Source organism: Pseudomonas koreensis (genome assembly GCF_024169245.1).
Taxonomy (GTDB): Bacteria; Pseudomonadota; Gammaproteobacteria; order Pseudomonadales; family Pseudomonadaceae; genus Aquipseudomonas; species Aquipseudomonas koreensis_F.
This window is the reverse complement of record NZ_JALJWP010000001.1, coordinates 3,723,205-3,836,590: the sequence shown is the minus strand read 5'-3', so window position 1 is coordinate 3,836,590 and position 113,386 is coordinate 3,723,205. Positions and strand designations below refer to the sequence as shown.

The following is a 113,386-nucleotide window of genomic DNA, read 5'->3' as shown; positions in this document are numbered from 1 at the left end:
GTCGAAGGCGACGGACTGCAGAACATCAACGTGCCGCGCATTCACAAGTTGCTGGTCCAGCAAGCCAAGCTGATGCCGCAGCTCCACGGCCTGTTCATTTACGGCCCGGACGGGCACTGGATCGTCACCGACAAGGAAAACATCCCGGACCCGGCGAACAATGCCGACCGCGATTACTTCCAGTACCACCGTACCCACACCGATCGAAACGTGCGCATCGGCGATGTCGTCAAAAGCAAATCCACCGACGACCTGATCATCCCGATTTCGCGTCGTTTGAATAACCCGGACGGCTCCTTCGCCGGCGTGCTGCTGGGGACGATCAAGGTCAGTTACTTCGTCGACTATTACGGGGATTTCAAGATCGACGACAAAGGTGCACTGGTACTGGCGTTGCGCAACGGCACCATCCTCGTACGGCGCCCTTTCATCGCTTCGGTGATCGGACAGAGCCTGGCCGACAGTGAGGTTTTCAAGAACTACCTGCCCTATTCCAATCAAGGTATCGCCGAGGTCCGAGCCATCGTCGATGGCACCCAGCGTTTGTACGGTTACCGCGCCTTGACCACGTACCCGTTGGTGGTTGAAACCGGACTTTCCCGCGAATCGATCATTGCGCCGTGGCGCTGGGACCTGATCAAAACCGGTTTCGTGTTGTTATCGGTGATCACCGCATTCACGGTCTTCGGACTGATTGTCTTGAGGCAATTGCGCCAACGCATGGTGATGGAAAAGGATCTGCGCAAGGCACACCAGGCCATGAAGGACATGGCCTTGACCGACAGCCTGACCGGGCTGGCCAACCGCCGCCGCCTGGACACCGCGCTGGCCGACGAGATTCGCCTGGCCAGACGCCAGGGCTCGTCGATTTCAGTGATCATGCTCGATGTCGATCACTTCAAACTCTACAACGACACCTACGGGCATGCGGCCGGTGACGACTGCCTCAGCGCTGTCGGCCAAGCGATTGCGCAAGCGGTGAAACGACCCGGTGATCTCGCCGTGCGGTATGGCGGAGAGGAGTTTTCCGTGTTGCTTCCCAACACGGATATTCGAGGGGCTGCGCTTGTGGCCCAGGAAATACTTGAGGCCATTCGCTCCTTGCGGCTGGATCACAGAGCCCATCCGCAGGGTCACGTCACTGCCAGTGCAGGTATTGCGGTGGGCAAACCGGCCGAACATGAAGTGACCCCCGCCACTCTTATCGAGTCGGCTGACAAGCTGCTTTATGCAGCGAAGCAAAAAGGCAGGGATCGCTACTGTATCGGCGATGAAGGGCTCGGCGCCTAGCCACCGCGCCTCAACGGGAGCGCAGCATCACCGCTGCGCGAACCCGCTGTACGCCAAACACCGTCATGCGCAGAAATTCCTGGTGACTGACCGGCAAGTGCTGGCAGTCCAGGCCGCGTTTCAACTTGCTGTGATCGACATCCGGATCATGCAGATAGACGAAGTCCTGGTCACACGCGGTGATGATCACCCAATGCGGCGCTTTCAAGCGGGTGAATCGGTAGCTGCTGATCAGCACCACCGGTTTGTACCCGGCCTGCAACGCAGCGCCGATCTCCAGATAATCACCCAGAACCTGCTCAACTTGCGTGGCCGCCAGGTCTTGGGCAAAACCATCCTCGACCAGCTTCATGATCGACTTTTTCTCTGTGCTGCGTACGCCGTGAAGAAAAAGCGAGCCCTGGTGACTGACCTCCAGGCGCACCTCGAAACCGCGCCGCCAGGCCGCCAATGCGAGGCCCTGAGGGCTGCAGCCACCGTGGCCCGCGGTCATGAAAATGGTGGTTGCCTCGCGCCATAGCTGGATTTCCTCCGCTCGGGTCATGGCACGGGTCGGATCGATGGCGGACATCGCCATCAGCAGGCACGCCGCGCCGCAGGTGAATTCGGTGGTCTGCTGGTAGTACGGCACTTGGCGGGCGGGTGCGGGCGCTGCACGCAGGATGCGTTTCTCGTAGCGCAACGCCTCGCAATGGTCTTCGTAATAGTCCTCGACGCTGGCAAAGCGCTGATAGCCGTTGGCTTCGTAGAGGCGGATGGCAGCGCTGTTGTCCGCGCGCACCTCCAGGCGCAGCCATGCGCAATTGCGCGCCAATGCGCAGGCCTGGGCCTCTTCCAGCAACCATTGGCCAAGTTGATGTCCACGCCACACAGGGCTGACGGCAATGGAATACAAGCGCCCCAGGGAAGTGCCGCGGTGAAAAAGCACCAAGGCGTAACCGGCAAGTCTGGCGTCCGATGTGGCGACAATCAGCGCCGCGTTGGCACGACTGAGCATCCAGCTGAAGTTGCGCTGATTCAATCTGTCGAGGGCAAAACAGGCCCGCTCCAGTTCGACCAGATCGTCGATATCGTCCATCGACGCAAAGCGAAAATCAAAAGACATGACCGCACCGTAAAGTTTGAGTAACGAACCGGGACAGGCCCAGTGGCCCGTGATTTATTGAAGCGGCGTCTTCTTCAACAGGGATTCATTACTCATGTCAGCGGTGCAAGCCAACGTGAACGAAGTATTAGACAAAACCGAGCATTCGACAATCACCCTCAGCGAGGAACCTCCCAGTATCAAACCCCCGGGAAGTCGATTGCTCATCCTTGTCGAGCGCAAGGATGACTGGGCTGATTACTTGCCCAGCGAGAGCCTGATGCTCGCTCAGGATTACCTTGAACACAGCGACGATTTTCCTCATCGCACCCAAGTCATCAACCTCTGCCGCAACTACAAATACCTCGGTCAGGGCTACTACTGTTCATTGCTGGCCGAGGCGCGCGGGCACAAGGTGTTCCCCTCGGTTCGCACCGTCAGCGAGCTGGCGCGCAAAGCGCTTTACGGGGTCGGGCTGAACGATCTGGAACGCACCCTGGAGCGGGCGCTGGCCAACCATCCATACGGCGAAACCGAGGCTTTCACGCTGTCGCTGTACTTCGGCAAGGCCTCGATCGAGCCGCTGCAAGAGATCGGCCGTCAGCTGTTCGAGGCGTTCCCCTGCCCCATCCTGCTGGTGGAGTTTCGCCGTGGTGAAACCTGGCAGATTGCGGGCATCAAAGCGGGGGCGCTACACAGGCTTCGCGACGAACAGCAGCACGTTTTCGCTGATGCACTGGATGCTTTCAATCGCAGGACGTGGCGTCAGCCAGCCTCCAAACGCGTTGCCCGATACGACCTGGCCATCCTGCATGATCCTGACGAAGCGCTACCGCCCTCGAACCCCGAGGCATTGCAGCGTTTCATCGCGGCGGGCGAACAGTTGGGCATCGATGTCGAGCTGATCGAGAAAAAGGACTATGCGCGTCTCGCCGAATTCGACGCGCTGTTCATCCGCGAAACCACGCGGGTGGATGATCACACCTATCGGTTTGCCAAGAAGGCGGAAAGCGAAGGCCTCGTGGTGATTGACGATCCGTCGTCCATCCTGCGCTGCACCAACAAGGTTTATCTGGCCGACCTGTTGAAGCGCCGAGGTCTGGGCATGCCCGTAACGGAAATTCTCTACAAGGATCGTCCGCAGGAACTTGAAAACGTCGGGCGTCGCCTGGGTTTTCCGTTGGTACTGAAAATCCCCGATGGCTGTTTTTCACGGGGGGTTATCAAGGTCACCGATGCGCAAGCGCTGGCCACGGCTGCGCAGGAGTTATTCGAGCACTCGGTGCTGTTGCTGGCCCAGGAGTACTGCTACACCGAATACGACTGGCGCGTCGGCGTGCTCAATGGCGAGGCGCTGTATGCCTGCAGATATTTCATGTCCAAGGGGCATTGGCAGATTTACAACCACAAGGCCCTGCCCGGCGAGATCAACGGCATGTGCGAGGCCGTACCCGTCGAGCAAGCCCCGCCCGACGTCGTGCAACTCGCGGTACAGACGGCTCGGCTGATCGGCGATGGCCTCTATGGCGTCGACCTCAAGCAGGCGGGCGATCGGGTTCTGGTCATCGAGGTGAACGACAACCCCAACCTCGACGCCGGCATCGAAGACGCGGTGCTGGGCGACGAGCTGTATCGGCGCGTGCTGCAAGCGTTCACGCAAAGGCTCGAGCTCAAACACCGTGGCCAGGCGTGGTGAGCGATGATTGAACGCTATTGCATTGATTGCGGCGCACTGCGCCAGGGCACCGAAGACGAGGCGACTGTCTGGCTGGCCGTCGCCCCGAACGCCGTCGAGCAATCGACGTTGCAAACAAGTCTGGGCATTGGCGCTCAAGTGCTGGAGTCGTCACTGGATCCGGACGAGGTGGCCCGGATCGAAATCAAACCGGATCACCTGTTCCTGATCTGGAAGCGCCCGGAAAGCTTCGACGGGCGAGCATTCAACATCTCGTCATTCGGAGTGGTGCTGAGCGAAAAGCGCCTGGTGGTGATTTGTGCGAGCAACTCGCTGCTCTCCAGCCTTGAGCAAGATGCGCAAATGACCGGGCCACTGGATGTGCTGATGGCGTTGCTCGCTGAAAGCGTTCATCACTACCTCGGGCATCTGCGCGTGGTCAAACAGATCGCCCGGGAGATTCAGCATCAATTCACCCGTGCGATGGACAATCAGCAACTGGCGCAGATGTACAACCTGAGCGAAAGCCTCGTGTACTACGTGAACGCGATTCAAAGTAACGGCGCGGTGCTGACTTTGCTGCGAAACCACGGCCAGCGCCAAGGCTTCAGTGACGGTCAACTGGAATCGCTGAACGACCTGATCGTGGAAAACGAACAAAGCTTCCAGCAGGCCAGAATTCACGCCAAGGTGTTCGCTAACCTCATCGAATCCCATGGCAATCTCGCCAACAACAGCATGAACCGGGCGCTGCGCAAGCTGACGCTGATCAACGTAGTGTTCCTTCCGTTGAACCTGATTGCCGGCATCGGCGGCATGTCGGAGTTCAGCATGATGACGTCTGGCGTTCCATGGTGGATGTCTTTCCCGGTGCTGATCGCTTGCATGGGGCTCGTGGGCGCGGGGATGGCGCTTGCACTGCGGCGCATGGCGTGAATCCAGGTCAGGTCCTGCCAACGCCTGCGCCGCATTCGAGCGTCAATTGGTCTGGCTGACCACCCGGATATCCGTGATACCTACCCGCTCTGCGTGCTCAAGAATCTGCTCTGGCGTCGAATCCGCCGTGGGCATGACCAGGCTGTTTTCGGCATCGCCCAGATGCAGTTGCAGCAGATGCATCGCCGCATCGTGCTCGGCCAGTTGCGCGTCCTTGAGTTCGAGCAGATAGGTACGAGGCTCGCCGTTGAATCGATAATCAATGTGATAGGTGTACATGTTGTCGTCCGCGTCGGTGGAAAAAGCACTGTTTATCCTGACGCGGCAGTCAGCTTTTAGTTCAACCTGACCGCCCTATTGCATTTCCAAACAAACTTTTTGCGCAGCGAAGCGTCCTCTTCTTAACTCTCCATTACAGCTGATCACAGCTAAGGACCGGCAATGACCTTTTTCATTTTCCTCTTGGCCTGCGCGGCGGCGGCAACCACTGGTGTGATGTTCAAACCCGGCCCGTGGTACGAATCGCTGACCAAACCCTCTTTCACCCCGCCCAACTGGGCATTTCCCGTGGCCTGGACAATCATCTACCTGCTGCTGGCCTGGGCCGGTTATCGCCTGAGCCTGATCCCCGGCAGCCAAACGGTGCTGGCCTTGTGGGCTGCGCAAATCGCTCTGAATACGCTGTGGACGCCGGTGTTCTTCGGCGCGCATCAGGTGCTGGCGGCGCTGGTGATTCTGGCGGTGCTGTGGGTGGTGGTCGCGGTGATGGTGGTATTCGCCCTGCAGTTGGACGTGGTCACCGGGCTGATTCTGTTCCCGTACCTGGCGTGGCTGTGCGTTGCACTGGCGCTGAACTGCTCGATCCTGATGAAGAATCGCCTGTGAGCGATTTTCCATGGCCGCAAGGCGAGCGCGAGCTGGCGCAGATTCGCGCGTTCAACAAAAAGCTCGCCTGGCTGCCGCGCTTCAAGGTCCGCAATCGAGTCACTCCACGACTGGTTCAGGCGTTGCTGCGGGCGGGTCAGATCGGCGGCGCCGGCAAGCTGCGCCAGCATGGGCTGACCGCTGAACGCAAGATCATCGACACGGTGCCGGTGCGCATCATCCGTCCCAAGGGCAAAGCCAAAGGCGTGGTGCTGGATTTCCATGGTGGCGGCTGGGTGATCGGCAATGCGCAGATGAATGACCACTTCAACATCGCTATCGTCAACACCTGCGACGTGGCGGTGGTGTCAGTAGATTATCGACTGGCGGTGTCGACGCCGATCGAGGGCTTGCTGGACGACTGTCTGCGCGCCACGCGCGGCATCTTGAACGATGCTGAATTCGCCGGACTGCCCGCAGTGGTCGTCGGCGAATCGGCCGGCGGGCATCTGGCGGCAGCCACCCTGCTCGCCCTCAAATCTTCGCCAGAACTGCTGCGACGGATCTGCGGCGCGCTGCTGTATTACGGCGTCTACGACCTGACTGGCACGCCCAGCGTGCGCACCGCACCCGCCGATACTCTGGTGCTCGACGGCCCCGGCATGGTCGAAGCGTTACGCCTGCTCACGCCGGATATCAGCGACGAACAACGACGCCAGCCACCGCTGTCACCGCTGTATGGCGATTTCAGCGGACTGCCGCCAGCGCTGCTGTTTGCCGGTGAGCTCGATCCGTTGCTTGATGACACACGGCTCATCGCCGAGCGCTGGCAACACGCGGCGCCGGTGGAAGTGCATGTGCTGCCGGAATGTCCGCATGGGTTTATTCACTTCCCGACGGCCACTGCTGAACATGTGCTGGCTTACAGTCGGGAGTGGATTTCGGCCCGCCTGCGCACGGTCGCACAATCTCCAAGCGCCGAACCCGACAATGTCCAGCCACACCCGCCACTAACAAGCGCTAACAGCGCATAACGGGCGTCTCGGATCGGTTGCGTTCATGCTTGAACCTCATCCCTGAACATCAGGTGCAGAGGAACCGATCATGCCCCAACGTTATCGCGTCAATTGCCTCAGCCCGGCGCAACGGCCGGGAAACGACGAATTGCATGCCTTGATGGCCGGCGCGCTCAGGCATGACCGGGGCGAATCACAGAAGCTGTTCGCCACGGTGATGCCACTTTTCATCGCTTTTTATGAAGGCCAGGTGCAGGCCGGGCGCATCCAGCACGGCGAAATCGCCGGTCTGGTTCAGCAAGCCTTCAAGGCGCTGTATCTCGAACACACACGCTACGACCCTGCCCAGCCGTTCCGCGCCTGGATTGTCGACTTAGCACGATCGACATTACTCGACAGATCCCACGCCGGTGGCCTATTCGATCCGCTGGGCGGCATCGTCACATGCCGCGCTCGTGAAGCCTTGCCCGTGAGCTGATTCGCGTGCGCGCTGCCGCGCCCACAAGCCCAGGAAATTCCTATGATCAACATCGAAAAAACCCTCTACAGCGGGCGCACCTATACCTCGGGCGGGCGTGAGGGCAGTGCTCGCAGCCTCGATGGACGGCTCGATCTCAAGCTGTCGCCTCCAGGCGCCCCCGGCACCGGTACCAATCCTGAACAATTGTTCGCTGTATGCTGGTCAGCCTGCTTTCTCGGTTCACTGCGCCACGCCTGCAATGCACGTAAAATCGCTTTTCCCTCCAGCGCCGGCGTCGATGCGCAGATCGATCTGGTGCACGGTGAACACGGCTTTGCGTTGCAGGCCCGGCTCGCTGTATCGCTCCCCGACATCGAGGCCGAAACCGCGATGCAGCTCATCGAAGCGGCGCACCAGAACTGCCCCTACTCCAAAGCCACACGCGGCAATATACCCGTGCGCATTACCCTCGCCTGATTTCCCGCTGCTCAACCTTCGCATGGCTTGGCGACACCATCGTGTAATAGCAGGCGTGCATGGCATTTGGTGTGATTGAGCGTCCTTCTCGGACACGGACCCATCCGTCACAACACCGATCAATGCCGGGAGTCGCGCATGAACAAGCTAACGACCGCCGCTGGCGCGCCAGTGGTCGACAACAACAATACGCAAACCGCCGGCCCCAGAGGTCCGGCACTGCTACAGGACGTTTGGCTGCTGGAAAAGCTTGCGCATTTCGATCGCGAGGTCATTCCAGAGCGGCGCATGCATGCCAAGGGTTCAGGGGCCTTCGGTACCTTCACCGTCACCCACGACATCAGCCGCTACACCAAGGCCAGAGTGTTTTGCGAAGTGGGCAAGCGCACCGACATTTTCGTGCGGTTCTCGACCGTTGCCGGTGAGCGCGGCGCCGCTGATGCCGAGCGCGATATCCGCGGGTTTGCCATCAAGTTTTACACGGAGCAAGGCAACTGGGATCTGGTAGGCAATAACACGCCAGTATTCTTCTTGCGCGATCCACTGAAATTTCCCGACCTCAATCACGCAGTCAAACGCGATCCTCGCAGCAACCTGCGCAGCGCCCGGAACAACTGGGACTTCTGGACCCTGCTGCCCGAGGCGCTGCACCAGGTTACGATCGTCATGAGCGATCGCGGTCTGCCGCAGTCCTACCGGCACATGCACGGGTTCGGCAGCCATACCTACAGCTTCATCTCCCCGGCCAACGAACGGTTCTGGGTCAAGTTCACCTGGAAAACCCAGCAAGGCATCGAGAACCTGACCGACGAGCAGGCCGCGACGCTCGTCGGCAACGATCGCGAAAGCGCCCAACGCGACTTGTACACCAGCATCGAGCAAGGCCAGTTCCCGCGATGGAAACTGTTTGTGCAAGTCATGCCTGAAAGCGATGCCGGTACCTGTCCGATCAATCCCTTCGACTTGACCAAAGTCTGGCCGCACCGGGATTACCCGCTGATTGAAGTCGGCATGCTCGAGCTCAACCGCAACCCGGACAACTACTTTGCCGATGTCGAACAGGCCGCGTTCAACCCGGCCAACGTCGTGCCTGGTATCGGTTTCTCGCCGGACAAAATGCTCCAGGCGCGCTTGTTCTCCTACGGGGATGCGCAACGTTACCGCGTCGGCGTCAATCACCACCAGATTCCGGTGAATGCGCCCCGCTGCGCGGTCAACAGTTTCCACCGCGACGGACAGATGCGCACTGACGCGAACGCGGCCAGCACCCTGGGGTATGAGCCCAACAGTTACGGCGAATGGGCCGAGCAACCGGACTTTGCGGAGCCACCGTTGGCCCTTCACGGCAGCGCCGGGCATTGGAATCACCGCGAAGACACAGACTACTTCTCGCAACCGGGGGCGCTGTTCCGTCTGATGAGCCCCGCGCAGCAACAGGCGTTGTTCGACAACACCGCTCGCGCAATCAAAGGCGCGTCGGCGCAGTCGATCCAGCGCCATATCGAGCACTGCACAAAGGCCGATCCGGCGTATGGCGCTGGTGTTGCCCTGGCGATTGAACGGCTGGTTTGATCTCACCCTTCAGCAGAAGCAAGCGACGATGCCTGCTTCTGCTGAAGTCCCCGCCGCAGGCGGCGCTAGTCTTGGACGATGCTCTTGGCTTCCAGAAAGCCTTCCAGACCAAACACGCCGAACTCCCGGCCAACACCGGACTGCTTGACCCCACCGAACGGCGCCAGCAACTCGGGAGCGATTCTGTTGATCAATACCGAGCCGGCCTGCAGCCGGGCCGCCACGCGTCGCGCGCGTTGCGCCTGCCGGGTGAACACATAAGCCTGCAAGCCGTAGTCACTGGCATTGGCAATGTCGATGGCCTGCTCCTCCGAGTCATAGGCAATGATTGACAGCACCGGGCCGAAGATCTCTTCGCGTGCAATGTCCATGTCATTGTCGACGTCGGCAAACACCGTCGGCCGGACGAAGTAGCCTCTGTCCAGGCCTGCCGGCCTGCCCTCACCGCCGACAATCAGTGTCGCACCCTGCACCACGCCGCGCCGGATGAAATGCTGGATGCGCTCGTATTGGGCCTGATTGACCAGTGGCCCGATAACGGTAGCCGGATCCTGCGGAGGGCCAACGACGAGTGCCTCGACCAGACTTCTGACTCGCTCGATGACGCCTTGAGCCTGCGCGCGCGGCACCAGCAGACGCGTACCGGCCACGCAGGCCTGACCGTTGTTCATGAACGCGACGTTCACTGCCTGGGGAAGCGCTGTATCGAGGTCGGCATCGTCGAGGATGATGGACGCCGACTTGCCGGTGAGTGACAGGTTCACGCGCTTCATGGTGTCGATACCGGCGCGAGCAATGAGCTTGCCGGTGGCCGTGGAACCGGTGAAGGAGATTTTCGCAATGTGTGGGCTGGAGCTGAGCTCGTCGCCGACATCTTTGCCGCGTCCCAGCAAAATATTGAACACGCCATTCGGCAACCCTGCGCGATGCAGTGCCTGCGCGAGGACGTCGGTCTGCAACGGACTCAGCTCACTCGGCTTGATCACCGCAGCACAACCGGCCGCGAGCGCCGAAGCCAGTTTGCTGCACACAGTGCCGGCGGTGCTGTTCCAGGGGGCGATCAGCGCCGCGACACCGACCGGTTCCATTATTACGGTGGCGTCGCCAATCTTGCGCACGAGGTCGCAGTCCTTCAGCACCTGCGCAGCATTGGCAAACGACTGCGAAGCGTAACGACTGACCCATTGCGCGCGAGCCAGCGGTGCGCCGTATTCTTCAATGGCCGCGTCGCGCTGTTCATCAGTGCTGGCCTGCACGGCGACCTGCAATTGCTCGAGCATTTCGATGCGTTCGGCCTTGGAGCTGCGCTTCATCGCCTCTTGCGCACGCGAAGCGGCAGCGATGGCGCGTCGGGCATCGTCACGATCCGCCAGAGTGACCGTGCCGATCACTTGCTCGGTCGCCGGATTGATGCAGGACAAGGTTTCACTGCCATGCACCGCAACGAATGCCCCGTCAATGTAACTGTGATTGATCTTCCACATCGTGGCTTACCTCGTTGATCAGGTTTTCCCGGTGATGAAACATCAGCGCCAGGCAAATCCTGGCGCTGATCACGCTGACAAACCGTGACCCTGCTCAGCCCGGCATGGTTTCCTGACTGAAGGCCTGTACTTCGCGCACCAGCCCCCGCGCCGCCATTTCTACCAGTTGCCGACCTTTTTCCGGTGAGGCCTGCGCCGGGTCCGAGCCCATGCGGCCATCCGGATGACGATGGCGAAAATCGGCAGCTTCACGAATCGGCCCCCAATTGGCGATCTGCGGCGAGTAGTCCGCCGACTTGATCGCATGCGGGTAAGCCCACTGCGTCACGGCAATCTCCGAAGGTGTGGCATGCACGCCGTGGCCTGTCGGGAACTGATCGCGTGCCAGGTCATTGACCCCCTCCAGATCCCACCAGTTACACAACTTCAAGGCAAAACCCGCCGAGCGTCGGGCGAAACTGGCCTCGGCGTACAACTCGGAAAATGCCGCTTCAATCGAAGCGACATTGCCGCCATGGCCATTGAGGAAGAAGATTTTTTCAAAGCCATGGGCCGCCAGCGAACGCGTCCAGTCACCGATCGCCGCGATGAACGTCGACGGCCGTAGCGAAATGGTGCCGGGGAAGCCCAAATGATGCTGGGCCATGCCGATATTGAAGGTCGGCGCAATCAGGATGTCGGCGCTCTGTTGCGCCTGATGGGCAATGATTTCCGGGCACATCCAGTCAGTCCCCAGCAATCCGGTGGGACCGTGCTGCTCGTTGGAACCGATCGGGATGACCACGGTGCGGCTGCGCTTGAGAAATTGTTCGATTTCTGTCCAGGTCGATAGATGTAAAAGCATCGGCGTTCTCTCTGTGCGAAGGTTCAGGGTTTAACGCGATCAGGGCGCAAATCGCGTGAAAACGAAATCGTGATCACGCACCCGCGCCTGATGGCAGGCGAAGCAGGTCTGGTGCTGGGCTTCATCGGCCGGTTTGCCGTCGATGAACCGACCGAAGCCCCAACCGCCGGTGGCGGCATATTTTTTCGAGTCTTTGACCATCACCTGCACGGTCGTGGCCGCGCCAGGTATCGACGCCGGCTCGAACTCTGGTGACTGCACGTGTTTCCAGGCGAGCTTGACCAGCACCGTGCCGTCAGGAAATGGCAGCGTCGATTGCTGGTACGCCTTGATCGCCCGGTCATTGCCCACCACTGCACGCAGTTCATCCAGAGGCGCTGCCTCTTGAGCGGGTGCGATCAGCGGCCAGAGTCGATAGTGCTCCGGCAGTTTCACGCCGTAGATGGGCGAAGCGTCGCCGCGAGTGTCGTCGGCGATGGCGATACCGGCTGCGATCGCCACGACAGCTGTGACGGTCGTTGATAGCGCGGCCAAAGTCTTGAGCTTCATCGTGGCCATCCTTCGTTCTCAAAGATGATCGGCATCGATTACGGCCTGTGCAAAGGCTTGCGGTGCTTCTTGCGGCAAGTTGTGGCCAACGCCACCGCTGATCAAGCGGTATTCGTATTTGCCGGTAAAACGCTTGGCGTAGGCCTCGGCCGGCGGATGGGGAGCGCCATTGGCGTCACCTTCCATAGTGATGGTCGGTACGCTGATGGACGGGAAAGCCGCGAGCTTTTTCTCCAGCGCATCGTATCTGGCCTCGCCCTGGACCAATCCCAAACGCCAGCGATAGTTGAAAATCGACACCGCGACGTGATCCGGATTCTGTAGCGCTGCGGCGCTGCGATCATAAGTGGCGTCGTCGAAATTCCACTGCGGCGAGGCCAGTTTCCAGATGAGTCTGGCGAAATCGTGGGTGTTCTTTTCATAACCCACGCGCCCGCGTTCGGTGGCGAAATAGAACTGATACCACCACTGCAATTCCGCAGCGGGCGGCAACGGTGCCTTGCCAGCGTCCTGGCTGCCGATCAGATAACCGCTGACCGCCACCAGTGCCTTGACTCGCTCAGGCCACAACGCCGCAACAATGTCAGCGGTACGTGCGCCCCAGTCATAGCCACCAAGGACGGCTTGTTTGATGTGCAGCGCATCCATGAAATCGATCAGATCACTGGCCAACGCGGCTGGCTGGCCGTTGCGCACGGTCTTGGCGGACAGAAATCGAGTGTCGCCATAACCGCGCGCATAAGGAATCAAGACCCGATAGCCCTTCTGCGCCAGCGCCGGCGCCACATCGGCGTAACTGTGAATATCGTAGGGCCAGCCGTGCAGCAGAATGACCACCGGACCATCGGCCGGGCCCACTTCGGCGTAGGCGACATCCAGAAGTCCGGCCTTGACGTGCTTCAGCGGCCCGAAGGAAACGTTGCTGCCGGCGGTAATGGCCGGGATTTTCCCTGCGGCCACCTCAGCGGCAGACGCTGTCGCGGGTACCAGGCTCAACAGGCCCGCTTGCAGCAAGGCGATCGCCAGAATGGATCGGGCGAGCAAACCGCGATGCCCTGCTGCTGAGTGATTCAACGAGAGGTTATTCATGATGCGTCTCCTGAGGGAACCGCGCTGGCGCGGCCCCGATTGGTCCGGTGATGGATAGCTTCAATGCGAGGTTGTCTGAACCGCAGCCCGCAGGGGGCGGAACGCCTCGCGCAGTTCTTCGCTGAACAGTTGCGGTTGTTCCCACGCGGCGAAATGGCCGCCCTTGCTGACCTCGTTGTAATAGGAGAGCGATGGGTACGCACGCTGCGCCCAGACTTTCGGCGCGCGGTAGATTTCATGCGGGAACACCGTGATCGCCACCGGCACCTTGATGGCGCTGGTCTTCTGCGCGGCGGCGCTGAAGTTATTGTTGTTGTTCTCCCAATAGAAACGCGAGGACGCCGCACCCGTGTTGGTCAGCCAGTACAGGCTGATGTCGTCGAGCATTTCATCACGGCTGAGCACGCGCTCCGGGTGGCCGTCACTGTCGGTCCAGGCTGCAAATTTTTCATACATCCACGCCGCACTGCCGGCCGGCGAATCGGCCAGCAGATAGCCGATGGTCTGCGGCCGGGTCACCATCATGGCGCCGTAGGCAGCGTTGCGACCGAAGAAAGTGCTGAGGGCGTTATAGGCGTTACGCTCGGGTTCACTCAGCCCGTCGGGCGCCGGATCGCCACTGTTGATCGGCTTGACCAGCTCCGGCGGCACGGTCGCCGGCATGTTCAGGTGAATCCCCAGGAGTCCGGGCGGTGAGAGGCGACCCAATGCATCGGAAATAACCGAGCCGTGGTCGCCGCCCTGAGATACATAATGGCTGTAACCCAGGCGTTTCATCAGTACATCCCAGGCTTTGGCTACCCGATCGGGTCCCCAGCCCAACTCGGTCGGTTTGCCGGAAAAACCGTGGCCGGGGATCGACGGAATCACCACGTCGAAAGAGTCTTCTGCCCGCCCGCCGTATGCCGTCGGGTCGGTCAACGGGCCGATGGCGCTGAGGAACTCGAACTGCGAGCCGGGCCAGCCGTGGGTCAGAATCAGTGGCATGGCATTGGGGTTGCGTGAGCGCACATGAATGAATTGAATGTCGACACCGTCGATGGTGGTAACGAACTCGGGCAAGGCATTGAGCTTCGCCTCGGCTTTGCGCCAGTCATAACCGTTGCCCCAGTACTTCACTAGCTCCTTGACCTGAGCCAGTTGCACACCTTGTGAGTCGTCATTGACCGTTTCCTTATCCGGCCAGCGAGTGTCGGCGATGCGTTTGCGCAAGTCGGTCAATTGCGCTTCATCGACATGAATCCGGTACGGGCGAATGGCTTGCGCCTGCGCCGCCGCCACGCTGGTGCCCGGTTGTTCGGCGGCCGTGCTGGCCGCCCATGCACCACAACTGGCCGCCAGGGTCGCAAAACCGAAGATGCCTGCCCTGACGCGTCTGCGCCATGTAATAAGGGGGGAAGCCACACGCATGATCAATCTCCTTGGAAAGTCGGTGCCTGCTGCCACGACGGTGTCAGAGGTCGGCGACGCGGCCGGGACGCAGGGTTCAGCGGCGTCATTCGCGACAGCGCAGTTGACGCAGCCCGATCAAATCATCGGCTGACTTCTCGGACGATTACACGATGGTGTCGGTCGATACTTTGGTATCAGAGGCCAGCGCAGCCCGGCACACTGGGCAAAATCAGGATCAGAGAAAAAGCTCGACGCCGCCGCAGCGCATTGCCAGCATTGGGGCTCTCGAAAAAACAATAACGTCCAGGAAACAGCGATGCGCGGGGAAACAATGCTCAAGGCGGCGGATGACACTGCCGCGCCCTTCTCCCAGTGGCGGATGATCGGCCTGTGCATGCTGTTCAACGTGATTGACGGCATGGACGTGATGGCCATGGCATTCACTGCCAGCAGCGTCGCCAGAGAATGGGCATTGACCGGTGCACAGACCGGCCTGCTGCTCAGTGCCAGTCTGGTTGGCATGGCGCTCGGTTCGCTGCTGGCCGGGCCGCTTGCAGATCGCTACGGACGGCGGCCGATCTTGCTGGCCGGGTTATTGCTCAGTGGCGTGAGCATGCTGCTGTCGTTCTGGAGCGCGGGTCACTGCGGGTTGATGGCGTTGCGCGTGCTGACGGGCATCGGTACCGGTGTGGTGCTGGTGGCCGCCAATGTGCTGACTTACGAACGCGCCAGCGTCAATCGACGCCACCTGGCCATCGCTCTCCAGTCGATGGCCTTCGCTTGCGGCGCCAGCCTGGGTGGCCTGTTGGCCCATGCGCTGAACGTCGGCGCTGGCTGGCGTTACGTATTTCTCACGGGCGGGCTGATCACACTGGCGGCCACCCTGGCGGGCGCTCTGTGGCTGCGCGAGTCGGGCCCGTTTCTCGCGCTTGACCGGCAAACAATTCAGGTCGGCACGAAGACGTTGCCCTACACGCAGTACCGGCCGCTGTTTGTCGCCGGGCAGTGGCAGCAGACCACCTCCCTCGCGCTGGCATTGCTGTTATTGATGGCGTGCTTTTACTTTGTGATGAGCTGGACCCCGACACTGATGACCCGAAACGGTTTTTCCGAACAACAGGGCGCGGTCAGTGGCGTACTGCTGTGCGCTGGCGGCATGTCCGGGGCGCTATTGATGGGGCTGGCGGCCAATCGTTTTGGCTGCCGACGATTGCTGCTGAGCTTTCTGCTGTTCAATTCCGGCGTGATGATCCTGATTGTGCCAGCCACGGGCGCGGCGGGTTTGGCCATCGTCGCGTGCGTCACCACCGGCCTGCTGCTCAACGGCGCCATCGCGGCGATCTTCATTCTCACTCCGCAAGCATTTGCTACCGCGATTCGCACCACGGGCGTTGGCGTGGTCCTGGCGACGGGGCGCATCGGCGCCATCGTCTCCCCGGTCATCGCCGGCATGCTTCTGGACGCACGATGGACCGCACAGGATCTGTTCATGTTTTTCGCCGGCAATCAGGTCCTGGCGGCACTGCTGGTCTGGCGTGGCTGCAGAGGCTCGAAGGCATGCAGCACACCGTGAGTCGAGGCTGAGGTTTTACCAGTTCATGTCGATTGCTCCGGGTCAGGTGGATGGGCAGCTGCCACGTTGTCAGGGATTGATGATCAACTTGCCGGACGTCCGTCGTGACTCGATATCGCGATGGGCCTGCGCGGCCTGCGCCAACGAATAGCGTCGGCCGATCATGGTTTTCAACTTGCCTTCAAGCACCCAGGCGAACAACTCCCGGGAATGTTCCAGCAAGGCTTCACGGCTGCGCACGTAATGCATGACCGACGGGTAAGTCAGCTTGATGCTGCGCGGCAGGGAAAAGACATCAATCGGCGCGATCGCATTCATGAACGGCCCGTACAGGGCCAGCGTGCCGAAGTAATCCAGCAGTTCGATCGAATCAGCAAAGCCTTCTGCCCCGGTGCCGTCATAGACCACATTGACCCGCTGGCCTTCGGTCAGACGCAACACTTGGCTGGCAACCTGGCTCGCCCGACCGATCACCACATAGTCGGCGCCCGCCGCAATGACCGCATCGACCTTGTCGGCCTGGGAAACCCGGCCTATTACCTTGCCCCCACGCAGTTTGATCAGTTGGGTGAGCATCTGCCCTACACCACCAGCGGCAGCATGGACGAAGGCGATGTCACCAGGGCGAACGGCATACACGCTGTTGACCAGATTGCTCGCCGTCAGGCCCTGCATCATCACGCTCGCCGCCGTGTCAAAGTCGATGGCGTCGGGCAGTGGCACCAATTGACTGACCGGCGCGAGTACTTGCTGCGCATAACTGCCGGGTACGTAGTGCCAGGCAACCCGATCGCCGGGCTGGACATCGCGCACGCCCGGTCCGATGGCCATCACCAGCCCCGCACCTTCGACGCCCGGCGTCAGCGGCAACGACCATGCCGCGCCCAGGCCCCGGCGGGTGCCGGTGTCCATGAAGTTGATACCCGCCGCCATGACCTTGACCAGCGCCTGCCCAGGGCCCGGTGCCGACAGTTGGATGTCCTCCAGGGCCATGACATCGGGATCGCCGAACGTATGCATCACCATCGCTTTCATAAGTGTCGAGCCTGCCGCGCGGACGCTCTGCCCTGCCGTATGTCATCACCGCAGAACAGGCGTCATGTTGAATTCATTCAAGCGTCGAGTGACGTTGAAACCGCTGCCAATGCTGCGCGGGGGGTGTATCTGCGATGTTTCGTCAACGGCGCGGTTTGCATGCTGATGTAACCGCGCTGCTCGTTGATACAGTGGCTTACACAAGTGCGGGCAGAGTGTTTGAACGAGGTCTGTGAGATGCCTGGGAAGACGCAACGGCGGGGATATTCGCCTCGGGCGACACCAAAGTATGATGGGCGAGCGCGGGCCAAAGGCGCATCTTTGTTCAATGGCGACAGCACAACGAGAATCGGTATGGCGAATGACCTCAAGCACGTCATGGACGCGCTGCCGGGCGTGGTTTTGACCGCAGCGCCGGATGGCTTTGTCGATTACGCCAACCGGCAATGGCAGGCCTTCACCGGAGGCGATGACGTTGCTGCCATGGGTGGCGCCTGGCAATCGGCGATTCATCCCGATGATCGTGCCGTGCTGCTCGAGCGCTTGCGCGCCACTGCAGACGTTGACGGCTCCCAGCCGATCGCCGCCCGCCTCTTGCGCCATGACGGCCGTTATCGGCGGTTCATGTGGCGTTTTTCCAGGCTGGAGTCGAGCACAGACCGACCCGCAGGAATTTGCGCGCTGGGCACTGAAACAACGTCTGCCGAGCCCATCGCCACCGCCGATGCCGGCAAGCCCTTTGACGTCGACCTGATCATCGACAGCATCCCGGCGATGGTCGCGTTCATGACCCCGACCGGGGAACTGGAGCAGGTCAACCGGCAGATTCAGGACTACATTGGTTATCCCCTCGACGTGCTGAAAAACTGGGCCGCCAGCGATACCGTGCATCCAGACGATTTGCCATCGGTCATCGCCGCGTGGACGCATTCGGTCACCAACGGCGAACCCTACATGATCGAGCACCGCATCCGTCGCAGTGACGGCGCCTATCGCTGGTTCCATGTGCGTGGCCTGCCACTGCGCGACAGCCAGGGCGACATCACCCGTTGGTGCGTGTTGCAGGTGGATATCGACGAACGTCGGCGCGACAAGGCATTGATCGCCCAGGCGCTGGCGGAAGTCAGCGCTTCGGAGGATCGCCTGCGCAACATCATCGACGCCGTGCCTGGGTTTGTCTGGAGCGCTTCGCCGCAAGGCAGCGTCAGTTTCGTCAATCAACGCTGGTGCGATTACACCGGCATGACCCTCAGCGAAGCCTGTGGCAGCGGCTGGACGGCCTCGATCCATCCCGACGACGCCAACCGTCTGGAGCACTATTGGCACGGGCTGTTGCAGTCAGGTAACGCCGGTGAGTACGAGGCACGTCTGCGTCGTTTCGACGGTACTTTTCGCTGGTTTCTGATCAGAGCCGTACCGCAGCGCGACGCCGCCGGGCATGTATTGCGCTGGTATGGCGAGAACACCGATATCGACGACCGCAAGCAGGCGCAACTGCTGCTCGACGGGGAAAAACGCCTGCTGGCCCTGATGGCCGGCGGCACATCCTTGCCCGTTATCCTGCAGACACTGTGCGAAATCATCGAAGGCCTGATCGAAAACTGTGCCGCCAGCGTCGTGCTGGTCGAACCCAAGCGGCGTGCAAAAACACATGAACCGGCATTGCGAGTGCTTCAGGGGACGGCGACAGGCCTGCCTGCAGACCTGTTGCCAGGTATCGACGCAAAACTGCGGCGCGCCGATCAAAGTCCGATCATCATGGCCGCCACCACCCATACACCGATCATGAGCGATGACCTTCTGCAGGAACCGCGCTGGAGCGATTGGGGCGCGGCGGCGCTGGCCCATGGCTTTCGGGGCCACTGCTCGATGCCGATCAGCGCCAACAGTGGCGACGTCAGCGGTGTGCTGTCAGTGCTGCGCCGGTCAACCACGGCACTGTCAGCACGGCAACAGAATCTCATTGCGCAGTTCACCCATCTGGCCAGCATTGCCATTGACCGGGTGCGCGCCGAGGCTGCGCTCAAGCAGAGCGAAGCCTTTCTCGCCAAAGCCCAGCGTCTGAGCGCGACGGGGACGTTTTCCTGGCGCGTAAGCAGCGACGAGATCACCTGGTCTGACGAGGTCTACCGGATCCTCGAACTGGACCCGGCCACCACGCCGAGCTTTGACGCGATCTATCGGCGCGTTCACCCGGACGACCTGTCCAGCCATCGCGAAATGATCCGGCGCCAGCGCCGCCAGGGTCGGGACTTCGAACATGAGCATCGCCTGCTGATGCCTGACGGTGCAGTCAAATACGTTCGTCTGGTTGCACACTCGATCGCAGACGCACGCGAAGGTCTGGAGTACATCGCCGCGCTGCAGGACATCACCCAGTGCCGGTTGGCCGAGGAGGTCCTGAGCAAGGCACGCTCCGAGCTGACGCATCTGGCCAGAGCGGCGAGCCTCGGCGCAGTCACCGCGTCCATCGCCCATGAGGTCAACCAGCCGCTGGCCGGGATCATCACCAATGCCAGCACCTGCCTGCGCATGCTCGGCGCCGACCCGCCGAACGTCGAAGGCGCCCGCGAGACCGCCCGGCGCACCATTCGCGACGGCAATCGCGCCGCTGACGTGATCAACCGCTTGCGTGCGCTGTTCGCGAAAAAAAGTATCACCCTGGAAAGTGTCGACCTGAACGCAGCGGCGCAAGAGGTCATCGCCATGCTGCTGGGTGAATTGCAGCGCAGTCGCGTGGTGCTGCACCCGCAATTCGCCGACGCCCTGCCGCCGGTCAAGGGTGACAGGGTGCAACTGCAGCAGGTGATTCTGAACTTGATCATGAATGCCATAGAAGCCATGCACAGCATTACCGAGCGCACCCGCCACATGCTGGTCAGTACCGGCGTGACCATTGATCAACAGGTGTTCCTCGCCGTGCGCGACAGCGGCGCCGGTGTCGACCCGCAGGACATGGAGCGGATATTCAACACTTTCTACACCACCAAAAGCACGGGTATGGGCATTGGCCTGTCGATCAGCCGCTCCATCATCGAACGGCACGAGGGCAATCTGTGGGCTTGCGCCAATGACGGCCCGGGCGCCACGTTTCAGTTTTCACTCCCACAACTGACCGCACAGGCCACTGAGCATGGCGAGAGCCTGCAGCCGGGTGCGAATGACCATGCCTTTGATGCCAGAGAGGAAAACCGATGAGTGTGCCTCTGCTCGTTTCCATCGTCGACGACGATGAGTCGGTGCGCGAATCGCTGCCGGATCTGATCAAGGAATTCGGCTTCGCGGTGCAGGCATTTGCCTCGGCGCAGGATTATCTGGCGTCGCCCTGTCTGGATTCCACGCGCTGCCTGATTCTCGATGTGGCCATGCCCGGTATGTCGGGGCCGGAACTGCTCAAGGAGCTGGTATTTCGCGGCTATCGCGTACCGGTTATCTTCATCACCGCGCACAGCGATGCCCGCGAACAGGCGCAACTGCGTCAGTGCGGCGCGGTGGATTGCCTGATCAAGCCATTCAGCGAGGCGCAGTTGCTCAAAGCCTTGAGCGCCGCGCTGCCGCTCGATTGAGCCCGTCGCCGTTACACAGGGAGCAGACACCGTGAATTCGAAAAACACATGGGTCACAGGACACGCAGCATCGCCGGGCGAAGACCGACCTGTGGTGTTCGTGGTCGATGACGATATTTCCGTGCGCGAATCGCTGGAGCTGTTGATCGGTTTCGCCGGCTGGCAGCCGCGTCTTTTCGACTCGGCGCAAGCGTTTCTCGATGCGCCACGGCCGCTCGTGCCCAGTTGCCTGGTGCTGGATATCAATTTGCCTGACCTCAGTGGTCTTGATCTGCAAACGTCGATTGCCGGTGACAAGCGCCACATGCCGATCATTTTCATTACCGGCTATGGCGATATTCCGTTGACCGTGCGTGCGTTGAAGGCTGGCGCGGTGGAGTTTCTGACCAAACCGTTCGATGACGACGTATTGCTCAAAGCCATGGCCGACGCGCTGCAGAGCAGCCATGCAGCGCTCGACGAGGTGAAGCACCAGCGCTGTCTATTGCAGGCCTACCGTTCGCTGACCCCGCGCGAACAGGAGATCATGGCGCGGGTCGTCAGCGGACGCCTGAACAAACTGATTGCCGCCGACCTCAACATCAGCGAGATCACCGTCAAGGCCCATCGCGGCAAAGTCATGCGCAAAATGCAAGCGCGGTCCCTGGCGGATCTGGTGAAAATGGCGGCGTTGATCAGACCCGATCCTTGAGCTCGCCGCTCGGATACTCAATGAGCTTGCTGCACCAGCGCATGCAGCCGGCGAACATCGAGCGTGTCGAAACCTTCCGAGACTTTTTGCTGGCATGTTTCGAGTAATTCTAGCGCCTGTACCCGGTCGCCCTGCTCCAGCCATGTCCGGGCCAGGTCCATCGACGCCCTCAATTCCCACGACCAGGCGCCTTGTTGCTGGCTCATATGGCGTGACGCTTGCAGTATTTCGATCGCTGGCTGCAGGCTTTCGCCGTCCATTATCTTGACCAGGCTGGCCTTGATGCGCAGCAACTCGGGCAGCGCGAAAGCATCGCCGCTGGCACGGCAATGGCTGATCGTGCCGTCGACCACGCGCAGCGCTTTTTCATACTGGCGCTGCAGAACCAAACCTTCGGCCAGTGCAATTTCGAATGACGTGGTGAGCAGCTCGTAACGCATGCCATGCAACTGCGCCAGACTTTCTTCGAGCCGCTCGACCGCATCGCCAGGCTCTTCGGCACGGATCGCAATGGCCGCACGCAACCCTTGGGCGGCGGCGATGTAAGGGCCGAGTGCGTTGGTTTCGGCGATGCTGGCGAAGCGTTCGAGACTGGCTCGGGCTTTGCGCAAATCGCCGGTCCAGAGGTAAATGCACAGGATCCAGACCATCGCAATGCAATAGGTCACCGCATGCTGCAACGCAGCAGCCTCGGTTTCGATCTGCTCGGCCCAGCGCCGGGCCTGATCCGGATAACCCAACAGCCAAAGCGTACGCGCCAGGGCCAGACCGGTGCGATTGCGATGGTCGAAGCCGTAATAGATCGTCCCACTGCGTCTGGACGGCAGGCTATTACGCAACGAGCTTTCCAGCTGTTGCCGCGCCAGCGGCTGATCACCGAGCAAGTGATGGGAAATGCCGGCCAGAGAATCGGCAATGGCGACAGCTTCAGGCTTGTTCAGCGCCTTGCCGACCTTGCTGGCCTGCTCGGCCCAGGCCAGCGAGGCGGCGAAATCGCCGATGCGTTCATAGAAGATCTGCAATCGCCCGAGCATGCGCAGTTGCGACCAGTCATCGCCCAACGCAACAGCGATGTCGAACGCGCGCAGCAACGCCCTCTGCGCCGCCTCGCTGTTGCCACGGGTGAACATCAACACCAGACCGAGAGCCGCTTGCAGCTCCATTTCCGTCGGCGTACCGAAGTAGCCAAGTTCGAGTAGCTCCGCCGCGCGCGCGCACCAGGTGCGGCACTCGACCAGCAATGAAAAATGCAGGAACAATGCCGCGCTGGCCGCCGCGAGCGGCAATGCCAGGCCCGGATCCCCGTGTGGGCCGAAACTCCACTCCAAGGCACTGCGAACGTTGCCCAACTGGCTGGCAAGACGCGCCGAGTTGGCATAGATCTCATTGGGCGAAGTGCCCAGACGCCCCAGCAGCTCCAGATAAAACGCCGCATGGCGGAACGACAGTGTGCTGACTTCGGCCTCGCCTCGCCGGGACAGCTTCTCGCGCGTGTAAGCACGGGTCATTTCCAGCAAACGATACGACCCTGTCGGGTCGCTCTGGTGGAGGCTGATCAGGCCTTTGCAGACCAGCTCATCAAGCATCGCTGCGGCCGTGGCCGGGTCGATCTGCGCGTCAGCGATCACCTGCGCTGCCGCGTCCAGGGAGAATGGCCCGACGAACACCGAAAAACGCTCCAGTGCCAGACGCTCCAGCGGCGTCAGCAGGTCGTAGCTCCAGTCGAGCATCCCGCGCAAGGTCTGATGGCGTGGCGTCGCCGTTCTGCGTCCCGACCAGCCCAGCGAGAAACGCTCGCCCAATGAGGCGTGGGTGGACCTCACGCCGTGGCTGGCCACGCGCATCGCCGCAAGCTCGATCGGCAAAGCCATGCCTTCCAGGCGCCGGCACATGTCAGCGATCAGTTGCGCGTCATCGTCGTCCAGCACCAGCGCCGCGTTACCCGAACAAGCCCGCTCGACAAACAGGCGGATGGCGGCGAAACCGAGCAACGCTTCGATCGACAAGAGCTGCGGCTCACGGGGAAATTCGAGCGGGTTGAGCCAGTGAATGTATTCGCCACGGGCGCGCAACGGTTCGCGGCTGGTAGCCAGAATGCCGACATTCGGGGCGGCGTCGCTGATCTGCTCGACAATGGAGGAAACCGCATCAATCAAGTGTTCGCAATTGTCGATGACCAGTAACAGCCTGTGCATGCGCAAATGTGCAAGCAGGACGAACATCGGCTCTTCGGCCTGTACCGCGATGTCCAACGCCCGGGCCAGCGCCGACAGCACCAGCGTCGGGTCTTCGACCTGTGCCAGATCGACAAAACGAACGGTCTGATTCCCCTGGGCGCTGATGCGGTGGGCAACCTCGACGGCCAGGCTGGTCTTGCCTACACCGCCGGGCCCGACAAGGGTGAACAGCTTGGGTTGCAGCAAATGGTCGGTGACCAGTTGCACGTCGGTTTCCCGGCCTAACAGCTGCGCGCGTGGAGGCAGGTGACAGCGCGGTTCGAATGCACAGTCATCGGCCGGGTCTGCAGCGACTACGTTGGCTTGCGCCTCACCCTCATGTCGCTCCAGCGTGGCGACAAACGCGTAGCCGACGCCGACCTGAGTGGCGATGTAGCGGGCCTGTCCATCACCCTCGCCGAGAATCCGCCGCAGAGCGGCCATGTGAAAACGCAGGCTGCCTTCTTCAACGATGATGTCGGGCCAGACCTGCTTGAGCAGGTCGCTTTTGGTCAACACCCGCCCCGGTCGCGCCAGCAACGCAATCAACAGATCCAGCGCGCGGCCGCCAATCTCGACGGCAATGCCGTTCCTGGCCAGCAACCGTTTCGCCGGAAAAACGCTGAACGGGCCGAAAACATAATGGCTGTTGCTGGATGCGTGCGGTTCGTCGGGGCGAGACTCCACGTGGATCGATCTCTCAATTGATGCGGCGAACGCCGATGGAAAATCCTGTGCGCAGGCTTTGAATCATAGGTATTTTCCGGGACCTTTCAAGTGAGTGTGTTCATCTGCACGACGGCACCGCAACCCCATTGTCACGCGGCAAGATTCGTCGAAATCACCCCTGCCGCCTCGCGCGATGGTTGAACGTGGCGAGCCGTAAAACCGAAACAAGAGAAAGGCGCCTTCACCGGCGCCTTTTTCGTTGTCAGCCCACCTTGATCACCACCTTGCCAAACGCCCCCTTCGCTAGATGCTCATACGCCTCACGCGCCTGTTCAAACGGGTACACATGGTCGATCACCGGGCGAATGTCATGTTCGGCGAGGAACACGTTCATCCGGTCGAACGACGAACGCGGTGCCACCGCAATGCCGCGAATGGTGGTCTGGCGGAAGATCAGCGGCATCAGATTCAGTTCGACGGTCTGCCCTGTGAGAAAGCCGATCTGCGCAATTCGGCCCGAAGCTTTGGTCGCTGCTACCGACTGATTGATGCCATTGCCTCCCGCCACATCGAGCAGCAGATCCACACCCTTGTCTTCGGTAAGTTTCAACACCTCGTCCGCCCAGTCCGGCGTGGTGCGGTAGTTGATACCGGCGACCGCGCCCAGCCGTTTTACCGCGTGCAGGTTGTCATCACTGCTTGAGGTTGCGATGACCTTGGCACCCAGCGCCGTGGCGATCTGGACGGCGAAGATCGACACGCCGCCGGTGCCCTGCACCAACACGGTCTGGCCCGGTTGAATCGCGCCGAAATCCACCAGCGAGTACCACGCGGTGAGCGCAGCGATTGGCAGGGTCGCCGCCTCTTCATCGCTCATGTTGGCCGGCGCGCCGACAGCGCTGTCCTGGTGAATGATCATGTACTCGGCCAAACCGCCCGGCAGCGGCGAACCGAAGCAGTAATCCGGCTCGTTCGGCCCCGGCTCGCCGTCCAGCCAGCGCGAATACAGATGCGAATTGACCCGGTCGCCGACCTTGAAACGAGTAACACCGTCGCCGATGGCGACCACGGTACCGGCGGCATCGCTGACCGGGATCAGCGGTTTCGGCACCATGTGCGGCTCGTAGATACCGTCAACGATGGCCTTGTCGCGGAAATTCAGCGACACCGCGCCGACCTTGACCAGCAGCTCGCCAGGCTTGGGCTGCGGCGTTTCAATCTCGCCCAGTTGCAGATTGTCGAGCCCGAAATCTTTCAGTAACCACGCTTTCATGGTGAGTCTCCAAATGCATTTATTGGCCGCAAACCCTCAGCAGGTTTGCCTTGGGCTTATGATTGGCTTTCACAGCAGCGCAATAAATGCTTGGAAACAGACAGGATTGTTCTATTCTCAGGCAACAAATCCAGACACTGAAGCTCATCGGAAAAGTCATGGAATTACTGCAATCGATGCGCCTGTTCGCCCGACTGGCTGAGCTGGGCAGTTTCACCAAAGCTGCCGAGTCGCTGGACATTGGCCGGCCCCAGGTCACTCGCTATATTCAGGAACTGGAAACATCGCTGGGCGTGCGCTTGTTCCAGCGCACTACAAGGAAAGTGGCGCTCACCGCCGAGGGTGAGCTTTTCTATCAGCGGGTCCAGGAAATTCTGGCCGAGATCACCGCCGCCACCACAATGTTCGATCGCACCGGAGCCACGCTGTCCGGCCGCCTGCGCATCGACATTCCGACGGCGTTCGCGCAGCTGGAATTCATCAGAAGCCTGCGCGAATTCACCGACACCTACCCCGGCATCGATATGGTGCTGGGCGTCACTGATCGCGCGGTTGATCTGGTCGGCGAAGGCATCGACTGCGCGCTGCGCATCGGCGAGCTGCCCGACTCAACCCTGATCGCCCGCCCCATCGCCCTGGCGACCATGGTCACCTGCGCTGCGCCCGAGTATTTGCGCGAGCACGGCACACCGCAGACGCTTGCAGACCTGGCGAAGCATCAAGGCGTGAATTTTTTGTCTGGCCAGAACAACCGCACCTTGCCCTGGCAGTTTTCAGTTGAGGGCAAGCAGCAAACCTACATCAGCCGCAAAGGCATTACCGTGACTGAATCGAACGCTTACGTGCAGTGTGGCGTGTCGGGCTTCGGCATCATTCAGGCACCGGGTATCGCGGTTGCCGAGCATTTGGCTAACGGTGCTCTGATGGAAATTCTGCAACCGCTGCGCCCGCTGCCTCGGTCGGTATCGCTGCTGTACCCGAGCCGCACGCATTTGCCAGCGCAGGTGCAGGTGTTTATCGAGTGGTTGCGGGTGCGGTTTGTGCAGTTGTATAGGGCGTGGGTAGAGGACTGACGGCGGACCTTTTCACTCCCAGCCGTGCGCCTCTTCGATGAAGTGCAGCACCGCACTGGAGCGCTCATCGATGCGTGAAATCAACGACAGCTCACTGACCATTTCCGGTTGCGTCAGCGGGATGATCCGAATGCCCGGCATGCTCAACCGGGTGACCGCTTCAGGCACGATACTCAAGCCGATGCCCGCCGCCACCAGGCCCGGGATGCTCATCAGTGACGGCACGTACATGATGTTCTCGGGATGCAGTTGGTTCTGGCGGCATGCCTGCAGTGTATGCGAGGTAAGTCCGATACCGGCGCTGTCCTGCAACAGCACGAATTTCTCGTGGCGCAGTGTCGCCAGCTCGCCGCTGAAGCGGTCCGCCAGTTCATGGTTGTCGGGAATCAGCAAGACCAGGCGTGACTGGCTGAAATGATGGGTACGCAGACGATCCGGCAAGTGATCCTTGAACACGCGGGCAAAGGCCAGATCGAGCTTGTGGTCGAGCAACATGTCGAACTGCGCGCGGATCCCGGCATCCACCAGCGACACTTTGACTTCGGGGAATGTGCTGAAGTAATGCCGCAGCAATTGCGGCAGGTTGGCTTCGAACAACGCCGAGTGATAACCGATGTTGATTTCGCCGACTTCACCGCGCCGTGCACGTCGCGCCGCGGCCGTCGCCCGTTCACTGGCCTCTATGGACTGCCGCGCGTGCGGCAGGAATGCCTCGCCGGCGGCCGTCAACACCACGCTACGGTTTTCCCGGCGGAACAACGCCAGCCCCAGCTCGGACTCCAGCGTACGCATCAATTGGCTCAGCGCCGGTTGCGCGATGTCCAGCTGTTCGGCTGCCCGGCTGAAATGCTGAAGCTCGGCGGCGACCACGAAGGCCTTGAGATGACGCAATTCCATTTCAATGATCCATAAGGCTGGCTTATCTATTTATCAGGATTTCGATAATTATTCTCTAGAGCGAATGGGCTACTGTCTACTGACTTCGACGATCTGCCCAAGCCAGCGCTGAGCGAAATCGTACGGGGACCCCGTAACCAATAAAAATAATGACGAGCCCCTCAATGAGCACAACCAGTCACGAGACTCATGATTTGCGCATGCCTCGCAAGGCGGTGACCGCTGCGACCATCGGCACTGCGCTGGAATGGTTTGACTTCACCCTGTACGGCGCGGTGTCGGCAACCATCCTGCCCAAGCTGTTTTTCCCGGCCATGGAGCCGACCGCCGGGCTGCTGGCATCGTTAGCGACGTTCGGCGTCGGACTCGCCGCCCGACCGCTGGGCGCGATTACCTGTGGCTATCTCGGCGACAAACTGGGCCGACGCAACCTGATGCTCGCCACCGTCACCCTGATGGGCCTGGCATCGGTGTTGATAGGCTTGTTGCCCACCTATGCGCAGGTGGGGATTCTCGCGCCGATTCTGTTGGTGCTGCTGCGCATCATCCAGGGCTTCGCGCTCGGCGGTGAATCCACCGGGGCGCAACTGATGGCGCTGGAACATGCCACGCGCGATCGCCGCGGGCGCTATTCCGGGCTGCTCGGTGTGTGTTCACCGCTGAGTCAGATATTGGCCAACGGCGTTTTGATGGGCCTGGCTGCCACCCTCTCCAGCGAACAGTTTGAAAGTTTCGGCTGGCGGATTCCCTTCCTGCTCAGCTTCGTGCTAGTGATCGTCGCGATCTATATCCGCCTGAAGGTCGATGAAACCCCGGCCTTCGTCGCGTTGAAGAAGAACCCGGTAAAACAGGAAAAGAGCCCGCTGAAATCGGCCATGGGCAGCCACTACAAGACCATCCTGCGTCTGATGCTGTTTTTCTGCTCACCCGCGGCGCTGTTCTACCTGATCGTGATCTTTTCCCTTAGCTACCTGACCAAGCACCTCGGCTTCAGTCAGTCGACAGGTTTCATGTCGCTGATGGTCGCCAACCTGTTCGCGATTGTCGGGGCGTTGGCCGGTGGTTACTTGTCTGATCGCTGGGGTCGCAAGAAAGCGCTGACGTTCGGTTCGTGCATGACCCTGCTGATCCTGTTCGTGTACTTCCCGATTCTCAACACGCTGAACGTGGCCGCCATCATGGCAATCATGGGTCTGTTCCTCGGTTTCACCCAGTTTCAAAGCGGCATCCAGCCAGTGGCGTTTGCCGAAGCCTTTCCCACCCAGGTGCGCTATTCAGGCTCGGCCCTCGCCTATACCGGCGCCAACCTGGTGATCGGCGGCCCGATGCCGATGATTGCCGTGTGGCTGATGAGCCAGTCCGGCAATTCGCCTTGGCCGTTGGTGACGCTGTGCGCGGTGATCAATCTGATCTCGCTGGCGATGATTCTGATCGGCCCGGAAACCCGCGGCATCGACCTGAACGCCGTGACGCCAGACAACGCCGAAGCCACGGCCACACCGCCCTTCTCTCCAAATAACGCTGCAGGACGACCATGAACCGCACTGTCTTTATTCTCAACGGCCCGAATCTGAATCTGCTGGGCCGCCGTGAGCCACACATTTACGGGCACATCACCCTCGAGCAGATACGCCTGAGCAGTGAGCGACTGGCCGAGGAACTTGATCTGCTCTGCGTGTTTCGCCAGACCAACCATGAAGGCGTAATGGTCGACTGGATTCAGGAAGCCTTCGAACAAGGCGCAGCCGTGATCATCAACCCGGCCGGTCTGTCGTTTCATTCCATTCCGGTACTCGACGCGCTGAAGTTGCTCAGCACACCGCTGATCGAACTGCACCTGTCGAACATCCACGCACGGGATGAATTGCATCGCCACTCGATCATGTCCGGGGTGGTCAATGCCGTGATCTGCGGCATGGGCGCCGACGGTTATGCGCTGGCGATACGGGCGGTCGATGACTTGCTGCGTCGATAGAAAGCGCGACGGGCTCGTTCAGTGAACGCGGACGAGCCCCACTTCAGCGCAACAGAATCAGGCAAATCACCAACAGGATCTGCCTAACGCCGACACCGCCCTGCCCCCTAATCTGAACCCATGCAGAACACACCCCTGCAACGGGTTAACCAGATGTTGATCTGAACGACCCGGACCTCAATCCTTGAATCAGACCGGAGTCACCGCCATGAAAACTGTAAGCCAACTGCTCGCCGTCGCCACTTTCGCTCTGAGCGCCAACGCATTCGCCCTACCGAGCAATCAGGAAGATCGTTTCTTCACCCAGGTCAGCGAGCCACAGCAGACCCTTGCCGCCGACGGTTCAGACCGCACCCCACTGGGTGAGGCCCTCGCCGCTGACGGATCTGACCGCACCCCGGGTCGTCGCGCAGCCTAAGCGCGTGATGCCCGGAAAAGAAAAGTCCTGCGGGTTTGCAACCCGCAGGACTTTTCCGCTTTTTGAGGCAAGACCTGATCGAAAACCCTCTTGATAGGAACAGGCAATACTCGGATCCGATTCGGCATCGCCCGCCAGCGTTATCCGCCCTAGCATGGCCTCTCTCATCGCCTGCAGGAGTACAGATCCATGAAGACCCTTTTCATCACTGGTGTCAGCAGCGGCTTCGGCCAGGCGCTGGCGAGGGAAGCACTTGCCCAAGGCCATAAGATCATCGGCACAGTACGCAGTGAATCCGCTCTGGCTGAGTTCGAGTCCCTGTCGCCCGAGCGCGCACATGGCGTGCTGCTGGACGTCACCGATTTTGATCTGATCGATGCGGTGGTTGCGGCGGTGGAGGATCGTAACGGCCCGGTGGATGTGCTGGTCAACAACGCAGGTTACGGTCATGAGGGGATTTTCGAAGAGTCCTCACTGGAGGAAATGCGCCGCCAGTTCGACGTCAACGTGTTTGGTGCGGTCGCGGTGACCAAGGCGTTCATCCCGTATTTTCGCCAGCGTCGCGCGGGGCGCATCCTCAATATCACCTCCATGGGCGGCCATATCACCATGCTGGGGATCGCCTGGTACTGCGGCAGCAAGTTTGCGCTTGAGGGGATCTCCGACACCTTGAGCAAGGAGCTTGCGCCCTTCAACATTTTTGTCACCGCCGTCGCACCGGGATCGTTTCGCACCGACTGGGCGGGCCGCTCGATGCATCGCACGCCGCGCAGTATCAGTGATTACGACGCAAGCTTCGATCCGGTGCGCAAGGCCCGGGAGGAGAAAAACGGCCGCCAACTGGGCGATCCGCAGAAAGCTGCACGCGCGATGCTGACGATTATCGACAGCCCAAACCCGCCGGCTCACCTACTGCTTGGCAGTGATGCTCTGGCCTTGGTGCGTGACAAGTTGCAGCAGACGGCGGAGAGTATTGAGCAATGGGAAGACCTTAGCCGCTCGACGGATGGCTGAAGGCACGAAGATCAAGAGCCCCTCACCCCAGCCCTCTCCCGGAGGGAGAGGGAGCCGACCTCGGTGGATTCAAATCCTGAGCCTGCCTCGAAGATTTCCGCAGGGCTTATTACGCCAGAACAGCGCGGTCAGCATTCGGCGCGATTTTTAGGGTCGGCATATCCCGACCAAACACCACGGTCAGTCCCCTCTCCCTCTGGGAGAGGGCTAGGGTGAGGGCTCTGTCTGACACCCCTCCAATCAGCCAGACACGTTCAAACGCGCCAATCACAGGGAGAACCCACAAGTCCATGCCAAAACCGAAAGACCCGCTCACAACACGCATGGTCCAGCTGATGAGCCAGCTCGCCCCGCTGGAAGGTTACAACCTCACCCCGCTGGACGATGTGCGTTTCCTGCGCTCCAACCGACCGCTGACACGCACGCCGGTGCTGTATGAACCGGGCATCGTGATCCTTTGTCAGGGGCGTAAACGCGGTTATCTCGGTGATGATGTCTACGTCTACGACGCGCAGCACTATCTGGTGGTGTCGGTCCCGGTACCCTTCACCATGGAAACCGACGCCAGCGAAACGGAGCCGATGCTCGCGGTGTACGTGCGTCTGGATTTCGCCCTGGCTGGCGAGCTGATTCAGCAAGTGGATGAGCTGTGGGATTTCCCCACGTCCCAGCCGATGGGCATGTACGCCTCGCCGCTCGACGAACCGCTACGCCAATCGACCCTGCGCTTTCTTGAAGTGATGAGCAACGATGCCGACGCGCGAATCCTCGGCCCGGCGATGCTGCGTGAGCTCTACTACCGCATCCTCACCGGCGAACAAGGTGGCACCCTGCGCGCCGCCATCGCCCAGCAAGGCCAGTTCGGCAAAGTGACCCGCGCCATCCACAAGATCCACAGTTGCTATCACCAGCACCTCGACGTAGAGACCCTCGCCGAAGAGGCGCAGATGAGCGTGCCGAATTTTCATCTGCACTTTCGCAAGGTCACCGATTCCTCGCCGATGCAGTATCTGAAGTCGACGCGATTGCACCAGGCGCGATTGCTGATGCTGCGCAACGACCTGACTGCGGCAAAATCTGCATTTCTGGTCGGTTACGAAAGTGCCTCGCAATTCAGCCGCGACTTCAAACGCCTCTTCGGCCGCACACCGCTAGCGGAAGTGGCGTGGATGAAACAGGCCTATGCGTTGCCGGCACCGACGACTGCTTCACCGTTTGTGTCTTCGCATTGATCTTTTAACGTGCCAGCGTCTTCGCCATGATGATCGTGCGCTCCTCCTGATGAAATTCATCTCTGACTTTCTTGAAGCCGAGCGAAGCATAGAAGCCTTCTGCGGTGACTGAGGAAGGAACGCGCAGCAGGTGGAAACCTGCGTCCATGGCGAGTGATTGAATGCTCTTCATCAGCTGTCTTCCGACACCCATTCCTTGATAGTCCGGGTCGACAAATACGCTTCGAACAACGTCTCGATCGAGACTTGCCGTTGCGACGATTTGATTGTCGAGCGCAGCGACCAGCACCTGACGCTCAGCCAACAAGCGAAGGATCTTCGAGGGCGAAAAACTGTCAATCACTCGATCAATGATATCGGGTGGATAGTCGCGGGCATTGCTCTCACGGAGCGTCTTGATGATCGTTTCACTGATAGCCGGCGCATCCGCATCTTTTGCGATTTGTATTTGAATACTCATCAAAAGGCTCCTTGCTTGTCAGTTCCATGTACCGCGCACTTATCACAGCAAATTCGCAAAATATGCCTGTCCGCTATTTACCTCCGAGGCTTCCGCCTCCATCGACACTGATCACCTGCCCAGTCACGAACGAAGCTTGTGCACTCAGCAGGAAAGTAATGAGCGAGGCAACTTCGGCGGGCGTTCCCAATCTTTGCATCGGAATGGTAGAGATTATTTGCCGCTCGCCGTCACTTCCCACCGGGCGCGTTTTGCGAAAAAGCTCGGTGTCGATAGGGCCTGGCGCGACGGCATTGACGGTGATGCCCGTCGGCGCCAATTCAAGCGCCCATGTACGAGTGATGCCGACCAGAGCGCTTTTTGCAGCAGCGTAAGCCGTTCTGTCACGGGCGCCATAAATGGCACGGCTGCACACATTGACGATGCGACCAGCAGCAGACCGTTTGAGCGACGGCAAGCAAGCCTGGGTAACTTGCACGGAGGCTCTGACATTCAAATCAAAGACTTTTTGCAGCGTTTCCAGATCGAGCGTTTCGAGGCTTTGCGCAGTCGCAACGCCGGCGTTATTGACCACGGCATCAATCGGTGTCTGCTCCAGCAGAGTCCCGAGCATCTCGCCTGTCTGTTGGACGTCGCTTAAATCCGCGAGCAATAGCTTCCCGGGAAAATCATCAATCGGATGTCGGGCAATACCGACCACGTTCCACCCCGCTTGGTGCAACTGGGCACTGAGCGCGAAACCAATGCCTTTGGTTGCACCTGTTATCAGTGCGGTTCGGCAGTTGCTCATCATCAGCTTCTCCTCATCGACTCGAAACCTATTGATAGCACAGTCGACTCAAACCTTGGTCAGCACGACAACGACCGCAGACGCCGCCTACATCCGATGCTGCTCCAACAAGAAATCCACAAACAACCGCACCCGCGCCGGCATCGCCGCGCCACCGACGAACACCGCATGAATCGGTTCCTCATCGCCGGGGTTCCAGGCTTGCAGCAGCGGGATAAGGTCGCCGCGCTGCAAGTCTTCCCTGACGGTGAACTCGCCAATGCGCGCGATGCCGGCGCCGAGTCTGGCAAATTGGGCCAGTGCTTCACCGCTGCTGCATTCGATGTTGCCGCTGACCTTCAGGGAAAACTCCTTGCCATCGCGGATAAACGGCCAGTTGGCTTCGGCGCGGCGGAAGTTGAAGCGCAGGCAGTTGTGCTTGAGCAGGTCTTCCGGCTCGACAGGCGTGCCGTGACGTCGCAGATAGTCGGGCGATGCCACCACGACTTGCCCGGTGTGGCCGAGCCGGCGGGCGGTGAGTGGACTGTCGGGTAGATGGCCAAAGCGTATGGCGACGTCCGCCTGGCCGCCGAGGATGTCGACCACCTCGTCGCCGAGGCTGAGGTCGACGACGATGTTCGGGTAACGAGCACTGAAGGCTGTGACCAACGGCACGATGGTCATCCGTCCATGGCCAAGGGCGGCGCTGACGCGCAATCGGCCCTTCGGCACGCCTTGGTCGGCAATGGCTTCCTCGACCTCGTCCATGTCGGCCAGAATCCGTCGGGCACCGCGCAGGAACGCTTCGCCCTCGGCGGTAAAAGTGAGCGCGCGGGTGGTGCGCAGCAACAGACGAGTGCCGAGTCGCTGTTCGGCGCGGGCGATGATCCGACTGACCGCCGAAGGCGTCAGCCCCAACGCACGCGCCGCCGCTGAGAGGCTGCCCTCCTGCGCCACGGTGACGAACACGCTCATTTCCCCTGATCTGCCGTTGAAGTCCATTCGTGCCTCTTACGCAAAGGTGATTGCCAAAATCGCCATCTACCGCCTGAAAACGATGGATCGTAGCATTGGCGGCATAGATGAGGAGACTTTCCATGCGTATCAATCCACCACTTGTTGCACTCGCCGTCGGCGCCTTTGGCATCGGCGTCACCGAGTTCGCGCCGATGGGCATGTTGCCCGGTATCGCTGCCGATCTCGGCGTTTCCATCCCCGCTGCGGGGTTGTTGGTCAGTGCCTACGCGTTGGGCGTACTGCTCGGCGCGCCGCTGATGACCCTGACCACCGGCAAAATTCCCCGGCGCTATCTGCTGATCGGCCTGATGGCGATTTTCACCCTGGGTAATCTGATGTCGGCGCTGGCCACCGACTACTACAGCCTGATGGTCGCCCGCGTGATCACCTCGCTCAATCACGGTGCATTTTTCGGGGTGGGCTCGGTGGTCGCAGCCAGCGTGGTCGCGCCGGAAAAACGCGCCGGTGCGGTCGCGGCGATGTTCATGGGCCTGACTCTGGCGACCATTGGTGGTGTGCCGCTGGCGGCCTGGTTTGGTGAGCTGTTTGGCTGGCGCACGGCGTTCTGGGGCATTACCGGCCTCGGCGTGCTGACCATGATCGCCTTGTGGTTCGCCCTGCCCAACCTGAAAGCACCGCAAGGCGCGGGTGCCCTGGCGGAAATTCGTGTACTGGGCCGCGGTCCGGTGCTCGCCGCGCTGGCCCTGACCGTGGTCGGCTCAAGTGCGATGTTCACGGTGTTCACCTACATCGCGCCGATCCTGAGCAGCGAGACGCACGCCTCCGCCGCGTTCATCACGGGGATGCTGGTGCTGTTCGGAATCGGTTTGACGCTGGGCAACATGTGGGGCGGCAAGGCTGCCGACCGTTCGATCGATCGCACCCTGATTGTGTCGCTGAGCGCATTGATCGTGGTTTTGCTGGCGTTCACTGTGCTGATGCGCTGGCCACTGCCGGCCGCCGTGGCCATTCTGATCTGGGGTATCGCCAGTTTCGCCCTGGTGCCACCGCTGCAAATGCGCGTGATGGAAGCGGCCAAGGATGCGCCCAATCTGGCTTCGGCGGTGAACATCGGTGCGTTCAACTTCGGCAACGCGATCGGCGCAGCAGTGGGTGGCGCGGTGATCAACGCCGGGTTGGGCTATCCGGCAATTTCTCTGGCCGGCGCGGCGATGGCGGCACTGGGATTGCTGATGGTGCTGGCGTTTGCCTGGCGTTCCCGAGCCAGTGCCGCTGCGCTGGCGTGAGCCATTCGCAGCGCTATGCCCCGCCCTGCTGATACTCACGGGGCGTGCAGCCGAACTCACGACGGAACACCGTGTGCAGATATTGCGCCGATTTGAAGCCGCAGGCCTGAGCAATGTCGGCAATCGCCGCATCGGTGTTCTTCAAACTGCTGGTAGCCGCCGCCAGTTTGAAACGCAGAATCTCGTCATGCACGCTGCAACCGCGCTCGGCACGAAAATGCGCTTCCAGCGATGAGCGCGACACGCCGACATACGCCGCCACTTGCGCGGTCTTGATGCCCTGACAGGCATATTGCCGGATGAAGAGCAGCGCTTGCATGACGTAGGGATTGCCCAGCGGTTGATGCAGGCTGGACACCTGAACATTGACCGCGTCCGGCGGAATCAGGATTTGCGTACCGGTGGACGGCATGCCGTGGAGCATCTGGTGCAGCAACTGCGCGGCGGTGCGGCCCATGGTTTCGGTGCCCTGAATTACCGAACTCAGCGGCACGCGAGTCAGGCTGCGGGTCAGCGGATCGTTGTCGATGCCGATCAGCGCGACCTGCTCCGGCACGGCGATGCCCGCGGTCAGGCAGGCTTGCAGCAACTGCCGGGCGCGGGCGTCGCTGACGGCGATGATGCCGATCGGTTTGGGCAGGCTGTGCAGCCAGGCGATCAGTTGTTCAACGGCGCTGTCCCACAGCGGTGCGCTGGTGCCCATGCCGCGATAGATCTCAGCGTGCAGGCCGTCGCGCTGCATCAGTTTGCGAAAGGCTTTTTCCCGCTCCTGCGCCCAGCGATTGGCCTGCGCCTCCGGCAGACTGAAACAGGCAAAGCGCTGCAACCCCGCCTCGACCAGATGCGAATAAGCCAGAGTGATCAATGCGTTGTTATCAGTGGCAACGTAGGGGATCGCTTTCGGATAGGCGCGTGCGTCCTCGTAGGAGCCGCCCACCGCCACCACCGGCAAATGAATGTCGGCCAGCGCCTCGCCGATCAGCGGATCGTCGAAGTCGGCAATGATGCCGTCCCCCTGCCAGCGCTCGATGCCCTTCAAGCGGCAGAGGAAATCCTCTTCCAGAAACAGGTCCCAGGAAGCGCGGGTGCTGCTCAGGTAATTGCCGATGCCGCTGATGATTCCACGGTCATAGATCTTGCTGCCGTTGAACAACAGGGCGATGCGGTGCACGGGCGGTAGGCTTTTCATTCAGGTTCCGGATTTTGCGTCAAGCCATTCGCGAGCAAGCTCGCTCCCACACGGTTTTATGAACGACACAAATTCAGTGTGGGAGCGAGCCTGCTCGCGAAAGCGGCCTCAAATTTTTTTTGTACTGTTCCGGGCCGCCTTGTCGCAGCGACGATGAGCACAGACTAGGCCTGCAAGCGCAGAAGCTCAATACGCAAAATCGCACTCGCTGTTGAGGCTTTTCATAATCAGCAGGCACGGGGCCGTTGCTAGTATCGAGACACCGCCAAGAACAACAAGGACAAGGTCCATGCAGTATTTCCCCAATATCGAGCCGGTTCGCTACGAAGGCCCGAACAGTGATTCGCCCCTCGCTTTCCGCCACTACGACGCCGACAAATTGATCCTCGGCAAACCCATGCGCGAACACCTGCGCATGGCCGCCTGCTACTGGCACACCTTCGTCTGGCCGGGCTCCGATGTGTTCGGTGCCGGCACCTTCAAACGCCCCTGGCAACGCAGTGGCGAACCGATGCAACTGGCCATCGGCAAGGCTGAAGCCGCGTTCGAGTTCTTCAGCAAACTGGGCATCGATTACTACTGCTTTCACGACACGGACGTCGCCCCCGAGGGCAACTCGCTGAAGGAGTACCGCGAACACTTCGGGCAAATGGTCGATCGCCTCGAGCAACATCAGGAACAGAGCGGCATCAAGCTGCTCTGGGGCACCGCCAACTGCTTCAGCAACCCACGCTTTGCTGCCGGTGCCGCGAGCAATCCCGATCCGGAAGTGTTCGCCTGCGCTGCGGCGCAAGTGTTCAGCGCGATGAACGCAACCCATCGCCTCAAGGGTTCCAACTACGTGTTATGGGGCGGCCGCGAAGGCTACGAAACCCTGCTCAACACTGACCTGAAACGCGAGCGGGAACAACTCGGGCGCTTCATGCGCATGGTGGTCGAGCACAAGCACAAGATCGGTTTCACTGGCGATCTGCTGATCGAGCCCAAACCGCAGGAGCCGACCAAGCACCAGTACGATTACGACAGCGCCACGGTGTTCGGCTTTCTCCAGCAGTACGGTCTGGAAAAGGAAATCAAGGTAAACATCGAAGCCAACCACGCGACCCTCGCCGGTCACAGCTTCCATCACGAAATTGCCACCGCCGCCTCCCTGGGGATTTTCGGCAGCATCGACGCCAACCGGGGCGATCCGCAGAACGGCTGGGACACCGACCAGTTCCCCAACAGCGTCGAGGAAATGACCCTCGCCACCTATGAAATCCTCAAGGCCGGCGGCTTCAAGAATGGCGGCTTTAACTTCGATTCCAAGGTGCGCCGGCAGAGCCTCGACGAGATCGACCTGTTCCACGGCCACGTTGGTGCCATGGATGTCCTCGCCCTGTCGCTGGAACGCGCCGCCGCAATGGTTGAGAACGACCAGTTGCAAGTGCTCAAGGACCAACGCTACGCCGGATGGCGTCAGCCGTTCGGGCAAGCGGTAATGGCGGGCGACTTCAATCTTGAGTCGCTGGCCGAGCACGCGTTCACCAACGAACTGAACCCGCAAGCCGTCAGTGGTCGTCAGGAAATGCTGGAAAACATCGTCAATCGCTACCTCTATCGCTGATCGCCAAGGGAGGCCGCCGACGCAACGACGCTGTGACAATTGCACGACAATTCTGTGCCTGTTGCGTCGGCAGATTCTCTACAGTTCTACCAGCCCGATTCATCGTCAGGCCGTGTCTTTCCAACAAAAATAAAAGGACGCACCACCATGAAGAACTTGAAACGTACGCTGTTGGCCAGTGCCCTGGCATTGTTGGCCCTGCCGGTAATGGCTGACGCTACCCATCCGAAAATCGGTTTTTCCATTGATGACCTGCGTCTGGAACGCTGGTCGCGCGATCGCGATTACTTCGTCGCGGCGGCGGAAAAAATGGATGCCAAGGTCTTTGTGCAATCAGCCGATGCCAACGAGCAGAAGCAGATTTCGCAGATCGAAAATCTTATCTCTCGCGGCGTCGACGTGATCGTCATCGTGCCGTTCAACGCCACCGTGTTGACCAACGCCGTGGCCGAGGCGAAGAAGGCCGGAATCAAAGTCGTGTCCTATGACCGGCTGATTCTCAACGCCGATGTCGACGCCTATATCTCCTTCGATAACGAAAAGGTCGGCGAGATGCAGGCCGGCGGCGTGCTGAAAGCGGCGCCCAAGGGCAATTACTTCTTGCTGGGTGGCGCGCCCACCGACAACAACGCGAAGATCCTCCGTGAAGGCCAGATGAAAGTGCTGCAACCGGCCATCGACAAGGGCGATATCAAGATCGTCGGCCAGCAGTGGGTCAAGGAATGGAACCCGACCGAAGCGCTGAGCATCGTCGAAAACGCCCTGACCCGTAACAACAACAAAATCGACGGCATCGTCGCTTCCAACGACGCCACCGCTGGCGGCGCCATCCAGGCATTGGCCGCGCAGCAACTGGCCGGCAAAGTGCCGATTTCCGGCCAGGACGCCGACCTCGCAGCAGTCAAACGGGTGATCGCCGGCACGCAAACCATGACCGTGTACAAGCCGCTGAAACTCATCGCTTCCGAAGCGGCCAAGCTCTCCGTGCAACTGGCGCGCAACGAGAAACCGGCCTACACCTCGCAGTACGACAACGGCAGCAAAAAAGTCGACACCATCCTGCTCACGCCAACGCCGTTGACCAAGGACAACATCGACTTGCTCGAACAGGATGGCTTCTACACCAAGGCGCAAATCGCCGGGCAGTGATCCGGACGGTTTGTCCGAAACCCTTGTAGGAGTGAGCCTGCTCGCGATGGCGGCGGGTCAGCCAGCCGAGCAGTATCTGCACTGACGCTATCGCGAGCAGGCTCACTCCTACAGGTCTGGTGTTTGAGTCCTTGGTATACGAGCCTTTTCCATGTCCGACTATCTGCTGCAAATGAACGGCATCGTCAAAACCTTCGGCGGTGTCAAAGCGCTCAACGGCATCGACATCAAGGTCAGGCCCGGTGAATGCGTGGGCCTGTGTGGCGAGAATGGCGCCGGCAAGTCGACGCTGATGAAGATCCTCTCGGCGGTCTATCCCCATGGCACCTGGGACGGTGAAATCCTCTGGGACGGGCTACCGCTCAGGGCGCAATCGATCAGCGAAACCGAAGCCGCCGGCATCGTCATCATTCATCAGGAACTGACCCTGGTTCCCGACCTGTCGGTGGCCGAAAACATCTTCATGGGCCATGAGCTGACGCTGCCCGGTGGGCGCATGAACTACCCGGCGATGATCCACCGTGCCGAAGCCTTGATGCGTGAGCTGAAAGTGCCGGACATGAACGTCTCGCTACCGGTTTCGCAATACGGCGGCGGTTATCAGCAACTGGTGGAAATCGCCAAGGCCCTGAACAAACAGGCGCGTCTGCTGATCCTCGATGAGCCCTCCTCCGCCCTGAGCCGCTCGGAAATCGAGGTGCTGCTGGACATCATCCGCGACCTCAAAGCCAAGGGTGTGGCCTGCGTATATATCTCGCACAAGCTCGATGAAGTTGCCGCTGTGTGCGACACCATTTCGGTGATCCGCGACGGCAAACACATTGCCACCACCGCCATGGCCGACATGGACATCCCGCAGATCATCACGCAGATGGTCGGCCGCGAAATGAGCAACCTTTATCCCAGCGAGCCGCACGAGATCGGCGAGGTGATTTTCGAGGCGCGCCACATTACCTGCTACGACATCGACAACCCCAAGCGCAAACGGGTCGACGACATTTCCTTCAGCCTCAAACGCGGCGAAATTCTCGGCATCGCCGGACTGGTCGGCGCCGGCCGGACCGAACTGGTCACCGCGCTGTTCGGCGCCTACCCCGGCCGTCACGAAGGCGAAGTCTGGCTGGACGGCCAACCGATCGACACGCGCACGCCGCTGAAAGCGATCCGCGCCGGCCTGTGTCTGGTGCCCGAGGACCGCAAGCGCCAAGGCATCATTCCCGACCTCGGTGTCGGCCAGAACATCACCCTCGCCGTGCTCGAAAGCTATTCGAAAATGACTCGCATCGATGCCGAAGCCGAACTGGGCTGCATCGACCGGGAAATCTCCCGCCTGCATCTGAAGACCGCAAGTCCGTCCCTGCCGATCACCAGTTTGTCGGGCGGTAACCAGCAGAAAGCCGTGCTGGCGAAGATGCTCCTGGCCAAACCGCGCGTACTGATTCTCGACGAGCCGACCCGAGGCGTGGATGTCGGCGCCAAGTACGAGATCTACAAGTTGATGGGCGCGCTGGCCGCTGAGGGTGTGTCGATCATCATGGTTTCGTCGGAACTGGCCGAAGTGCTCGGCGTGTCCGACCGCGTGCTGGTGATCGGCGAGGGCCAGTTGCGCGGCGATTTCGTCAACCATGAACTGACCCAGGAACAGGTGCTCGCCGCCGCCCTCAGCCAGCCGGGCAGCCATAACAATAATGATCGGAAAACCGCGTAAATGAATCAGGTCAAACAACTGTTCACCCGCTACAAGATGCTCGCGCTGGTATTCGCCGTGGTGCTGATCTGGCTGTTCTTCAGCTGGCAGACCGAGGGCGGCTTCCTCACCCCGCGCAACCTCTCCAACCTGCTGCGGCAAATGTCGATTACCGGAATTCTCGCCTGCGGCATGGTGCTGGTGATCATCAGCGGCGAGATCGATTTGTCGGTCGGCTCATTGCTCGGCCTGCTCGGTGGACTCGCGGCGATCCTCGACGTGGTCTATCACATTCCGCTGCTGGCGAATCTCAGCCTGGTTGCCCTGTGCGGGTTGGTCATCGGGCTTGCCAATGGCTACATGGCCGCCTATTTACGCATCCCGTCGTTTATCGTCGGCCTCGGTGGCATGCTCGCGTTTCGTGGCATTCTGCTGGGGATCACCGGCGGCACTACCATCGCCCCGGTATCGCCGGAGCTGGTGTATGTCGGCCAGGGTTATCTGCCCCACGCGATCGGCACCGGCCTGGGTGTGCTGCTGTTCGTGCTGACGATTTTTCTGACCTGGAAACAACGGCGCAATCGCGCCCTGCATGGCCTGGCGGCGCATTCACTGGTGCGTGATGTTGTGCGCGTGCTGGTGATCGGCGCGGTGCTCGCTGGTTTCGTCCAGACCCTCAACAGCTATGACGGCATTCCGGTGCCGGTCCTGCTGTTGCTAATTCTGCTCGGCGTGTTCAGCTACGTCACCAGCCAGACCGTGTTCGGCCGCCGGGTCTATTCGGTCGGCAGCAACATGGAAGCGACGCGCCTGTCCGGGATCAATGTGCAGGCGGTCAAACTGTGGATCTTCGGCATCATGGGCGTGATGTGCGCCCTCGCCGGTGTGGTCAACACTGCACGCCTCGCCGCTGGCTCACCGTCGGCCGGAAGCATGGGCGAACTCGACGCCATCGCCGCCTGCTTCATCGGCGGCACCTCCATGCGCGGCGGCTCCGGCACCGTCTACGGCGCCCTCCTCGGCGCGCTGGTGATCACCAGCCTGGATAACGGCATGTCCATGCTCGACGTCGACAGTTACTGGCAGATGATCGTCAAGGGCAGCATTCTGGTGTTGGCGGTCTGGGTGGATGTGAGTACGCGCACGGCGCGGCGTTGAAACGTTGCAGGTGAGTTCGTAAAACGCAAATGAGGCCTGATCACAGGCCTCACTTTTTCACAGCAACCACAAATAACCGTCGCTTGCGACTGGCTTAAGCGTGCTTTTCCGGGTTAAAACCATCGAAGTTGAAACACCCCAATTCGGAAGAAGGAACTGTCCGATGCCAACACCTGTGCTCCATCTCTTGTGCGGCAAAATCGCTGCTGGAAAATCCACGCTGGCCCGATCGTTACAGGCTGAACACTCAGCCATTCTGCTGAGCGAAGATCACTGGCTGGCCAGGCTTTACCCTGAGCAGATCAATTCGGTTGCCGACTACGTCCGCCATGCGAAGCAGATCCGTCAGGTTCTCGGCCCGCTGGTAACGGACATGCTCGCTGCGGGAGTTGCCGTGGTGCTGGATTTCCCCGCCAATACCCCGACCGATCGTCAATGGCTGCGCGGCCTCGCAGACGCGGCGCAGGTTGCTCATCGGCTGCACTACCTCGAAGTCGACGATGACACCTGCCGGCGCCGACTGCATCAGCGCAATGCACGCGCCGAGCATGAGTTCGCGGCGACCGACGCCGAATTCGATCTGATCACCAGCTACTTTCGTGCCCCGGATGTTTCGGAGGGGCTGGTTGTTGAAATTCATCGACTTCAGACCTGAACGTGTCGGCTCGCTAATCAGGCAGTCATTTCCCGATTGATCGCAACCATCTGCTCGCGGGTGAACTCAGTGTCGGGCGCCATGAATCGGGCCATCAAGGCATCACGGTTCAGCGGCGCGCGGGCCTTGTCCGCAGCTTCGAGCGCCTGTTTCAGTTCCGGCAAAGTCAGTTCGGTGCAGTAAGCCGGGGTCCCGGGTTGTTGACGCCATGAGTCCTGAAGGCTGCCCGCAGCGAGCGCGGTGAATCCGGTTTCTTCGACCAGATCCTGCGCGATCGCCTCGGCACGCACATCATCGCCGGCGACTGGCAAGGCGATGCGAGTTGCGGATTCGGCAGGTTGACCTTGATCGGCCAGCGTAGCGGCGAGTACGGCATTCCACGCTTTGATCAGCGGGCGGCCGATCTGCTCGCTGACCCAGACGCTCTCAGGTTTGCCCTCGTCCACTGCCTTGATCGCCCCGTCACGCTGCGGATAGTAATTGGAGGTGTCGATGACCACGACTTGCTCGGGAACCTGGCTCAGCGTCTGCTTCAGATCAGGGTATCGGGCGAAAGGGATCGACAGGATGATCACGTCGACGTCGGACACCGCCTGCTCTTTGGTGACAGCCCTGGCACCGACTTCTTCAGCGAGCGCCTGAATGCTTTGCGGGTCTTTCGAATTGGCCAGTTTGACCTGATGACCGCACGCAGCCAGCTTGCGCGCCAGCGTCGCGCCGATGTGGCCGGCGCCGATGATTCCGATGTTCATTTCAATACCCTCTCTGGTACGTGTGTTATCGCCCGGTTGAGCGCGCGTTTGTCTTCAGTCATGGCTCAGTCGGCCGCCGGATGGGCAAGCGCATCCAGCGTCAGACGAAGCGCCTCAATCCCCTGCTCATCAAGCTGGCAGGCCGTCTTGATTTTGCCGGTGATGGCTCTGATGTCGTTTTCCATGGCCCGGCTTTCGGGCGTCAGGTCGATCAGCACGCGGCGCTCATCTGCCGGATCGCGCTTGCGCGTGACCAGCCCGGCGCTTTCCAGCCGTTTGAGCAGCGGCGTGATGGTTCCCGCATCCATGGCCAGGTAAGTACCGAGTTCGCCCACCGACAGTGGCGCGCCATCCAGAAGTTGGAGGATCACCAGATATTGCGGAAAGGTTATGCCCAGCGGTTCCAGATACGGCTTGTGCAATCGCACGACCCGGTTTGCTGCGGCATAGAGTGAAAACGACAGCTGCGTTCCCACGTGATTTCGGTTCGAGCTCATTTCATAGTTCGCTATTGTATAGTGCACTATATATTTCATGAGAACGAAAGGAGTGTCAACCGAGGCAGCCCGTCCGGTATCCGATTAGAACCTCTGTCAGCAAGCCGGATCGCCAACAGAGGAAGACCGCCACGTTGGCAGATTACTTGTGCGCCAGCAGCGACTTGCGCGCTGCCTTGTCCTGCTTCATGGCGGCGATTTCCCGCTCGCACGCTTCGACGTCGAACGACTTGTCCCATTTGGCGATGGCGATGGTGCCGATGCCGTTACCGATCAGGTTGGTCACGGCTCGCGCCTCGTTGAGGAAGCGATCGATGCCCAACAGCAACACCAGGCCCACCAGAGGTATCGAGTGAATGGTGGTGAGGGTGGCCGCGAGTGTCACAAACCCTGCTCCCGCCACACCGGCCGAGCCCTTGGACGTGAGTAGAAATACGCCGAGCAGAATCATCTGATCCATGAAGGTCAGCGGCGTGTTGGTCGCCTGGGCAATGAAAATCGCCGCCATCGTCAGGTAGATGCAGGTGCCGTCTGCGTTGAAGGTGTAACCCGTCGGCAGGACCATGCCGACCACGGATTTCTTGCAGCCGAGCTTTTCCAGTTTGATCATCATTCGCGGCAGCACCGCTTCGGTCGAGCAGGTGCCCAGGGTGATCAGGATTTCATCCTTGAAGTAGCGCAAAAACTGCATCAGCGGCATGCCCGACCATCGCGCCACCGCACCCAGCACCACAACAATGAAAATCAACGTCGTGATGTACAGCGCGACCAGCAACTGCCCCAGCGACAGCAACGTGCCGATCCCATATTTGCCGATGGTGAACGCCATACCGGCACCGGCACCGAGCGGCGCCAGGCGCATGACCATCGCCACGATCTTGAACAGGCCTTGCAGGAACAGATCGATGGTGTTGATCAGCGGCTTGCTGGTTTCGCCCATTTGCACCAAGGCGACGCCCATCAGCACCGACAACAGAATCACCTGCAGCATGACGCCGTTGGAGAAGGCGCCAAGGAAGGTCTGCGGAATGATATTGAGGAAGAAATCGACAGTACCGCCCTGCTCGCTCGCCGCCTGGCTGTACTTGTTGATGGCGCTGCCATCGAGGGTGCCGGCGTTGATGTTCATGCCGGCGCCGGGCTTGACGACGTTGACCACGATCAAGCCGACGACCAGAGCAATGGTCGAGAGGATTTCGAAGTAGATCAGCGCTTTCACACCGATGCGACCGACCTCCTTGATACTGCCCATCTTGGCGATACCGACCACCACCGTGCCGAAAATGATCGGCGCCAGGAGCATCTTGATCAGCTTGATGAAACCGTCGGCAAACGGCTGCAGCTTGGCGCCGATGTCCGGCACGAAGTATCCGATGGCAGCGCCGATGACGATGCCGATCAGCACCTGCACATAGAGCTGGCTGTACCAGCGCGATTTTGAAGTTTCCACGGAAGCACCTCATTTTATTGTTGTGGTGGGCATGTGGCTTTGGCGCCCAGGATGACGCCTGAAAGTGCGGCCTCGGCAAACGAGGCCGCAGATGAAACTGAATCAGCGCTCGCCCAGTTCACGCATGACGGCATACAGCGCAGATTTGGCTTCGAAGCCGACCCCCGGGATATCCGGCAGCCCGACATAGCCGTTTTCCACACGGATGCCATCGGCAAACCCGCCGAATGGCTGGAACACGTCCGGGTACGATTCGTTGCCGCCCAGGTGCAGGCCGGCAGCGATGTTCAGCGACATCTGGTGACCGCCATGCGGCACCACGCGACGCGAAGACCAACCCAGCTCTTCCATCACTTTCAAGGTGCGCATGTACTCGACGAGCCCGTAGGACAGCGCGCAGTCGAATTGCAGGTAGTCGCGGTCAGGGCGCATGCCGCCGTGGCGCAACAGGTTGCGGGCGTCCTGATGAGAGAACAGGTTTTCGCCGGTGGCCATCGGCAGTTCGTAGTGATTGGCCAGCTCGGCCTGAAGCGCGTAATCCAGCGGGTCGCCGACCTCTTCATACCAGAACAGGTTGTACTTCTTGATCGCTTCGGCGTACGCGATACCGGTCTGCAGATCGAAGCGGCCGTTGGCGTCGACCGCCAGTCGCTGGCCGTCACCCACCACTTCGAGCACCGCTTCGATGCGGCGAATATCTTCGTCCAGCGGCACCGCGCCGATCTTCATTTTGACCACGTCGTAGCCACGATCCAGATAGCCCTGCATTTCAGCCTTGAGTTTGCTCTGGTCCTTGCCCGGGTAGTAATAGCCACCCGCCGCATACACCCAGACCTTGTCATCGGCCACGCCATCGCGATAACGATCGGCAAGCAGGCGATACAGCGGCTTGCCTTCGATCTTCGCCACCGCGTCCCACACCGCCATGTCGATGGTGCCGACCGCTACCGAACGCTCGCCATGCCCGCCGGGTTTTTCGTTGGTCATCAGGGTTTTCCAGATGGCGAACGGATCGAGGTTATTGTTTTCGTGATCGATCAGGGTTTCCGGGTCGGCTTCGGTGATCCGCGCCAGAAAACGATCGCGCATCAACGCGCCCTGACCGTAGCGACCATTGGAGTTGAAGCCGTAACCGATGACCGGTTTGCCGTCACGGATCACGTCGGTAATGACCGCGGCGACCGAGCAGGTCATCTTCGAAAAGTCGATGTAGGCATTGGCGATCGGGGAAGCGATGGAAACGGTTTTTTCACGGATATCGACGATACGCATGACGGGTTCCTCTTGTTGTGGTGGCCCAACGTTATGCTTTGCGACGACACCCGCCCAATGCTATTAATGCCGCGCCCTATGCACAGGAGGCATTGCCCTTGGAACTGGTTTGGCTTGAGGATTTTTCAGCGCTGGCCGAGTACGGCAGCTTTGTCCGGGCCGCTGAAGCGCGCCATGTGACGCAGCCGGCGTTCAGTCGCCGAGTGCGTTCGCTGGAGAACTGGATGGGCGTGGAATTGTTCGTGCGCACCCCGCAAGGCGCGACGTTGACCGAGGCCGGCAGGCAGATTTTGCCCAGTGCTCAGGAAGCGGCCAGACGCCTGTACCGCATGCGTTCCGAAGCTCAGGAAGTGGCGGGCATGGCCGCGAAAACCTTGCAGTTTGCGGCCACTCATTCGCTGTCATTCACCTTCTTCCCGCGCTGGTTGCGCAGTGCCGAAAGGGGTGCGCCGATCGATGCGGTTCGCCTGCATTCCGACAGCATGGCCGTGTGCGAACAGATGCTGATTCTGGGCCAGGTGCAGTTCCTGCTATGCCATCGCCACCCCGACGTACCGCCGTTGCTGGCGCCTGATCAATTCATTGGCAAGAAGGTCGGCGAGGATGTACTCATCCCGCTGGCGAGCGCTTCGGCGCAATTCGGCACTTCGCCCGAAACCCTGCCCTATCTAGCCTACACCCACGAATCCGGCCTGGGCCGAATTGTCGCCCACAGGCTGCACGGCAAAGCCGATTATCTGCACTTGAAACCGCTGTTCAGCAGCCATCTGGCGGCGGTGCTGATGTCGATGGCGCTGGAAAGCAAAGGCGTCGCCTGGCTGCCGAAAAGCCTGACAGAACAGGAAATGGCCGATGGGCGTCTGGTCAGGGCACTGGATGAAAGCTGGGACATTCCATTGGAAATTCATCTGACTCGCCCGACGGCTCCGATCAGTCATTCGGCGGAGGAATTCTGGGCGAAGCTGGGGGATTGATCCGACCGGGCTGAAGCGCGATGGCGGTGCGCAGGCGAAATGTTGTGTTTGGGTACGACTGGGTTACGGCGGCGCGGCAGCCCCTCACCCCAGCCCTCTCCCGAGGGAGAGGGAGCCGATTTGGGGGCTGTTCAAATCCTGCGTTCGGCTCGGTATTTCAGGTCGGCGTATCTCTACTGAACACCTCGGTCAGTCCCCTCTCCCTCCGGGAGAGGGCCAGGGTGAGGGGCTTTTGGCCTTTGACTCGATTCATGCCACCGTGAGCCCAGTCCATTGCTCCGAAACCGCCCAGAGTCGCTCCGCCAACCCGGCATCCACCGCCCATTGCGCCACACCCTTGCGGCCTGTTTCAGGGTCATTGATCGGCGCAACATTGCAGTCTTCGCAATACACACCACCCAAATCCGCAAGTAGCGCACTGGTCGCACACCACAACCCGGTAGCGGCGCCCTGCTCGACAGTTTTCAAACCGTTGTGCGGATCCAGCCGTGGCCGACCCTGTTCATCCAGCGCATCGAAGGCGGCGAGTTCCGCCGTGCTCAAGTGCCGTGCCAGATCCGTCAGAATCTGCCCCGGATGCAATGAGAACGCGCGAACGCCATCGCTACGTCCACGCTGATCGAGTGCGATGGCAAACAAGGCATTGGCGGTTTTCGACTGGCCATAAGCGAGCCATTTGTCATACGGGCGCTGCAAGAAATCGATGTCGTCAAAATCCACCCCGGCAATCTGATGCCCGCGTGAAGACACCGACAGCACCCGCGCCTGCCCAGACTTGACCAGCACCGGCCAGAGGCCGCAGGTCAGGCGATAGTGGCCCAAATGATTGGTCGCAAACTGGCTCTCGTGGCCATCGGCATCGCGCAGCAACGGTGCGGCCATGACCCCGGCGCAGTTGATCAGCAACGACACTGGCTGGCCCGCGCTGACCACATCCCGACTGAACGCCGCCACTGACCCGGCCTGCATCAGATCCATGGGCATTACCCTGACGCCGTCAATCCCGGTCAACGCCGCCTCGGCCCGCGCGGTATCTCTGGCCGGCACAATGACCTGCGCCCCGGCCGCAGCGAGGCTTTTCACCGTCAGCAGACCCAGGCCGGAATAGCCGCCCGTGACCACAGCGAGCTGCCCCCTCAGATCAATGCCGGCCATGACTTCGGCCGCTGTGCTGGCGGCATTGAACGGCGATTTCACAGGTTGTTGAAGCGTGACCATGAGGTGTAATCCTGGGTGAGCTATCGAAGGCTTTCATTCTTGGCTAAGCTGTCGGGACGAACCAGTCTGATAAATCCAGGTTTCTGTCGTGATCATCCAAAATCCTGCTGGCGATCCACTCTCTGCCGTATTGGCGCTCTCTGAACTGCGCGCAGCCTGTTCGGTTCGTTTGCAGGCGGGTGGCATCTGGGCGCTGCGCTTTCAACCCATCGAACTGAAATTCAACGTGGTGCGACGTGGCGAATGCTGGCTGCGCATGCAGGGCATGCCGGCGCAGTTGCTGCAGGCCGGCGACTGTTTTGTGGTTTCGCGCACGCCGTTCATTCTCGCCAGCGGCGTCGATGTCGAAGCGGTGAATGCAGCGGATGTTTTCGCCCATGACGGTGCCTCGGCGACGTTCGGCGTCGGCGAGGGAGTCGAGTTGCTGGGAGGCAGCGTGTCGTTGTCGGGTCCAGGCGCGACGGAGCTGCTTGAGGTGCTGCCAACCTCGCTGATCATTCGCGCCGAGACCGCAGGCGCTTCGTCGTTCGGCTGGCTGCTCGATGAACTGGGCCGCGAATGGCCTTCGCAGCAGGCCGGCTCGCAGGCAATGTGCAACGACCTGCTGCGGCTGATCTTTATCCATGCGCTGCGCCATCACATCAACAGCGCCGATGCCGAACAACTGGCCTGGCTCGGTGGAATGCGAGAGCCGGCGATTGCCGGCGTATTGCGCGCCATTCACGCTGCTCCGGAGAAGCCTTGGCGCCTGACGCAAATGGCCGAGATGGCCTGCATGTCGCGATCGGGTTTCGCTGCGCTGTTCAAGACGCGCATGGGCCTGGCGCCGGTCGAATACGCCACACGCTGGCGGATGCGCGTGGCCGCGTTTCGCTTGCGCAATGGTCGGGACAATGTGGCGACGGTCGCCGCTTCGCTGGGCTATCTGTCCGACGCGGCTTTTGGCGCTGCCTTTCGCCGCGTTCATGGAAGATCGCCGGGGCAATACCGCCGCGATCCGTCGCTATAGAACAAGCGCCGGTTGATCGAGGTTATGATCGCGACAACCGCCGCCAAGGACATGCCTGCCATGAAAACCCGCCCTACCCCCGCGCCATTGCTCAAGCCCGGCGAAACCGTGGTGCTGTTCGACGGTGTGTGCAAGCTCTGCAACGGCTGGGCGCGCTTTTTGATACGCCACGATCACCAGCGCCGAGTACGGCTGGCGGCGGTGCAATCGCCCGAGGGCCAAGCGTTGCTGGCGTGGGCCGGTTTGCCGCTGGATGAGTTCGACACCATGGCGGTGATTCGCGACCGGCATTACTGGGAGCGTTCCGATGCGTTTCTGCAAGTGATCGGCCAATTGCCGGGGCGCTGGCAGCCGCTGAAACTGCTGCGGATCTTCCCGCGCCGGCTGCGCGACTGGGCCTACGATCGCATCGCGCTGAATCGCTATCGGCTGTTCGGCAAGTACAACACTTGCCTGCTACCAACAGCGGATCACGAAAGTCGTTTTCTAAAGGCCCACGGCTGATCCGATCAGTTGCAGCGGCGTCATCTTCGTCACCATCATCAGCACGATGACAAACATCCCGGCGAACCCGGCGACGCCCATCCAGAACCACCAGCGGTACGTGCTCGCGTAGCGATCATCCAGAGCCAGGCCACCCTCGCCCGCGCTCAGCGCGATGCTCTGCAAACGCTTTTGCAACACCAGCACCGGCAGCCACAACGCGCCCACACAGAAGAAAATGATCAGCGAAGTCAGCAGCCACTCCATGCTCATCGACAGCCCGGAAAGCCGCATCAGCAGATAGCCGGTGATGACCTGCACAACCCCAGCCGGCGTGGTGATCCACGTGTCAAAGCGCACCACCATCCGTGCGACATGGGCGATCACTTGCGGGTTGCCGGTGCGGCTGGCGGCGATCAGGTAGAGGTAGGAGCCCATGCCGAAACCAAAGAGGAAAATCGCCGCGATTACATGCAGGTACTTCAGGCAGAGATACACCATCTCAACGCTGCCCTTCGGCGAACTGCACCGACATGCTCAGATTGGCCGGATCGTTGATCGCCGCCAGATATTCCTCGACGCTGATCTCGCCAACACACGGCCGCGCGCCGGCCTGCGGTACATAACCCCGAGCCATTTTGGTTGCGAGGGCGACGGCGGCGCAGCTGGGGATTTCCGGGCCTTTGTCATTCAGCGCGGTGAGTTGCGCGGTCATGCTCAGCAGCTGGCCGTCAACACCGATGCCGCGAACATCAATGTACATCGCGCTCTTGCCATCGCCGAAGCGTTCAAACCACGTGCCCAATCGATGCAGGCGCGCCGCCCAGCGCCGATGATCGCGCACCAGACCGAAACGCAAAGCCTGCGCCAGCAAGGCGTTGGCAACGCCGCCGAGTTTCAGGCCGGCGCCGGCCTTGAAGCGCAGCGTCTGTGCTCCATAGCGGCGAGCGAAAATATCCATGTCCGGCACATCGACATTGGCCAGCACCCGCGTGCCCAGTTGCGGCATGCTGCGCAGGGTCAGATCGAGCCAGCCCAATACTTCGTGAACCTGGCCATTCTTCAATTGCCTGATCGGTTTGCCAGCGTAGGCGAGCACGCCCTCGACCGTGGACAGCCCCGGCATCTTCGCCGAGGAAGAAATGCCGTGCTCGATCGAATCGATTCGGGCAAAGCGCTGACGTTGCTGATCGATGATTGCCGAAGACAGGGTCGGCACCGAACTGCAACCGCTGAGCAGCGCCACACCAGCCTCCTTGGCGCGGGCGTCGAGTACATCAATGCCGTTGACGAAGGTGCGGCAGTCGGCCAGATCACAGTAATTGACCCCGGCGTCGATGCAGCTTTCAGCAACGGCGTAGGACTGCCCCTGAAACGGTCCACCGGTGTGCACCACCAACTGAATATTCAGCTCGCGTAACGCCGCTTGAAACTCCGCGCCCAGCGCATCGCCGCACCAGCCTTCGCACGGACGGCCCGATTGCGCCTGCAGCTCAGCGACCTTGCGCTGCAACTTGCGCGCATCGCGGCCGGATAACAGCAGCTCAATCTCTGGCATCAGCGCCAGATGCCGACAAACGATGCTGCCAAAATTGCCGTAACCACCGACGACCATCACCCTGAATGCCATTGCCCTGTCCCTGTTCCAGCCTAAACATGTGGCGCAGAGGATATAGGCCGCAGCGGCATTCAGAAATTTATTTTGAAACCCAGCATTGCGTCATAACCATGGCTGTCGCCATCAAAGCCCTGCCGATAACCGGCCGACGCGGTAAATGTCGTGCGTTGGTTGGCTTGATAATCGACCCCGACATTGACCTCGCCCCACGTGCCCTGAATGTCCGACTCGAACGGGATGTAACCCGACTCAGAGGAAAATTCAGTTTTCGGCTGGCCCTTGAACTCATGCCAGACGCTGGGGCGGATCCACGCGTTGGTGCGCCGCGCGCTCTTGTCGACGCCTTCGGTTTCCCAGTCCCTGGCGATGCGCACGCCGGCGCGGCCAACCAGCGAATCGACGTCCTTGAAACGCACCTTGGCGCCGGCGTCGTCGCTGCTGTCCAGATCAACGTAGCTGTAGATCGCCTGCAACTGCGGCTCGACGTACCAGTTTTTATCAAACTCATAGGGATAGCCGTTTTCCAGCGAGGCGGTGTAGCCCCAGCCACGGGTTTTCAGTTTTGCCAGGTCATTGGGCTTGGCTTCGATGTCGAAACGATTGACCTGCACCACGCCGTCCAGGTACCAGCCGGACGGGCCGAAGTGCGTCCAGTAGGCGCCGACACCATACGCGCGCAGTGTGTCTTCGCCGGCGGCGCGGCGTGTGTAATGGCTGACGCCGGCATTGATGGTGCCCGCCGACAGCGACAGGCCCGCCTGTTCGTGACTGCCGTCAGGGCGGACTTTGCGATAGAGATCGGTGCCGACCTGAAACGCGGTCAGGTCGTAGTTGTACTCCGGGGTGTTGCCCAAGGCATTCTTGCGATCGCCGTCCTGTTTGCCGCTGCGATAGATCACCCGGCCCCAGCCCATCGATGGCGCCAGGGTCGACTCATCTTATTTGGGCAACGGCTCGCCACGGTTCAGGCGTTCTTCGCCGACCCGTTCGTGAAGTGTGTCGACCATGGTCCGGCCGTAAACCAGCGCCAGCGCGGGCACGGCGCCGTAGAGCGACACTTCGGGCCGATAATTGGGTACCGGCGCCGGGCCGGGATCGGGGGCTGGATCAGGGCCCGGGCCGGGTGGACCGGGTGGAACCGGTGGGCTCGGTGGTGTCAGCGCATCCGAACGCAAGAACCAGGTATCCCGAGCGCTGCCATCCTCGGCGCCTTGTTGCAGACGATATTCATATGGCCCGGCGACCACACGGCGGGCGAGGCGGAATGCGTTGGCGTCGCTCGCGGCTTCGGTTTTATTCAGCAACTCGACCACGGCAATGCCATTGCCCTGAGTCAGATCGCCCTGCCCGCCGACATTGCGCACGACGACACCGGTGCCGCCGCTGGCGGTTGCCGTCGAGTCCACCACCAGCATGTCGGACAGGCTGTTGGCCCCGCCGTCATTGAGCGTGGTGTTGAGCAGCACGCGCCCGCCGTTCGACACAAACACCCCGCCGCCATCGGTGCCAGCGCTGTTGGCGCCGCTGATCAGCAAGACATTGCCAACCGTATTACCGCCCGCCGCCAGATCCAGCGTGCCGCTGTTGCTGAAACGGCTGACGCCGAGTATCTGCCCCTGCACCGCGCCGCCCGGTTTCGGCGTGTTGGCGGTTTGCCCCAACGGCAGATAAGCGCCGCTGCTGCTGAAGTTGACGATGCCGCTCGCCGGTTGCGCCGCCAGTTGAATCAGGCCGCTGTTGTCGATACTGCTGGAGCCCGCCGTGCCAAGGTTGCTCACCGCGACGTTCCAGCTGTCGCGAGTGCCGCTGCCGCTGCTGTCGAAAAAATTCCGCAGAATCCACGTGCCGCTGTTGGCAACTGTGCTGCTGGCGCTGACGGCACTCACCGAGCCGGTGATCTGACCGGTGTTGTTCAGCGCGAAGGTGCTGCCAGGCGTGGTCGCATCGGCGCGCACCGCCGAATCGCTGAGCCCACCGATGACACCAGTGTTGTTCAGGGTTTGCGTGGCGCCGCCCAGGGCGACCCCACTGCTGTCGGCCCAGCCACCTTGCAGGCTCGCACTGTTGCTGACGCTGACGTTGCCGCCCTCGGTCAGCGCATCAATGGCCGAGGAGCCGGTCCCGCGTGCGCTGATCGCGCCGCTGTTGCTTACCGTCACATCCGCCGCGCCGCTGGCCTGGGCGACAATGCCCTGACTGTTGCTGGCCCCGAGCGTCTGGATCGTCCCGGTGTTGATGATGTTCTGCGCGCCACTGACCGACAGCGTGCGAATGCCACGCTGCTGATCGCCACGCGCGACCAGTTCACCGCTGTTGCTGATATTGATCGTGCCGAGGCCGCTGCCGCCGTTGAAGGCGTTACCGGCCAGCAGCGCCGCTCCCGCGCCGTTGACGTCGATCAGCGGGCCGGTGAAGCGGATGCCGACATCGCCGCCGAGGGTCAGCGCCTGAATCCCGAACGCGCCGATGCCACTGCCATCGCCCGTTCCAGCGTCCGAATGGGTGATGATCGTGCCGCCAGCGTCGACATTCACTGTGCCGGTGGGCGACTGCGTCGAGGCGTAGATGCCGTTGCCATTGCTGTGCAAGGTTTCGATGCGATCGCCGCGATAGTTGACCTGGACATTGCCGCCGGTCGAGTCCACACGGATGCCGCCTGCGCCGAAGCCGCTGGCGAACAGATCGCCGGAATAATCGATCAGGGTGTTGTTCTCGGCACTGACGATGATTGCGTAGGCGCGGGTAGTGTTGGGGCTGCCGAAAACGTTGATATTGCCGCTACCGGTGACGCTGGCATCGCCGGTCCCACGCTTGATGATGTAGATCGCCCGCGAGCCGGCAGTATTGGCGGTGCTGCCAACGTTGAGTTCGGCGTTGTTTTCGACACTGATCGAACCGGTCGCGCCGACGTTGTCATTGGCGTAGATGCCGTGCGCAGCGCCGCCAGTGGTGGTGATCGCGCCGTTATTGACGATGGCGATGCTGCCCACCGTCGAGAACGAACGAATGCCAAAACCGTTCAAGCCGTTGGTGGTGATCGTTCCGCTGTTGGTCAAACGCGTGTTGCCGCTACCGCCCTCAGTGAAGATCCCGAAAGCGTTCATGCCGACACTCTGCACATTGGCGGCGCTGACCACGGTAGTGTTGCCACTGACTGCGCGGGTGTGCACGCCGGCGTGGTTGCCGATGCCAGCGGTCGGCAAGGTTTCATCACCGATCGGCGGGCCAGCGGATAGCGCATCGTCGTTGTTGACCAGAATGCTCACCCCGGCGCCGACATTGACGTTGGTCGCGCCGCTGCCAGTGGCCTTGGTCCAGATGCCGTTGCCACCGAGCAAGGTGATCTGACCGCTGCCCTGATGGTTAACGTTGATCGCCCCGCCGCCGCTGCCATTGATGTCGATGCCGTCGTGCTCGTTGCCGACCACAGTGTTGAGGATATTCAGCGTGGTGCCGGGGGTGACCGAGAACGTCGACGAACCTGTGCCGGCGTTGGTGATAGCCAAAGCGTCCAGCCCGTTGCCACCGACGTTGACCGTGTTGCTGCCGCCATCGAGCGTCAGGCTGGCATTGCCGCTGCTGCCGATCACGTTGGCGAACACGGCATTCGCCGCTGTCGGCGGTGTGCTGTTGATCGTGGTACCGCTCAGGCTCAATGTCGAGTTGGCGTTGTTGCCTCTGCTCAACAGCGAAGAACCAGCGGTGGTGGTGATGGTTGTGCCGGGCTGGGTGGCGATGGTCGCGTCGATGCCGGCGGCGGGAAGGCACGTTTGCGAAACGCTATAAGCCCCGGCCGCCAGCGGCCCGCAAGCGGCCTGTGCGTCACTCAACAGCAGGGCATTGGTCATGGCGACCAGCAAGGCGCTGCGCATGAAGTGCGGGGCGCCATGCCCATGAAAACCGTCCATTGAAAACCTCCCTGTCTCACGCTGAATGCCTGCGCAAACTGTAGGAGCGAGCCTGCTCGCGAAAGCGGTGTGTCAGTTTCAAATGATGGTGCCTGACACTGCGTTTTCGCGAGCAGGCTCGCTCCCACACGAACGTGCGGTGTCCGCGCTAACAACTCTAGTCGGTATTTTCAAGTGAGCGCCGCCGGGCAAAAAGAATGAACCCAACGCCCCTCTCGTCGCCTAACGCACAGACCATCAGGAGTTAAGCCTATGCAAATCGAAACCGTGTGGATCGTGTTAGCGGTCATTCTCGTGCTGATCGAGCTTTGGGCCATCAACCGGGTGCGCAAAAGCCAGGGGAAATCCAGCAGCAAAGGCGTGTGGATCGTGCTGATCGTGTTCGTGCCGCTGTTCGGCCTGATCGCTTGGGCACTGGCGGGACCCAAGCATATCGGGCGCGTTTCGCCTTCGCAGGCCAACCGCTGAAGCACCCGCGCAGGCCTGTTTCAAGCATCATCCACAGCCCGGCATTTGCCGGGCTTGTTATATGCAATGTCCGCCGAGAAGTTTTCTTGCAGGTTGCACGAAGGCGTTGTGCCTTCTTTTACGCCAGCCCTTTATTTACGCGGGGTAAGCTCGATCGCCGAGTTGGCATGAGTCATGCGATAGCCTCTCCCTGAATACACAGCAGCGCGAAAAAAAGAACGCTGTGTTCAATCCGTGAAAAGCAGAGGCGACAAAAAATGAATGCCATCGACCTTCTCAAAGCCGACCATGAAAAAGTAAAAGCCATCCTCAGCCAACTGAGTGAATCCACCGACCGTGCGCTGAAAAAACGCGTCGAGTTGCTGGGCAAACTGGAAATGGAAATCACCATCCATACCCGCCTGGAAGAAGAGATCCTGTATCCCGCGTTCAAGGAAGCCGGCAGCAAGGAAGAAGACATCATGTACTACGAAGCCAAGGAAGAGCACCGCACTGTGGATTCGCTGGTACTGCCTGATCTGAAAGAGACGGATCCAGGCACCCCGGAATTCGCCGGCCGGGTCAAAGTGGTCAAGGAGCTGCTGGAGCACCACATCGAAGAGGAAGAAGAGGAAATGTTTCCCAAAGCGCAAAAGCTTCTGGGCAAAGCCAAGCTCGAGGAACTGGGCGCGCAAATGGAAGCCCTGAAGGCGAGCCACAAAAAGGAAATGGCGGCCAACAACATCGCCGCTTAAAGCGCGGAAGACCCCGAAGCCCGGCATCGATGCCGGGCTTTTTTTGTGCCGCCGACACTGGATTTCCTGTGTGGGCGCAATCCCGAACACACCGCGAACTCTGTAGGAGTGAGCCTGCTCGCGATAGCGTCAGGTCAGCCAGAGCATCTATGACTGACACTCTGCTTTCGCGAGCAGGCTCACTCCTACAATTGGATTTGTGGTGTTCGGAATTTTCTGAGTAAACCACAAACCCTGTAGGAGTGAGCCTGCTCGCGATAGCGTCAGGTCAGCCAGATCAACTATGACTGACACTCCGCTATCGCGAGCAGGCTCACTCCTACAGGGGCGGGGGTGGCGCTGAAGGCTGTGGTGTTCAGAGGGCCCAAGGTGGCGCCGGATCGAATTTCGCTTCGATCCATTCCTTGAACGCCACCACCGCCGCCGCCGGAAACCGTGATGACGGTCTGACCAGATAAACGCCGCCCGCCGAATCCAGCTGCCAGTCGGGCAGCACCTGGATCAACCGCCCAGCCGCCAACTCGCGGCTCATCAGCCAGTCGCCAGCGCCGAGTATGCCGGCGTCGGCGCGGGCGGCGGCGAGCAGGGATTCGCTGTCGCTGGCGGTCAGATTGCCGCGAGGGGTGATGGTCTGCAGTTCGTTGCCGCGATACAGGCGCCACAACGGGAACGACGCCAGCCCGCTGAAGCGCAGGCAATTGTGCTGCAGCAGATCCTGCGGGGTTTGCGGCATGCCGTGCGCGTCGATGTAGGCCGGCGATGCACAGAGAATCCGTCGGTGGTCGCTGAGCTTTTTCGCGATCAGCCGATTGTCGTCCAGTTCGCCGATGCGGATGGCCGCATCAAAGCCCTGCTCGATGATGTCGACGAGGCCTTCGCTGTAATCGGCGATTACCGAAACGTGCGGATGGGCCTTGAGAAATTCCGGCAGCAGCGGCCCCAGCCACAAGCGCCCCATCGCCGCCGGCAAGGCCAGGCGCAACGTGCCGCGCACTTCGCTGGCGCCCTGCACCGCTTGTTGCTGCGCCTCGTTCATCAGCTCGACGGCTGCGCGCAGGCGCTGTTCGAGTTGCAGGCCGGCCTCGGTGATGCGCACATGTCGGGTCGAGCGCTCGACCAGCCGCACGCCCAGACGTTTCTCGATGGCGGCGAGGCGCTTGGACACGATGGTCGGATGGCGTTGCAACAAACGGCCCGCCGCGACAAACGAGCCTTGTGCGGCGACGGCGAGAAAGGCAGCGATCTCATCGCTGTGGGGATTGCTCAGAACATCCAGATTCATGGTTTTAGAATGATCGCCCCTGATGATCGCCCCGACTCGAGATCGGCATGCGCTCGCGCCGCATCGGCCAATGGATAACGCGCACGGATCTGCGGCGTGATGATACTGGCGGCAACAGCGGCCAACACATCTTGCGCACGTTCCTGATATTCCGCAGTTGTGGCTGTGTGTGCGGCCAGCGATGGACGGGTCAGGAACAGCGAGCCCTTGGCGTTGAGCGTGGCCATATCCACCGCTGCCGGCGCGCCGGTCTGTGCGCCGAACGAGACCATCAGTCCGCGTGGGCGCAAGCTGTCCAGCGACGCCTGAAAAGACACCCGGCCAATCGGGTCATACACCACGTCGACCTTGAGCCCGTCGGTGATACGCAACACATCGGCGGCGAGGGTCTCGGCATTGAACACCAGCACTTCGTCACAGCCCGACGCGCGAGCCTTGTCGACACTGGCCTGTTTCGACACCACACCGATCACCGTCGCGCCAAGGTGCTTGGCCCACGGCACCATGATTTCCCCCAGCCCTCCCGCGACGCCATATAGCAGCATCGTCGTGCCCGGCCCGACCGGGTAAGTCGCTTTCAGCAGGTATTGCGCAGTGATGCCCTTGAACAGCACCGCCGCCGCGTCTTCGAACGACAACTCCTCGGGGATTTTCACCAGCCGCTCTGCCGGAAACAACCGCGCCGAGGCGTAACCGCCCAAAGGACCCGTAGCGTAAGCGACCCGATCCCCCACGCGGACATTGCTCACACCAGCACCGACAACCGAAACCCGGCCCGCGCCTTCCAGACCCAGCCCGGATGGCAGCGCCACCGGCACCGCCCCTTTGCGTTGGCTGACGTCGAGGTAATTGACGCCCACCGCCTCTTGCTCCAGCCAGACTTCGCCGGGACCGGGGGCTTGCTCGCTGACCGTTTGCAGTTGCAACACATCCGGAGCGCCCGTTTCGGTGAAGCGGATTGCGTTGACCATGTTGATCTCCGTTCAGTCGTTTATCGTTCAGCTCAGTCTGAAAGCTCAGGATTCCACGAACAAGCCGGAATGAATGCAGTTCATTGCTGCACAGCTTGCAGCAATACACGCATAAAAAGGAGCGGCACATGCTGCCACTCCTCACCGCGAATTAATCGAACGCACCATTGAGAATTTCGTAAACCAGCCCGGTGGCCAGCGCAACGAGAATCAGGTCGGTGCCCACCTGTTGCCATTCGTAGCCATCATAGTGAGGCAAGTGGCCGAGCATCCGCCCGTCCAGCTTCTTGGCGATGCCCGGGGGCAACGGTTTGCCCCGCGCCAGATTCTTTTGAATGCCGGGTGGTAGCGGCGGTTCCGGATTCCAGTATCCGCGATAACCATCGATGATGCCGAGAATATTGCCCCGGTCAACGCTCGGACCGCCGCCGCGATTGCCCGAGGATTGCTGGCCCTTGTTGCCATTGCCTTGGCCGCCCCCGCCCTGTTTGCCGTGATCCTGCACGTTCTGCGGTTTGCCTTTGCCGTTGCCCTGTCCACCCTGGCCCTTGCCATTGCCGGGGTCGGCCAGCGCCGTCGTGCTGCCCACTATCAGCGCGAGGCAGGATAACGCGGCAATCAATCTGCGAGCTTTTCTCATGGACGGTTCCTTCGGTTCGCGGGTCTGAAGCATTGTGCTCAGCTTAGTGGATTTCTCCTTGCTGACCACTCGGCCTTGCGTCAGGATTCCCACCCTCTCCACCCGCAATCGAAAAATCATGAATCGTCAAAAGAAGCTACAGCAGCTGTTCAAGGAAAAGGCCAAAAAGGCCAACGCCAAACTGGCGCCGAAAAAGCCCAAATATATCTGCAAGGCCGATCGCCTGAAGCTGGAAGCCGAAGCTGCGCAGGCGCCGGTCGAGAACATCGAAAGCTGAGTCAGGCTGTCTGCCGCGACGTCAGCCACGTCATCAGCGCCGCCAGCACCAGCAACGCCGCGCTGGCGAAGAAGGTCAGCCGATAACCGCTGCCGTCGAACAGCAGACCGCCGACGGTAGACCCCGAAGCGATCGACAACTGCACCACCGCCACCATCAACCCACCGCCCGCTTCGGCATCGTCGGGCAGCGTGCGCGCCAGCCACGACCACCAGCCGACCGGCGCGGCGGTCGCGATCAATCCCCATAAGCCCAGCAACACGAATGCCGCGATCACTGAGCTGCCCAGCCCGATCAGCGCCACAGCGATCATCGCCATCAACAGCGGAATGGCGATCACCACTCTGTACAAACCTGACTTCAGCACTGACCCGATGACCACGGTGCCGATGAACCCGGCCACACCAATGACCAGCAGAATCATCGACAGCACCGAAACGTCGACCCGGGTAACAGTTTCGAGAAACGGTCGCAGATAGGTGAACAGCACGAACTGGCCCATGAAGAACAGCCCGGCGCCGAACATGCCCAACGCCACCCGGCGACTTTTGAACAAGGCGAAAACATTGCCAGCATTCGCCTTGCGCGGCGCAGCGGGGAGCGCGGGCAGGCTGATCCACTGCCAGAGCAGCGCAATCAGCGCCACCGGTATCAGGCAGAAAAACGCCCCGCGCCAGCCCATCAGAATGCCGAGATAACTGCCCAACGGCGCCGCCACCACCGTGGCCAAAGCATTGCCGCCGTTAAAAATCGCCAGAGCCTTAGGCACGCTGGCAGGCGGCACCAGGCGCATGGCCAGCGCCGCCGACATCGACCAGAAGCCGCCGATCACCACGCCGATCAATGCGCGGCCGATCATGTACACCGTGTAGTTGGGCGCCAGAGCGACCACCAGCCCGGAGGCGCACATCAGCGCGGTCAACAGCAGCAACAGGCTCTTGCGATCCATGGAGCCGGCGAGCCTGGTGATCGTCAGGCTGGTCAGCACCGCGAACGCGCCGGAAATGGCGATGCCGTATCCGGCCAGGCCTTCGCTGATGTGCAAATCCGTTGCCATCGGCGTGAGCAGACTGACCGGCATGAATTCGGAAGCGATCAGCGCGAATACACACAAGGTCATCGCGAACACGCCGCTCCAGTACGCCGGCTGCTCGCCAGCCGAGGACGTGCCCATGGACTGGGCTGTCGGGTTATCAATTACTTGGGCAGTCATGAAAAACCTGCTTTGGAGAAGAATCGGGCGCGGCATTTCTGCCGCGCTACTCAGGCTGCAAAGCTTGACGGATTGGGCTTAACTTGATTAGTAACCGTAATCTTCATGTGCTTTTGAGAAAAATTCAGCAATGAGCAACGCCAAAGTCAACGACCTCCAGGCATTTCTGGCGGTGGCGCAGGAGCAGAGTTTCACCAAAGCCGCCGCGCGCCTCGGCGTTACGCCGTCAGCGCTGAGCCACACAGTTCGCGCGCTGGAGCAGCGCCTGGGCATTCGCTTGCTCGCCCGCACTACGCGCAACGTCTCGCCGACCGAGGCCGGCGAGCGCCTGATGCGTTCGATTGCGCCACTGTTCGAGCAGATCAGCGCCGAGCTCGAAGCCCTCGGTGAACTGCGCGACAAGCCCAGCGGTACTATCCGGATTTCCTGCACGGACGATCAGATCGAGTTGTGCATCCGGCCGATGCTTACCGGATTTCTGAAGGACTACCCGGACATCACGTTGGAGTTCTACGTCGATTATGGCTTCACCAATGTGGTCAAGGAGCGCTTCGACGCCGGTATCCGTCTGGGCGAGTCGATCAGCAAAGACATGATCGCCGTACGTATCGGCCCGGACTGGCGCCTGGCCGTGGTCGCCTCGCCCGATTACTTCGCCCGCCACCCGCCCCCCGCCACGCCTCATCAGTTGATGGAGCACACCTGCATCAACATCCGCCATCAACCGGCCGGCGCGATTTACGCCTGGGAGTTCGCGCACAACGGTCAGGATTTCAGCGTGAAGGTTGACGGGCAACTGGTGTTCAACAGCATCATGCATGTGCTCAATGCCGCCGTGGATGGTATCGGCGTGGCGTACGTGCCCGAGCAATTGGTCGCGCCGTATCTGGCGAATGGACGATTGGTGGAAGTGTTGAGCGACTGGTGCCCGACGTTTCAGGGGTATCACCTGTATTACCCGAACCGGCGCCAAGGCTCGGCAGCGTTCGCGGCGTTTGTCGAAGCGTTGAAATACAATCACTGACATAACAAATCACCTAAGCCAAACACCGATTCCCTGTGGGAGCGAGCCTGCTCGCGAAGGCGCCAGATCAGATACATCCGCGTTGAATGACACACCGCTTTCGCGAGCAGGCTCGCTCCCACAGTGGTCCGGGGCAAACCCACGATCTCCATCCCAAACAAAACATCTGTGGGAGCGAGCCTGCTCGCGAAGGCGCCAGATCAGTTACATCCGCGTTGAATGACACACCGCTTTCGCGAGCAAGCTCGCTCCCACGGTGGTCCGGGGCAAACCCACGATCTCCATCCCAAACAAAACATCTGTGGGAGAGAGCCTGCTCGCGAACGCGCCAGATCAGATACATCCGCGTTGAATGACACACCGCTTTCGCGAGCAGGCTCGCTCCCACGGTGGTCCGGGGCAAACCCACGATCTCCATCCCAAACAAAACATCCCACAGGTCCAGCGGCATCGCGATACCCTGGCACCACGCGATCTGAATTTTCCCGCCAATCTGCCCCCTAAAACCCAGAGCGGTCGATACACGTCCGCCGATGCAAGGAGGGTCAGCAGCATGTCGGATACTCAGGCGCCTTCGCCGCGCAACTCCCACGAATCAACCCAGGCGCTATTGAGCCGCTTGCTCATGGCGCGCGGGCCCGGCGGTCAGGAGGACGAGGTCCGGGCGATCTGCCTGGAAGAACTGCAGCGCCATTGCGATGAGGTCCGGACCGACCGGGCCGGCAATGTCATCGGCCTGCTCAGGGGCGGCAAACCAGATCTGGATGGCCAGCACGCCGTGCGCATCATGGGCCACATGGATGAGATCGCCATGGTGGTCAAACGCGTCGAGCCGGACGGCACGTTGCGGGTGGTGGCGTTGGGTGGGGCGAACCCGGTGAATTTCGGTGTGTGCCCGGTAGATATTCTCGGCGATGCGCAGACCCTGCCCGGGGTTCTGTCATTCGGTTCGATGCACGCCACGGCGGGCTCGCCGCAGGGCCAGGATGTGATGAGCGGCGCGGTGGAATGGAAAGACGTGCACATCATCACCCGTCATGATCCGCAAGCTCTGCAAGACATGGGCGTGCGTCCCGGCACTCGGGTTGTGCTCAGCCAGCATTGGCGCACGCCGTTCCGGGTGGGCGATGCCACCGCTGCGCATTTTCTCGATGACCGCGCGCCGGTGGTCGCCATGCTCCTGGCCGCCGAGCGGCTCAAGCACAGCAAAACCCAATTGCCGCACGACACCTATTTCGTCTTCACCACCCTCGAAGAAGAAAGCAACGCAGGTGCGATGTACGCGGCCGCGCACTTGCCTGGCGATACCACAATCGCGGTGGAAGTCGGCCCGGTGATGAGCGAGTACGCAACGCGATTGAGCGTCGACCCGATCATCGATACCGGCGACCAGAAAGGCTATTACTCGCGCGGCGTGGTCATGGCTTTGGCCGATGCGGCCAAGCGTTGCGGTTTCGATCCGCAGTTCGCCCTGCTGGTGGATTTCGCCTCGGATGCCAGCGCGGTGATGAGCTCGGGAATCAGCGCCCAGGCCGGATGCATTGCGATCCCGACCGAGAACACCCATGGGTTCGAACTGGTGGTCGACGGCGCGATCGAGGCGTGCGCGCAGACGTTGGTGGAATATCTGCAAGGTGTGCAGAACGAGGTATCGACTTGATTCGAGCGCAAAAAAAGAGAGGCCCATTACAGGCCTCCCTTATCTCTCAGCGTCAAGACGTACCCAGCCCCTGCGACAGATCCGAAGACGACGGCCGCGCCGTATCCGGTCTGGTCTCACCCTCGGTCTGCTCGGTGGTCCGGGTCACCGTGTCACGCACCGCTTCATAACCTTCTTGAGCTTTCTGCTTGGCTTTGTCGACCATGCCGGCACTGGTGCGGCCCATGTAGCGCTGCTCGGTGGAAGTGGTCGGCAACGCCGCGCCGAGCAACGCACCGAGCGCAACCCCAGCGGCAGCCACCATCAGCGGTTGCTCCTTAAGCAGGTGACTGAACTGCTGGCCGAGCACTTGCGAATTGCGCGACAAGCGGTCACCGGCGTCATGCATTGCATGGCTGAGGTTTTCCTTCGCCGCACCGACATTTTCACCGAGGTGGCTGGCCTTGCCTTTCAGCGACTGGTAGCCCTCCTTCAGCGAGTCGGTGGTCGAGTGCAGGTGCTCGCGCGCACTGTCGATGCCGTCCGTCAAACCGTCGGCCCAAGCGCCGGCCTTGTCCTGATCCGGCCCACTGCGATAGGTCGGTTGCGGCACGGGCGGGCGATTCTGGCTGATCATCAGCCAGAGCAGGCCCACCGATGTCAGCACTGCCGGCACCGGGTTGTTGCGCACGCTGGTGCCGAGGTTGGTGAAGAACGTCGAGCCGTTGCTCTGCATCATGCCCCAGGCCTGATCGATCATCTGCCCGGGAGTGAACTTGCTTTCCAGTTGATCAACGATGTTGCCGATGCTCGCGCGTTGCGCATCGATCTCACGCTCGATCTGCTCCGGGCTTTTTTCGGCTTCGATATCCAGTTCGCTTTTCATGAGACTTTCCTCCGCAGCGCTTCCTGATCCTTGTTCAAGGCGTCGAGGGTGCGATCAGGTTTGAAGTGAGATGGCTCGAATTGCTTTTTCCCGGATTGCAGCATGGCGAAGCCGATGATCATCACCACCACGCCCACGATCAGCGCGGCCAGCCATGGCGCCATGAACATGCTCAGGCCATAGACCGCCGACATCAGCAGAATGATGAAGCCCGCGAGGAATACGATCGCACCGCCGGCAACGGCAGCGATTCCGGCTTTCAACGTCGTGAGACTGTTCTGCAGTTCGGCTTTGGCCAGAGCCAGTTCCTTGGTGAACAGCGCCGGCACTTCGCGCGACAGTTGCCGTAACAAGCCGACCACCGAAGCGTCATCCGTTTGGCCGAGGGGTCTTGCCCCGCTCAGATCAGATTCATCTCTGTTCATCACAGTTCTCCTTTGGCGTCGGGCGCATGCGGTACGGAAGCCGCTGCGAAATCAGAGGGGTGATCATGCTCACTGGGTGACGTCGGGGTGATGCCGGTGGCAAGTCCCGGATTGGGCTGGGTCGATGACGGCATTGACGATTCATAAGGTCGCTGAGCGCCGTAATCGGCTGGTGGTGGCGTCGATGTCGAGCCTGCCGCCGGATCATGTTCGGCGCTCACCGTTGCCGCCGCAGCCGTGCCTGCCTTGAGAAACCGCGACAGGCCAAAACCGATGGCAATGCTGCCGGCAATGAACAAGCCCGGATTGTTGCGCGCCAGATCCGCCGCATCGTGCAATAACTGTTCGGCACTCTTGCCGCGCAGATTGCCCGCCAGGCCGGTCATGGAATCGGCCATGTCGGTCAGGTAGTCGGACATGCCCAGGGTGTCCTTGTCCTGCAGTTCCGAGACGAAGCTTTTCGCACCTTGCGCCAAGGCTTCGATCTGCTCGGCCGCTGTATCGCGATACTGACCGAATTGCGCATCGGCCTGTTGCCGCGCGCCGCCAAGTGCTTCGCTGACGTTGTCTTTCAAATGGTCAAAACCCTGCTCAGGCTTGCCGTTTGGATCGCCTGACTCAAACCCTGCCCTGCTGTCTGAAGTGTTCATGTCGCCCCTCGCCTTCTCACTGAAAACGGAAAAACGGGACTACACGGCAAGAATGCCTCGAGCCCCCACATAGAAGAGGACGGAGCAGCTGGCGCGAGAGTTCAAAGAGGTTGATGAGCGTGCAACGTCAGGCTTGAATGACCGACGAAAGGTTGCGCCTGGCAGGATTGCGTTGAGCTTCTGCGCCCGTCTGCGGTCAAGACAAGGCACAGGGGTTCATCCAGATGATGGCAGTGAAACCCGCAACGCCGCCGATAGATGGCAGAATCCCCACACCCTGATCACTTCGGAGACCGCAATGCTTCGCCTGTTCGAACAAAGGCTCGACCCCTTCCCACCCGATGAGGCGCCGCCACCGCCAGTCGGCCTGATGCGATTTCTGTGGGCCTGCACCCGCGGCGCGCGCGGCTACATTCTCGCCTTTGCCCTGCTCAGCGCCAGCGTGTCGATCTACGAGGCATGGCTGTTTTCCTTCCTCGGGCAAGTGGTGGATCTGCTCTCGACCTGGAAAGCCGGCGGTGCCGCGAGCAGCGAAGAAAGCCGCGTGCTGTGGGGCATCGGCATCGTTCTGGTGGTCAGTATCGGCCTGGTCGCGATGCGCACGATGGTCCAGCACCAGATCCTCGCGATCAACTTGCCGTTGCGCCTGCGCTGGGACTTCCACCGGTTGATGCTGCGGCAGAGCCTGTCGTTCTTCTCCGATGAATTCTCCGGCCGGGTCACCACCAAAGTCATGCAAACCGCGTTGTCGGTGCGCGAGGTGTTGTTCACCCTGATCGAAATCCTCCCCGGCATCGGCGTGTACTTCATCGCGATCATCGCGCTGGCCGGCGGCTTCGCACTGAAGCTGATGCTGCCGTTTCTGGCGTGGATCGTTCTGTTCGGGCTGGCGATGGTGTATTTCGTTCCGCGTCTGGGCAAGGTCGGCCAAGAGCAGGCCGATGCACGCTCGTCGATGACCGGGCGGATTGCCGACGCCTACACCAACATCACCACGGTCAAACTGTTTTCGCACTCCAAGCGTGAAGCGCACTTTGCCCGTGCGGCGATGGAAGATTTCAAACTCACCGGCTTCCGCCAGATGCGTCTGGTCAGCCAGTTCGAGATCGTCAATCAGGCGCTGGTAGTCGCGTTGATTCTCGGCGCTGGCGGTTATGCGTTGTGGTTGTGGCACCAGGGCGAAGTCGGCACCGGCGCCGTCGCGGCGATCACTGCGATGGCGTTGCGCATCAATGGCATGTCGCACTGGATCATGTGGCAGATGACCTCCCTGTTCGAAAACATCGGCACTGTGCAGGACGGCATGGCCACCCTGACCAGCGGCCCGAAAGTCCAGGACGCGCCGGACGCCAAGGTGCTGGAGCCTGCCGGCGGCGAAGTGGTTTTCGACAATGTCAGCTTCAATTACAACGGTGAGCGCCAGGTGCTCGACGGCCTGACGCTGCACATTCGCCCCGGCGAAAAAATCGGCCTGGTTGGTCGCTCCGGTGCGGGCAAATCGACGCTGATCAACCTGCTGCTGCGTTTCTATGACGTTGATCGCGGCGAGATTCGCATCGATGGCCAGAACATCGCCAAGGTGACGCAGGACAGCCTGCGCAGTGTGATCGGCATGGTCACCCAGGACACGTCGCTGCTGCACCGCTCGATCCGCGACAACATCGCTTACGGTCGCCCGGACGCCACCGACGCGGACATTCACCGCGCCGCGGTAAACGCCCAGGCCGATGGGTTCATCAGCCAGTTGAGCGACAAACAGGGCCACAGCGGCTACGACACGCTGGTCGGCGAGCGCGGCATCAAACTCTCCGGTGGCCAGCGCCAACGCATCGCCATCGCCCGGGTGATGTTGAAAAACGCGCCGATCCTGCTGCTCGACGAAGCCACCAGCGCGCTGGACTCCGAAGTCGAAGTGGCGATCCAGGAAAGCCTCGATGAAATGATGCAGGGCAAAACCGTCATCGCCATCGCCCACCGTTTGTCGACCATTGCAGCAATGGACCGGCTGATCGTCATGGACGAAGGCCGCATCATCGAACAAGGCACCCACGCGCAATTGCTCGAGAAGAACGGCACCTATGCGCGGTTGTGGCAGCACCAGAGTGGCGGCTTCCTCGGTGAGGATCGCGGTTTGGTTGAGGTGATGGAGGAATAAGTGGATGAAGGGTCGAAGCGTTCGCTTCGACCCTTTATGAAATCGGCTACACGCCGAAAGGGCCAACAGCATCAACCGGAAGCTTGACGCGAAACACGGTTCCGCTTGACCCATCAGAACTCACCTCAATCGAGCCCGCATGTGAGGCGACGATTTCCGAGGCGATAAACAGGCCAAGCCCAAGTCCAGCGACGGGCCCGTGATCCACCACGGAGCGCTGAGAGAAACGCCCCATCGGGTTGAAAATGAACGGCAGTACATCCTCCGGGATCGGCTCACCGCCGTTGTGCACCGTAAAGACCGCACCCTCCTCCAACGCCTGCAACTCGACCGTGACCGGAAACTGATTGTCGCCGTGGGTCACCGCATTGCTGATGATGTTGGAAAAGACCTGCTCCATCCTGGCGCCATCGAACGCTCCCATCACCGGTTCCTTCGCATCGAACAGAACGTTGGCCTGCGGATGAAAGGCGCGGATTTCCTCGACAACCCGCTCGCACAACGGATTGAGATCGATCTGGACTTTTTTCACCGGAATCCCCGGTCCCATCTGGCAGCGCGTCAGATCCAGCAGGTCGCCAACGATCTGAGTGGCCCGCTGCACGCTGGCATAAATCTGCCTGGCCACTTTGCCGGTACGGGGGTCGACGTTTTCGGTACGCCGCAACATATCCGCGCCGAGCAGAATCGCCCCCAGCGGCGTGCGCAAGTCATGGCCGAGAATCCCCAGAAACACGTTGCGCGAAGCCTCGACGGCGCGTGAATAGCTGGCAATCGACTCAGCCAGTGCCTGATCGATCGCTTCGTGGAAACGCGTCATGTCGTCGACATTCACCGATTTGCCATCCTTGACCTGACGCAGCCACTGGCTCAGCACACTGGTACGCAGCGCGCGGTATTCGGAAACCATCTGATCAATGGTGAAACCGGCCATTAATCGCGTCACCGCGTGGGTTTCCGCAGCCGTTTCCTCATCGTCGCGCGGCGCCTGGCCATGAGCCTTGGCCAGTTGCTCGCTGACCGTCTGCCGGGTGCGCAGATCGATGACGATGGCGCGCAACATCTGCTCGGCGTGATCGCGCAGCGCGGCGTTATCGAGTTCCGCGCCAGGCGTCTCGATGGTGCGGGCGAAATCTTCCCAGGCCTGCAGGATCGGCTCTAGGTTTTCGAGAATGAAATCTGGCAGGCGCATGGCTGTAGTCCGCAAAGGGAATCCATCGGCGCAGGCAGTCGAGCCGGCGCAGACAGCAAAAAGAGCAAACTCAGGAGTACAGAAGGTACGGCTGACGTTATGCAGCCTACCACCAAAGCGCTGGGCTAACGCGGGAGGAAAATCGAGGGGCCGAAGTGCCGCGGACCTCACCTACTCCGCGGCCCTGATCGGCCGCTCACCTAATCGCTCAACCAGCCTGACGAGATAACCGTCGGGATCCTGCACAATGAATTCCCGCTGCCCTGTTTCCACACTGTCTGCCCGATACCAGGTGTCCTGGCAGTTTCGAAAGAGGGGAAAACCGGCTTGTTCGATTCGTTCGAGGACAGCTGCGACCGCGACTACCTCTATTTGCAGGTTGATGCCGCGCCCAAAGGGCCTGCTCAGAGCCGCGGTGAGCCACTGGCCAGCCTGCGGATCGGACTGCTCCAGCATCACTTGCGCGCCGTTCAGATCCAGGTAGGCGAAACCGTCTTCAAGGCGCTGGTAGGCCACTTTGAAGCCCAGACAGTTCACCCAGAACGCCAAGCTCTTCGACAGCTCGGTGACCATCAGTTCAGGAACCAGTTTGTTTCGTTCAAGCATGGCGAGAAATACGTTTCAGAAGCTTATGCATCGAGGGTTGTTTCACTCCAGGCATCGTTTGGGCGTGAGTCGAATTTCTCCGGCATTCAGCACCGCAGCACTGACATCTGCCTGTTTACGGCTGCTGAACTCGACAGGATAGGGCCCGGTCTGAGCAAGAACTGCCTGCACACGGCTGACAAAGGCCGCGTCATCCAGAGTGTAGAAAACCCACTCCAGGCGTTGTCCGCCTGTGACCGTGCACCCCCACTTTGCTGAACCATCCGCCGCTACGGCTGCCTGGATCAGACGGTCCATTTGCATCATCCGCGCATATTCCTTTGGACTTGGCAGGAGGTGATCCGACACGTATTTCCAGCTGATTCGAGTCTTGTAAGGAAACGCTTGCGTGTCCTTGAGATGCAGACTGTCAGGCATGCGGAAACTTGCCGGCATCGGCTCGTCAGGAAAATCAGACAGTTGAAAATGGCCGTCTCCGGGCTCGGCCAGTTGCCGTTGCCGATTGTCAGCAGGATCATCACTGAGCAGTATTCTGAGCGCTTCAGCTTTGCGCTCTTCCCGCTCGCTCATGCATGTGTTGTAGGCCGTTGTATTCGCTGGACCGGCATCCAGACAAGGATCGCGCTCCACCGGTTTTGGAGAATGGGAGCGCGAACAGCCGGTAGTGATCAGGCTTGCCAGCACCAATGAAAGAACGGCTGGCCAGATTTCGGGGCGCAGGGAAGCTTGGAGAGTGACGTGCTTCAAGTAACCTTCCTTGGATGAGCAGCAGTACGAGACATATGGAAAACGCGGCATTTTGCCTGCCATCCCTGCCCCATGAACAGGCCATAGCGGAATGAATGTGGCGATTCATCACAAGCAGTGCGCGACCAGCCACAGCCGCTTGTGACGAACAGCCACCCGCTCCCCTCAGATACCTGCGCTGGCTCCGCTGTCCGGAACGCCAAAGTCGCCACCCGGAAAAGCACCACCCTCAATGTGATAGACCTTCGGTTCTGCGGAAAAATAATCCTCCAGGCCCAGCATGAACCGCTGGTGGTCGTCACTCTCTTCAAACCCCGGAGAGTGATCCTCAAGCGACCGCCAGCGCACGATCAAATTGAATTGCTCGGGCGTTTCGATACCCTGCGCCAGCAAGTGGCCGCCGTATCCCTTGGCGCGAGTGAGCAACGGTTCTACTTCGGCAAATGCGCGTCGGAAGGCTTCAGTCTGTTGCGGGTGGACGGGCAGCACAGCGATCTCGTAAACCATGATGGTTCTCCAAAATGAACGGGGTCAGACGATGAGCGAAGGCTCGACGGCGATGGCGATTTTTCCTATGAGTCCGTTGTTGGCGCTCTCCAGCCGAGCGTGGGCAAGTGGGATGTCCGCTAATGAGTAGACGGCGCCAACATGTGGCCGCAGCTGACCGCGTTCGACCAGTGCACTCAACTCATCGAGCTTGCCACGGTTCTGCCGGGTAAAAACGAAGTGATAGCTGGCGTTCTTGCCCCAGGCCTGGACGAGGTTTTGTGGCTGCGCGATGTCGACGATCGAGACGACGCGGCCAAGCTGGGCGAGCACGTCGGCGCTGCGGGTCAGGGTATCGCCGCCGATGGTGTCGAACACCACATCGACGCCGTGGCCAGCGGTTTCGCGCATGATCGCTTCGACGTAGTCCTCCCGGGTGTAATCGATCACCACGTCGGCACCCAGGCTGCGAACGAACTCGGCATTGTCATCACGCACGGTGGTGAACACCCTGGCGCCCATGGCTTTCGCCACCTGAATCGCCACATGGCCGACACCGCCGGCGCCGCCGTGGATCAGAATGCTTTCGCCGACCCGAAGCACGGCGCGCACGGTCAGCGCTTCCCAAACCGTACCGCCGACCAGACTCAGACTGGCCGCCTCGAGGTGGCTCAGCGAGGAAGGCTTCCTGGCGATGATGCTCTCGGCCGCCACGTGGTACTCGGCATAACTGCCCTGCCCGTCGAATATCTGCGGGGTGTACCAGACTTCGTCGCCCGGCGCGAAGGCGCTGACGCCGGGCCCGACAGCTTCAACCACGCCCGATACGTCGTGCCCGGTGATGGCCGGCAGGGGCACCAGATCGGGATAGTCACCGCGCCGCACCTGGTAATCCAGCGGATTGATGGAAGTGGCGTGCACCCGGACCAGCACTTGGCCCGCTTGCGGAACCGGTTTGGTAACGTCGCTCAGTTCGAACGAATCAGGACCGCCGAAAGATTTCAGAATCATCGCTTTCATGGAAATACCTCGTATCGATAAAGAGGGATATCGGGATTTCTCGATATCCTGCGGTAAAAAAATTTACAGCTCTTTCCCTATGATCTCTGCAAGCGCGCTGATCGCTGCCTCATTGCGTTTGTAGTAGGTCCATTGACCGATGCGCCGCACTTCAACCAGCCCCACCCGCTGCAACGTGGCCAGATAACTCGACACCGTCGACTGCGACAGGCCGATGCCTTCCTGGATGCTGCTGACGCAGACGCCCTCAACAAGCACGTCACCCTCATCCTGCGGGGGGAAGTTCTTGACGGGATCCTTCAGGCCTTCAAGGATCTTGAGGCGCGTCGGGTTCGAAAGGGCTTTGAAGATTTCGATCAGTTCCATGCGCCGAGGATATCGAGATTTTTCGATATGTCAATGCGGGATATTGAGGCGATTCGCAGTCGGCGACGGGCGGCAGGACATCAGGATCTGCGACCCGTCCGCCCTACTCACCTTGTGCTTCCCGGGCTCAGCGGTTAACCATGTTTGACCAGATTCAATGCCGGCAACGGTCCGCCCGGGAATTGCGCAAGCACGCCCTGCTGCACACCGCCCAGATCGATGCCGTAAAAACCCAATCGGTCTATCAGCTCTGCAACCCTGGCTTTGCTGGCCGCATCCTCACCGGAATAAAACAGCACACGCTTGCCGCCCTCGGTGGTGGGATCGGTCAGCAGAGCCGCGAGCAAATGATTGAAGGCCTTGACCACGTGCGCGCCGGGCAGCATCTGCGCCACCACTTGCGAAGATGGCTGGCCGCCGAGATCGAACGGTTTGAACAATGGCGCCTCGATCGGGTTGTTGGCGTCGATCACGATGCGCCCGTCCCAGGGACCGAGATCGCGCACGGCATCCGGGATTTTCGACCAGTTCACCGCCAGAAAGACGATGTCCGCCTGACTCGCCTGCTGAGCAGTTACGGCTTGCGCGAGTGGGCCCAATTCGCCGACCAGATCGGCAAGGCTCTGCGGTCCGCGGCTGTTGGCCAGGCTGACCGGCAGGCCGGCGTTGACGAGCAAGCGAGCGATAGCGGTGCCGATCGAGCCAGTACCAATGATGCTGATGTTCATGTCTCTTTCCTCACGTAGTTGGTGAGGCCATGAGACGCTTTTTGATCTTCTATCAGTAGTAGAAGCCGCCTAGAATCACTTTCAATCATTCGTTGAAGGTGCCCAGATGGAAACCTTAGGCAATTTGCTCTCATTCGTGCGCAGCGCCGAGGCGGGAAGTTTCTCCGCAGCCGCGCGGCGCCTGGGCTTGACGCCCGCGGCGGTCAGTCGCAACGTCGCGCAACTGGAGGCCAACCTCGGCGTACGCCTGTTTCAGCGCAGTACGCGAAAACTCACGCTGACCGAGGCAGGAGAGCGCTTTCTGGCCAACGTCGGATCGGGACTGGAAAGTGTTCAAGCGGCGATCGCCGACGTGGCAGGCAACGCGGGAGAGCCTTCAGGCATCCTGCGTCTGAGTGCGTCACCGGGTTTCGCCCGGGATTTTCTACTGCCGCTGATGCCCGAATTTCTCAAGCGATACCCTTCGGTAACTCCTGAATGGCACCTCGACAATCGTCAGGTCGATCTCATCGCGGATGGATTTGATGCGGCCATCGGCGGCGGCATCGAGTTGGCTCAGGGCGTAGTTGCCAGAGCCATCGCTCCGGCGCATCTGATTCTGGTGGCTTCGAAGGAATATCTCTCGGGACACAAGCGCATCCGGCGCATTGAAGAGTTGTCGACGCTGGATCACCTGGCCATGCGCTCGGTGCAGACCGGCAAGGTGCGCAGCTGGATGCTGCAAGGGCCCGAGGGGCAACGAGCGCCATTGGAGTTGACGCCGCGCCTGTTGGTCAACGATCCGCAAGCGCTGTGTCAGTGCGCGCGGCTGGGATTGGGGGTTGCGCTGTTGGCGGTTCCGGATGTGCTGTCGTATCTGCAGGACGGTACGCTGGAAAGGGTTTTGCCGGGGTGGTATGTCGATGCGGGGCAGATCCATTTGTACTTCCCCAGCCAGAAATTGTTGCCGGCGAAGACCCGGGCTTTTGTCGATTTCCTGGTCGCTGAGGCTCGAGAGGATGGGTGGATGACTCGGCTCGATGCTCGGGTTTAGCGGCGGAGTTATACGATCTCTAAAACCAACGTAGCACCGCAACCGAGCGCTTTATCAAGCCTTTCAAGCTTGCCGCCTCTGCTCGTTTACGGTACAAATCGAGCAGTTGTACGACAACATAATAAAAGCCTGAGCCGCCCCGAGTGGCTATCACTTTTGAGATCTGCCATGTCCCGCCCTGAATTTGCGCCAACCGTACCGCCGCCCTTCCCCCGCTATCTCGCCGTGATCATTCTGTTGTGCATGGGTTGTGCGTTCGCCGGCAACCACGTCGCGGCACGTGTGGCTTTTGATGATGGCGCGGGGGTGTTGCTGGCGATCCTGATGCGGTCCGGCGGGACCTTGCTGGTGCTCGCCATTCTCGTACTGTGGCAACGGCAAAGTCTGCGTCTGCCAGCGGGCGCCTGGCGCTGGCAATTGTTGTTGGGCCTGCTGATTACCGCGCAGAGCCTGTGTCTGTACTCCGCTGTCGCACGGGTGCCGGTCGCTTTGGCGCTGCTGGTAGCCAACGTATTTCCGATCCTGCTCGCCTTGCTGACCTGGGCGCTGGGCGGCCCGCGACCAAGCGCGCGCACCGCCATGTTGATGGGCTTGATCCTTGTCGGGCTGGTGTTCGTACTGGACGTTCCCGGACGTCTGTCAGACAGCGCCAGCGTCGGCCCGCAATGGCTGCTGGGCGTCGCACTCGCGTTCTGCGCCGCCAGCGTATTCGCCTGCGCGCTGTGGATCACCGATCACAAGCTGTCGCAAGTGCGCGGCTCGGTGCGCAGCCTGCTGACCATCTTCATCGTCTTCAGCAGCGTCAACCTGGCCGGACTGATCGGCGCCCTCCCCGGCGGACTCAACCTCCCCGCCACCTCAACCGGCTGGCTGGCCCTCGCCACGCTCGTGGTGCTGTATGGCACCGGTTTTATTGTGCTGTTCATCTCCGTACCCCGACTGGACATGCCGCGCAACGCACCGGTGATGAACATTGAGCCATTGGCGACATTGTTGATGGGCTGGATTGTGCTGGATCAGATGCTCAGCAGGGGGCAGATCGTAGGTGGCGTGATTGTGGTGAGCGGGATTGTGTTGCTGACGTATCGGAAGTCGGCGGTGAAGGTTGAGGCGAAAGCTGAGGTTTGAGGGGTTGTGGTGGCGGGACTCTTGGTTGGTGAGTCCTGCTTATCGCCGCCACCTCGATACCGGATCAGCAGAATCGCTCCAATCAGGGTGATTGCATCCCAAGGCACACCACTTACCAACTACCGTACGGGATGCCGAACTTGTCGATATACCGTTTGGCCTTTTCACTTACCGGATAGGCATAGCGCCCGCCATGCTTGCCCTGCTCCGGGCCGAGAGGTTCGAGCTCGCCTTGAGCATGAGACACTTTTATCGGGCGGTGGCATGAGTCTCTCACCCACGCTTGAAGCACTCCCCCCGGAGCAAGACCCACAAGCAGCGTCGCCGAGTAACGGGCGGTTCTCTCTGGAGTTTTCGGGCACCGTTGGCGTGTGGACTGCACCATCAGTTGCCTCGCTTCTTCTGGAATCTCTATGAAGCCTTTATAGGTTTTTTGCTCCGATATCGACTGCCAACGGACAAAAATCATTCGTGGAAGGTCAGCCCCGGTTACCAAAACTCCAGAACCACCGACGGTTCCCCAACCGCGTGCAGACTCCGTCCCATCTTCTGGTTCCCCTCCAGGAGCAGATTTTCCGCCGACTCTGAAAAACATTCTGTTATTGATATCCAGGACTGAGCTGTCTTCAACCCAGACTTTCATGTAATTCGGCTCAACGAATCCTATCTGCCACCAAGGAGATTTGGGGTCGTTTTCTCCCTCTTCGAAGCCATCTTTCTGACAGCCCACCAATAATAAAGCGCCAAGCAGAGCGATTACGAACTTCATTACCAAAGCTTCCAATCAGCTACGTGAGGATGTTGTACACGAATCGCGTCTTCCGTCGGGGCGTTGATGTAAACCGCGTCGATACCGCTCCCGTCTCTTCTTCCGAGGGGATGATTCCAGTTCGCAGAGGTATGAATGTACTTCAGCCTGAGCAAACCCTCTTCTTCTGCAGTTGTTCTGTAGTTTCCTGTGAGAAATCGATCACAAAGAGATTGGAGTTCGGCCGGCACGGAGTATTCGTCATCTTCGGGGATGTCGATGAATTGAACTCCCTTTTCTTTTGCCAGCTGATGCATGACTCTTAAATAAACCCTCGACAGTTTTCCGCTCACCGCACGTTTCAATTGTAGAGCGGCATATACGCGTTTCTGCCCCGGTGAAAGCCTGTCTTGATGCTCTTGCGGGATTTCGAAGGAAGCCGGGGTGACAATCTCCAGCAGATGCGCAGGCCATCCTTTAGCAATCCACTCGCTTTTTACGCGCGCGGCGTCGTGATAAATCGACGTCGTTGAAACGTCTACGTACCGAGGTACAGCGAGAGTTTGCATAGGGCTGACGAGGACGCATTCTTCTACTTCATCGAGATAGCTGCCGCCAATGTCCGAATGAACCCCGGGAAGAGTGTACTCAGGGTGCGCGGGTTTCACTCGGCTGAGCGCAAAATTAGCGCGACATTCATCACGTGCTACGAGATGTACGACATCCGTGAAGTATTGACGGTCTAAAGCCTCACACCGGGAGCTATAGGACTTTTCACCCGGCCGAGATTGGTGAAGCCGGCAATCGAGGGCACCGTGTCAAAGAGCCCGATAAAACCCATTTTGATGTCGTTTCCGTATTGATTATCAAAGGTGCGACTGAAATCTCCAGCGTTCCGGTTTAGCAGATCTCCTAAAGCTCCCTGCTTACCCCGCACCACTTCATTTGCGAAGTGCCGTGCAGCAGCAGCCCCACGACTGAAGCCAAAAGTATCGAACGTCAGGGACGCAATTTCACTGTCGGGGTTCTCTTGCAGTGCCTCTTCGATAGCTTGTTTTATCTGCGTGAAGGACGCTTGTACGCGACTCGTAACACCGGTCTCACCTCGCCCCGTTCCAGAAGCCACGGCGCTATCCTTCTGATTGCTTTCGGTGCCTATACCTTCGACGTATATTGGGCTTGAGACGTACTTAAGAAAGCCATCGCCTTCGGCTTTCTGGGTCTTTTTATATAGAGAATACAATTTCTTGATATTGGTAGGCCCGGCTCCATAGCTACTGTCCGGATCACTCATGTAAGGCATACAGCTAGCTGGAATATCCTCCGGCGCAATCGGATGCTGAGCACCACACAACAACCCCGCAGCAGAGTTGTTCGCATTGTTGCCCGTGCCATCAAAGAACACCCCAATCCTCAACGCGATGCCAATCTTCTCTGGCTCGCGCGCGGGCTCTTTCCCATGTTTCTCATACTCGGCCCAGCGCTGAGCGTGTATGTCGACGGGTTTGGCTTGTTCGTAGCGGTAGTTTTTCGGCGGGTTTGGAACGTAGCCACTCAATCCTTGATTCCTTGTTCTGATCCTTGAAGAACGGCCCGAAGGGTGACAGTCGAGGCCGGGTGGTGCAAGCCGTGGCGGTGTGCCAGCCATGGCACGACCATGGGATGCGACGAGGTTTTGCTCTCGTCGCGTTGCGGGTTATTTGGCTATTTCGACGTTATCCAAAGCCTGATTTACCGCGATTTCGCCGAGCATGACGACCTGGGCGATGCCCAGCAGGGTTTTGCGGCGCGGGTTGTCGAGCAGCGCGGCGAAGTCGTAGAGCATGGTGGTGGCCGAGCCGAGGGATTCGCTGGCGTTGGCCAGCAGGGATTCGGTGTCGTATTTCGGGTTGGCGAGGAACATCTGTTCCGGGGTGTTGGTGCTGGCCAGTATGTCCGCAGGGCCGAGGTAGTGATCGAGGGCGCGCTCGGCGGCTTCGTGGAGTTTTTTCGAGGCGCTGGATTCGTAGGGGGATGCGGGGTCGGTTGTTGGCGGATTGGGTGTGACTTTGAACATGGTGAAACTCCTGATTATTCGTCTGGCGCTGCCAACATCACTTGCAGATGATGGGTGGCAGCTGTGTGCGGGTCTGCAAGACCGGGAAATCAGGAACCCGGCAGACCCGAAGGTCTCCCGCACAAAGCCGCCATTGAGCACACGAACGAGTGTCCTTTGGCAGGGCTATGCGACTGATTTCCGACGGGCTTGCAGACCCGATCACTGATGAGCAGTGACAGGAATCAAGTTACGGAGGGAACGGCAGACGCACAAGCCGGCGGATTCTGGCGTAGTCGTAGGGAATGGCGCAAGGCGTTGTAGCCGTTTGCTTAAGGCTGGAGTTACTGTTTAAACGGGCTGAGGGTTTTCTGTTTATGTGGCGGTGAAAGGGCTGGCGTCATCGCGAGCAGGCTCACTCCTACAAGGGATTGGGGCTAGTCCAACATCATTGGTGTTTGGGCAACTGAAGTCCTCTGCCGCTAGTCACCCTTGGGCCTTCAAAACCTCACTCAAAAACCCAAGTGCTCGACGAAACACAGGGTGGCAATCGTCATACGGCAAGTCATCGAGCGGGGCCCAGAAAAAATCGAAAACATGCCCATGATCATCCAGTGTCTGGTGAGACCATCGTTCGGGCAGTGGCTCAAGCACCGCGCAAAGTTGGAACGACCAGACCTGTCCTTGGTGGCCAGACTCCCAGCATCCCAAATCCTGCGCGATTGTCGCGTCGTCTATGCCGGACTCTTCCGCCAGTTCTCGCAAGGCGGCCTGAGCGGGTGTTTCTCCGCGCTCGATGGATCCTTTCACCAGTTGCACCCCAGCCTGCGGATGACGAAACAAAAGAATCCTGGGACGCTGCGCTAAACAAAGTACGACTGAACAGGCCTTATCGGGATGCATAGCGATTTCCTTATCGGTAGTAAAACGATCAACCGCGAAATGCGGCATCAACCCCGCGTCAACTTCGGCCAGATCTCGAGCCATCTCTTGGACTGCACGCGCTCCACAAACATCGCGTATTTATCATTTTCAAATCGGGCGGTTGGCCGCACTTTCAGCGCGAACAGATCCTCAAGCCCCAACGGTGCCAAAACCTCTATTTCGTCATTCTGGCCAAGCCTGACCCCGACTGCCGTCGCAGTTTCAGGCCAGAACGTCATTGCATCGGCAGCTGCCCCATAAGGCGCATCGGCGTTGCGCTGGTGCATGCGTGCCTGGTTCTTTACCGACCAGTTCACGGCGCTGCACAGCGTCGCAAGCTCGGCTTCCAAGGCTGAGTCCGTTTGCGCACTGGAACGGTTTTCGTCGAACCAGACGACATCAACGTCATCGGGCAATGGCGAGGGATTGCGTTGATGCAAATGATCCCAAACCAGGCTGCGCACAAACCCGGCGGCAACCCAGCTGTCCGGCAAGTTCAGATCACTGACTGTGCGCAGGATGTGCATCCGGACGGGATCCCGGGTAATCAGATCCCGCAGTTGCGCTTCCAGATTCAATTTGTTCAATCCATTGCTTTAGGTTGCGAGAGCCTATCAGAGGTCTCGGATCAGAGCTCGTCGGCGCGTGCGTTGCTTGGACTCACTGACAATAACGCCCGGTTCGATACTCGGGTAGCTTCGTTGTTGATCACGCAGATCCAAAACACCGCAACCCAAACACCACCCGGGCCCCGCTCGGCTCATTGCGCTCGGCCCACAACCGTCCGCCGTGACTTTCAATGATCGTGCGGCAGATCGACAGGCCCATGCCCAGCCCGGTGAATTTGGTGGTGTAGAACGCCGTGAACACCTGCTCTGCCTGTTCGCAGGCGAAGCCCGGACCTGAATCGCTCACGCTGATTTGCACGTTGTCGCCTGACGCTTCACTGCGAATCAGCAGGCGCCGCTGCCCTTCTTCCATGTTCGCCATGGCTTCGAGGCTGTTGATGATCAGGTTAAGCAACACCTGTTGCAGCTCGACGCGGTCGGCCAACACGAGAGGCAACTCTGCTGCCAGCTGAATGCTTACCTCGGCGCCGTGTCTGGCCGCTTCACCACGGCTGAAACCAACCATATCTTCAATCAGCACATTGAGGCTGACGGGCAGGCGCTGCGGTGGAGCTTTGTGGATCAGCGCGCGGATGCGTCCGAGCACATCGGCTGCGCGGTTGCCGTCGAGAATGATGTGCCGCAGGCCCTGCTCGACCTCGTCGATATTCGGGGGAGACGCACTGAGCCAGCGTAGCGCGGCATTGGCATTGGTTACCGTGGCGGCAATCGGCTGGTTGACTTCGTGAGCGATCGACGCGGCCAACTGGCCCATGGTTGACACGCGATTGGCATGGGCCAGTTCCGTTTGCACCTGGCGATAACGGCGCTCGGCTTCGCGCACCTGTTCTTCTGCCTGCTTGCGCTCGCTGATGTCCAGCACGAAGGCCAGGCCCTGCTGCTGACTCGCTTCGAACGCGGCCAGACCGACAATCACCGGCAGCCGGCTGCCGTCCTTGCGGATGTATTCCTTTTCGAATGGCTGGGCGCGACCGGTGCGGATGGCGGTTGCGAGTGCGGCGTCGCTGTTGACGCGCATCGACGGCGGGGTCATGTCGCGCCAATGAACGAGACCCGATAGCAGCTCATCCCGGGCGTAACCGACCATGCGCAGGAACGCGTCGTTGGCCTCGATGATCTTCCCCTCAACGCTCCACACGATGATGCCGATGATGTTGGCATCGACCAGCCGACGGATCTTCGCTTCCCGCTCGGCGACGTCGCGATACAGGCGCGCGTTGTCCAGCGAGATCGCTGCCTGCGACGCCACCAACCGAAGTACGGCGAGGCGCGCCGGGCTGAATACCCCGGCAGACAGGTTGTTTTCCAGATACAACGCCCCGGCCACCCGCGCCTGATTCATCAATGGCAGGCACAGAATCGAGCGCGCGCCACGCTGATGTATGTATGGATCGGCGGCGAACACCGGGTCGGCGACAGCGTCGTCCAGGCACAGGTTGGCGCCGGTGCGCAGCGTCTGATAGAGCACCGATTCGGCCAGCGCCACTGCGTGCAGCGGCTCGTTGCACAGCTGCGTGGCTCCGTCGCCGATCCGGGTTTGCGCGGCGATATACGGTGTGTCGGCATCGAGCAGGACCAGCAGGCCATGTTCAGCGCCTGCCTGCTCGATCGCGATGCGCATCACCGTCTCGATCAAACGGTCGAGGACGATTTCGCCGGAGACGGCTTGCGAGACCTTGAGCACCGTCGCCAGATCCAGGTGTTCAACAGGCGTAATGAGCGTGGCGGTCGGGTTAAGCTGCGCCTCTTCAGAGCGCAGAAAACGATGTTTGCGATCCAGCTCCCGCACCTTGCCACTGGCGCCCCAACGAAGATAGGCGTAGCGCGCATCGCGCAGGTAGACACGGGCTATCTTGGCCAGACCGCGAGCACTGTAGAACCGCGCGGCGAGTTCGTTGGCCAGGGCTTCGATATGAAGCAAACCATTGTCTTGGGCCAACTGAATGGCCTGCTCGTACTGCAACTCGGCCTCGAGCAACTGCCCGGTGACGCGTGCCATTTCCGCGCCGACCAGCGCCACCTGACTGGCGAAGGTTTCCGCACACAAGCGCGCCCAAGTCTGCAATTGCGCATGGTGCTGGCCCAGGCGCTGCAACGCATCGGCATGGGTATCGCCGTGCGCCGTCAAGGTCAGCGCCGCATAAAAATGGTATTCGGCCTCCTCGAAAAACGCCGAAATCGCCCACAACAGTCCCTGCGCCTGTGCCGCGCACTCAGCGGCCGCCGCGTAATCCCCCGCCAGGTAGCGCGCCTGCAACTTGCGCACCCAGTACTTGCCGCGCGCCAGCGCCAGATCCGCCGAGCTGGCCAGATGCACCTCGACAGCTGTTTCGTCGAATCCGTCATCGTTGAAACAGCCAAACTGCGGCGTCTGTCCGCGCAGCATGCGGATCAGCGCCAACTGGCAGCGCATGAAATCCGCCACCAGCCCGAAACCGACCTTCTGTGCATAGGCCAGCCCTGCTTCAGCCTGAGCCTGCACCTCGGGTAGCGGCTCGCCGATATACAGCAGATCGGAAATCAGGCTGTTTCCGGCAAACGCTGCATATGGCAGATCTCCGCTGCGATGGGCCGCGTTGAGTGCACGGCGCAACAGCTCACGGCACTCGCGCACTGGCCGCATCCAGCGCACCACGAAAATCGAAAAGCACAGGTAGGTGCTCGCCTCATAACGCGTCAGGCCACGTCGATCGACCAAATCGCAGCCCAAGCGGCCAAACCGGTAGCCGGCGGCATAATCGCCAAACCGCGGGCCGGCCACTCTTCCGAAGTTGGCGTAAAGCAAACAGGAGGCATCGCAGTTGCCATACAGCAGGCTGAGGCTGACTGCCTTGCAGATGGTCAGGCTGGCGAGGTTCAAGTCCGATTGCACGGCCGGTGCGAAGAGTTTTCCGAGGACGTCAAGGGTCACCCGCGCGGCGGGATCCTCCATCAACGGCAAGTCGATCATCTGCTCGATAGTGCGCCCGCGCAGGTTCGTCCACACGTGCTCATATTCGTCGCGCACCTGGGCATCGTCCGGATGCGCCGACCAATCGATGCCGACCTGGCGCAGATAGGCCAGACACACCGCCACCGCACGGTCACTGCGATCGAGCAGCAGATAGACATCCATTTGCAGGCACGCCACCGCCGCGCGCTCGACGGTGGTCACGGCGCGCTCGGCCAATGCCGTCAGGCGCGTGTCGGCGAGCGCCAGTTGGCCGGTGAGGAATTCGCATTCGGCGCGGTTCAGTTCCAGGGCGAAACCCAGTTCATGCCGACTGTCATAGCCCTGCTCGCCCAACAACTCCGCCCCGGCGCCCAGGTAGGTCAGCGCCGAGGTGTAGGCGGTCGAGGCCTTGGCGCGCTGACCAGCGAGCAGGTTGAATTCGGCGAGTTGCTCACGTTCGGCGCGCAGGCTGATCAAATGCGCACCACGATTGAGCTGGCCGACGATTTCGAAAATGGCCTCTTCGCGCCGCTCACCCTGGGTCTGCAGCGCCAACAGCCGACCGATGCGCAGGTGCATTTGCGCCCGTTCGGTCTCAGCGATCAGCGAATACGCCGCTTCATGGATGCGGTCATGCACAAACGCGCAGGCGCCGTCCTGACGCTCGACCAGCTCCAGACGCACGGCCGGCCACAACGCCGCGTGAACGCGAGGCACCGGTAAATCCAGAACGGTGGCCAGTGTGTCGACTCGCGCGACATTACCCAGGCAGGCCAGTTGTTGCAGGGCCTGGCGGGTTTCCAGCGGTAGCCGCGCCAGCTTTCCGACCATCAGTTCGACAACGTTGTCGGTGTAGCCTTTGGCATTGATCAAATGCACATCCCAGCGCCAGCGATTACGCGCAGGCTCGTAGGTCAACAGCTTTTCCTCGGCCAGGGCATGCAGAAACTGAATGACGAAGAACGGATTGCCGGCGGTCTTGTCCAGCACCAGCCGCGCCAACGCGACGATGCTCGCCGGCGGGCAGCGCAGCGACTCGCTGATCAGTTGTTCGATGTGCGCGCCAGCCAGCGGCGCCAGACGAATCTCGGCAATCTGCACGCCGGCATGGCGCAGGGTGTTGAGGGTGCGGCTGAGTGGGTGATCGCGATCCACCTCGTTGTCGCGATAGGCGCCGACCAGCAGCAGATGAGGAATCTCGGCACGGGTCAGACAGTCTTCGAGCAGATCGAGGGTCGCCGCGTCGAGCCACTGCAGGTCGTCAAGGAATAGTGCCAGCGGGTGCTCGGCCTGGGCGAACACACCAATAAAGCGCTGCAAAACCTGTAAAAACCGCTGCTGCGCCTGTTGCGGTTCCAGCTCTGGTACCGGCGCAGGCTCTCCGATAATCAGCTTGAGCTCGGGGATCAGATCAGTGATCAACCGCGCATTGGGTTCAAGCGCCTGCAACAACGCCTCACGCCAGCCAGCAAGCACTTCGCTGCGCTTGCCCAAAAGCGTGCGCACCAGGCCCTGAAAGGCCTGGACCAGTGTCGAGTACGGTACGTCGCGCTGATACTGGTCGAACTTGCCGGCGGCGAACAAGCCACGGGTCGGCACCAACACTTTGTGCAATTCACTGACCACCGACGACTTGCCAATGCCTGAATAACCCGAAACCAGCACCAACGCCGGAGCGCCGGTTTGCACCACGCTGGCGAACGCATTGATCAGCGTTTGTACCTCCTGTTCGCGGCCGTAGAGTTTCTCTGGAATCAGCAAGCGTTCCAACGCGCCCTGCTGGTTCAGCGTAAACGCCTCGATGTGCCGACCCCGGCGCCAGTCGTCGAGGCAGCGACGCAAGTCATGCTCGACGCCGGCTGCGGTCTGATAGCGTTCCTCGGCGGTCTTGGCCAGCAGCTTCATGACCACCCGCGAAAGCATCGTCGGCACCGTTGCCACTCTTTCACACGCTGGCATCGGCAGCCGCGCGATGTGGCAATGCACCCACTCCATCGGGTCATTGGCGCTGAACGGCAACGAGCCGGTGAGCATCTGGTAAAGCGTGACGCCAAAGGCATACAGATCGCTACGCGAATCGATCGAGCGATTCATCCGCCCGGTTTGTTCCGGGGCCATGTAGGCCAGGCTGCCGGCGATGGTCTCCGGCGGCGTGGGCGCTTGCCGTTCGCGTGGCAAGCGAGAAGCCAGGCCGAAGCCCGTTAACCGCGCCTGCCCATCCTGGCAATGAACGAAAATGTGCTGCGGTTTGACGTCCTTGTGCACCAGACCGCGCTGGTGCATGTGGCCCAGCGCCTTGGCGATATTCGCGCCCATCACCAGGCAGGTTTCGATATCCAGCGGTGCCACCAGCAATCGCGATAACGGCTCGCCACCGTGATCGTCGAACAAGAGACGAATCCGTGTTCCGGCGCGCTCAAACGCTATCGGTTGTAACGCCCAGGCTGGGTCCAGATCATCCTTGAGGCTGTACTCGTGCGCCAGTCGGTCGAGGGTCGGCGGCAACGGCTGGCCGAGTGCCGGGCGCACCGCCAATTGGCTGCTCTCACCCGGACCGCGTTCACGGGACAGCACCCGCTCGCCGTCGTCCCACAAAATCTGTTTTTTGTTGGCCATCAGTGTCGATACCGCTCAGGGTTTTTCCGCCGCACGGTGGCATGACCTGCGGTTGCTCAACGACGCCTATGACGTTCAGGGGCTGCGCTGTACAGGCTCGATGCCCAGCGCTTCAGCGATTCGCACCAGTTCGGCCACAGAGCGTGCGGCCAGTTTGCGCATGACCTGGCCGCGATGGACCTTGACCGTGACCTCGCTGAGGTTGAGTTGCCCGGCAATCTGCTTGTTCATCAGCCCGGCAATGACGAAGCCGAGCACTTCGCGCTCACGGGTGGTCAGGGTTTCGTAAGCGCGACGCAGGACGGCGCCGGAGTGTTCGGCGGCCAGCCGCGCGCGGTCGCGGGCCAACGCACTGGCCACCGCGTCGAGCATGTCCTGATCACGGAACGGCTTGGCGAGAAAATCCACCGCGCCGGCCTTCATCGCCTTGACGCTCATGGCAATGTCGCCGTGGCCGGTCATGAACACCACGGGGATGCGCAAGCCGTTCTTTTCCATCTGCTCCTGAAAGGTCAGGCCGCTTTCGCCGCGCAGGCGCACATCGAGCACCAGACAACCGGGCACGTCACGTTGCGCTTGAGCGAGAAAATCCCGGGCGCTGTCGTAGGTCTGTACCTGCAGGCCGATTGAGCGCAGCAAGCTGTCGAGCGCCTGGCGCATCGAGGGATCGTCATCGACCACGTACACCACCGGTTCGCTGGGCACACCGGAACTTTGCGCAGGACTGGAATGCGACCACAGGGTCATGGTGTCTCCTCGGCGAGATCGCAGCACGCATTGGGCTGGTCAATAAATCTAGTTCAGGATGGCGACCGCAGCCAGACACCGGCCAGACGGTCAGCGATCAGGCTAACAGTCGTCGCCATTGCCGGCCGGCCAGAAACCCCTGAAAATCGGCCAGGCTGAGGCAGTCCCGCCTTCGGCACTGCAAACAGGCAGGCCCGCGATGTCCACCCTTCCCGCTTTTCCCTCTGCCCCGCGCGACGTGGTGTTCATCGCCTACCCGCGCATGAGCCTGCTCGATCTCAGCGGTGCGCAGACCGTGTTCTGGGCAGCAAGCAAAGCCTTGGCCGAACGCGGTCAGCCCGGCTATCAATTGCACACCGTCAGCTTCGGCGGTGGATTGATCCAGACCGTGGAAGGTGTAGCCATCGATACCCGGGCGTTGAGTACGCTCGACACCGCCGCGCTGGACACACTGGTCGTGCCCGGCGCCCCCGACATCTGCCAGAGCCTCGACGAGCACCGCGAACTCACCGACTGGCTGCAAAGCCATGCCCGCCTCGCCCGCCGCGTGGTTTCGGTGTGCAGCGGTGCGTTTCTGCTGGCCCAGGCCGGTTTGCTCGATGGCCGTCGCGCCGCCACCCACTGGGCGATGTGCGACGCCTTGCGTGATCGATTCCCAGCGATCGAGGTGGATGCCGATGCGATTTTCATTCAGCAAGGCCAGGTCTGGACCTCGGCCGGCGTGACCGCCGGGATCGATCTGGCCCTGGCGCTGGTCGAGGCCGATTGTGGCCGCGAAGTGACCTTGCAAGTAGCGCGCGAGTTAGTGGTTTACATCAAGCGTCCCGGCGGTCAGGCGCAATACAGCACGCTGCTGCAATCGCAGGCGCAGGACGGTTCGCTATTCGATGATCTGCACCTGTGGCTGATGGAGCGGCTCGGCGATCCCAACCTCACCGTGCAACGTCTGGCCGAGCAAGCCGCGATGAGCCTGCGCAACTTCACGCGGGTCTACAAAGCGCACACCGGGCGCACGCCGTCAAAAGCGCTCGAGCTGTTTCGCCTCGAAGCCGCCAAACGCCTCCTGGAAAACTCCCCGCACAAAATCGAACGTATCGCGCGCCTCTGCGGCTTCAGCGACGAAGAACGTCTGCGCGCCTGCTTCCAACGTCACCTGTCGATCTCCCCACGCGACTACCGCAGCCGCTTCAGCCGCAACGGCTGAGCCGCTATACCTAGGTATAGTTTTGCCCGCAGGCCATCGGCGTATGGTGCAAGGACGACAGGAGTCACCCAGCTCGGCCACCCGGCCCGGGAGCGTTATGCATAAAACGTATGTCATTGCGGTGGTGGACGACGACGAGGCCATGCGAACGTCGCTGAGCAGCCTGCTGCGTGCCTCGGGTTATCGAGTGCTCAGCTATGCGGGGCCGGCGGATTACCTTGAATCGGACGGGCCGGCGCAGACCAATTGTCTGATTTCCGATATTCAGATGCCGGGCATGACGGGTTTGCAGATGCATGCTGCGCTGCAGGCTCGAGGCTGGGGGATGCCAGTGATCTTTGTGTCGGCGCATCAGAGCGATTTGCTTTGCGCCAAGTCCCGAGAAGCCGATGTCGTTGTCTGCCTGCGCAAACCCTTTGCGCCGGAGGAGTTAATTGCCTGGGTCGAGGTTGCACTGCGTAAATCTGAAAACACTTGATAAGGCCGTCAGCGCATTGAATTGCCTGACGCCTGGATTTATCGACCCATAATCGACTCGGTCAATCATGTCGATGTATGGCAGAAGACAACACGGTCGGCACCCTCTCGTTGGGGAGAGGGGAAGTTCAGAGATGACCGAAGTAGTTGAACTATCCCGTTTCCCTCCAGCGCTGACTTGATCACACGGAAATGAGAGGCAGCTCAAAATCTAGAATCAAAGCGCCACTAATTGCCACTGCAAACTCCGCCTGTCACCCTTCTCCCCGTTCAAAAGGACCAGAACAAGGAACCAAGGATTGAGCGGCTACGTCCCAAACCCACCCAAGGGTTACCGCAACACCGGTGTCGAACCCGTCGACCTGAACGCCCAACACTGGGCGCAATACAAAGAACTCCCCCCAGCGCCTAACGCGAAACCCGACCTCAAGGGCTGCGTCTTCGCCAAAAGCTGCAACCTGCCCGACGGCGAAATCAACCACAGCAATCCGACAGGGTTTGTCCCCGTTGAAAAGCTTGCCGACTACGGGCTATGGGCCGTTTTGGCCACCGGCGCAGCGATTACCGCCGAAGGTACGCCCCTTCAGTTTGTCGGCGGCTCCGCAACAGGCAGTGCCGTTGCCCAACGGCTGGGCGGCTCACTCGCGCTAGGCCTACTCGACGGCGCAGGCGCCATGGCAGCAGGCGCGGCCGTGGGCACCGTCGCGCTATTGATGCCCAACACCAGCATCGCCCCGGACAGCGCCTTCTATAAGGACGAACAATACGCCACGCTTGAAACCGGCCGAACGCGTGTCCGTGTCAACGTAAAAACATTGCCGGACGGCTCCGTCAACGCTTACGGCTTCTACACTGGCGGCAAAAAGGACTGGGAAAATGTCCCGGTCATCAAAGCGCAAAGAGACGGCGAAAAATTTATCGCCGACATCGGCAACGGCATCGGTCTGACCTGGACACCCGGAGCAAGTCCCGATGGAGTGCTGGGCATCCCAGCGCTGGAAGGTGCGCCTCAGCTGCCCCCTGTATGGGTCTACCCGCCGACGCCACAGTCGGACACGCTGCTGGCCAACCCCGCGTACCCACCTGAGTTTCAGGATGCGATCATCTGGTTCCCGGAGGATGCGGGGCTTGAGCCGATCTACATCGTGCTCAGCACGCAGCTAGAGAAGAACAAAGCGGCGGGCGCCGCCTTCGAGGAAGAAGCTTACAGCGGCTTTTCTGAAGAGATGGAAGAGTCCGGCCAACAAGTCACGATAAAAACACAGAGCGGCACTCGAACCCGCCTCGATATGATAGGCAGAGATGCAAACGGCGACATCGCATGCGTCGAATGCAAAGCCTCCGAAACGGCACCGCTGACCCGTAATCAAAAGCGCGCGTTTCCGGAAATCGAACAGAGCGGTGGCCGAATCATGGGCAAGGGCAAACCCGGCTTTCTCGGCGGCACCCAAATCCCGCCCACCCGAGTAGAAATCCTGCGGCCACCGCAGAAATAACGGAACAAAGGAACTCAAATGTCCGTAACTGACGCCAAAACCATCGACATGTGGGGCATCCCAAAGTGGGACAGCAATAAAATTATCTTGGGCATTGCTGATCATCTCGAGTGGGGGGAAAAGACCCAACAAGGCGAGCACCTGCTTGTGCTGCAGGAAAAGATCAACAATTACATCGCGTTCATCGAGAGTGGTGAAATCTATACCGAAATCCCCGGCGCACTCGGCAAGTCACCTGTTATCCGCGTACAAGGCAAATATGAATTGTCCGAACAAGGCGAGCTGTTCGTAGATAGCGTGGTCGAGACCCTAAAGGAAGTGGGGATTGGATTCGAATTTGTGCTCAAAGCGGAATAACGGCCTCGCGATCATGTACGTTGCGGCCATTCCAGATGGCCACACTTATACTGCTGCACGTGCCTAAGGGAACAGACATTTCCATCACCGAGACAAAAGTCGTCGACATCATCGCGGTGCCCGAGTGCGAACCTGACAACGTCGTACTCGTCATCGGATCATCTGGAATGGGGCGCCAAAGCCCAACAGGGTGAACACTTGCTTCTGCTTCAAGAGAAGATCAACACCTACATCGCGTTCATTGAGAGCGGTGAACTGCTGCAAAGCTACCCGCCAGCCAAAGGCAAAAATCCGGAGATTCGTATCAATGGCCTTTATGAACTGCCGGACCAAGGTCAAATCTTTATCGACCGCGTGACCGAGGTACTTAAAGGCGTGGGCATTGGGCTGAAATTTATGCTCCAGGACGGCTCAGCAGTTCGCCACTAGCCAGGAGACTGAATCGCGCTGCGGCTAAAGGGACCACTGGAAACATCGGCTGATGGTCGTCCATCCTTTATGCATTGAAACTCCCGCCTCCGCCCCCCCCATACCTTCGTATACCCCCCTTCCACCCATGCGTACCCCCCGCACACCGATGGACAACTGCGCCCGCGGCCTCCCCGCCCTAGCATGACTCTCGACAGCGAACGATTGAGCGCCAGGCAGTACGGCAAGCAGTTGCGGCGGCCAGTGATCGTCACGCCAGAGTCCGGATCGGGCTCGGGTTTCATCCATCCATCAGCGTCAGGGAGCACATTATGAAACAGCAATTATTGGTGATCGGTGCGGGTTTCGGCGGGCTGTGGAGTGCGTTGAGCGCCGCGCGTTTGCTGGACATGCATGACCGTCAGGACGTGGAGATCACACTGCTCGCCCCCCAAGCCGAATTGCGCATTCGTCCGCGCTTCTATGAGCCGGACGTGCACAGCATGTACGCGCCGCTGGACGCGTTGTTCGATGCGGTGGGCGTGCGTTTCTTCAAAGGCACTGCTGAAAGCATCGATGCTTCGGCGCGCCACGTCGGTTACCGCGACGAGGCCGGGCGTCCGGGCCAACTCTCTTACGACCGACTGATTCTCGCCAGCGGCAGCCAACTCGCCCGGCCTCCGGTTCCCGGGCTCAAGGAACATGCGTTCGACGTCGATCAGATCGAATCCTCGGCGCGACTGGAACGCCATCTGATGGCTTTGGCCAACCAACCGGCCAGCGTTGCCCGCAACACCGTGGTAGTCGCCGGTGGCGGTTTCACCGGGATTGAAACCGCGACGGAAATGCCGGCGCGCCTGCGCGCGATTCTCGGTGAGGATCAAGACCTGCGCGTGATCATCGTCGATCGCAGCAAGGATATTGCCGCAACCATGGGCGATGGCATTCGCCCTTCGATCATCGAAGCATCCAACGAACTGGGCATCGAATGGATCGTCGACGCCAGCGTTGCCGCTGTGGATGCCAACGGCGTCACGCTCGCCGATGGCCGCCACATCGAAAGCCACACCGTCATCTGGACCGTGGGTTTCCGCGCCAGCCCGCTCACCGAGCAGCTCGACGCCGAACGTGATGGCCAGGGCCGCCTGCACGTTGACGGCAACCTCAAGGTACAAGGCATCGATCATGTATTCGCCGCCGGCGACGTCGCCCGCGCTGCCACCGACGACCTCGGCAACTACGCGGCGATGTCCTGCCAGCACGCGATCAGCCTGGGTCGTTATGCCGGCAACAACGCCGCGGCAGATCTGCTCGGCGTGGCTCCAACGATTTACCGTCAGCCGAAATACGTGACGTGCCTTGACCTTGGCGCCTGGGGCGCGGTGTACACCGAGGGCTGGGATCGACAGCTGAAACTGGTCAGGGCCGAAGCCAAAGAGCTGAAGACGCAAATCAACACCGTGTGGATCTACCCGCCGGCCGCCGATCGTCGCACTGCCCTCGCGGCCGCCGACCCACTGATCCCGGTGGCTTGATTTCGCCCTGCACTTTTGCCCTGAGAACAAGGAGAACACCATGACCCTGCATCTGGATTCCTTCACCGCCAACCGTGCCGTGACCCTGCAAGACCCGAGCGAAGAACTGGTGCCATCGCGCTACGCCCTACGCCTGGGCGACATCGACGTGATGGTGATCAGCGACGGCGTGTTGCCGTTGCCGACCCAGACCATGTCGACCAACGCCGATCCCGCCGACCGCGCCGCGTGGTTCAAGGACATGTACCTGGGCCCTGACGCGTTCGACTGGGCGCTCAATGTGCTGGTGGTGCGCAGCGGCGCACAAATCATCCTCGTCGACGCCGGGCTCGGCGGGCAATTCCCCGGTTTCCCGCGCGCCGGGCAGTTTCCCAAGCGCCTGGCCGCTGCCGGGGTGGACCTTGCCGACATCACCGATATCGTCATCACCCACATGCACATGGACCACATCGGTGGTTTGCTGGTCGACTCGGTGAAAAGCCGTCTGCGCGACGACGTGCGCATCCACGTTACCGCAGCCGAAGTGAATTTCTGGACTACACCGGACTTCACGTACACAGACATGCCCGCGCCAGTGCCGGACGTCCTGCGCAGCACCGCCAATGCCTTCATCAATCACTATGAAAGCAAGCTGCAAATTTTCGAAGACGAATGTCAGGTCGCTCCCGGTGTGGTCGCCAAACTCACCGGCGGGCATACGCCAGGGCACTGCGTGGTCTACGTCAACTCCGGCGGCGAACGCCTGACCTTCGCCGGTGATGCGCTGTTCCCGGTGGCGTTCGATCACCCCGACTGGCACAACGGTTTTGAACACGATCCGGCCAAATCGGTGGATGTCCGCGTGCGTCTGCTCAAGGAAGCTGCCGCCAGCGGCGAGTTGTTTGTCGCCACGCACCTGGCCTTCCCTTCGGTCGGTCGCGTCGCGGTCAACGGCGACGCGTTCCGGTGGATTCCGGCGATCTGGGACTACTGATTGCGCGCTTGAAAAATCTTCGCCCGGCACCTGCCGGGCGAAACTGTTTGCACCGTCATTGCAACGCGCAGCCGTGCGGGCGGTGACCCACAATCGGTTGCTGTGTACCATTTCTGCATCAAGCAAATCCATGCAGAGGATGGAATGTTGGCATATCTGGATTGGCTGCAATGGCCGGCGATGCTGGTCACCGTACTGGCCGCGTGGCTGATCGGTTCGCAGCGACCGCAACGGCGTATGAGCGGTTTCGTTTGTTTCAGTCTGAGCAATCTGTTGTGGGTGATCTGGGGCGTCTACGCCGGGGCGTACGCGCTGATCGTTCTGCAGCTTTGCCTGTTCCTGATGAACCTGCGCGGCTTCATGAAGAACCGCGTTCCAGAGCGCTGAGTGACGCCGATCATCTGGCCAGAAAATCCTTTGAATTTTTCTTGTCGGACAAAATCATTTACGTATGAGCGTAAGGAGGAACTCATGCGTAACACCGATATTTTCGTCATCGAATACAAACTGCACGACCAGCCAAAATCATTCGTCATCCGCGCCAAGAGTATGCGCAACGCCGACGCTTGGCATTGGGCGAGCTGTGACGCCGGTATTGCGCCGATTCCGAAACCCGGCAAGCCACCGTTGAAAGTGGTTTCCAAGCCCCAGGCCGAGCGCTATGGGATTACCGAGGTGAAGTGGCGCGAAACCGCTGCGCTGAACTGGACGGAGGCTTAGGCAAACCGAATTGTTCAACTGATTTTGCAGGTCAGCCATGCGCCCCAGAACAGACTGCTGAAAAACCGGGTCGCGTCGCCGAATCCGGCGTCATGCAACAACGCCTGAACCGCCGCCTCCGAGTGCGGCGGATCAGCGCCCTGCAAGATCTTCCCGAGTTTCGCCTGCACCTCGTCGGCGGTTGCGCCCTGCTGTCGCCAGCGCTGGCTCCAGGCTTGCAGCAGCAACGGTTGACTTGTGTAAGCGTAATGATTGCCGGCCACGATCAACGGCGCGCCGGGCTTGAGACGAGCCTGAATGGAGTGCAGGATTTGCTGCTTGGCTGCGTCGCCGCCCAAGTGGTGGAGCACGCCGATCAGCGTGGCGGCGTCAAATGACGCTTGCGCTGGCAAGTCCTCGACGTGGCCCAGATGTATCTGAGTCCTGTGCAATAAATCATTGGCGCGCAGATGCTCGGTTGCAGCCTCCAGCATCGGCTCGGAAGGATCGAGCGCTGTGAAGTTCCACTGCGGCTCCAGCGCGGCGATGGCGATGATTTCCTGCGCCGTGCCGCCCGCGCCCACCACCAGCACGTTTGCCGAACGCGACGGGCCGAGGCTGGCGGCGAGCATGCAGGCGGACAAGTCGTGGCAGGCATCGTAACCCGCCAGGGCAATGCGGCTTTGTCGGGCGTATTCGTTGGCGCGAGAGGTGTCGAATTTGGCGGTGGAATCAGTGGCAGGTTGGGTCATGGCGATGCTCCTTGTCTTCACGGCACGCTACGCCGTGGGAGCGGAGAAGAAAAATCCAATGATTTCATAGGGGGCATTCCGCTGGGGAATGTGCAGTTGTTTAAATGGTTCGGCACTGCTGTTTAAAAGACACGCCGTGTTACCGGCGCAAGACTACAACGTCTTGCGCCGCTACCTACGACTACGCCAGAATCCGCCGGCTTGTGCGTCTGGAGGGCCATCGGTAACTTGATTCGCGTCACTGATTTCCAGTGATCGGGTTTAGTAGCCCGTGGCAAAAGAAGGTTGCACCGGTGTTCATCACACAGGCTTTTTCAGGCCTGCACTTGATGGCGGCTGTGCGTAGGGCGCTTTCGGGCGCGCCGGCTTTCTTCTTTTCCCCGGTCTACTAACCTGCGTACAGCTGCCACCCCCTGTTTAGTAGCTCGGAGTGGCCGCTTCCAGACAGGAAAAAGAAGACCATGTTCAAACCCACACCGAATCCACCTGAAACCGACCCCACCTCCCCCTACGAATCCCTCGATTCAAAAAAACTCCACGAAGCCGCCGACCGCGCCCTCGACCATTACCTCTGCCCGCCCGGCTCCACCCCGCCGCCGCAAAGCCCCCGCGCCATGTACGCCGTCACCGCCGACACCAAAAACGAAGATCTGCTGGCCAACGCCTGCGAAACCCTCGCCTCGGCGAAAACCATCGCCCAGGAATTCGCCGGGCTGGTGAAGCCGTCGCAGCGCCGGACATTGATGGGAATTGCACAGCTGATCATGCTCAGTGAGCTGGCGGTGAATCGGGTGCTGGATAATCTGGAATTGGCGGGGTGATGCCGGCCGGCTGAGCTATTCGCTGTTCAAGCCGGCCTCTTAGCGAGCAGGCTCGCTCCCACAGTTTGACCGCGTTCCAGAGTGGAAGCGTGCCTGCTCGCGATGGACACATGAACAGGTTGACGGCTGTGCGCCGCTTCAGCGCCTGCGCGTGACCACTTTTCGGTGACAATCGGTCGGGGTCAGCACCACGCCGGCCCTGGAGCGCACGGCGATGGTCTCAACGGGCTCGGCCCGCTCGTTGTCGAGCAAAATCGAGTGCTCCTCACCCTCCGCAAACAGGAAGCGCTCGCCCCACTGGCGCAGGCTGACGACGATGGGAAACACCGCGCGGCCCATGTCGGTGAGCACGTACTCCTTGTAGGCACTGCCGTCCGACGCCGGCTGAATTTCCAGCACACCCAGCTCGACAAGCATTTTCAGTTTGACCGTCAGGATGTTCTTGGCCAGGCCAAGACGCTTCTGAAACTCACTGAAGCGACGAACATCATCAAACGCGTCACGAATGATCATCAGAACCCAGCGATCGCCGATTGCCTCGAGTGTACGGGCCACGGGGCATTCGCTCTGTGCCAGTAGTTGCTGTCTGGCCATGTCTCTCCAGGGCTGCAGGTCTGATGAATAGAATGATCCAACGTCAGACGAAAATGTTTTTGAAATGTGGTTGTATTTAACAACCTGATTTGCTAAAAATCAACGCATCGGTTTCGATTCGAAACCACAATCCAAGGATGGAATGATGCCGTACAAGCCTCATGCCCCGGTAAAGATGGACGTCGAGGGCGACAAAGCGGCCGGTGGCTACACCCGGACGTCTCGAGGTACAGCGCCTTCGACTTTAAGCCGCTACCAGACTTTCCTCTTCGCAATTACCTGCGCCATGGCGGTAGCAAACGTCTACTTCGCCCAGCCTTTGCTGGAGTCCATGGCCGCCAGCCTTTCTGTATCACCCGGCACGATCGGCATTGTCGTCACCGCCACTCAGGCCGGTTATGCAGTCGGTTTGCTGTTCATCGTGCCCCTTGGCGACCTGCTGAACCGCAAGAAACTTATCCTTACACAACTGTTGCTTTCAGCCGTGGCGCTGTCCGCCGTTGGCCTGGCTCAGGATTGGGGCATGCTGCTCGGCGCGATGGTCCTGGTCGGATTGATGGCCGTCGTCGTGCAAGTGGTGGTCGCCTACGCGGCTACCCTGGCCAGCCCCGAACAACGCGGCGAAACCGTTGGCACCGTCACCGGTGGTGTCGTGCTGGGTATCCTGCTGGCTCGCTTCGTTGCCGGAGCCGTTGCCGATCTGGCGGGCTGGCGCGGCGTTTATTTCGTCTCGGCAGCGTTGATGGTGGCGATGGCCCTGGTGCTGTTTCGAACCATGCCCGCCTCGGCCAAGCCGCCTGCGCAAGGCAGCTACTGGAAGCTGCTGGGGTCGGTGTTCGAGCTGTATCTGACTGAGCGCACACTGCGTGTCAGAGGCACTTTCGCGCTGCTGATCTTCGCCGCTTTCAGCGTGTTGTGGACGTCAATGGTCTTGCCGCTGAGCGCTCCGCCCCTGTCACTTTCGCATACGCAGATCGGGCTGTTCGGCCTGGCCGGCGTAGCGGGAGCACTGGCGGCGGCCCGAGCGGGACGCCTGGCGGATCAAGGACTGGGTAATCGCACCACGGGCGTGGCGCTGGCGCTGTTGACGCTGTCCTGGTTACCCACCGCGTTCGTCGAAAGTTCGCTGCTGGCGATGGTCGTGGGGGTCGTCCTGCTGGATTTCGCCGTGCAGGCGGTGCATGTGACCAACCAGAGCCTGATCCTTGCCGCACGACCCGACGCCCAGAGCCGCCTCGTCGGCGCCTACATGTGCTTCTACTCGGTGGGCAGCGGCCTGGGTGCGATCGCGGCTACTTATACCTACGCGCACTTCGGCTGGGGTGCCGTGTGCCTGTTGGGCGCAGGCATCAGCGTCGTCGCCCTGCTCTATTGGTTATATCTTCAACTGATCACCGGATAACTTACCGTCAGACAAACAAACTGCTCGAGTGCGTAGTGATACGCAGCGTGCAACTGTGTGCCTGCCACACAAACTTTAATAGGGAATCGAGGTAAGTATGGCGTTGCACACACTCACCATTCCTTCGCAAAGGTCTGATTCTCCGCATGAGTTCCATGCGCGCGTTGTCCGACCGGGTGAGCCTCGCCCGCAACCTGACTTGCGTAGCGTGAGCCAACCCGCTTCTCCACAAGGCAAATAACTATGAAACCAATGCACGTAGTGTTGGCTGTATTGATAACGGCGATCTGGGGTGTGAATTTCTCGGTGATAAAACTGGGGCTGGCGACGGTAGATCCGTTCATTCTGGCGGGTATCCGCTTCAGCTTATGCGCCTTGCCAGCGATCTTTTTCATTCGCAAACCCGATGTCCCGTGGCGCTACATCATCGGCTACGGCCTGGTGTTCGGCATCGGACTGTGGGGCGTGGTCAACCTGGGCATCGAGGCCGGTCTGTCTGCGGGCATCGCTTCGCTGGTGCTGCAGTTCAGCGCGTTCTTCACCATCCTGCTCGGTGGCTGGGTGTTCAAGGAAGCCCTGACCCGTTTTCAGGTTCTGGGAATGTTGATCGCGCTGGCCGGCCTGCTGTGCATCATCAGCATCAGCGACGGATCGGTAAGCCTTTCCGGGGTATTGCTGGTCCTGGTGGGTGCGGCGTCGTGGAGCGTCGCCAACATAATCAACAAGAAAGCCAGCACCCGTGATGTCTTCGGTTTTCTGGTCTGGTCGAGCGCTTTCGCACCGATTCCGCTGTTTGCGCTCGATTACGCCGTCAACGGTAGCGTCGGTTACACCACACTGGTCAACCAGATCGATACCACGGCGGTCTTGTCGGTCCTGTTCCAGGTCTACCCCAATACCTTGTTCGCGTACTGGATCTGGAACTCGTTGCTCAAGACCTATCCGGTGTCGACAGTCGCTCCGCTGTCGTTGCTGGTGCCGATTTTCGGCATGCTTGGCTCGGTCGTGGTGTTCAACGAAAGCGTGCCGCTTAACAAAATGCTGGCGGTGGTACTGATCTTGATCGGTCTGGCGGTGGGTCTCTATGGCCAGCGCACTTTCAATGCCATGTTCGCGCGCCCTGCGCGCACTTCACTATGAGTCGACTGGAAATCGATATGGGCCTGGGAAGCCCGCTTCGCAAGAGGGCAGGCCCCCATCGAAACCGTAGGGGCCTGACACCGGCGGGTAAGGAGGCGCTGCCTTCGCGAGCAAGCTCGCGCACACAGGGTTTGCGTGTGTCGTGCGCCTATGGCCGCGAGAAGTTACTCGGGCTAATCCGCCTTCTTCTGCTCCATTTGCACGGATGCCTTCCCGTTGTCTTCGTCCTTGCTGGTGGCTTTGTTGGAATCGAAGCAGCCGTGCAACAGAAACATTGAGCAGAAGCCAAGGCATACACAGATTTTTTTCATGACGGTCTCCTTAAAGCAGTGGTCAGGTTGCATCAAATATCAGCCCTTGCTGTGCTCCGGCGACGAAGGCCCTTCCTTGATGCCGCGCGGGCCGGCGATGCCCCACACGATCAAGCCGAGCACCGGGAACACGATCAAGCCGATCGCCCAAGCGGCTTTGACGCCGACGCTTTTGTTGCTGCGAAACACGCTGACGATCGCCCACAGGTCAACCAGCAGAATGATCACCGCCACGGCGATGGAAAAATAACTCGCTGCCTCGTTCATTTCGCGATCCTCCAATGACTGGTAAGCATTGGGCTGCGGGGCCTTTTGAGCGTTCAAAAAAATTGCGAGCGCATGGCGCCAAAGGCTCAGCCGCCTTCCGGATCCTGACGGATCACGGAAATCTTGCCGTTGCGCTCGATGATCGCGAATTTGATCTGCTCGATGGTTTCAATGCCCTGACTGGAGCGGGCCGCCTCCATGACATCGGCCTCGACCAACCGCGCATGGCGCAGACGCCGGTGCAACAGCTTGCCGTTCTCGACGATGATCGTAGGCTCGCCATCAATCAAGCGCGAGATCCAGCTGGAACGCTGCTTGAGCAAGGAAAACCCAACGTCGATGGCGATCAGGGTGATGATCACCAGAAACGCATTGGTCAGGGAGAAATCATCGCCCAGCAAGGCTTGCTGAGTGGCTTCGCCAATGATCATCAGCAGCACGAAATCGAAGGTTGTCAGCTCGGCCAGCGAACGGCGGCCGGCAATTTTGAACAGCACCATCAGTGCCAGATACATCGCGAGCGCGCGCAAGACCGAGTCCATGGTTCACCTACGGAAAAATGAATTGAGTAAGCGGCACGTCGTTCGAGCCTGCTGCCTTGATATGACTGCGAAACAGGCCCAGCCCGTCGCCGCGCAGGGTCAGATAAAGCGTCGCCTGGCCCTGCGCATCCGCCTGCAACCACAGGCGCATGCCCTGCGCTGAGCTGCGCATACGCACGGGCGCCGGCTGCATCGTTTCGATGCTGAAGCCATCGAGCAGCTCGCCGCCGATGTCCAGTTCGACGGTGGCTTCAGGCGCCGCGTGCACGCTGAGTTTCAACGGGTTGGTTGAACCGTTGCGGTGGAACATTTCGTATTCGACCTGGACTTTGCCATCGTCGCTGCGGGCGTCCTGCGAACTAAGCACGCCACGGGAAAACAGCCCCAACAGGCCGAGCAGCATGCACACCACCAACAGACACCAACCGATGTGCTCGAAGCGCCAGACCTTCAACTGATAGGCCATGTCCTCCTGCACCGGGAAGTGCCTGCTGCGCAGATCGGGATGATCAGTATCTTCCTTCATTGGCGCCACCCTCCTTCACCGCGCAAGGCGCGACGGTGGAAATCAGGTAATTGCTGCAAGGCGAATTCCGAAGCCCGGGTCTGCACTTCGCTGCGCGAGCCGGGAAACCATTGCCGGGTACTGAACAGAAAATGCCGGTCATCGAACTGAAATGCCCAGGCGAAACACACCGTCCCCGCCTTGATGCCATCCATATCGTCGGGGCCAAGAATGCCGGTGGTAGCGACCGCGACGTTGGCGGTACTGTCGCGCAGCGCACCGATGGCCATTTCACTGGCGACTTCAACACTGGTCAGGTTGAACGTTTCCATGGTCGCCGGGCTGACGTGCAGCAAGCGCTGCTTGGCCTGCGGTGAATAGACCACGTAGCCGCATTCGATCAGTTCGCCGCTGCCGGGCACCTCCGACAGCAGCATGACGATTTCCCCGGCCGTACAGGACTCGGCGGTGGTGATCATCAGCGAATGCTGGCGCAGGTATTCAATCGTATCGTTGGCAATGGACATGGCGTGCTCTCGACGTTTTTATTGCCGGTTGACCGCTCGCTGCGCCGAACATTCCGCTGAATTCGATCGGCACGTAAAACCCCCTTCCCGAGAAAGTTTTCCGCCCCATTCGGCGCGATCACCTACCCTCATAGACTGTGTGATCCATTTGAGCCCGCCGCCCCCATGCGCTGTACATTCAAGTCATTGTTTCTGGTCCTGTTCCTGCTGCTGATACCGGGCAGCTCGGCGCTGTCGGCAGCAGACCTTCCCGCGCAAGCAAGCACAGGCGCAGCACCGCTGCCGGTGATTTCGCAAAGTGATCTGCAAGCCCTGCAGCAGCGGCTCGACGGGCTCAAGCAGCAGATTTCGGCGGCGAACAATTACAACCAGCTCGAAGGCCCGCAGGATCGGGTCCAGGCGTTCATTCTCGATGTCGATCGGTTGTCGGCTGCGCTGTTGCCGCAACAGGCGCAACTGGCGGTGCAACTGGGTGTTCTCGGCACGGCGCCAGACGCCGAGGTGGCCGCCGAGCAAGCCGATATCGTCGCGCAGCGGGCCGCGCTGGCGGAGCAGAAAAGCAAGGTCGATGGCACCCTGAAAAGTCTCGCGGCACTGAAACAGAACGCCGCCGATCTGATCACGCAGATTGCCGGCATCCGCCGCACATTGCTGGAAAGCGAACTGACCCTGAGCACCCGCAGCGTGCTGAGCCCACATTTCTGGGCGCCTCTCGTCAATCCAAGCGAGGACGACCGCCAGCGCCTGCGACTTTTCATCGAGCAGGTGGGTGACGTCTGGACCACGGTCTGGGCGCCGGGTGAGCGTTTTTATACCTGCGTGCTGGTGCTGTTGGCACTGCTGGTCTGGACCTTCGGCCGACGTCTGGCCGAGCGCGGGCTGACCTGGTTCTGCATTCACCGCGTGGCGGAGGGTCGCTTGCGCCGCAGTGCATTGGCCTTCGCATCGGCCATGGCGACCTTCATCACCACCGCCATCGCCTTGAAGTTGCTGTTTTACGCTTGCACGCGCCACGAAGCCCTGCCGCCGGTGCTGGAAACCTTTTCCGAAGAGTTCGAAAAAGTCGTATATGCCTGCGTGCTGATCACCGGGCTCAGCCGCGCTTTGTTATCGACCGAACATCCGTCATGGCGCCTGCCGGCGATCGCAGATCCGGTGGCGCTGGCACTCAAGCCCTATCCGCGCATTCTCTCCTGCGCTTTGCTGGTGCTGGTGACGCTGGTGCAGGTCGGCAATGCCACGGGCATGAGCAGCCACATCGTTATGGCCGGACGCGGTGTGATTTCCATGGTGGTACTGGCAATCATCGGCACCCTGCTGTTGCGCGTCAGCAAAGTGCGCAAGATACTGGTCGCGGCCAATGACGCTTCGGCGGCAAACAGCGTGTTCGCCGGGCTGATCTACAGCGTCGCCAGTGTCTCGATGTTTGTGACGGCCATTGCACTGCTTGCCGGTTACGTGTCGCTGGCGCGGTTCATCAGTTATGAACTGGTGTGGAGCTACATCGTACTGTCGGGCTTCTACCTGCTGATTCAGTTGGTCAAGGACGCCTGCGAACACCTGTTTTCGCCGAAACACGCGAGCGGCAAGGCGCTCAAGCAACTGCTCGGCATCAGCGATCGGCGCCTCGATCAGATTTCGATTCTGCTGTCCGGTTTCAGTCGCGCGGGACTGATGCTGATGGCGCTGATTGCATTGTTTGTCGGCGGCATCGGCACCACGCTTGGCCAGTTGCTCACCAACATCATGTCGATCCTCGGCGGCGCCGGTTTGCGCAAGCTGAACATCGTCCCCGGGCATCTGCTCAATGCGCTGCTGGCGCTGATAATCGGCATCTGGCTGATCCGCGCACTGAGCCGCTGGCTCGACGACGAGTTCCTGCCCAAGACCGACATGGACCCCGGGATGTGCGCGTCGCTGAGCACGCTGTTTTCCAATATCGGCTACGCCTTTGTGATTCTGCTGACGCTGTCGTCGCTCGGCGTGCAGTGGACCAATCTGGCGTGGATCGTCAGTGCGCTGTCGGTGGGCATCGGCTTTGGCCTGCAGGAGATCGTCAAGAACTTCGTTTCCGGCCTGATTCTGCTCACCGAGCGCCCGGTCAAGGTCGGCGACTTGATCAGCATCAGTGGCGTGGAGGGCGACATCCGCCGGATCAACGTGCGCGCCACGGAAATCCAGCTCAGCGACCGCTCGATCGTGATCGTGCCCAACTCGCAGTTGATCTCGCAGAACCTGCGCAACGTCACCCTCGGCGGCAGTGCTCAGGGCGTGGCGTCGCTGGAGCTCATGTTTCCACTGGATATCGATCCTGAGGAGGTCAAACAGCTGCTGCTCGACGCTTATCACGAAAATGAAACCATCCTCGATAAACCGGCGCCGTTCGTGCGCTTCAGCAAGTTGTCGCCGGATGGGATAACGCTCACGGTCACCGGTTACGTCGGTAGCCCGAGGATCGTCGGGCTGACCAAAAGTGATCTGTTGTTCGAAGTGCTCAAGCGCTTGGGCGCCGCGGGCATTGCGCTGGCGAAGCCGCCGGCGGCGTGATTCGGTTACCCCTCGCCCGAATTGCCAACGCTGGCCGTGCTGCTGCGCGGCGTCAGCTCGAACGGCAGAGTCACGTGCTTTTCTGACAGCGGCTGTTTTTCGATCAGGGCGATCAGCATCTCGACGGCTTTCTCACCGAAGGATTCGGCCGGTTGCGAAATAGTGGTCAGCGGCGGATCGCAGTAGGCAGCCATTGGAATGTCGTCGAAGCCCACCAGGGAAATGTCCTCAGGCACGCGCAATCCCGCTTGGCGGATGCGCTTGAGCGCACCGATGGCCATTTCATCGTTTTCACAGAACAGCGCCGTGGGTCGCTCAGCCATTGCGAGCATTTTTTCCGCGCCTGCGAAGCCGGCCTCGAGGGTGAAGTTGCCATGGCAGATCAGTGCCTCGTCGAAGGCGATATCGGCTTCGCGCAATGCCGCTTCGTAGCCAGCCAGGCGATCTCGGGTCAGCGGGCTGTTCTTCGAGCCTTTGATCAGGCCGATGCGTCGGTGTCCCAATGCAATCAGGTGATCGGTCATGGCTTTGGCAGCGGCGACGTTGTCCAGGCTGATGGTCGGATAACGCCCGGCCTTGATCACTTCGCAGGCGTTGACGATGGGCGGCAGATCGGCGTCGGCCGGGGCGTTTTCGAACGGGTCGTAGGCGCGCAACTGGATCACGCCGTCGGCCTGATAGGCGTAGACCAGCTCGGCGAATTGCCGCTCCAGTTCTTCCCGGCCCTGGGTGTCGCAGAGCAGCAAGCGATAACCGGCCGCCTGCGCCGCTTGCTGCGCGCCGCTGATCACCCGGGCGAAAAAGGTGTTGGCGATGGTCGGCACCAGGATCACCAGATTGCCGGTGCGCCGCGAACGGAACTGCACGGCCATCAGATTCGGCCGGTAGCCGGCCTGCTCCACGGCGGCCATGACGCGCTCACGGGTTGGCGCGAGGACGCGCTCGGGCGATTTCAACGTACGAGACACTGTCGCCACGGAAACGCCGGCCAGCCGAGCCACTTCGCGAATATTGGACAAAACCACCTCATTCTTCACGTCGATCAGGCGCGGAGCTTACCGCAGGCGACGAGGGATCGAAACGCTGTCGATCATCCGCTGGCATTTGACACTCGGCTAATTCACGCCTAGATTTCGCCCACGATGTAACCGGTTACATCACTCATCAGAATTGCACCCAGCAACCGAGACGACTGCCATGTACGCTGCCGCAAAAAAAATAAGAATGGGTTTTGTCGGAGGTGGTGAAGGTTCCTTCATCGCCCGCGCCCACCGGCAAGCCGCCGGCCTCGATGGACGCTTCGAACTGGTCTGCGGCGCGTTCAGCCGCGACTCTGAGAACAATCAGCGCACCGCTGCCGTGCTGGGTCTGGCCTCCGAGCGCTGTTACGACGATTGGCAAACCCTGCTCGCCCGCGAGGCCGCCCTGCCCGCCGAGCAGCGCATGCAACTGCTGATCATCGTTACGCCCAATCATCTGCACGCACCGATTGCCCGTGAGGCATTGAGCGCCGGTTTTCATGTGTTCAGCGAGAAACCCGCGGCGCTGAACCTGGCCGAGGTGCAGGCGCTGCATTCGGTGGTCGTTAACAGTCAGCGCATTTATGGCCTTGCGCACACTTACTTGGGTTACGCGATGGTCTGGCAGGCCCGCGAGATGGTCGCCAGCGGCGTGCTCGGGGACGTGCGCAAAGTCATCGTCGAGTATCCGCAAGGCTGGCTCAGCACCGACATTGCCGGGCAAGGCAACAAACAGGCCGGCTGGCGCGACGACCCGGCGCAATCCGGGATCGGCGGCTGCATCGGCGATATCGGCACCCATGCGTTTTCCCTCGCAGAGTTCGTCGCCGGGCAATCGATCCAGTTCATCAGCGCAATGCTCGGTGCGCATGTCGTGGGCCGTCAGCTGGATGACGATGTGGCGATGTTGTTCAAGATGAACGACGGCGCCAGCGGCGTACTGCTTGCCAGTCAGGTCTGCGCCGGTGAAGAGAACCCGTTGAAGATTCGCGTGTACGGTGACAAGGGTGGGCTGGAGTGGCGTCAGGAAGAACCGGCCAGCCTGATTCATCGTCCGTTGAACGAGCCGATGCGCGTTCTGCGATCCGGGGTCGGTCAGCCGTGGTTGTGTGCCGCCGCAAACCAGCGCATGCGCCTGCCCGCCGGGCATCCCGAGGGTTATCTGGAAGCCATGGCCAATCTGTACGGCGACCTCGCCGAGGCGATTTTGCATGGCGCCGAAAGCAATCAGGCGCCGGGCGTTCCGGGCATTGAAACCGGCCTGCGCGGCATGGCTTTCATTGAAACCGCCATTGCCAATCACCTCGGCAACGAGAAGTGGAGCGAGATCCCCGGCCAACTGACAGGAGCCACCCAAAATGAACAGTGATCAGCACAACGCAACAGGCCTGAAAGGCCCGGGGATTTTCCTTGCGCAATTCATCGCCGACGAGGCGCCATTCGACTCGCTCGCCAATATCGCCGAATGGGCGGCCTCTCAAGGCTACAAAGCCATCCAGGTACCTACCCTCGGCACGCGCTTCATCGATTTGCAGCGCGCCGCTGAAAGCCAGGACTACTGCGACGAACTTATCGCCGTCTGCGCCCGCGCCGGTGTAGTCATCAGCGAGTTGTCGACGCACCTGCAAGGCCAACTGGTCGCGGTACATCCGGCGTTCGACAGCCTGTTCGACGACTTCGCCCCACCCGCGCTGCGCGGCAAACCTAAGGAACGCACCGAGTGGGCCATCGAACAGTTGAAACTGGCCGCCCGCGCCAGCAAGCGTTTGGGACTTATGGCCCATGCGACCTTCTCCGGCGCCCTCCTCTGGCCTTACGTCTATCCGTGGCCACAGCGTCCGGCCGGATTGGTCGAGCAAGGTTTCGCCGAACTGGGCAAGCGCTGGCTGCCGATCCTCGACTGCTTCGAAGAGGCTGGCGTTGATCTGTGCTACGAAATCCATCCCGGCGAAGACTTGCATGACGGCGCTTCGTTCGAGCAGTTTCTTGAAGCGGTGAACCATCACCCCCGCGCCGCAATTCTGTATGACCCGAGCCACCTGCTGCTGCAGCAAATGGATTACCTCGGCTTCATTGATCGCTACCACGAACGCATCCGCATGTTTCACGTCAAGGACGCCGAGTTCCGCCCCGATGCGCGCTCCGGCGTCTACGGCGGTTATCAGGGCTGGGTCGACCGTCCCGGGCGCTTCCGCTCGCTGGGGGACGGTCAGATCGATTTCAAATCGATCTTCAGCAAATTGTGCCAATACGACTTCAACGGCTGGGCGGTACTGGAATGGGAATGCTGCCTCAAAGACTCGGCACAGGGTGCGGCCGAAGGCGCGGCGTTCATCGAACGGCACATGATCCGCAAGACCACCAAGGCCTTCGACGATTTCGCCGGGGTCAGCGCCGATGCCGCTTCCAACCGGCGCCTGCTCGGCCTGGCTGACGACTGATTCATCCGCGTTACCGACATAAAAACAATACGGTGATCTGAAATGAACGTAATGAATGCGCGACTCAGCGTTATGATGTTTTTGCAGTTCTTTATCTGGGGTGGCTGGTTCGTCACCCTCGGCACCTTTCTGGCCACCACGCTGGCTGCCAGCGGAGGTCAGGTCGGCATGGCCTTCGCCACGCAATCCTGGGGCGCGATTCTGGCGCCGTTTGTCATCGGCCTGATTGCCGACCGGTTCTTCAATGCCGAGCGCATTCTGGCGGTGCTGCATCTGCTCGGCGCGGTGTTGCTCTATCAGCTTTACCGCGCAGCGGATTTCAGTGCGTTTTATCCCTATGTGCTCGCTTACATGATGGTCTACATGCCGACGCTGGCACTGGTCAACGCCGTGGCGTTCCGCCAGATCAAGGACCCGGCGCTGGAATTCTCGCGCATTCGCGTGTGGGGCACGGTGGGCTGGATTGTCGCCGGCGTGGTGATCAGCTTCGTGTTCGCCTGGGACTCGCAACAAAGCATCGCCGCGGGAGGCTTGCGCAATACGTTTCTGATGTCCGCTGTGGCGTCGCTGCTGTTGGGGCTTTACAGCTTCAGTCTGCCGAACACTGCGCCGCTGAAAACCGCAGCGGGCGCATCGAGCCTCAAGCAGATGCTCGGCGTCGATGCGTTGGGTTTGCTCAAGGATCGCAGCTACCTGGTGTTCTTCCTCGCCTCGATCCTGATCTGCATTCCGCTGGCGTTCTATTACCAGAATGCCAATCCATTTCTGGCTGAGATCGGCGTGACCAACCCGACGGCGAAGATGGCCATCGGTCAGGTCTCGGAAGTGCTGTTCATGCTGCTGTTACCGCTATTCATTCATCGTTTCGGCATCAAGATCGCCCTGCTGGTCGGCATGGCAGCGTGGGCATTGCGTTACGTGCTGTTTGCCTTCGGCAATAACGACGATCAGGCGTTCATGCTGCTGATCGGCATCGCCCTGCACGGCGTGTGCTATGACTTCTTCTTCGTGTCCGGGCAGATCTACACCGATGCCAAGGCACCGGAACGCTTCCGCAGCTCGGCGCAAGGCTTGATCACTTTGGCCACGTACGGTTTGGGCATGTTGATCGGGTTCTGGATTGCGGGACGGATCACTGACCACTTCACTTCAAGTGCGGGTCATGACTGGAAAAGTATCTGGCTGTTCCCCGCCGGTTTTTCCGTGGCGGTGCTGCTGTGTTTCTGGGCGACATTCAAGGGCCGCGATCGCGACAAGGCTGTGTTGCCGAGTGCGGTTTAGAGCAGAGTGGTAATGCTTGAATAGAACGAATGCCGCCTGTGGTTGGGGCGGCATTCGTTATCGGTGCTCATGGTTACGCTCAAGCAGTGCGGCGTTCGAGCAGACGGTCGGCACCACCTTCGGCGACCCGATTGCCTTGCAGGTGGTCGGCACCGTCAGAGGCTACTGCATCGCTGAACAGTGGATCGGTTTCGGTCGCGGCTACGGCGTCGCTGAACAGTGGATCGGTTTCAGTGGCCGCCACGGCGTCGCTGAACAGACGGTCTGTTTGAGTAGCGGCGACCGCGTCGCTGAACAGCGGGTCGGTTTCAGTGGCGGCAAAGGCATTCAGTGCAAAAACCGAGAAAGCGATACCGAGGATAGTCTGGCGTTTCATGATGATGTGCTCCGAGTTGCAGTGGTTGGTTATGGAGCCGATCTTACGCCGCGCCATGGATATGAGAACTTCATTGACTTAATGGTTGTTATTGACGCAATCAATGATTGAAGTAACGAAAGGCCGCTTTTTATCCCACCGTCAAGCTGTTGCCTACGTATCTAGCCGAAACACCCTACGACATGGAAAGCACCAAACTGACAAATCGTATTTATGACAGCTTTACGCAAGCAAAAAAAAGACCCGAATCGATCGAAACCGAAACGGGTCTTCCCCGCTCAGACGACCCTTATTTCAGGTCGTCAAAGCGGTCTCGCAGGAACTCGTCAAAGCGCAAGGCTTTGAACAATCTCCATACAAGGCTCAGCGTACGCAGCAAAAGCTTCATACGTTTTGGCCTCCAGGGCTGGCGGCCAAACCTCCAGCAAACTTACCGGACCACGCATGCTTTCAGCCTACATGTTGGTGTGGCTAGTGAGGCGGCCGGTTGAAATCCCTCCGAGACATCATTCCGGCGCGGGTGCGAATCCGCGTCAAAGGGCGTGAAACCTTGTGCGCCCCCAGCCAAACCTCACCGCTCTACCAACAATATGAGCGCTGGCATCTTAACGCAGAAATCGGAAGAGAAAACCCGAGTAACCAAGGTTATCCTGCGGCTACGCCCGAACCTTTGTAAAATCGTATTTCTGACAATGTTTATTGACAACCCTGAAATCCATTGCATGCGCAGCGCGCTGCAAGAAAACTTCGTACATCCCGATAAACCGACGTTGCGCTGGTGGCCGAAACTCAATACCATGCGCGGACATGTTGGTGTGGCTAGTGATGCACACGGCCTCGGCTCCAAACCGAGGTATGAAAAAACCGCCCCGCGAAGGCGGTTTTTTTTCGTCTGCGTTTTCTTGCGAAGCCCTCTCCCATCGCCTCACCCAACTCGATTACCCCATTCCACCTGCACAAATCTTCTAAACATTCTCCTCCCCCACGCGCTATTTTAAAAACGCACCTGCTCAACCGCCCTCGGAGTACTCCCATGGACAAACGCAACTGGATCTCCCTGTCCCAGGATGTCGATACCGGGATCGAGTCGATTCGTGCGCATTTCCGTGGGCATGCCTACGATCCGCACTGGCATGACAGCTTTCTCGTCGGGGTCACCGAGCAAGGCGTGCAGCAATTCAATTGTCGCCGTGTGCGTCATCGCAGTACGCCGGGGCATGTGTTCCTGCTTGAGCCGGGTGAAATCCACGATGGCCATGCGCCAACCGAGGATGGCTTTACCTACTCGATGCTGTACCTCGATCCGTGCTGGCTGGAGCGCGAACTGCACGCGCTGTTCGAAGAGGCGCCCGCCGACAGTCAGCCAGGCTTTGCCGACACCCTGAGCCACGACCCGCGCCTGGCGACTGCTATTGGCCAAGCCTTCCACGCCTTGCACGACGGTGACTTGCGCATCGTCCGCCAGACCGCCATTGATGGCCTGCTGGCGTCCCTCACCCGCCACCTCGACTGGCGCAAGCGTCAGGCTTTCGATCCGCGCCTGCCCCTGGTTGCGCAGGTCGCGCGGGACTTTCTGCATGCCCACACCTATGAAGACATCGGCCTCGATGATCTTGCGCAAGCCTGTGGCGTCGATCGCTTTCGCCTGACCCGCGCGTTCAAGGCCGCTTTCGGCCTGGCCCCCCACGCTTACCTGATCCAGTTGCGACTGGCCAAGGCGCGGCAATTGCTTGCCCGCGGTGAGACGCCGGCGCAGGTCGCCAGCGTGCTCGGTTTTGCCGACCAGAGTCACTTGGGGCGCTGGTTCCGCCGCGCCTATCAACTGACCCCGGCGGACTACCGCAAACGCTGCTCAAATCTTCCAGACTGAGACCTGCCTGCTGACGATCATGGTGTCCTGTTTCGACTTTCAGGAATCTGCACCATGGCTTCTTTACTGCCCTTTCTGCTGTTTGCTTTCGTCGCCTCGATCACGCCGGGGCCGACCAATATTCTGGTGTTGAGCCACAGCTCACGGCGCGGGCTGATCGCTACGTTGCCAATCATTTTTGGCGCTTGTGGGGCGGCGGCGTTGATCGTGCTGGTGGTCGGGCTCGGTGCTGGCGAAACCCTTTTGCGCTTTCCCAGGGTGCAGCAAGCGATGGCCTGGGGTGGCGTGCTCTGGTTAAGCTGGCTGGCATGGCAGATCTTTCGCAGCCCGCCGCCGTCGCTGGACCCGAGTGCCGCACAGGAACAAGGCTTGAGCGTATTCGGCGCGGCGCTGCTGCAACTGGTCAACCCGAAGGTGTGGATGATGGCGGTGGCCGTGGTCAGCGTATTCGTTGGCGGTGGCGACAAGACGCTGCGCCTGCTGGTGCTCTCGCTGGCGTTTCTGCTGGTATCGCTGCCGTGCATGACGCTGTGGGCGTTGCTCGGCGTCGGCAGCGCGCGGTTGCTCAGCTCACCGCAAGCGTTCAAGCGAATGAACGCGGCACTGGCCTTTCTTCTGCTGCTCTCGGCCTGGCTGGCCGTGTTGGTCTAATGCCCGGTCGCGTGGCGATATTCACGCGGGGTGAATCCGGTCGAAGCTTTGAACTGACGGGTAAAAGCGCTGTGATCGGTGTAGCCGCATTGCAGCGCAACCTCGGTGATCGGCAAGTCGCTCAGCAGCAAGCGATGCGCATGCTCCAGACGGACTTTCTGAATCATCTGCCGTGGCGTCAGGTGAAAAACGCGTTTGCAGTAGCGCTCCAGTTGCGCCACGGAAATTCCGGCGATTCGGGTCAGTTCACTCAGGGTCACCCGCCGATTGAAGTTGGCGCGAATGTATTCATCGACCGCCGCCAGGCGCTCGAACGCCGGGTGGGTTTCGCTGGCTGATTGCAGATCCACCGAGATCCCTGCCAAGCCCAAGATCACCCCGTCACGATCATAAATGGGTCGTTTGTGGGTCAGGCACCAGCCCGGTTCGCGACTGCCATACAGGTGCAGTTCGAGCTGATCCTCCAGCACGAAACCCTCCTCCAGCACCTTGCGATCCTGCTCGGTGTAACCCGGCCCCAACTGCGCGGGGAAAACCTGCGCACTGGTTTTGCCGAGCAACGGGCGCAGGTCCTTCAAGCCACAACGCTGCACCAGCGTGTGGTTGGCCAGCACATAGCGCGCATGCAGGTCCTTGATGAAGATCGCCGCATTGGGGATCACATCGAGTATCGGCAACAGCTGCGCGGCACCCGCGACCATCGCTTCGAGGGTCTGTGGACGCACGCCGTCAGCGCCTTGGCACAGGATCGAAAACGCAGACTGCATCAAAGACTTCCCCGCTCAAGATGAACCGCCAGAAAAGCCGTCCGCGAACAGATTGCAGCAACGTTGCGGCCCTGTCGAGGCCGCGCATTCATCGGCGCCATTGTGCTGAATTCGTCATCGATCCCTGCATAAAACATCAATCGCCGCCGTGGTCGACCGGTGCAAAGTCTGGTCGTCCCCGTGACACAACTGCCTATCCAATAACTCACAAGAAGGCGATGCCATGTCAGGCCAAGGCAAGTTCAAAAAACAGCTTTCATTGATCGACCTCACCTTTATCGGACTCGGCGCGATCTTCGGCTCCGGCTGGTTGTTCGCCGCCAGCCATGTCTCGGCGATTGCCGGTCCGGCGGGGATTTTCTCCTGGTTGCTGGGCGGTTTCGCCGTGTTGCTGCTGGGCATCGTCTACTGCGAACTGGGCGCGGCATTGCCCCGTGCCGGCGGCGTGGTGCGCTACCCGGTTTATTCCCACGGGCCGCTGCTCGGCTACCTGATGGGTTTCATCACGCTGATCGCGTTTTCCAGTCTGGTGGCGATCGAAGTGGTCGCCTCGCGGCAATATGCGGCGGCGTGGTTTCCGGGCCTGACCAAGGCCGGCAGCGGCGATCCGACGATCCTCGGCTGGCTGGTGCAGTTCGGCCTGCTCTGCGTGTTTTTCCTGCTCAACTACCGCAGCGTGAAGACCTTCGCCAAGGCCAACAATCTGGTCAGCGTGTTCAAATTCATCGTGCCGCTGCTGGTGATCGGCGTGCTGTTCACTTTCTTCAAACCGGAGAATTTCCAGGTTCAGGGATTCGCCCCATTCGGACTGTCTGGCGTGGAAATGGCCGTCTCCGCTGGCGGGATCATCTTTGCCTACCTCGGCCTGACGCCGATCATTTCCGTGGCCAGCGAAGTGAAAAACCCACAGCGCACCATTCCCATCGCGCTGATTCTCTCGGTGCTGCTGTCGACTCTGATCTACGTACTGCTGCAAATGGCTTTTCTCGGCAGCATTCCGACGGAAATGCTCGCCAACGGCTGGGCCGGCATCAGCAAGGAGTTCGCCCTGCCGTATCGCGACATCGCCCTGGCCCTTGGTGTTGGCTGGCTGGCCTGGCTGGTGGTGGCTGATGCGGTGATCTCACCGAGCGGTTGCGGCAATATCTACATGAACGCCACCCCGCGAGTGATCTACGGCTGGGCGCAGACCGGTACCTTCTTCAAGGTCTTCACCCACATCGACGAAAAGTCCGGCATTCCGCGTCCGGCGCTGTGGCTGACCTTCGCCCTGTCGGTGTTCTGGACCCTGCCGTTTCCATCGTGGGAAGCGCTGATCAACGTGGTCTCCGCCGCGCTGGTGCTGAGCTATGCGGTGGCGCCCGTGTCGGTTGCTGCGCTGCGCCGCAATGCGCCGGACATGCCGCGCCCGTTCCGGGTCAAGAGCATGGGCCTGCTCGGGCCGGTGTCGTTCATCATCGCCGCGCTGATCGTCTACTGGTCAGGCTGGAACACCGTGTCGTGGCTGCTGGGCCTGCAAATCCTGATGTTTGTCATCTACCTGCTCTGCGGCCGTTTCGTGCCGACGGCGCACCTGAGTCTGGCGCGTCAGGTGCGTTCTTCGGCGTGGCTGATCGCGTTTTACGCGATAACCATCGTGCT

The 113,386-nt window shown here is 60.5% G+C and carries 106 protein-coding genes and 3 pseudogenes (2 of these 109 running past the window's edge); 54 read left to right on the top strand and 55 right to left on the bottom strand.

Going from position 1 to position 113,386, the window contains the following annotated elements:
* Nucleotides 1-1,290, top strand: the 3' portion of a protein-coding gene (locus J2Y90_RS17075; protein WP_253500972.1) for a sensor domain-containing diguanylate cyclase. The gene continues 282 nt to the left of window position 1, outside the view; only the last 1,290 of its 1,572 coding nucleotides appear in the window; its start codon lies beyond the left edge, outside the window; the stop codon is at nt 1,288-1,290.
* A gap of 10 nt (nt 1,291-1,300) precedes the next feature.
* Here J2Y90_RS17075 and J2Y90_RS17070 read toward each other — a convergent pair whose 3' ends face one another.
* Nucleotides 1,301-2,395 (bottom strand): GNAT family N-acetyltransferase/peptidase C39 family protein, encoded by a 1,095-nt coding sequence (locus tag J2Y90_RS17070; RefSeq protein ID WP_253500971.1) that lies wholly within the window; start codon nt 2,393-2,395, stop codon nt 1,301-1,303.
* Nucleotides 2,396-2,489: 94 nt separating this feature from the next.
* Between J2Y90_RS17070 and J2Y90_RS17065 the strand changes: the two genes are divergently transcribed.
* On the top strand, nt 2,490-4,070 hold the full coding sequence (locus J2Y90_RS17065; RefSeq protein ID WP_253500970.1) for a RimK family protein: 1,581 nt from the start codon (nt 2,490-2,492) through the stop codon (nt 4,068-4,070).
* 3 nt (nt 4,071-4,073) lie between these two features.
* Nucleotides 4,074-4,985 carry a magnesium transporter CorA family protein gene (locus J2Y90_RS17060; RefSeq protein ID WP_253500969.1) on the top strand — a complete coding sequence of 304 codons (912 nt, stop codon included), beginning with the start codon at nt 4,074-4,076 and terminating at the stop codon, nt 4,983-4,985.
* 42 nt (nt 4,986-5,027) lie between these two features.
* Here J2Y90_RS17060 and J2Y90_RS17055 read toward each other — a convergent pair whose 3' ends face one another.
* Nucleotides 5,028-5,264, bottom strand: coding sequence for a hypothetical protein (locus J2Y90_RS17055; protein WP_253500968.1), 237 nt, complete (start codon nt 5,262-5,264; stop codon nt 5,028-5,030).
* A gap of 162 nt (nt 5,265-5,426) precedes the next feature.
* Between J2Y90_RS17055 and tspO the strand changes: the two genes are divergently transcribed.
* The 5 genes from tspO (at nt 5,427) to J2Y90_RS17030 (ending at nt 9,374) form a co-directional block, all read left to right on the top strand.
* Nucleotides 5,427-5,870 (top strand): tryptophan-rich sensory protein TspO, encoded by a 444-nt coding sequence (tspO, locus tag J2Y90_RS17050; RefSeq protein ID WP_253500967.1) that lies wholly within the window; start codon nt 5,427-5,429, stop codon nt 5,868-5,870.
* The gene (locus J2Y90_RS17045) at nt 5,867-6,883 is read left to right on the top strand and encodes an alpha/beta hydrolase (protein ID WP_253500966.1); all 1,017 of its coding nucleotides are present in this window, start codon (nt 5,867-5,869) and stop codon (nt 6,881-6,883) included. The genes tspO and J2Y90_RS17045 overlap by 4 nt, the downstream gene beginning before the upstream one ends.
* A gap of 70 nt (nt 6,884-6,953) precedes the next feature.
* Nucleotides 6,954-7,343, top strand: a complete 390-nt coding sequence (locus tag J2Y90_RS17040; protein ID WP_253500965.1) for a hypothetical protein — start codon at nt 6,954-6,956, stop codon at nt 7,341-7,343.
* Between the two features lie 42 nt (nt 7,344-7,385).
* Entirely contained in the window at nt 7,386-7,802 is a 417-nt protein-coding gene (locus tag J2Y90_RS17035) for an organic hydroperoxide resistance protein (protein ID WP_253500964.1), read from the top strand.
* A 138-nt stretch (nt 7,803-7,940) separates the two neighbouring features.
* Nucleotides 7,941-9,374, top strand: a complete 1,434-nt coding sequence (locus J2Y90_RS17030; protein ID WP_253500963.1) for a catalase — start codon at nt 7,941-7,943, stop codon at nt 9,372-9,374.
* Nucleotides 9,375-9,439: 65 nt separating this feature from the next.
* Here the strand turns inward: J2Y90_RS17030 and J2Y90_RS17025 are convergent, their stop codons facing one another.
* The 5 genes from J2Y90_RS17025 to J2Y90_RS17005 all read right to left on the bottom strand — a co-directional run bounded on the left by J2Y90_RS17025 (nt 9,440) and on the right by J2Y90_RS17005 (nt 14,750).
* A complete protein-coding gene (locus tag J2Y90_RS17025; RefSeq protein WP_253500962.1) occupies nt 9,440-10,858 on the bottom strand; it encodes an aldehyde dehydrogenase family protein in 1,419 nt (472 codons plus the stop codon).
* 94 nt (nt 10,859-10,952) lie between these two features.
* Nucleotides 10,953-11,702: a creatininase family protein gene (locus J2Y90_RS17020; protein WP_253500961.1), complete on the bottom strand. Its 750-nt coding sequence runs from the start codon at nt 11,700-11,702 to the stop codon at nt 10,953-10,955.
* Between the two features lie 39 nt (nt 11,703-11,741).
* Nucleotides 11,742-12,251 carry a cytochrome P460 family protein gene (locus tag J2Y90_RS17015; RefSeq protein ID WP_253500960.1) on the bottom strand — a complete coding sequence of 170 codons (510 nt, stop codon included), beginning with the start codon at nt 12,249-12,251 and terminating at the stop codon, nt 11,742-11,744.
* A gap of 18 nt (nt 12,252-12,269) precedes the next feature.
* On the bottom strand, nt 12,270-13,340 hold the full coding sequence (locus J2Y90_RS17010) for an alpha/beta fold hydrolase (protein ID WP_253500959.1): 1,071 nt from the start codon (nt 13,338-13,340) through the stop codon (nt 12,270-12,272).
* Between the two features lie 60 nt (nt 13,341-13,400).
* The gene (locus J2Y90_RS17005) at nt 13,401-14,750 is read right to left on the bottom strand and encodes an epoxide hydrolase family protein (protein ID WP_253500958.1); all 1,350 of its coding nucleotides are present in this window, start codon (nt 14,748-14,750) and stop codon (nt 13,401-13,403) included.
* 298 nt (nt 14,751-15,048) lie between these two features.
* Here J2Y90_RS17005 and J2Y90_RS17000 point away from each other — a divergent pair, with 298 nt between their 5' ends.
* A complete protein-coding gene (locus J2Y90_RS17000; RefSeq protein ID WP_253500957.1) occupies nt 15,049-16,305 on the top strand; it encodes an MFS transporter in 1,257 nt (418 codons plus the stop codon).
* 69 nt (nt 16,306-16,374) lie between these two features.
* Here the strand turns inward: J2Y90_RS17000 and J2Y90_RS16995 are convergent, their stop codons facing one another.
* Nucleotides 16,375-17,340 carry a quinone oxidoreductase family protein gene (locus tag J2Y90_RS16995; protein ID WP_253500956.1) on the bottom strand — a complete coding sequence of 322 codons (966 nt, stop codon included), beginning with the start codon at nt 17,338-17,340 and terminating at the stop codon, nt 16,375-16,377.
* A 354-nt stretch (nt 17,341-17,694) separates the two neighbouring features.
* Between J2Y90_RS16995 and J2Y90_RS16990 the strand changes: the two genes are divergently transcribed.
* The 3 genes from J2Y90_RS16990 to J2Y90_RS16980 are packed head-to-tail and all read left to right on the top strand — an operon-like array spanning nt 17,695 to nt 21,597.
* On the top strand, nt 17,695-20,538 hold the full coding sequence (locus J2Y90_RS16990; protein ID WP_253500955.1) for a PAS domain-containing protein: 2,844 nt from the start codon (nt 17,695-17,697) through the stop codon (nt 20,536-20,538).
* Nucleotides 20,535-20,906 (top strand): response regulator, encoded by a 372-nt coding sequence (locus tag J2Y90_RS16985; RefSeq protein WP_253500954.1) that lies wholly within the window; start codon nt 20,535-20,537, stop codon nt 20,904-20,906. The genes J2Y90_RS16990 and J2Y90_RS16985 overlap by 4 nt, the downstream gene beginning before the upstream one ends.
* A 31-nt stretch (nt 20,907-20,937) precedes the next feature.
* On the top strand, nt 20,938-21,597 hold the full coding sequence (locus tag J2Y90_RS16980; RefSeq protein WP_253500953.1) for a response regulator transcription factor: 660 nt from the start codon (nt 20,938-20,940) through the stop codon (nt 21,595-21,597).
* A gap of 17 nt (nt 21,598-21,614) precedes the next feature.
* Here the strand turns inward: J2Y90_RS16980 and J2Y90_RS16975 are convergent, their stop codons facing one another.
* On the bottom strand, nt 21,615-24,500 hold the full coding sequence (locus J2Y90_RS16975) for an ATP-binding protein (RefSeq protein WP_253500952.1): 2,886 nt from the start codon (nt 24,498-24,500) through the stop codon (nt 21,615-21,617).
* A gap of 244 nt (nt 24,501-24,744) precedes the next feature.
* Nucleotides 24,745-25,755, bottom strand: coding sequence for a zinc-dependent alcohol dehydrogenase family protein (locus tag J2Y90_RS16970; protein WP_253500951.1), 1,011 nt, complete (start codon nt 25,753-25,755; stop codon nt 24,745-24,747).
* 158 nt (nt 25,756-25,913) lie between these two features.
* Between J2Y90_RS16970 and J2Y90_RS16965 the strand changes: the two genes are divergently transcribed.
* Entirely contained in the window at nt 25,914-26,828 is a 915-nt protein-coding gene (locus tag J2Y90_RS16965; RefSeq protein ID WP_253500950.1) for a LysR family transcriptional regulator, read from the top strand.
* Nucleotides 26,829-26,840: 12 nt separating this feature from the next.
* On the opposite strand, the gene J2Y90_RS16960 is transcribed toward J2Y90_RS16965, so the two are convergent.
* The gene (locus J2Y90_RS16960) at nt 26,841-27,725 is read right to left on the bottom strand and encodes a LysR family transcriptional regulator (protein WP_253500949.1); all 885 of its coding nucleotides are present in this window, start codon (nt 27,723-27,725) and stop codon (nt 26,841-26,843) included.
* A 164-nt stretch (nt 27,726-27,889) separates the two neighbouring features.
* Here J2Y90_RS16960 and J2Y90_RS16955 point away from each other — a divergent pair, with 164 nt between their 5' ends.
* The 5 genes from J2Y90_RS16955 (at nt 27,890) to J2Y90_RS16935 (ending at nt 32,364) form a co-directional block, all read left to right on the top strand.
* Complete coding sequence (locus tag J2Y90_RS16955) at nt 27,890-29,263, top strand: MFS transporter (protein WP_253500948.1); 1,374 nt, start codon at nt 27,890-27,892, stop codon at nt 29,261-29,263.
* Nucleotides 29,260-29,700: a type II 3-dehydroquinate dehydratase gene (locus tag J2Y90_RS16950; protein WP_253500947.1), complete on the top strand. Its 441-nt coding sequence runs from the start codon at nt 29,260-29,262 to the stop codon at nt 29,698-29,700. Before J2Y90_RS16955 ends, J2Y90_RS16950 begins: the two co-directional genes overlap by 4 nt.
* A gap of 208 nt (nt 29,701-29,908) precedes the next feature.
* Nucleotides 29,909-30,118, top strand: a complete 210-nt coding sequence (locus J2Y90_RS16945) for a hypothetical protein (RefSeq protein ID WP_253500946.1) — start codon at nt 29,909-29,911, stop codon at nt 30,116-30,118.
* 189 nt (nt 30,119-30,307) lie between these two features.
* Nucleotides 30,308-31,132, top strand: coding sequence for an oxidoreductase (locus tag J2Y90_RS16940; RefSeq protein ID WP_253500945.1), 825 nt, complete (start codon nt 30,308-30,310; stop codon nt 31,130-31,132).
* A gap of 290 nt (nt 31,133-31,422) precedes the next feature.
* Entirely contained in the window at nt 31,423-32,364 is a 942-nt protein-coding gene (locus tag J2Y90_RS16935; protein ID WP_253500944.1) for an AraC family transcriptional regulator, read from the top strand.
* A gap of 4 nt (nt 32,365-32,368) precedes the next feature.
* On the opposite strand, the gene J2Y90_RS16930 is transcribed toward J2Y90_RS16935, so the two are convergent.
* The 3 genes from J2Y90_RS16930 to J2Y90_RS16920 form a co-directional block, all read right to left on the bottom strand.
* Nucleotides 32,369-32,824, bottom strand: a complete 456-nt coding sequence (locus J2Y90_RS16930) for a GNAT family N-acetyltransferase (protein WP_253500943.1) — start codon at nt 32,822-32,824, stop codon at nt 32,369-32,371.
* A 73-nt stretch (nt 32,825-32,897) separates the two neighbouring features.
* On the bottom strand, nt 32,898-33,614 hold the full coding sequence (locus J2Y90_RS16925) for an SDR family oxidoreductase (protein ID WP_253505198.1): 717 nt from the start codon (nt 33,612-33,614) through the stop codon (nt 32,898-32,900).
* 87 nt (nt 33,615-33,701) lie between these two features.
* Nucleotides 33,702-34,595, bottom strand: coding sequence for a LysR family transcriptional regulator (locus J2Y90_RS16920; protein ID WP_253500942.1), 894 nt, complete (start codon nt 34,593-34,595; stop codon nt 33,702-33,704).
* 95 nt (nt 34,596-34,690) lie between these two features.
* Here J2Y90_RS16920 and J2Y90_RS16915 point away from each other — a divergent pair, with 95 nt between their 5' ends.
* Nucleotides 34,691-35,857 (top strand): MFS transporter, encoded by a 1,167-nt coding sequence (locus J2Y90_RS16915; RefSeq protein WP_253500941.1) that lies wholly within the window; start codon nt 34,691-34,693, stop codon nt 35,855-35,857.
* A 13-nt stretch (nt 35,858-35,870) separates the two neighbouring features.
* On the opposite strand, the gene J2Y90_RS16910 is transcribed toward J2Y90_RS16915, so the two are convergent.
* Entirely contained in the window at nt 35,871-37,046 is a 1,176-nt protein-coding gene (locus tag J2Y90_RS16910; RefSeq protein WP_253500940.1) for a XylR family transcriptional regulator, read from the bottom strand.
* Nucleotides 37,047-37,335: 289 nt separating this feature from the next.
* On the opposite strand from J2Y90_RS16910, the gene xylA reads away from it, so the two are divergent.
* The 5 genes from xylA to J2Y90_RS16885 all read left to right on the top strand — a co-directional run bounded on the left by xylA (nt 37,336) and on the right by J2Y90_RS16885 (nt 43,301).
* On the top strand, nt 37,336-38,652 hold the full coding sequence (xylA, locus tag J2Y90_RS16905; protein ID WP_253500939.1) for a xylose isomerase: 1,317 nt from the start codon (nt 37,336-37,338) through the stop codon (nt 38,650-38,652).
* 147 nt (nt 38,653-38,799) lie between these two features.
* Complete coding sequence (gene xylF, locus J2Y90_RS16900; protein ID WP_016774327.1) at nt 38,800-39,801, top strand: D-xylose ABC transporter substrate-binding protein; 1,002 nt, start codon at nt 38,800-38,802, stop codon at nt 39,799-39,801.
* Nucleotides 39,802-39,952: 151 nt separating this feature from the next.
* On the top strand, nt 39,953-41,509 hold the full coding sequence (gene xylG, locus J2Y90_RS16895; protein ID WP_253500938.1) for a D-xylose ABC transporter ATP-binding protein: 1,557 nt from the start codon (nt 39,953-39,955) through the stop codon (nt 41,507-41,509).
* A complete protein-coding gene (locus J2Y90_RS16890; protein ID WP_042610199.1) occupies nt 41,510-42,646 on the top strand; it encodes a sugar ABC transporter permease in 1,137 nt (378 codons plus the stop codon).
* 163 nt (nt 42,647-42,809) lie between these two features.
* On the top strand, nt 42,810-43,301 hold the full coding sequence (locus J2Y90_RS16885) for an AAA family ATPase (RefSeq protein WP_253500937.1): 492 nt from the start codon (nt 42,810-42,812) through the stop codon (nt 43,299-43,301).
* A gap of 17 nt (nt 43,302-43,318) precedes the next feature.
* Here J2Y90_RS16885 and J2Y90_RS16880 read toward each other — a convergent pair.
* The 4 genes and pseudogenes from J2Y90_RS16880 to J2Y90_RS16865 form a co-directional block, all read right to left on the bottom strand.
* Nucleotides 43,319-44,068 (bottom strand): annotated as a pseudogene (locus tag J2Y90_RS16880) (NADPH-dependent F420 reductase); the annotation flags it as partial.
* Nucleotides 44,069-44,118: 50 nt separating this feature from the next.
* Nucleotides 44,119-44,550, bottom strand: coding sequence for a MarR family winged helix-turn-helix transcriptional regulator (locus J2Y90_RS16875; RefSeq protein WP_253500935.1), 432 nt, complete (start codon nt 44,548-44,550; stop codon nt 44,119-44,121).
* Between the two features lie 142 nt (nt 44,551-44,692).
* Entirely contained in the window at nt 44,693-46,000 is a 1,308-nt protein-coding gene (gene dctA, locus J2Y90_RS16870; RefSeq protein ID WP_253500934.1) for a C4-dicarboxylate transporter DctA, read from the bottom strand.
* 102 nt (nt 46,001-46,102) lie between these two features.
* Nucleotides 46,103-47,272, bottom strand: coding sequence for a mandelate racemase/muconate lactonizing enzyme family protein (locus J2Y90_RS16865; RefSeq protein ID WP_253500933.1), 1,170 nt, complete (start codon nt 47,270-47,272; stop codon nt 46,103-46,105).
* Nucleotides 47,273-47,370: 98 nt separating this feature from the next.
* On the opposite strand from J2Y90_RS16865, the gene J2Y90_RS16860 reads away from it, so the two are divergent.
* Complete coding sequence (locus tag J2Y90_RS16860) at nt 47,371-48,246, top strand: LysR family transcriptional regulator (RefSeq protein WP_253500932.1); 876 nt, start codon at nt 47,371-47,373, stop codon at nt 48,244-48,246.
* Between the two features lie 249 nt (nt 48,247-48,495).
* On the opposite strand, the gene J2Y90_RS16855 is transcribed toward J2Y90_RS16860, so the two are convergent.
* The gene (locus tag J2Y90_RS16855) at nt 48,496-49,464 is read right to left on the bottom strand and encodes an oxidoreductase (RefSeq protein ID WP_253500931.1); all 969 of its coding nucleotides are present in this window, start codon (nt 49,462-49,464) and stop codon (nt 48,496-48,498) included.
* An 88-nt stretch (nt 49,465-49,552) separates the two neighbouring features.
* Here J2Y90_RS16855 and J2Y90_RS26635 point away from each other — a divergent pair, with 88 nt between their 5' ends.
* Nucleotides 49,553-50,473: an AraC family transcriptional regulator gene (locus J2Y90_RS26635; protein WP_253500930.1), complete on the top strand. Its 921-nt coding sequence runs from the start codon at nt 49,553-49,555 to the stop codon at nt 50,471-50,473.
* Nucleotides 50,474-50,524: 51 nt separating this feature from the next.
* Nucleotides 50,525-50,977, top strand: coding sequence for a thiol-disulfide oxidoreductase DCC family protein (locus tag J2Y90_RS16845; protein ID WP_253505195.1), 453 nt, complete (start codon nt 50,525-50,527; stop codon nt 50,975-50,977).
* Here the strand turns inward: J2Y90_RS16845 and J2Y90_RS16840 are convergent.
* From J2Y90_RS16840 to J2Y90_RS16825, 4 genes are read right to left on the bottom strand one after another with little or no spacing between them, the layout of a single operon-like run.
* The gene (locus J2Y90_RS16840) at nt 50,960-51,457 is read right to left on the bottom strand and encodes a DUF2269 family protein (protein ID WP_253500929.1); all 498 of its coding nucleotides are present in this window, start codon (nt 51,455-51,457) and stop codon (nt 50,960-50,962) included. The genes J2Y90_RS16845 and J2Y90_RS16840 overlap by 18 nt on opposite strands.
* 1 nt (nt 51,458) lies before the next feature.
* Nucleotides 51,459-52,586 carry a saccharopine dehydrogenase family protein gene (locus tag J2Y90_RS16835; RefSeq protein ID WP_253500928.1) on the bottom strand — a complete coding sequence of 376 codons (1,128 nt, stop codon included), beginning with the start codon at nt 52,584-52,586 and terminating at the stop codon, nt 51,459-51,461.
* 59 nt (nt 52,587-52,645) lie between these two features.
* On the bottom strand, nt 52,646-53,488 hold the full coding sequence (locus J2Y90_RS16830) for an autotransporter family protein (protein WP_253500927.1): 843 nt from the start codon (nt 53,486-53,488) through the stop codon (nt 52,646-52,648).
* Nucleotides 53,489-53,512: 24 nt separating this feature from the next.
* On the bottom strand, nt 53,513-56,482 hold the full coding sequence (locus J2Y90_RS16825; RefSeq protein WP_253500926.1) for an autotransporter outer membrane beta-barrel domain-containing protein: 2,970 nt from the start codon (nt 56,480-56,482) through the stop codon (nt 53,513-53,515).
* A gap of 252 nt (nt 56,483-56,734) precedes the next feature.
* Between J2Y90_RS16825 and J2Y90_RS16820 the strand changes: the two genes are divergently transcribed.
* Together J2Y90_RS16820 and J2Y90_RS16815 are read left to right on the top strand one after the other, a co-directional pair.
* Complete coding sequence (locus J2Y90_RS16820) at nt 56,735-56,950, top strand: PLD nuclease N-terminal domain-containing protein (RefSeq protein ID WP_253500925.1); 216 nt, start codon at nt 56,735-56,737, stop codon at nt 56,948-56,950.
* Between the two features lie 257 nt (nt 56,951-57,207).
* Nucleotides 57,208-57,684, top strand: coding sequence for a hemerythrin domain-containing protein (locus tag J2Y90_RS16815; protein WP_227974277.1), 477 nt, complete (start codon nt 57,208-57,210; stop codon nt 57,682-57,684).
* 355 nt (nt 57,685-58,039) lie between these two features.
* On the opposite strand, the gene J2Y90_RS16810 is transcribed toward J2Y90_RS16815, so the two are convergent.
* The 3 genes from J2Y90_RS16810 to J2Y90_RS16800 form a co-directional block, all read right to left on the bottom strand.
* Nucleotides 58,040-58,966, bottom strand: coding sequence for a LysR family transcriptional regulator (locus J2Y90_RS16810; RefSeq protein ID WP_253500924.1), 927 nt, complete (start codon nt 58,964-58,966; stop codon nt 58,040-58,042).
* Entirely contained in the window at nt 58,963-59,937 is a 975-nt protein-coding gene (locus tag J2Y90_RS16805) for a quinone oxidoreductase family protein (protein ID WP_253500923.1), read from the bottom strand. Before J2Y90_RS16805 ends, J2Y90_RS16810 begins: the two co-directional genes overlap by 4 nt.
* Before the next feature lie 151 nt (nt 59,938-60,088).
* Nucleotides 60,089-60,577, bottom strand: a complete 489-nt coding sequence (locus tag J2Y90_RS16800) for an anti-virulence regulator CigR family protein (RefSeq protein WP_253500922.1) — start codon at nt 60,575-60,577, stop codon at nt 60,089-60,091.
* A 118-nt stretch (nt 60,578-60,695) separates the two neighbouring features.
* On the opposite strand from J2Y90_RS16800, the gene J2Y90_RS16795 reads away from it, so the two are divergent.
* Nucleotides 60,696-60,854, top strand: a complete 159-nt coding sequence (locus tag J2Y90_RS16795; RefSeq protein WP_253500921.1) for a DUF2986 domain-containing protein — start codon at nt 60,696-60,698, stop codon at nt 60,852-60,854.
* A 1-nt stretch (nt 60,855) separates the two neighbouring features.
* On the opposite strand, the gene J2Y90_RS16790 is transcribed toward J2Y90_RS16795, so the two are convergent.
* Nucleotides 60,856-62,067 carry an MFS transporter gene (locus tag J2Y90_RS16790; protein ID WP_429459352.1) on the bottom strand — a complete coding sequence of 404 codons (1,212 nt, stop codon included), beginning with the start codon at nt 62,065-62,067 and terminating at the stop codon, nt 60,856-60,858.
* A gap of 130 nt (nt 62,068-62,197) precedes the next feature.
* Here J2Y90_RS16790 and J2Y90_RS16785 point away from each other — a divergent pair, with 130 nt between their 5' ends.
* Both J2Y90_RS16785 and J2Y90_RS16780 read left to right on the top strand, forming a co-directional pair.
* The gene (locus J2Y90_RS16785) at nt 62,198-63,091 is read left to right on the top strand and encodes a LysR family transcriptional regulator (RefSeq protein WP_253500920.1); all 894 of its coding nucleotides are present in this window, start codon (nt 62,198-62,200) and stop codon (nt 63,089-63,091) included.
* Nucleotides 63,092-63,644: 553 nt separating this feature from the next.
* Nucleotides 63,645-64,751, top strand: coding sequence for a M20/M25/M40 family metallo-hydrolase (locus J2Y90_RS16780; protein WP_253500919.1), 1,107 nt, complete (start codon nt 63,645-63,647; stop codon nt 64,749-64,751).
* Nucleotides 64,752-64,803: 52 nt separating this feature from the next.
* On the opposite strand, the gene J2Y90_RS16775 is transcribed toward J2Y90_RS16780, so the two are convergent.
* From J2Y90_RS16775 to J2Y90_RS16765, 3 genes are read right to left on the bottom strand one after another with little or no spacing between them, the layout of a single operon-like run.
* The gene (locus J2Y90_RS16775; RefSeq protein ID WP_253500918.1) at nt 64,804-65,616 is read right to left on the bottom strand and encodes a DUF3618 domain-containing protein; all 813 of its coding nucleotides are present in this window, start codon (nt 65,614-65,616) and stop codon (nt 64,804-64,806) included.
* A complete protein-coding gene (locus J2Y90_RS16770; RefSeq protein ID WP_253500917.1) occupies nt 65,613-66,041 on the bottom strand; it encodes a phage holin family protein in 429 nt (142 codons plus the stop codon). Before J2Y90_RS16770 ends, J2Y90_RS16775 begins: the two co-directional genes overlap by 4 nt.
* A complete protein-coding gene (locus tag J2Y90_RS16765) occupies nt 66,041-66,691 on the bottom strand; it encodes a hypothetical protein (protein WP_253500916.1) in 651 nt (216 codons plus the stop codon). The genes J2Y90_RS16770 and J2Y90_RS16765 overlap by 1 nt, the downstream gene beginning before the upstream one ends.
* A 298-nt stretch (nt 66,692-66,989) precedes the next feature.
* Between J2Y90_RS16765 and J2Y90_RS16760 the strand changes: the two genes are divergently transcribed.
* On the top strand, nt 66,990-68,846 hold the full coding sequence (locus J2Y90_RS16760; RefSeq protein ID WP_253500915.1) for an ABC transporter ATP-binding protein: 1,857 nt from the start codon (nt 66,990-66,992) through the stop codon (nt 68,844-68,846).
* 46 nt (nt 68,847-68,892) lie between these two features.
* On the opposite strand, the gene J2Y90_RS16755 is transcribed toward J2Y90_RS16760, so the two are convergent.
* The 7 genes from J2Y90_RS16755 to J2Y90_RS16725 all read right to left on the bottom strand — a co-directional run bounded on the left by J2Y90_RS16755 (nt 68,893) and on the right by J2Y90_RS16725 (nt 73,991).
* On the bottom strand, nt 68,893-70,038 hold the full coding sequence (locus J2Y90_RS16755) for a sensor histidine kinase (protein WP_253500914.1): 1,146 nt from the start codon (nt 70,036-70,038) through the stop codon (nt 68,893-68,895).
* A gap of 171 nt (nt 70,039-70,209) precedes the next feature.
* Entirely contained in the window at nt 70,210-70,644 is a 435-nt protein-coding gene (locus J2Y90_RS16750; protein ID WP_253500913.1) for a bleomycin resistance protein, read from the bottom strand.
* Between the two features lie 42 nt (nt 70,645-70,686).
* The gene (locus J2Y90_RS16745; RefSeq protein WP_253500912.1) at nt 70,687-71,391 is read right to left on the bottom strand and encodes a DUF695 domain-containing protein; all 705 of its coding nucleotides are present in this window, start codon (nt 71,389-71,391) and stop codon (nt 70,687-70,689) included.
* Nucleotides 71,392-71,556: 165 nt separating this feature from the next.
* Nucleotides 71,557-71,898 carry an antibiotic biosynthesis monooxygenase family protein gene (locus tag J2Y90_RS16740; RefSeq protein WP_253500911.1) on the bottom strand — a complete coding sequence of 114 codons (342 nt, stop codon included), beginning with the start codon at nt 71,896-71,898 and terminating at the stop codon, nt 71,557-71,559.
* Nucleotides 71,899-71,922: 24 nt separating this feature from the next.
* Nucleotides 71,923-72,897: a zinc-dependent alcohol dehydrogenase family protein gene (locus J2Y90_RS16735; RefSeq protein ID WP_253500910.1), complete on the bottom strand. Its 975-nt coding sequence runs from the start codon at nt 72,895-72,897 to the stop codon at nt 71,923-71,925.
* Nucleotides 72,898-72,960: 63 nt separating this feature from the next.
* Nucleotides 72,961-73,263, bottom strand: coding sequence for an ArsR/SmtB family transcription factor (locus J2Y90_RS16730; RefSeq protein ID WP_024012559.1), 303 nt, complete (start codon nt 73,261-73,263; stop codon nt 72,961-72,963).
* Nucleotides 73,264-73,397: 134 nt separating this feature from the next.
* The gene (locus J2Y90_RS16725; protein WP_253500909.1) at nt 73,398-73,991 is read right to left on the bottom strand and encodes an NADPH-dependent F420 reductase; all 594 of its coding nucleotides are present in this window, start codon (nt 73,989-73,991) and stop codon (nt 73,398-73,400) included.
* 106 nt (nt 73,992-74,097) lie between these two features.
* Between J2Y90_RS16725 and J2Y90_RS16720 the strand changes: the two genes are divergently transcribed.
* Together J2Y90_RS16720 and J2Y90_RS16715 are read left to right on the top strand one after the other, a co-directional pair.
* On the top strand, nt 74,098-75,024 hold the full coding sequence (locus tag J2Y90_RS16720) for a LysR family transcriptional regulator (RefSeq protein ID WP_253500908.1): 927 nt from the start codon (nt 74,098-74,100) through the stop codon (nt 75,022-75,024).
* A 168-nt stretch (nt 75,025-75,192) separates the two neighbouring features.
* The gene (locus J2Y90_RS16715) at nt 75,193-76,152 is read left to right on the top strand and encodes an EamA family transporter (protein ID WP_253500907.1); all 960 of its coding nucleotides are present in this window, start codon (nt 75,193-75,195) and stop codon (nt 76,150-76,152) included.
* A 112-nt stretch (nt 76,153-76,264) separates the two neighbouring features.
* On the opposite strand, the gene J2Y90_RS16710 is transcribed toward J2Y90_RS16715, so the two are convergent.
* The 7 genes and pseudogenes from J2Y90_RS16710 to J2Y90_RS16680 all read right to left on the bottom strand — a co-directional run bounded on the left by J2Y90_RS16710 (nt 76,265) and on the right by J2Y90_RS16680 (nt 86,783).
* Nucleotides 76,265-76,921 carry a DUF2931 family protein gene (locus J2Y90_RS16710; protein WP_253500906.1) on the bottom strand — a complete coding sequence of 219 codons (657 nt, stop codon included), beginning with the start codon at nt 76,919-76,921 and terminating at the stop codon, nt 76,265-76,267.
* Nucleotides 76,921-78,458, bottom strand: a pseudogene (locus tag J2Y90_RS16705) (T6SS phospholipase effector Tle1-like catalytic domain-containing protein). The gene J2Y90_RS16710 and the pseudogene J2Y90_RS16705 overlap by 1 nt, the downstream one beginning before the upstream one ends.
* Before the next feature lie 138 nt (nt 78,459-78,596).
* Nucleotides 78,597-78,956, bottom strand: coding sequence for a DUF6124 family protein (locus J2Y90_RS16700; protein ID WP_253500905.1), 360 nt, complete (start codon nt 78,954-78,956; stop codon nt 78,597-78,599).
* Between the two features lie 465 nt (nt 78,957-79,421).
* The gene (locus J2Y90_RS16695) at nt 79,422-79,838 is read right to left on the bottom strand and encodes an NUDIX hydrolase (RefSeq protein WP_253505190.1); all 417 of its coding nucleotides are present in this window, start codon (nt 79,836-79,838) and stop codon (nt 79,422-79,424) included.
* 47 nt (nt 79,839-79,885) lie between these two features.
* A complete protein-coding gene (locus J2Y90_RS16690) occupies nt 79,886-80,437 on the bottom strand; it encodes a nucleotidyltransferase family protein (RefSeq protein ID WP_253500904.1) in 552 nt (183 codons plus the stop codon).
* A gap of 130 nt (nt 80,438-80,567) precedes the next feature.
* On the bottom strand, nt 80,568-86,036 hold the full coding sequence (locus tag J2Y90_RS16685) for a trifunctional serine/threonine-protein kinase/ATP-binding protein/sensor histidine kinase (RefSeq protein WP_253500903.1): 5,469 nt from the start codon (nt 86,034-86,036) through the stop codon (nt 80,568-80,570).
* 75 nt (nt 86,037-86,111) lie between these two features.
* On the bottom strand, nt 86,112-86,783 hold the full coding sequence (locus tag J2Y90_RS16680; RefSeq protein ID WP_253500902.1) for a response regulator transcription factor: 672 nt from the start codon (nt 86,781-86,783) through the stop codon (nt 86,112-86,114).
* 199 nt (nt 86,784-86,982) lie between these two features.
* Here J2Y90_RS16680 and J2Y90_RS16675 point away from each other — a divergent pair, with 199 nt between their 5' ends.
* The 9 genes and pseudogenes from J2Y90_RS16675 (at nt 86,983) to J2Y90_RS16635 (ending at nt 93,953) form a co-directional block, all read left to right on the top strand.
* Nucleotides 86,983-87,987: a GlxA family transcriptional regulator gene (locus J2Y90_RS16675; protein ID WP_253500901.1), complete on the top strand. Its 1,005-nt coding sequence runs from the start codon at nt 86,983-86,985 to the stop codon at nt 87,985-87,987.
* Between the two features lie 97 nt (nt 87,988-88,084).
* Entirely contained in the window at nt 88,085-88,465 is a 381-nt protein-coding gene (locus J2Y90_RS16670; protein ID WP_253500900.1) for a response regulator transcription factor, read from the top strand.
* A 298-nt stretch (nt 88,466-88,763) separates the two neighbouring features.
* A complete protein-coding gene (locus J2Y90_RS16665; RefSeq protein WP_253500899.1) occupies nt 88,764-89,960 on the top strand; it encodes an S-type pyocin domain-containing protein in 1,197 nt (398 codons plus the stop codon).
* Between the two features lie 18 nt (nt 89,961-89,978).
* The gene (locus tag J2Y90_RS16660) at nt 89,979-90,317 is read left to right on the top strand and encodes a DUF6572 domain-containing protein (RefSeq protein WP_253500898.1); all 339 of its coding nucleotides are present in this window, start codon (nt 89,979-89,981) and stop codon (nt 90,315-90,317) included.
* A gap of 77 nt (nt 90,318-90,394) precedes the next feature.
* Nucleotides 90,395-90,746: pseudogene (locus J2Y90_RS16655) on the top strand (DUF6572 domain-containing protein).
* Between the two features lie 311 nt (nt 90,747-91,057).
* Nucleotides 91,058-92,260, top strand: a complete 1,203-nt coding sequence (locus J2Y90_RS16650) for an NAD(P)/FAD-dependent oxidoreductase (RefSeq protein WP_253500897.1) — start codon at nt 91,058-91,060, stop codon at nt 92,258-92,260.
* Between the two features lie 40 nt (nt 92,261-92,300).
* Entirely contained in the window at nt 92,301-93,233 is a 933-nt protein-coding gene (locus J2Y90_RS16645) for an MBL fold metallo-hydrolase (RefSeq protein ID WP_253500896.1), read from the top strand.
* 144 nt (nt 93,234-93,377) lie between these two features.
* On the top strand, nt 93,378-93,620 hold the full coding sequence (locus tag J2Y90_RS16640; RefSeq protein ID WP_429459370.1) for a hypothetical protein: 243 nt from the start codon (nt 93,378-93,380) through the stop codon (nt 93,618-93,620).
* An 84-nt stretch (nt 93,621-93,704) separates the two neighbouring features.
* A complete protein-coding gene (locus J2Y90_RS16635; protein WP_253500894.1) occupies nt 93,705-93,953 on the top strand; it encodes a DUF6555 family protein in 249 nt (82 codons plus the stop codon).
* A 14-nt stretch (nt 93,954-93,967) separates the two neighbouring features.
* Here J2Y90_RS16635 and J2Y90_RS16630 read toward each other — a convergent pair whose 3' ends face one another.
* Complete coding sequence (locus J2Y90_RS16630) at nt 93,968-94,684, bottom strand: class I SAM-dependent methyltransferase (protein ID WP_253500893.1); 717 nt, start codon at nt 94,682-94,684, stop codon at nt 93,968-93,970.
* Between the two features lie 461 nt (nt 94,685-95,145).
* On the opposite strand from J2Y90_RS16630, the gene J2Y90_RS16625 reads away from it, so the two are divergent.
* Nucleotides 95,146-95,505, top strand: a complete 360-nt coding sequence (locus J2Y90_RS16625) for a DUF6124 family protein (RefSeq protein ID WP_253500892.1) — start codon at nt 95,146-95,148, stop codon at nt 95,503-95,505.
* 138 nt (nt 95,506-95,643) lie between these two features.
* Here the strand turns inward: J2Y90_RS16625 and J2Y90_RS16620 are convergent, their stop codons facing one another.
* A complete protein-coding gene (locus tag J2Y90_RS16620) occupies nt 95,644-96,099 on the bottom strand; it encodes a winged helix-turn-helix transcriptional regulator (RefSeq protein ID WP_253500891.1) in 456 nt (151 codons plus the stop codon).
* Nucleotides 96,100-96,244: 145 nt separating this feature from the next.
* On the opposite strand from J2Y90_RS16620, the gene J2Y90_RS16615 reads away from it, so the two are divergent.
* The gene (locus J2Y90_RS16615; protein WP_253500890.1) at nt 96,245-97,501 is read left to right on the top strand and encodes an MFS transporter; all 1,257 of its coding nucleotides are present in this window, start codon (nt 96,245-96,247) and stop codon (nt 97,499-97,501) included.
* Nucleotides 97,502-97,744: 243 nt separating this feature from the next.
* On the top strand, nt 97,745-98,641 hold the full coding sequence (locus J2Y90_RS16610) for an EamA family transporter (protein ID WP_253500889.1): 897 nt from the start codon (nt 97,745-97,747) through the stop codon (nt 98,639-98,641).
* A gap of 173 nt (nt 98,642-98,814) precedes the next feature.
* On the opposite strand, the gene J2Y90_RS16605 is transcribed toward J2Y90_RS16610, so the two are convergent.
* From J2Y90_RS16605 to J2Y90_RS16585, 5 genes are all read right to left on the bottom strand, one after another.
* The gene (locus J2Y90_RS16605; RefSeq protein ID WP_253500888.1) at nt 98,815-98,952 is read right to left on the bottom strand and encodes a hypothetical protein; all 138 of its coding nucleotides are present in this window, start codon (nt 98,950-98,952) and stop codon (nt 98,815-98,817) included.
* A 39-nt stretch (nt 98,953-98,991) separates the two neighbouring features.
* The gene (locus tag J2Y90_RS16600) at nt 98,992-99,219 is read right to left on the bottom strand and encodes a PLD nuclease N-terminal domain-containing protein (protein ID WP_042609610.1); all 228 of its coding nucleotides are present in this window, start codon (nt 99,217-99,219) and stop codon (nt 98,992-98,994) included.
* An 86-nt stretch (nt 99,220-99,305) separates the two neighbouring features.
* Nucleotides 99,306-99,761, bottom strand: a complete 456-nt coding sequence (locus J2Y90_RS16595) for a DUF421 domain-containing protein (RefSeq protein WP_227974252.1) — start codon at nt 99,759-99,761, stop codon at nt 99,306-99,308.
* A 7-nt stretch (nt 99,762-99,768) separates the two neighbouring features.
* Nucleotides 99,769-100,287, bottom strand: a complete 519-nt coding sequence (locus tag J2Y90_RS16590; protein ID WP_253500887.1) for a hypothetical protein — start codon at nt 100,285-100,287, stop codon at nt 99,769-99,771.
* Nucleotides 100,284-100,793, bottom strand: a complete 510-nt coding sequence (locus tag J2Y90_RS16585) for a CinA family protein (RefSeq protein ID WP_253500886.1) — start codon at nt 100,791-100,793, stop codon at nt 100,284-100,286. Before J2Y90_RS16585 ends, J2Y90_RS16590 begins: the two co-directional genes overlap by 4 nt.
* A gap of 165 nt (nt 100,794-100,958) precedes the next feature.
* Here J2Y90_RS16585 and J2Y90_RS16580 point away from each other — a divergent pair, with 165 nt between their 5' ends.
* Nucleotides 100,959-103,340, top strand: a complete 2,382-nt coding sequence (locus J2Y90_RS16580; RefSeq protein ID WP_253500885.1) for a DUF3772 domain-containing protein — start codon at nt 100,959-100,961, stop codon at nt 103,338-103,340.
* Nucleotides 103,341-103,345: 5 nt separating this feature from the next.
* Here J2Y90_RS16580 and J2Y90_RS16575 read toward each other — a convergent pair whose 3' ends face one another.
* On the bottom strand, nt 103,346-104,359 hold the full coding sequence (locus tag J2Y90_RS16575) for a LacI family DNA-binding transcriptional regulator (protein WP_253500884.1): 1,014 nt from the start codon (nt 104,357-104,359) through the stop codon (nt 103,346-103,348).
* 178 nt (nt 104,360-104,537) lie between these two features.
* On the opposite strand from J2Y90_RS16575, the gene J2Y90_RS16570 reads away from it, so the two are divergent.
* From J2Y90_RS16570 to J2Y90_RS16560, 3 genes are read left to right on the top strand one after another with little or no spacing between them, the layout of a single operon-like run.
* Nucleotides 104,538-105,728: a Gfo/Idh/MocA family protein gene (locus J2Y90_RS16570; RefSeq protein ID WP_429459380.1), complete on the top strand. Its 1,191-nt coding sequence runs from the start codon at nt 104,538-104,540 to the stop codon at nt 105,726-105,728.
* Nucleotides 105,718-106,800, top strand: a complete 1,083-nt coding sequence (locus J2Y90_RS16565; RefSeq protein ID WP_253500882.1) for a sugar phosphate isomerase/epimerase family protein — start codon at nt 105,718-105,720, stop codon at nt 106,798-106,800. Before J2Y90_RS16570 ends, J2Y90_RS16565 begins: the two co-directional genes overlap by 11 nt.
* A 42-nt stretch (nt 106,801-106,842) precedes the next feature.
* Nucleotides 106,843-108,081 (top strand): nucleoside permease, encoded by a 1,239-nt coding sequence (locus tag J2Y90_RS16560; protein ID WP_253500881.1) that lies wholly within the window; start codon nt 106,843-106,845, stop codon nt 108,079-108,081.
* A 79-nt stretch (nt 108,082-108,160) separates the two neighbouring features.
* Here the strand turns inward: J2Y90_RS16560 and J2Y90_RS16555 are convergent, their stop codons facing one another.
* Complete coding sequence (locus J2Y90_RS16555) at nt 108,161-108,457, bottom strand: hypothetical protein (protein ID WP_252875983.1); 297 nt, start codon at nt 108,455-108,457, stop codon at nt 108,161-108,163.
* Between the two features lie 1,033 nt (nt 108,458-109,490).
* Here J2Y90_RS16555 and J2Y90_RS16550 point away from each other — a divergent pair.
* A complete protein-coding gene (locus J2Y90_RS16550; protein WP_253500880.1) occupies nt 109,491-110,327 on the top strand; it encodes an AraC family transcriptional regulator in 837 nt (278 codons plus the stop codon).
* Between the two features lie 54 nt (nt 110,328-110,381).
* Nucleotides 110,382-110,978: a LysE family translocator gene (locus J2Y90_RS16545; protein ID WP_253500879.1), complete on the top strand. Its 597-nt coding sequence runs from the start codon at nt 110,382-110,384 to the stop codon at nt 110,976-110,978.
* Here J2Y90_RS16545 and J2Y90_RS16540 read toward each other — a convergent pair.
* On the bottom strand, nt 110,975-111,745 hold the full coding sequence (locus tag J2Y90_RS16540; RefSeq protein ID WP_253500878.1) for an AraC family transcriptional regulator: 771 nt from the start codon (nt 111,743-111,745) through the stop codon (nt 110,975-110,977). The genes J2Y90_RS16545 and J2Y90_RS16540 overlap by 4 nt on opposite strands.
* Nucleotides 111,746-111,968: 223 nt before the next feature.
* Between J2Y90_RS16540 and J2Y90_RS16535 the strand changes: the two genes are divergently transcribed.
* On the top strand, nt 111,969-113,386 hold the 5' portion of the coding sequence (locus tag J2Y90_RS16535) for an APC family permease (protein WP_253500877.1). 208 nt of this gene lie beyond the right edge of the window; the window shows 1,418 of its 1,626 coding nt (coding positions 1-1,418); its start codon is at nt 111,969-111,971; its stop codon lies off the right edge, out of view.

Bases quoted from the DNA above. Each gene is read 5' to 3' on its own strand.
- J2Y90_RS17020 (WP_253500961.1), bottom strand. From the start codon at position 11,702: ATGCTTTTACATCTATCGACCTGGACAGAAATCGAACAATTTCTCAAG.
- J2Y90_RS16640 (WP_429459370.1), top strand. From the start codon at position 93,378: ATGTTGGCATATCTGGATTGGCTGCAATGGCCGGCGATGCTGGTCACC.
- J2Y90_RS16730 (WP_024012559.1), bottom strand. From the start codon at position 73,263: ATGGAACTGATCGAAATCTTCAAAGCCCTTTCGAACCCGACGCGCCTC.
- J2Y90_RS16755 (WP_253500914.1), bottom strand. From the start codon at position 70,038: ATGCGCCTGCCAGATTTCATTCTCGAAAACCTAGAGCCGATCCTGCAG.
- J2Y90_RS16685 (WP_253500903.1), bottom strand. From the start codon at position 86,036: ATGGCCAACAAAAAACAGATTTTGTGGGACGACGGCGAGCGGGTGCTG.
- J2Y90_RS17010 (WP_253500959.1), bottom strand. From the start codon at position 13,340: ATGAATAACCTCTCGTTGAATCACTCAGCAGCAGGGCATCGCGGTTTG.
- J2Y90_RS16630 (WP_253500893.1), bottom strand. From the start codon at position 94,684: ATGACCCAACCTGCCACTGATTCCACCGCCAAATTCGACACCTCTCGC.
- xylF (WP_016774327.1), top strand. From the start codon at position 38,800: ATGAAGAACTTGAAACGTACGCTGTTGGCCAGTGCCCTGGCATTGTTG.
- J2Y90_RS16985 (WP_253500954.1), top strand. From the start codon at position 20,535: ATGAGTGTGCCTCTGCTCGTTTCCATCGTCGACGACGATGAGTCGGTG.
- J2Y90_RS16930 (WP_253500943.1), bottom strand. From the start codon at position 32,824: ATGAGTATTCAAATACAAATCGCAAAAGATGCGGATGCGCCGGCTATC.
- J2Y90_RS16775 (WP_253500918.1), bottom strand. From the start codon at position 65,616: ATGAAAAGCGAACTGGATATCGAAGCCGAAAAAAGCCCGGAGCAGATC.
- J2Y90_RS16540 (WP_253500878.1), bottom strand. From the start codon at position 111,745: ATGCAGTCTGCGTTTTCGATCCTGTGCCAAGGCGCTGACGGCGTGCGT.
- J2Y90_RS16720 (WP_253500908.1), top strand. From the start codon at position 74,098: ATGGAAACCTTAGGCAATTTGCTCTCATTCGTGCGCAGCGCCGAGGCG.
- J2Y90_RS16645 (WP_253500896.1), top strand. From the start codon at position 92,301: ATGACCCTGCATCTGGATTCCTTCACCGCCAACCGTGCCGTGACCCTG.
- J2Y90_RS17030 (WP_253500963.1), top strand. From the start codon at position 7,941: ATGAACAAGCTAACGACCGCCGCTGGCGCGCCAGTGGTCGACAACAAC.
- J2Y90_RS17055 (WP_253500968.1), bottom strand. From the start codon at position 5,264: ATGTACACCTATCACATTGATTATCGATTCAACGGCGAGCCTCGTACC.
- J2Y90_RS16635 (WP_253500894.1), top strand. From the start codon at position 93,705: ATGCGTAACACCGATATTTTCGTCATCGAATACAAACTGCACGACCAG.
- J2Y90_RS16830 (WP_253500927.1), bottom strand. From the start codon at position 53,488: ATGGGCTGGGGCCGGGTGATCTATCGCAGCGGCAAACAGGACGGCGAT.
- J2Y90_RS16565 (WP_253500882.1), top strand. From the start codon at position 105,718: ATGAACAGTGATCAGCACAACGCAACAGGCCTGAAAGGCCCGGGGATT.
- J2Y90_RS16625 (WP_253500892.1), top strand. From the start codon at position 95,146: ATGTTCAAACCCACACCGAATCCACCTGAAACCGACCCCACCTCCCCC.
- J2Y90_RS16615 (WP_253500890.1), top strand. From the start codon at position 96,245: ATGCCGTACAAGCCTCATGCCCCGGTAAAGATGGACGTCGAGGGCGAC.
- J2Y90_RS16760 (WP_253500915.1), top strand. From the start codon at position 66,990: ATGCTTCGCCTGTTCGAACAAAGGCTCGACCCCTTCCCACCCGATGAG.
- J2Y90_RS16715 (WP_253500907.1), top strand. From the start codon at position 75,193: ATGTCCCGCCCTGAATTTGCGCCAACCGTACCGCCGCCCTTCCCCCGC.
- J2Y90_RS17065 (WP_253500970.1), top strand. From the start codon at position 2,490: ATGTCAGCGGTGCAAGCCAACGTGAACGAAGTATTAGACAAAACCGAG.
- J2Y90_RS16765 (WP_253500916.1), bottom strand. From the start codon at position 66,691: ATGAACACTTCAGACAGCAGGGCAGGGTTTGAGTCAGGCGATCCAAAC.
- J2Y90_RS16695 (WP_253505190.1), bottom strand. From the start codon at position 79,838: ATGCATCCCGATAAGGCCTGTTCAGTCGTACTTTGTTTAGCGCAGCGT.
- J2Y90_RS16555 (WP_252875983.1), bottom strand. From the start codon at position 108,457: ATGAAACGCCAGACTATCCTCGGTATCGCTTTCTCGGTTTTTGCACTG.
- J2Y90_RS16920 (WP_253500942.1), bottom strand. From the start codon at position 34,595: ATGGACTTCAACGGCAGATCAGGGGAAATGAGCGTGTTCGTCACCGTG.
- J2Y90_RS16795 (WP_253500921.1), top strand. From the start codon at position 60,696: ATGAATCGTCAAAAGAAGCTACAGCAGCTGTTCAAGGAAAAGGCCAAA.
- J2Y90_RS16545 (WP_253500879.1), top strand. From the start codon at position 110,382: ATGGCTTCTTTACTGCCCTTTCTGCTGTTTGCTTTCGTCGCCTCGATC.
- J2Y90_RS16960 (WP_253500949.1), bottom strand. From the start codon at position 27,725: ATGGAATTGCGTCATCTCAAGGCCTTCGTGGTCGCCGCCGAGCTTCAG.
- J2Y90_RS16650 (WP_253500897.1), top strand. From the start codon at position 91,058: ATGAAACAGCAATTATTGGTGATCGGTGCGGGTTTCGGCGGGCTGTGG.
- J2Y90_RS16675 (WP_253500901.1), top strand. From the start codon at position 86,983: ATGTCCACCCTTCCCGCTTTTCCCTCTGCCCCGCGCGACGTGGTGTTC.
- J2Y90_RS16585 (WP_253500886.1), bottom strand. From the start codon at position 100,793: ATGTCCATTGCCAACGATACGATTGAATACCTGCGCCAGCATTCGCTG.
- J2Y90_RS16945 (WP_253500946.1), top strand. From the start codon at position 29,909: ATGAAAACTGTAAGCCAACTGCTCGCCGTCGCCACTTTCGCTCTGAGC.
- J2Y90_RS17070 (WP_253500971.1), bottom strand. From the start codon at position 2,395: ATGTCTTTTGATTTTCGCTTTGCGTCGATGGACGATATCGACGATCTG.
- J2Y90_RS16710 (WP_253500906.1), bottom strand. From the start codon at position 76,921: ATGAAGTTCGTAATCGCTCTGCTTGGCGCTTTATTATTGGTGGGCTGT.
- J2Y90_RS16995 (WP_253500956.1), bottom strand. From the start codon at position 17,340: ATGAAAGCGATGGTGATGCATACGTTCGGCGATCCCGATGTCATGGCC.
- J2Y90_RS16570 (WP_429459380.1), top strand. From the start codon at position 104,538: ATGTACGCTGCCGCAAAAAAAATAAGAATGGGTTTTGTCGGAGGTGGT.
- J2Y90_RS17060 (WP_253500969.1), top strand. From the start codon at position 4,074: ATGATTGAACGCTATTGCATTGATTGCGGCGCACTGCGCCAGGGCACC.
- J2Y90_RS16890 (WP_042610199.1), top strand. From the start codon at position 41,510: ATGAATCAGGTCAAACAACTGTTCACCCGCTACAAGATGCTCGCGCTG.
- J2Y90_RS16805 (WP_253500923.1), bottom strand. From the start codon at position 59,937: ATGGTCAACGCAATCCGCTTCACCGAAACGGGCGCTCCGGATGTGTTG.
- J2Y90_RS16940 (WP_253500945.1), top strand. From the start codon at position 30,308: ATGAAGACCCTTTTCATCACTGGTGTCAGCAGCGGCTTCGGCCAGGCG.
- tspO (WP_253500967.1), top strand. From the start codon at position 5,427: ATGACCTTTTTCATTTTCCTCTTGGCCTGCGCGGCGGCGGCAACCACT.
- J2Y90_RS16700 (WP_253500905.1), bottom strand. From the start codon at position 78,956: ATGTTCAAAGTCACACCCAATCCGCCAACAACCGACCCCGCATCCCCC.
- J2Y90_RS16815 (WP_227974277.1), top strand. From the start codon at position 57,208: ATGAATGCCATCGACCTTCTCAAAGCCGACCATGAAAAAGTAAAAGCC.
- J2Y90_RS16610 (WP_253500889.1), top strand. From the start codon at position 97,745: ATGAAACCAATGCACGTAGTGTTGGCTGTATTGATAACGGCGATCTGG.
- J2Y90_RS16560 (WP_253500881.1), top strand. From the start codon at position 106,843: ATGAACGTAATGAATGCGCGACTCAGCGTTATGATGTTTTTGCAGTTC.
- J2Y90_RS16965 (WP_253500950.1), top strand. From the start codon at position 25,914: ATGGAATTACTGCAATCGATGCGCCTGTTCGCCCGACTGGCTGAGCTG.
- J2Y90_RS16735 (WP_253500910.1), bottom strand. From the start codon at position 72,897: ATGAAAGCGATGATTCTGAAATCTTTCGGCGGTCCTGATTCGTTCGAA.
- J2Y90_RS16620 (WP_253500891.1), bottom strand. From the start codon at position 96,099: ATGGCCAGACAGCAACTACTGGCACAGAGCGAATGCCCCGTGGCCCGT.
- J2Y90_RS16840 (WP_253500929.1), bottom strand. From the start codon at position 51,457: ATGGTGTATCTCTGCCTGAAGTACCTGCATGTAATCGCGGCGATTTTC.
- J2Y90_RS16660 (WP_253500898.1), top strand. From the start codon at position 89,979: ATGTCCGTAACTGACGCCAAAACCATCGACATGTGGGGCATCCCAAAG.
- J2Y90_RS17005 (WP_253500958.1), bottom strand. From the start codon at position 14,750: ATGCGTGTGGCTTCCCCCCTTATTACATGGCGCAGACGCGTCAGGGCA.
- J2Y90_RS16605 (WP_253500888.1), bottom strand. From the start codon at position 98,952: ATGAAAAAAATCTGTGTATGCCTTGGCTTCTGCTCAATGTTTCTGTTG.
- J2Y90_RS16845 (WP_253505195.1), top strand. From the start codon at position 50,525: ATGCCTGCCATGAAAACCCGCCCTACCCCCGCGCCATTGCTCAAGCCC.
- J2Y90_RS16785 (WP_253500920.1), top strand. From the start codon at position 62,198: ATGAGCAACGCCAAAGTCAACGACCTCCAGGCATTTCTGGCGGTGGCG.
- J2Y90_RS16595 (WP_227974252.1), bottom strand. From the start codon at position 99,761: ATGGACTCGGTCTTGCGCGCGCTCGCGATGTATCTGGCACTGATGGTG.
- J2Y90_RS16550 (WP_253500880.1), top strand. From the start codon at position 109,491: ATGGACAAACGCAACTGGATCTCCCTGTCCCAGGATGTCGATACCGGG.
- J2Y90_RS16910 (WP_253500940.1), bottom strand. From the start codon at position 37,046: ATGAAAAGCCTACCGCCCGTGCACCGCATCGCCCTGTTGTTCAACGGC.
- xylG (WP_253500938.1), top strand. From the start codon at position 39,953: ATGTCCGACTATCTGCTGCAAATGAACGGCATCGTCAAAACCTTCGGC.
- J2Y90_RS17040 (WP_253500965.1), top strand. From the start codon at position 6,954: ATGCCCCAACGTTATCGCGTCAATTGCCTCAGCCCGGCGCAACGGCCG.
- J2Y90_RS16740 (WP_253500911.1), bottom strand. From the start codon at position 71,898: ATGGTTTACGAGATCGCTGTGCTGCCCGTCCACCCGCAACAGACTGAA.
- J2Y90_RS16915 (WP_253500941.1), top strand. From the start codon at position 34,691: ATGCGTATCAATCCACCACTTGTTGCACTCGCCGTCGGCGCCTTTGGC.
- J2Y90_RS16875 (WP_253500935.1), bottom strand. From the start codon at position 44,550: ATGAGCTCGAACCGAAATCACGTGGGAACGCAGCTGTCGTTTTCACTC.
- J2Y90_RS16680 (WP_253500902.1), bottom strand. From the start codon at position 86,783: ATGACCCTGTGGTCGCATTCCAGTCCTGCGCAAAGTTCCGGTGTGCCC.
- J2Y90_RS17025 (WP_253500962.1), bottom strand. From the start codon at position 10,858: ATGTGGAAGATCAATCACAGTTACATTGACGGGGCATTCGTTGCGGTG.
- J2Y90_RS16725 (WP_253500909.1), bottom strand. From the start codon at position 73,991: ATGAACATCAGCATCATTGGTACTGGCTCGATCGGCACCGCTATCGCT.
- J2Y90_RS17035 (WP_253500964.1), top strand. From the start codon at position 7,386: ATGATCAACATCGAAAAAACCCTCTACAGCGGGCGCACCTATACCTCG.
- J2Y90_RS16790 (WP_429459352.1), bottom strand. From the start codon at position 62,067: ATGACTGCCCAAGTAATTGATAACCCGACAGCCCAGTCCATGGGCACG.
- J2Y90_RS16885 (WP_253500937.1), top strand. From the start codon at position 42,810: ATGCCAACACCTGTGCTCCATCTCTTGTGCGGCAAAATCGCTGCTGGA.
- J2Y90_RS16600 (WP_042609610.1), bottom strand. From the start codon at position 99,219: ATGAACGAGGCAGCGAGTTATTTTTCCATCGCCGTGGCGGTGATCATT.
- J2Y90_RS16990 (WP_253500955.1), top strand. From the start codon at position 17,695: ATGGCGAATGACCTCAAGCACGTCATGGACGCGCTGCCGGGCGTGGTT.
- J2Y90_RS16800 (WP_253500922.1), bottom strand. From the start codon at position 60,577: ATGAGAAAAGCTCGCAGATTGATTGCCGCGTTATCCTGCCTCGCGCTG.
- J2Y90_RS16820 (WP_253500925.1), top strand. From the start codon at position 56,735: ATGCAAATCGAAACCGTGTGGATCGTGTTAGCGGTCATTCTCGTGCTG.
- J2Y90_RS16750 (WP_253500913.1), bottom strand. From the start codon at position 70,644: ATGCTTGAACGAAACAAACTGGTTCCTGAACTGATGGTCACCGAGCTG.
- J2Y90_RS16825 (WP_253500926.1), bottom strand. From the start codon at position 56,482: ATGGACGGTTTTCATGGGCATGGCGCCCCGCACTTCATGCGCAGCGCC.
- J2Y90_RS16855 (WP_253500931.1), bottom strand. From the start codon at position 49,464: ATGGTCACGCTTCAACAACCTGTGAAATCGCCGTTCAATGCCGCCAGC.
- J2Y90_RS16835 (WP_253500928.1), bottom strand. From the start codon at position 52,586: ATGGCATTCAGGGTGATGGTCGTCGGTGGTTACGGCAATTTTGGCAGC.
- J2Y90_RS16580 (WP_253500885.1), top strand. From the start codon at position 100,959: ATGCGCTGTACATTCAAGTCATTGTTTCTGGTCCTGTTCCTGCTGCTG.
- J2Y90_RS16970 (WP_253500951.1), bottom strand. From the start codon at position 25,755: ATGAAAGCGTGGTTACTGAAAGATTTCGGGCTCGACAATCTGCAACTG.
- J2Y90_RS16670 (WP_253500900.1), top strand. From the start codon at position 88,085: ATGCATAAAACGTATGTCATTGCGGTGGTGGACGACGACGAGGCCATG.
- J2Y90_RS16935 (WP_253500944.1), top strand. From the start codon at position 31,423: ATGCCAAAACCGAAAGACCCGCTCACAACACGCATGGTCCAGCTGATG.
- xylA (WP_253500939.1), top strand. From the start codon at position 37,336: ATGCAGTATTTCCCCAATATCGAGCCGGTTCGCTACGAAGGCCCGAAC.
- J2Y90_RS16955 (WP_253500948.1), top strand. From the start codon at position 27,890: ATGAGCACAACCAGTCACGAGACTCATGATTTGCGCATGCCTCGCAAG.
- J2Y90_RS16865 (WP_253500933.1), bottom strand. From the start codon at position 47,272: ATGCGTATCGTCGATATCCGTGAAAAAACCGTTTCCATCGCTTCCCCG.
- J2Y90_RS16950 (WP_253500947.1), top strand. From the start codon at position 29,260: ATGAACCGCACTGTCTTTATTCTCAACGGCCCGAATCTGAATCTGCTG.
- J2Y90_RS16780 (WP_253500919.1), top strand. From the start codon at position 63,645: ATGTCGGATACTCAGGCGCCTTCGCCGCGCAACTCCCACGAATCAACC.
- J2Y90_RS16770 (WP_253500917.1), bottom strand. From the start codon at position 66,041: ATGAACAGAGATGAATCTGATCTGAGCGGGGCAAGACCCCTCGGCCAA.
- J2Y90_RS16590 (WP_253500887.1), bottom strand. From the start codon at position 100,287: ATGAAGGAAGATACTGATCATCCCGATCTGCGCAGCAGGCACTTCCCG.
- J2Y90_RS17000 (WP_253500957.1), top strand. From the start codon at position 15,049: ATGCGCGGGGAAACAATGCTCAAGGCGGCGGATGACACTGCCGCGCCC.
- J2Y90_RS16810 (WP_253500924.1), bottom strand. From the start codon at position 58,966: ATGAATCTGGATGTTCTGAGCAATCCCCACAGCGATGAGATCGCTGCC.
- J2Y90_RS16925 (WP_253505198.1), bottom strand. From the start codon at position 33,614: ATGAGCAACTGCCGAACCGCACTGATAACAGGTGCAACCAAAGGCATT.
- J2Y90_RS17015 (WP_253500960.1), bottom strand. From the start codon at position 12,251: ATGAAGCTCAAGACTTTGGCCGCGCTATCAACGACCGTCACAGCTGTC.